The sequence below is a fragment of the Vibrio sp. NFR genome (assembly GCF_027587095.1).
In the GTDB taxonomy this organism is placed as follows: Bacteria; Pseudomonadota; Gammaproteobacteria; order Enterobacterales; family Vibrionaceae; genus Vibrio; species Vibrio harveyi.
Genome location: NZ_JAPPTN010000005.1, coordinates 57,672 through 172,604, shown reverse-complemented (window position 1 = coordinate 172,604; position 114,933 = coordinate 57,672). Strand labels below are relative to the sequence as shown.

Genomic DNA, 114,933 nt, shown 5'->3' with positions numbered 1-114,933 from the left:
GCAAACTGCGGAAGGCGCGATGGACGAAATGACTAACATCGTGTACCGCATGAACGACCTAGCAACACAGTCGTTGAACGGTTCAAACAGTGCTACTGACCGCGCGTCTCTTGATAAAGAATTCCAAGAGCTAACTAAAGAACTTAACAACATCGTTGACAACACTAAGTTCGGTGGTCAAAACCTTCTTAAAGGCGGCGGCTTCGGTGCAGGCGCAGTATCATTCCAAATCGGTTCATCTTCAGCTGAAACACTATCTGTAGACGCAAGTACTGGTATTGGTGAAATCACTACTATCCTAGCTGACGCAGCAATCACTGACGGTGTTGGTGACGCAGCTAAAGCGAAAGCAGCTCTTGATAAAATCAGTGGCGCTGCTGGTCTAGTTGAAAAGATTGGTTCTTCTCGTGCAGACTTCGGTGCGAACATCAACCGTCTAGAACACACTATGACTAACCTTGGTAACATGGTTGAGAACACTACTGCAGCGAAAGGCCGTATCATGGATGCAGACTTCGCAGCAGAATCTTCAAGCATGACTAAGAACCAAATGCTTATGCAAGCTGGTACAACGGTTCTTTCTCAAACGAACCAACTGCCTGGTATGGCAATGTCGCTACTACGTTAATAGTCCCCTTCTATTAACTAAAAAGTTACAACATTTAGTTCGTCTGAAAGCTCTAAGCCTCCCATTCATCCGGGAGGCTTTTTTCGTTCACATAGGGTTGATTTATACCTATACCCAAGTGACTTCAAGATGCAGGACTCAGAGCGTTGTCATTGATTCGAGAGCAAGGAAAACAACACAGTGTAATAGCCAGCTCTTTCCAAGTTGTTTGATGCGGCCATTTGTTTGACTAAAAAAGCGAGTCAAAGACACGCTCCCAAAGAGCACTCTTTGTAAATAGTAAGGGACCTTGGCTTGTATACTTTGTTGTCGATTCCTGATTTAGACCCACTAAACCTTTAAATCGCCGCCGCGTCTACAAACCAAGTCAGTCTCGCTGAACCTAGCATCTCGAGGTTACTTGGGTATAAATGAAAAACCGCCACGAAAAGATTTATTAACGACGAATGTAGATACTACTTGCACCATTATTTTGATTGGCAGGGACACGAAATCCAGCTTTGAGCATGGTGTTGATCAGCACCTTATTAAACAGCTCAAGCTCCGCAGATTCCGCGCCATGAGTCGGATGGTAAGATTTAAGCTCAGGGAATCGCGAAACCGCTTCAATACGAATACTCGCCAACTCCTCAGCATTAATACTCTGTTTACTGCGTAGTTTGGTTCCAATGAAGGCTTCGTATGCGCGGGCACACTTCATAAGTCTAAAAACAAAATCATTCATTACTGTCGTTCTTTTTTGGATCTAATTGAGGAATAGCCGGACGTTAGCAACCACAAAAATTGCAGGGGCATAAGATAGCAAAAACAGTTCTCTTATTAGGGTCAGAAAAATCTGAAACACTTAGCAGTAAACCCCGAAATCCGCTCACTATGCGTACAGCCTCATAGCCTCGTTTTCTCCTCTCGATACCCAACTTATTCTCACTCAACCAAGCCTCTCAGGTTACTCGGGTATTGCGTTAAATCTTTGCCTAATTTTGGTCGCCTCTTCTATTTGGGAAACCCCAAGAGTATTCGGGGGAAGAGCGGAACCAACAGGTGGAAAACCCGCTTCCTCCCAACCACACAAAATCATCGTAATGCATTGTTTTATATAGACTTAAACATTAGGCACGCATCTTGCGATAGACAATTTATTAGTGGCACTGCGACAGCTCGCAGTGCCAACCACAGATGAGAGAGGGAGCGACCTCATGAGTTCGTTAGATCCAATAAGCATGGCAACCCAATTCGCCACGTTAGATGTTCAACCATTTCAGCAACGCTACAAGCTACAAACAGACAAGTATCAATCTCAATTAACGGCGTTGGGCAAAGTAGAAACTGCTCTGCGTGACTTCCGCACCGCCGTTAAAGAGATGAACAGCAGCACCAACAGCGTTATCAAAAACAAAGCTACGACATCTCAAGAAGGCTTTTTTACTGCTGATGCCGATGCTAAAGCTTTGGTGGGTAACTATCAGATCTTCGTTGAGCAAGTTGCAACCTCACACCAGATCTCTACGGGTATGCCTACGAGCTTGGATGCATCGACAGAAATCCCTGCTGTGGGTTCTTTAGATTTCACCATCAACGGTGAAAGCATGAGCTTGGACTTATCAACCGTTGATAGCGACGGTGATGGTAAAGCAACCATGACCGAGCTGGTTAGTGCAATCAACAACGATGCCGATAACCCTGGCGTTAACGCCACACTTGTGCGTTCTAATGGTCAAACTCACTTCATGTTATCTAGCACCAAAACAGGTGTCGCAAACACAATCAATGTGAGTGCATCGGGTACTGGTGAAGCATGGTTTGAAAATGCTTTCACTAGCACGACTGAGATTAGTAAACCTCAAGACGCTGTCATTTGGCTTGGTGCAGAAAGCAGTGGTCTAAAGCTAACTAACGCAAGTAATACTTTTGAAGGCGTGATTGATGGTGTCGACCTCACAGTAACAAAAGCGCAAAAGTCAGGTGAAACACCGATTGCACTTGAAGTGGGCACAGATTCAGAAGGCACAAAAGAACAAGTTGATAAGTTTGTTGAAGCATATAACTCATTGATTTCAACCATCGACGAATACACCAAAACAGGCGGCGAAGATCAAGCACGCGGCGTACTTGCTAGTGATCCAACCATGCGCTCTATCGAAAGCCAAGTTACGAGCCTAGTTCGTGGTGAATACGGCGGCATGCGTTTGAGTGAAATCGGCATTACGTTAGACCGTTCAGGAAAAATGAAAGTCGATCAAACCAAGTTCAACGAAGCTCAAAAGAGCAACAGTGCCGCACTAGAATCCATCTTTAACGGCGATGGTGCACTTCTAGATTCACTGGATGACATGGCTGAACCTTTCCTGAAGTTCTCTTCTGGCACATTCAAATCTCGCAAAGATGCACTACAAGCCAACCTTGGACGCATCGAAGATAAGCAAACCACGTTAGAGCGCAAGTACGAGATGTCGTACAAACGCTACATCAAACAATTTACCCAAATGAACACGTTAATGACGCAAATGAACCAAACCCAGTCGTTGTTTGGTTAAGGCTTTAGGAGAACTACTCATGCTCATGGATTCCGGCTACGACTCGTACCAGCAAGTCGATCTTGATGCGCAAGCTGCATCAGCAAACCCACATCAACTCGTTGTCATGTTAATCGACGGCTTACTCGATGAAGTTGAACGCATACGTGGTCACCTAGCTGCCAACCGACTTGCGGAAAAAGGCGCAAGCATTAACAAATGCATGAACATCCTCATTGGATTAAGCAGTGCTTTAGATGAAGAGAACGGCGGTGAAATTGCTGATAACTTACGTCAACTTTACGACTTCTGCCAAGTAGAGCTGTTCTACACCAGCGTACAAAACGACACATCACGTTTAGACAACGTTGAACGTGTCATGGGTAACATTCGAGAAGGTTGGATGAATTTTGGACAGCAAGCATAAAGTGTCGCCAGAGCGATTTCGCCACTTGTCAAAACTGATCCAAATCGCCACTAAAACGGCTGATTGGCGAGCTCTCAAGCGCTACGACTTACAGTTGCGAGAGCTGCTTATTAGCCACAAGCCATTCTTGAAAGATCCAAAACTGGCGCCGGAAATCCAACGAGCGAAAGCAGTGCACGCGAGTGCTTTTACTACGTTGGAAAAAGCCACCAGCGAGCTAGAGCAAGAAATGAGTTCGGTGAGTAACCAGCAAGAGCGAGCCATGGCGTATCAACTTGCAATGACCATGGAGCTAACACAATGATGGTAACCAATTCAATTTCTGGCGGTGTTGCTTCTCAGCCAACGCAAGATGGGAAAGTAATGCACGCACGATCCGAGCAAGGGTTTTCTGCATCATCTTCTCAAACTCAGCAAGAAGCGCTATCCGGTCACGTTCCTGTACCCGGCTTTCGTTTGAATGCACAAGCGTTGCCTAAAGCGCCTGCCGATACAGAAACAACCGAGCAAGGTTCAAGTTCTGAAGATGCCTCGGTGGATGCCCTACTCAGTTCTCAAGCTCCAGCGACACCAGCCAATTTAGCAGCTCAAGCACAAGCTCTGATGCAAGGCATGGTGAAAGCAGTCGGCAAACAAGGCGAATCTGGTCAAGTTACGACCAAAGCGATAAATGGCTCAACGCAAGTAACCAGTACGGCAACTCAACCACACTCTACACTGGGAGCGGCGACGCCAACGTCAGAGAATCAAAGCATAGCTAAAGCTAGCGCCACAAATCAGGTCAAAGTATCTGCAGCAGATTTGCAAACACTCCTTAACCAGCCAGTTCAGGGACAGCCTTTGACGGCTAATGCGCAAGTGCAGTCACCGACAGCTCATGCGGCGCACACCAATCCTACGACGCCGCTCGCAGCAACCCAAGCTCAGGGGTCGGAATGGGCGGCAGTTCGTGTCGATACCAGTTCTGGTAAATGGGGTGAGCAGATGATGCAGGTACTTCAAGACCGCGTGACGTTGCAAGCACAGCAGAACCTGCAAGAAGCCAAGATTCGTCTCGATCCGCCAGAACTCGGTAAGTTGGATCTATTGGTTCGTGTCGAGGGAGATCGCTTAAGCGTGCAAATCAACGCTAATAGCGCCGTAACACGCGAAGCATTGATGCAAGTTTCAGAACGCTTAAGAACGGAACTTCAAGAGCAAAACTTCGTTCATGTCGATGTCAATGTCGGCTCGGATCAAGGTCAAGAGCGACACGCGCATGATGGCAACCAAGAAGAGGCATCTATCTTTGCCGCTCGCGAATCCAACACCTTTCAATCTAATACAACAACAAACTATTCAGAGCATTGGCTAAACACTCAAGCCTAATGAATCACCGAGGAAAAAGGTTATGACCAAACAACAAATGATCGCCCTGTTTATCGCCATGATCATCACCAGTGCCCTCGTTTCCGGAGTCACTGTGATTGGTGGTATTTGGTATCTAAACAAAAGCGCACAGTCAGTATCATCGGCGTCCAGTTTCAACGATTATTTAGAGGACTCCCCACTGGCTTTTCTAGCGGTCGAGCAACCAACGAGTAAAGGACCAAGCTTCCATCCGTTGGAGAGAGTGGTATTGACTATCAAAGGTAAAAAACAAACGCACTTTGTAATGTTAGAGCTAGCCTTAGAAACACGTCGCCCTGAGCGCATCAAAAGCATCGATGACTACATGCCTATGGTGCAGAACTCATTGCTTAAGCTATTCAGCGATAAAACATTCGATGAGCTACAACAAACAGGTGCTATCGACACTTTGCAAAGTGAGGTGAAAGAAACCTTGCTACTGGCATTCGCAAAAACTGACATCGTGCGTGATATCGATGATGTTCTGCTAACCAAATACGTTGTGCAATAACGGGGCACAACTATGTTGGAGATGAACTTACAGGAAAGTTATACCGAGACGGAGGAAGTGAACACGCCGTCTCGCCCGATTGACGAGAATGCACTATTGCAGCGTCATCAGATCATGGTCAAACGTGTTGTGAACCAACTGCGTGTTCATGCAACGTCTCATTGCAGCATCGAAGACATGCAACAAATTGGTCTGATTGCTCTTGTTGAAGCGGGTCGTCGTTACGGGGATGTGGAAGATCCACACTTCCCTGCTTTCGCCGTTTGCCGTGTTCGTGGTGCCATTCTCGATGAGCTACGCCGATTGGATTGGCGATCGCGCAAGACACGTCAGCAAGCGCATGAGCTGAACGACGTAACCCGAGATCTCACTCGTGCTCTTGGCAGAATGCCCACCGATGCCGAGATCATCAAAGCCCTCGGCACCGATGAGAAAGATTACTACAACCGTCAAAACGCGGCGCTTGCAGGCGAAATGCAAAGTCTCGATCAGTTGATGGAAAGCGGTAATGACAGCCACTTTGGTGGTCAATATGACGGTATGGAACATGAACATATACGTCGTAGCTTAGAGAGTGCTCTTGGCAAAATGCCAAAACGAGACCAACTGTTGCTGACCTTGTTTTACCAACACGAACTCAACCTACATGAAATCGCGCTCGTGCTCGACCTGACACCACCTCGCATCTGTCAGTTGCACAAACAAGCGCTTAAACAACTTAACCAATTAATGTCCTCTTAGGAGTCACGAGATGCAAAAGTTTTTTGGAGCCATTACTGTCCTGTTGTGTGTCTTCGGCGGATACATGTGGGCAGGCGGTAATCTGGGTGCAATCTGGCAGCCCGCTGAATTTATGATCATCATTGGTGCCGCTGCTGGCTCACTGATCATTGGTAACCCTCCGCAAGTCTTGAAAGAAATGCGTCAGCAATTGCGCGCAACCATTTCAGGTCCTGACGAAGAGTATGAATACTACATGGAGTTAATGGCGCTGCTTAACAATCTACTAGAGACTGCTCGCAGCCGCGGTTTTAAGTTTCTCGATTCACATATTGAATCACCAGAACAGAGCTCTATGTTCCTCGCTTATCCAAAAGTAAGTGACGACCATCGTCTTATTTCTTTCATTACTGATAATTTACGTTTAATGGCAATGGGACAAATGTCGCCTCATGAATTAGAGGGACTGTTAGAACAAGAAATCGAAGCAATTCAAACCGAAATGCTGTTACCATCGCGCTCTATGCAACGCACCGCAGAAGCACTTCCTGGGTTCGGTATTCTTGCTGCAGTTGGTGGCATCATCATTACCATGCAAGCCATTGATGGTTCAATTGCCCTAATCGGTTATCACGTTGCTGCTGCCCTCGTCGGTACATTCATTGGTATTTTTGGTTGTTACTGTTGTTTAGATCCACTCAGTAACGCCATGGCTCAGCGAGTGAAACGAAACATGACGGCTTTCGAATGTGTGCGTGCCACTTTGGTCGCTTACGTTGCGAAAAAGCCAACATTGCTCGCTATCGATGCTGGTCGTAAACACATTCAGTTAGACATCAAACCTACTTTCAACCAAATGGAGAAGTGGCTATCTGAACAGGAGGGATAATGCAAAAACAAGAGCATGTGGTGTTCAAACGCGTCAAAGCACACAACCATGATGAGTTTCATGGTGGCGCGTGGAAGGTCGCGTTTGCCGACTTTATGATCGCTTTGATGGCGCTGTTTCTTGTACTTTGGGTCATGCAGGTGGTCGACAAGGAAGAGCGCAAAGCCATTATGGCTCACCTTCATAGCTCGAGTGTCTTCGATAAGAGTTACGGTAACCCTTTCGATACCTCGCAAAGTATCTCTCCAATCGACTTGGCACAGGACTCTTCTGTGCCAAGTAAACACAACTCGAATCATGTCGTGAGCTCGTACTTCCAAGGTGATGGCGATGGTCCAGAAATCGACTCGCTGATCCCTGGTAACTTCGATACACAAGAGCAACTTGCTCTACTGGCGAAAGTCATCGATGAAGTGGTAGGTCAAATCAGCGCGCAAGGTAACGTCAACGTAACCATTACGCCACAAGGTCTACGTATCGCACTGCAAGATGATTACAAGCAGCACATGTTCAGTCGTGGTGGCGCGGAGTTGACCCCTTTCTTTGAAGATTTACTGCTTGCGCTTGCACCTGTGTTTGAACGCATCAGCAACCCATTGATCATCAGTGGTCATACTGACTCTACACCTTTCAAAAAGCACTTTGGTCGACAATCAAACTGGGCATTGTCCGCATCTCGTGCCGACGTTGCGAGAAAAACACTTGTTGAGGGTGGCATGCCTGATGAGCGAGTCATGCAAGTCACGGGGATGTCCGATCGTGCACTGCTTAACCCAGATGAACCAGATTCAAGCGAAAACCGCCGTATAGAGTTGTTTATTCTCACTACGCCCGCTGCTCAGGTTTTAGAAACCTTCTTCGGAGACCAGCAAGACAGTGAGCTAGAAAAAGCAAAACAGAAAGCGGAGTTTAACCAGCCAGTGATAAGACAAGAAGTGATTCGTTATTCTGTTGAATCTGACAATCAAAAAGCCAAGATTCAAGACCTCTAAACCCAAAAAGGTCACCAGTTTCATTCCTTCTGCGTGACCTTTTTTTTCCCCAATATCATGATTGCAGTAATTGTTTAGTTGAGTTCGATATGCCATTACCCGCGGCCAATAAGCCTAACAATGATTCGCTAAAGAAAGCGTTCCTTTGGCTAATCGTTTTTGATTATCTATTGCTGGGATTCTTTCTTACTCAGTTATCAAGTTTGAGCCTGAATAGCGGTACCATGATCAGTTTGCTGCTCGTTGTTTACAACGTCTTGCTGGTCTCATTCTGCTACCAGCGCACCAGCAATCATGACTCCTACATCATCTATCCAGTGTTATCTGCAACCTTGTTGGCGTTTGTCTTCTTCCTGTATTTTTTCTTTTTGGTATGAACTCGGGGCTATTGTCTCACGAGTTTTCGCCCTCTTAATCGCAGCATCGCCAAAGGAATATCAACCAAGTGGCACCATTTGTACGTTTTTAATCGCGTGGCTTTTTAGCGGAGTCGCACAATCAGTGATCGTTCCAACCTCAATCCGACTTGTTTTCGAATAGACCGCAAGCACGTCAATACAAGCTTCTTCATGTTCTACTTGCGAAGGATTGGCACGGATAAAATCACGAATTTTGTCCACATAAATGGGATGTTCTGAGTACAAGCTCGCGAGCTTTTTTCTACCAATATACGTATGTTGATTTGCGTCTCCGATTGGGAATAACACGCCTTTATGTCCCCGCTCTAAATGGTAATTACAGTTGTTGCAGCTCTTCACCTGAGCGAGAGTTAACGTATTTTCTTCATCCTTGAAAACTTTGATATTGGTTTGGGTTTGATTAAGAGCAGCGCTACTTTTTGTGTCGGCTTTTGAATATTCAATCTGTCCGACCAAGCTGGCTTTTTTACTGACTAAGAATGCCGTATCAACCCCTGAGGCACTAACAAGATGACTGTCGACGGGCTTAGCGCTCGAGCATCCATTGAGAATAGCTAGTCCAAAGAGAAGAGTGAGTCCAAAGGGAAGAGTGAGTAGTTTTGATTTCATATCTGAATCCTTATTGAATGGGATAAGTGATACAAAAAGAATAAGTAAACCCATACAGGATTAATTGTCATTGCATGCCTAAGTACATTGAGCAGACATAAAAAAGCCCAGTATCAAACTGGGCTTATATTCAGTTTTTGGGCTCGAAGACGTTACTCAGCATCCATGCGTTGCTTCTCTTGCACATATGCTTTTACGATTTTCTCTGCGGATAAGTCGATATCTTCAAGAGAAGTGTGACAACTTAGCACTGAGAACAACATGGTTTTCAGCCCTTTGTAACCCGAAGTAGAAGGGTAAAGCGTTCCTTCTTGCTGTAGTCGATGGACCACGCGTGCTGTCAGTTCGTTACGATACGCCTCATCCCCTTCACCAAACTGTGCGGAAAAACGGTTGGACACAACATCATTCAAAATAGTAATGCCATCTACCGTTGAAAGCCTTTCTGCCATATGTTGTGCAAGCGAAGTACAACGATCAACATGCTCTTCAATGCCCTGTTTGCCAAGCGATTTAAACGCAGCGTAGACAGGTACACCACGTGCACGACGCGAAGCACCAATGCCAAAATTAATGGCATTACGATCTGGTTTATCCATCGCATCGTTCAGGTAATCCCCCATATTGCTGCCTCCCATCGCTTGAGCCAGCAAACCTGCATCCTTCACAATGACCATGCCCGAGTCATAAGGCATGTTGAACCACTTATGACCATCTGTATCGATGGAATCGACTCTTTCAATACCATCAAGAAGGTAACGATGTGTTGCACTTGCAGCCGCCCACAAACCAATCGCACCATCAACGTGTAACCATGCATTGCCATGCGCAGCGACAGCGTCAGCAAGCGCGTGGAAAGGATCGAAAGCGCCAGAGTCGATACAGCCCGCTTGCGCACAAACTAAAGTTGGTCCTTCAAGTGCGGTGATCGTTTCCATTAAGTTGTCTGGAATAATGCGTAAGTTGTTGTCTGTCGGTACCTTAACAATGTTTTCCAAACCAATACCGATCATTGAAAGAGCACGCTTAATCGTTGAGTGAATTTGATCACTTACAACCACATTAATGCGCGGCGCACCATACATACCTTGAACAGCCACGTCCCAACCTGCACGTTGCAATAGCGCATTACGAGCAGTGATAAGGCTGGTGTAAATTGCCTCTTGCGCGCCAGAAGTAAAGCCAATGCCAGAGTTAGGCGCTAAACCGAGTAGTTGAGTCATCCATTCAGCGGCCGTCTCTTCAACCACTGATAACGCAGGGCTAGCAACGTAATACGGCACGTTTTGGTCCCACGCGCTTACTAGCCAATCTGCCGCTAATGATGCAGGGAAAGAACTACCAATTGCATAACCAAAGAAACGAGGACCACCTGTTGCAATCAGACCGGCATCGACGCTCTTAACCATCTCATCAATCACCGCAGATGGATCCGTTGGCGTAGTTGGCAGCGCACCACCAATCGCCTTTCTCAGTTCCTGGGATGTCACACATTTGTCGACAGGTCGTTCATTTAAAGACTCTAAGTACTCGACGGCGTGCTCGAAGGATTGGGTAAGCGGTGAACGGTACTCATGGAATCGATGGGACATTTTCGTTTCTCTCTCTTTAGTTTCGATGCCCTTCATCTTATTGATTGAGAGAAATATAAATTGTCATCCTGTGCCACAAGGTGGAATTGATGACCCTAACTGAAAAGCACATTTGCGCCACATCCCAAACCTCAAGTTTTGCGGTAAGCAGAAGGCGTCATGCCTATTTTCCGACGAATAAAACGAGTGAAATTGGCGGTATCGGCATAGCCCAAGGATGCTGCAATGGTCGTGATAGAAAGAGTGGAATTTTTGAGCAGAGATAAACTGCGCTCAAGCAGCAATGATTCCATCACTTGGCTGTACGTCACCTCACAATCATGCAGGCGTCGCTGTAACGTTCGTTTATGAATACCCAAAATTTGAGCCGCTTCCAAAATGGAAAATCGCCCAAAAGAAATATAGGGAAGAATCGCAAAACCAAACGAGGAAACAAACGAGGTTGGCACTTCACTGAGATCGGTACTCCCATCAAATCGCCCTTTGTTCGGCATACAAATCGTCTTGTTTAACACGGCATCATCAAGCTGGATACCCGTTGCCGCTCGGTTGGTGTAAAACTGCACATGCTTTAATTGCCGGCAATCAAAGAAGCGTTCCATATTGGTGCTCTTCACACTCACACTTACGGTTTGCTGCCGATAGTTTGCAAGTGCAGCAACCAGTTCATCCATAAAAATGAGACTAAACATCTCAGCATATTGATACCAAGGTTGGTTTTCCCCATCTTTGTACCTCGCAAACCATATGCGATCGTGGTATTGCTCCAAGCCAAGGCGTGTATTGTTCGAATATCGGCGCATCGAATGACAGAATACCTCAATGGCTTCAGCGACCGTCATTGTCGGCGTAAGGGCTAACTGTGCTAACACTTTGGGCACATACAAATCGCGACACAAGGTCCAAATGGTGTGAATAAATTCGTCGGTGGGGCAAGACTCTCCGAACGCTAACAGCAGATTTCTAAGTATGGTTTCGGGCAGAAACTCAACATCTGACATTTGAATGTCTTCAGGGGCTTTGCTTACTTTAATAAGCTGATGCACATCGATATTACTGTTGTCGAAAAGCGCTGCCAGATCGTGAACCCACTCTGTTCGAACAAGAGGAACGCCCTCAAATACAACCGTCATTCTCTTCCCTTTGCAATCATTCAAAAAGCCGAAAGGTAAAGAAAACACCATCGCTTGTCTTGTCATTTGGCGACAACGCAGTGATTCAAACAGCAAACTTATCTACCAGTTCTTAATATACCCAAGTACAAGAACAAAAAAGGAAGCATATTTGCTTCCTTGTTGCTTATCTGTAGATATGGCATTGACGCTCATTAAGCCAGCACATACTCGCTTATCATCTTGTTGAATGAGATTAGGTCGAACGAGCCTTTTATCTCAAAGCGCACTCGCCCAACCTCACTGAGAAAGAACTCAATTTCACAGTCTAAATCGAACGTGCCTGATGTCTCAATCGAGAAAGCATTTATCTTGCTATAAGGAAGCGACGTGTAATCCACTTTTGAGCCAGTGATACCCTGAACGTTAGCAGCGATAACACGCTTGTTGGTGAACACCACTTGGTCACGGACGGTTTTAAAGCCAGCAAAAACGGTCTCACCGTCAATTAAGAACTTGTGAAAATCGTCGCGAACTTTAGAGACTTCTATTGGCTTAAGCTTGAATACCGAGGAACTGTCAAAATCGATCATGGCATTACCTTGTGTTTGAATAAGTAGAGTGACGACTCCATTAATAGCAAAGTCTCTACAACGAACCTACTCATATTCATCACTTTTCTAACTCCATCTCGTTTTTGGGTTTCCAACGGCTTATTTCCATCCTTGTCGCCACTGCTGTGTATCTTTTAGATCATGCCAATCTAATTCATGCTCTCGCTTGGTCATAACCGCCTCAATCACACACCTCACGACATTGCCCTCTTCATCAAACTCCATTTCTGAAATGATAAAGTGCTTTTCTTTATTTACGGGTTGTGCCGCCGTCCATTTACTACGAAGCAATTTCTTAGGATGAATCCGATTCATAACGCCCTGCCATTCATACAAAAAACCTTGCTCTTCTTACGTATAAAGAGACAAATGCAATCACTTTCAAGACAAGAAATTATTTTTGAAAAATTACGCTTTTTTCGATTGGTTTGATCTGTTTTTGCTGCGGTTCCTGTTAGTTTGAAAATTCGTTCAAACACAACAAATCAGACAACAACAATGAAAAAAACAACATTATTACTTGCTTCCGTAGCACTTGCAGTTTCTGGCGTCGCTCAAGCCGACAAGCTAGAAGACATTCAAAAATCAGGAACATTGCGTGTCGGTACAACTGGCGATTACAAACCCTTTTCTTACTATGACGGCAAAAGTTACTCTGGTTACGATATTGATGTCGCGAAACACATCGCCGAGCAGTTAGGCGTAGAGCTAAAGCTGGTTCGTACTACTTGGAAAGACCTGCTGACAGACCTTAACCAAGACAAATATGACATCGCGATGGGCGGTATTACACGTAAGATGCAACGTCAATTGAATGCAGAACAAACTCAGGGTTATATGACGTTTGGCAAGTGTTTCTTGGTCGCAAAAGGCAAAGCCGAGCAATACAACACGTTGGATAAAGTAAACCAAGCATCCGTTCGTGTAGGCGTTAACATCGGTGGCACCAACGAGAAATTCGCCGATGCAAATCTGCAAGATGCTAGCTTTACTCGTTTCGAAAATAACTTAGATGTGCCGAAAGCTGTCGCTACGGGCAAAGTGGATGTGATGGTTACCGAGACACCTGAAGGTCTATTCTATCAAGTCACCGATGAGCGTTTAGAAGCCGCACGCTGTGAAGACCCGTTCACCAAAGGTCAATTTGGTTACCTTATCCCGAAAGGCGAACAGCGCTTATTAAATACGGTGAATTTCATCATGGACGACATGAAGCTCAAAGGCATTGATGATCAATTTATGCACCACAACTCACTGAAGTAATTTATTAGCCGGCTTTTCTAAGCCGGTTTTTCTTGCTTCTTTTAGCACTTAACGCCATATTGTAATGCTGCGCTAATTTTACCGCACTAACCATCTCCTGATGGTTCTAATATCAACCATGATTAATAGGTAAAATATGAAATTCTCAAGCACGCTCCCTCAAGCTCATGAACAGCTTCTAAAAAAGATTCTTGCGGTATTTACTGCCGACCAACGCATCCTCGGCATTGGAGCGAGTGGCTCTTATGCTTCTGATTCAATGGATAAATACAGTGATTTGGACTTGGTTATCGCCATCAACCCTGATGATGTAGAATCGGTGATGACAGAACGCTTTGCACTTATCGACAAGGTAGAAGGACAAGTCGCGGCGTTCACTGGTGAGCACGTGGGAGAACCAAGGTTGGTCATCGCGATTTACGCACCTGATGCCATTCACGTTGATTTCAAATTTGTCGCACTGCAGGATGCAGCAGTACGCGTGGATCATACAAAAGTACTTTGGGAGCGCGATGGTCAATTATCGCAAGTCTTCACCACTTCGCAGCCCCATTACCCTCAACCAGATCCGCAATGGATTGAAGACCGCTTTTGGATTTGGGTCCATTATGGCGCGACCAAAATTGCGCGTGGTGAGTATTTTGAAGCAGCTGAGTTCTTGTCTTTCCTTCGTTCGGTTGCCATATCACCACTGGCTTTACAGCAACAAGGATTAACCCCTTCAGGTGTAAGGAAGATTGAATCCCGTTTGCCTAAGTTTAGTGAACAGTTAAAGCAGACCGTTGCAATGCCAGAACGCGACGCCCTTATTCCCGCATTCCAAAAGATCATTGAACTCTACTTAGCATTGCGAGAAAACGAGCAGGTCAGTATCAAACCACAAGCCCAACAGCTTTGTATGGATTATTTTACCCAAGAGCTAATGGGTAAGTAGAAACAGTAAAGGGGATAGTCATATCCCCTTTTTGTTGTACCCTCACGCTGTGCTGTTACTCACGCCACCGTTGTTGTTCAAAGCCTTATAGTGAATAAAAGTAGCATGGTCGCTGAATGCAGAGGCGTCACTAAAAAGTGGTGGGCACTTAATAAAACTTCCTTAACTTGAGAACCGTCGCCTCAACATCTCGAAGCTTACGTAAACGAACGCTGAGAAAGCTCTGATTGATACCCACCGTTTCAGTGGCTAAGCGCTGGCTTTTTCCTTCGACTAAGTGCATTCGAAGTGCTTTTATTAATACTGCTGAGCGAATTTTAGTAAGCTGAATCAATAACATCAGTTGTTCTTCTGAAACTTGACCTCTTCTAAGTGCCATCACCTTTTCTCCTTGAGCGCAGAGTTTAAATTGCCTTATGAATAGTCAAACTTTTTAATTTCGGTATTGGCGTAAGAACTCGCCGAAACCAAGATCCCCGGTCCAAAAATTAATCGCGTGTTCAACGCCTTGGCTGGTGTAGGTTGCCCCACTGATTCCATCGACAGAGTAAGCGTCTTGTGTATTGCGCCCTTCCTGTACGATACGAATCGATGGATGACCATGGTCGAACAAAGGCTTGTCTTTGAACTGCTTTGTCCAGTTAGCATTATCGGTAATCTCCGCCCCTAATCCTGCACTCTCCCCATGTTTGTAAAACGACAGACTCGCAATGTGGTAGTTGTCGCTATAGAGGGCTAAGTAGCCATAAATCAAACCAAACTTACCTTCACCACGGATTGGCAAAACAATTCGAGAGACTTGCCCGTTGTCATCTTTAATCAAATACACAGGCAACCTATTTTCACGCATTTTAATCCCAGCAAGATCATCACGGGAAGATAGCTTTACTGCATTACTTGGGTCGATGGGAAATGCAGAGAATGACTCGTCTACACTCATGGAGGCATCGCGATATTCACCGCTATCAAGGTCGACGGCTTCAACCGATACATATTGCTCCATCAATTTCTTCATCGGCATACGCTTGTCCATTAACCCTGCCGATTCCGCGAGGGTAAGACGCTGATCCAACTGCGTCAATTTAGGTGGCTCTTTCTTTGCTTGCTCGGGTTCAGAACAACCACTCAAACTAAACAACGCTGCTGCAACCAGCGCCAAACCTATTCGTACTTTCATTGAGCCACCTTATTTCAGTTTACGAGGCACCACTTGCGCGATCACTTTGAAGTCACCTTGATTGGTGTTTACTACCATCGTCAGGTACTCACCAAGTTCTAATTCACGCTTTGGACCAAACATCATGAAATGGTGTGTATTTGGCGTAAGCGCGAGTTTTTTATGTGCAGGAATAGTGATGCTTTTCACCATAAACATTTTGCGCTTACCCGCTTCATACTTCGTCCCGTGTAGCATGGTCTTGTCGAATTCATCCACTTTGAAGCCATTGATGACTAAAGCTTCATCTGAGTTATTGTGAATGGTCATTTTCGACCCCGTTCCCTTTGCACCGCTGGCTAACTGAAAGATGACTGGTGATTCAATTTGTACTTTTTCTTGTAAGTTTTCAGTCGCCCAAGCAGAAGACATCATGGCAAAGACAGTAATCAGAGCGGTCAAAAACGGGCGGAATTTTGTAAGTGACATTTGGTTGATTCCTAAAATGATTAAAGTTGAGAGATGACCTTGTCCAGATCCATACTCGCTGAATAGCCGATGTGCATGTCCACCAGCTTTCCATCGCGATTAATGAGGTAAGTTGTGGGTGTCACCCCAATAGAGAAACGTTCTTTAGTGATGCCCAATTGATCTTTCACCATAGGAAATGAAAACCCATACTTGGTGGCGTATTCATTTAAGTCGACCTCGTAGTCATCAATGTTAATCGCTATCACTGCGACTTCATCGCTTCGACGTGCATATACGTCTTGCCATTTCTTCATCATGGCAATGCACGCACCGCAGGTGGAAGACCAAAATTCCAGAACAATTTTCTTACCTTGATAGCTTTCAAGGCTTACCGTTTGTTGCGCCGCATTCATTGCAGCAATATCAGGACTCGGTTGCCCGATTTGTGCTTTTTGGTCTTTACAACCAAATAACGCAAGCATGGCTAACAGCGCGATCACGTAGCGGCGTTTATGCCACATCTAACACCTCCTCTCCGATGTACTTGCCGTGTTGGAGGCGGATGATTCGGTCCGTGTACTGACCTAAGCTTGGATTGTGGGTGACCATAATGATGGTTCGGTTTTGCGCATGGAGTTTTTGGAAAATATCGAGGACGATTTTTTCATTCTCCTCGTCCAAGTTACCAGTGGGTTCGTCAGCAAACAGGATCGGGCTTTCATTCACAATCGCGCGAGCGATGCATACACGCTGCTGCTCACCACCAGAAAGCTGACTCGGCAAGTGTTCAAAGCGGTGCCCTAGCCCTACTTGTTCTAACACTCGCTTTGCTGCTTCTTCATCGGGCACACTATGGTAATGCTGCGCAAGCATCACGTTCTCCAGAGCAGTGAGATAAGGAATGAGATGAAACTGCTGGAAGACCAGACCGATTTTCTCTGCTCGAAATGCTCGTCGCCCTTCTTCATCTAGGCTGTCCGCTTCCTCACCATCGAGGAACACCTTGCCTGAGGTCGGATTGTCCAAACAGCTGAGGATATTCATTAAGGTCGTTTTACCTGAGCCCGACGCGCCCATAATGGCAACAAACTCCCCTTTCTTGACCTCAATATTGATGTCGTCCAATGCATGAACTTGGTCAAAAACCTTGCATAAGCCTTCGGTCTTAATAGCGTAATCTGACATGGTTAATCTCCTTTGAGCACTTTAGCCGGATCGATACGAATGGCTCTGATGGTTGGAAGCGTTGCAGCCACTAAAGCCGCAGCGAAAGAAAGTAAGCTAGTGATAACCAGCACAGGGAAACGTAAATCAATGGTGGCGTTAAACACCGAGTGTCCAAGAAATTGCGCTAACACATAGCCGATTAGCAACCCTGCAATAACTGCAGCAAAGGTAATGGCAAGAGTTTCAACAACAATCTGACGAGTAATGGATTGATTGGATGCGCCCAAAGACTTTTGTAGTGCGAACTCATAACGTCGCTCAGAAATCATCGACGTCATGGTTGTATTCACGCATAAGGTAGACAACACTAAAATGACCAAAGCGACGATGCCCATTAACAGCTTAATCTTATTGAGTACTTTACCTTCCGATGCTGACACCTTTCGGATAGGACGAACAAGCAAGTCTGGGTACTGCTGCTTCAAAGTCGATTCAAACTGCCCTACCTGACCTTTATCATTCGTTAGACTGAACATGGCAAAATTGATTTCATCCCCTTTGTTCAACCATTTTTGTACGAACGGTAGGTTTACAATTAGGTAGTTATCTTCATCCGAACCTGACTCAATGATGCCCTTAATCTTGAACGTATAACGGTCACTTTTGTTGTAGACCGTCAGGTCAGAGCCAACTTTGAGTTCTAATTTCTCTGCCAGTTTCTTTCCGATCATGACATTCCGATCATCAAAAGAGACACCAATCCATCGACCTTCCACTTGCCAATAAGGAACCAGTTTTTTCAACTGCGAAAAGTCGATACCCATTAAGACAATTTTCTCTAGCTCGGCTTGTACCATGCCGTACAGATATGGGCTGGAAGCAATTAAACTGTCTTTAGGTGCCTCAGCTTTGATCTGTTGGTATTGCTTTGTCGTTAATGTCGCTGTCGCGTCCGGTCCTACAAAAAAGTTCGCTCCGTAGTTTCGTAGCTCATGACTCATCTTCTGGTTAATGTCGAAGTAGACCCCTGCCATTGCAGTAATGATTGCCGCGCCAACCGTCAACGCCATAAACACCACGAGAACACGTTGCGCACGTAATCTCAATGAACGCCAAACTAAGGTAAGCAGCATAGAGGAAGATTTATTTGCGGCCATACAACACCTCAATTGGGTAGAGAGAAGCAATTCTGCGTGAAGGGAAGTAAGTACCTAACACTGTAATTAGGGTCGAGATAAACAGCACCACTGGAACGATGATCCAATCAAAAGAGATGGATGAACCAAACAGTGCATAACCAACCACTTTGGATAGTCCCCACCCGGCAAGGCAACCAAGTAAGCCGCCCAACACGCCACAAATCATCGATTCAGAATAGAACAACGCATACACTTGCCAGTTGTGAGCACCAAGGGACTTCATCAAACCAATCTCTTTGGCTCGCTGCAATATCGCATTGGTCATTAATGAGGCGATCCCCATCGCAGAAGCGATCAAGGCGGCAAACGTCACAACAAATAATAAGCTTTGGATCTTATGAATCACCATGCCTTCTGAAGCGGCAACCTGCCACAAGGGCTTCACCATTGCATTATTCATCGCGCCTTCTAATTGGAAAGAGATTGAGGAGACAAACGCCGTGCAGAACCAAAGGTCATATTCATCCGAATCGAGTGATTCCAAATCTTCACGTGCTTTTTTTGATAGTGCGTTTTCCGGCACCGTCAATGCTGAGACTTTTACCGATTGTACTCGTCCTTCCAAACCCAGTAGTTTCTGGCCAAGGTTCAGCGGCAGTAACACTGCGTTCTCATCCGTCGTGCCATTTTCCAGTAAGCCCGTTATCGTTACCAACAATGTGCGGTTTTCGATGCCGCGCAACTCAAGCTTGTCGCCAGATTTAAGACCCAGTTTTTGCGCCAATGACTGCCCTACCAAGGCTTGAGTTTTTTCATCATCTGGCCATTGACCATCGACATGCCAATACGTCGAGATGGTTTTATTACCCGTTCGGTATTTGCCATCGTCAGAAACAGGCAGATTCTTATCAAAAAAAGTACCGATAATATTGACGGTTTTATCGAACTCAGGCGCTTTAACTTGCCCACGTACAAATGGAGCAAAACCAATAATGTTATTGCGCCAAAAGATGTCCATGATGTTGGGCAGTTCACTCTCTGCAAGTAAGTCTTCTTTTTCCAACTTGTTGACGTTCTTCGCCAAAATATCTGGCAGCTTTACTTGTCCTTCAGGAGAGATTTCAATGTTGGCACCATAGCTTTTCATCTCCATCGACATCTTGTTACCGATATTGATTGAAATAGCCAGCAGCGCTGAGATTAGGCTCGCCGCGAGAAAAACCGTAATGACAGCGAGTAATTTTCGGTTGGTATCATGTCGCCATGACTGACGAAGCATTCTGATTAACATGATTACTCTCCTAACGGATTTAGCGGTTCAACGTCCGCGTATTTCCATGGATCATCACGGAAAGCGTCATAAGATTGCTCAGAGGTAAAGAAGTAGGTCTTTCCTGAGAATGAATAACTGTGCTCAGCCTCCATATTGCTGATCTTCTCGCCATTGACTGGATCTGTCGCCATGACTTCCACCACGTCACTAAAATATTTCAGACCGCTTTCTAGGGTCGACTTCGAAATTACGATTTCATGATTCGCGACGGTCCATTTAGGAATAGGGATTGGGTTACACCCACCAGGCTTACCAATCGAAGGAATAAAGATATGTACGCCACACGCCAAGCACACCACTTGATCACCAACTTGCGCGTATCCTGCATCACCACACAGCATGCAAGCATCAAAGACAACGCCAAATTTCTCTTCACCGGCAAAACGATCAATGATGAAAAAGCGCACCACTTTGCCATCGCTTGCTACCCATTCAAATCGGTGCAGTTTTCCATCGATTAATTGCTCAGAGATAGGGACATGGACAGCGCCATCGGCTGCCACTTCAATACGTTGCGCTTCTGAACGACGAATCGGTTGAGAAGCGACAAGATCCCAGAAAAGCAGTGCAACCAGAATCGTAGCGATAGTCGCAATATTAAAACGCACTTTACGTTGAGCTGAATTCAAAGCCGCTTGATGTTTGCGTCGTTCAATCGCGGATTCAGCTCGCTTCACCTGCTCTTGTAGTGGTCGAGTTTGAGTAACGAAAAAGACAGTCACACAAATAGAAACTAATGCCAGTACGGCGTAAGACAGAATCCAAGAGAAGTTGGTGACTTTAGATACGTAAGACAGTAAACCTTTATCGAGACCAAGAATCCCTAGCTTCATGCACGCCAAGATAATCTCGCCAGAGAGGGGCAATGCTGCCAGCACTAACAACAGTAAACAAAGTGCATTACGAGCCATCTTGGATAGGGATTTGGTCGTCAAAGAGACCGCGATCTTGATTAGTGCAATCAAGACAAATCCTAGAACCACAGAACTGATGTTTAAAATCAGCTCGGTGTTAATAACGTTGGTTGTGCTCAACATCGTGAGCTTGGCTTCTTTTGCCCAAACAAAACTGCATAGAAAGACCGTTACGCTTTGCAGGCACACCAATAAGACCGAAGGCAATCGCCATATGGCACCAAGTAAAACCGACAGGAAGATAACGCCAAGATAAACACTGTTAATAATAAGTACATTCACTTGGCTAAATGGCAGTAGATGAAACAGTGCAGAACCGGAAAGCACCGCAAGCACAAACCACCCAATCTGGTGTTTATACAAAGCGTTAGATTGCGCAGCCCACAGCACACCAAATAGCATCGCTGGGAGCAAAAAAACGAGTAAGACGTGAGAAAGATAGAAGCTCATATTTACCACTGACCATTCATGCACAGTGCATCAGACAGATAAGTCACTCAAAAAACCAGAACAACCAGACCACAAACTGCGGTCTGGTTGTTACGCAAGGAAGGTTACTTAATGCCTACGTACTTAAACTTGTATTGAGCATCAAATGGTTTGAACCAACGACCAACACCAGTTTCTTCATCCGTATGACGTAGCAGACCCGCTTTTGACGGTGGATCGATGTGGAATGTAAGCTCGTAGTTACCCACACCTAACATGTTGATGTTTGAGCCGTAGTGAGGACCATCTGCTGCCACCATCGGCATGAAGGTCCCCTCTTGCACTTTACCGGTATCGACGTTTTTCAACGTGTAGTTAATGGTTAGGTAAGGGATCCACTCACCCGCACCAAAGCCGTTTTTGTTACCAGCAAGAGCATGGATGTCTGCCTCTAAGTGCACTTCCGATTTAGAAGCTGCACGCATCATACCTTGAGGCTCCATCGTAACGGGCTTAAGGTAAACAGCAGCAATCTCCATACCATTCATTTCAAGAGGTTCACCAGCTGGGTGCTCAACGAAAGGTAGATCATTTGCCATAGCCATGCCTGATAGAGCTGAAGCAGCCACTGCGGTAGCGATGAGTTTTTTATTCAACATAGTAATGTCCTTTACTTACTTGATTTTACAAAGATTTTTTCATGTTTAACAACGAGCTTGCTGAGCAAGATCTCGCTTACTTCTTGCTTTCATTACGATGAGCGCAAAGACTGCTGCCACGATAAGCGCCAGTTGAGGCAGCAAAGTTTCCATGTATGGGTAAATGCCCAACGGAGCAAACTCTGGCGCGCCTGAAATTAATGTCGGTTGGAATAACTTGCCTTCAATCAGCTCTAGGACACCTTTACCCGCAAAGACAAACGCCATCAGATACATGAATCCGCCAGTAAAGATGAAGAAAGGTTTCAGAGGGAGCTTGACCACGCTATAGCGCATGACAAAGAAGATCACCGCGAGCAGTAGCACGCCAATAGCGAATCCAGCAATCAGGGCGACCATGGTTTGAGAATTGGTATCGGCCGCCAAAGCAAAGTAGAACAAGACCGTCTCTGCACCTTCACGGTAAACCGCTAGGAAACTCGCCAGCCATAAACCAAAGAGAGAACCTGTGGTGATCGACGTGGCAAGTTTGCTTTCGAGGTAGCGCTTCCATTGAGCGGCTTCAACTTTGGAAAGCAGCCAGTAACTCATAGAGAACAGCACGACAACAGCAATCAACATGGTGATGCCTTCAAGCAGCTCTCGACTTGCGCCAGAGTTTTCAAATAGCCACTGGAACAATACCGCGGTGATCGCACTGGCAATCAGACCAACAACGACCGAATTTTTGACAACATGTAGCTTGTCAGAGGCATCGTTTTTGATCAGGTAAGCGGTAATGGCGGCAACGATAAGCAGCGCCTCCAATCCTTCACGGAAAATAATGGTGAAGCTCGCGATCAACATCGCCCACCAACTCAAGTTGCCTTCAGATAGATTGCCTGCTGCATCCATCAAGCCTACTTTTAGCTTTTGCACTTGCTGGTCAATATCAGCCTGAGCTTGATTTGCCTTTAGCATACTGACAATACGGGTGAAGTAGCCTTCAAGTTCTGATTTGAATGCGCTGTCTCTCGACCCCACCGCATTTTCCATACCTGATGCTTCAAAATGATCGAAATAAGCGTCTTGTACCGCAAGAATAGCCGCCGTTTTGTCACCATGTTTATAGCTATCAATAGCGCCATCAATCGCAGTCATGATATCGCTGACGACAGGGTTCCAATCACGTGCAGCAACTGCTGTATCGGCGTTCTTCGCAGTATCAGGAACTTGGAAATCGCGTGTCGCTGGCAGGCCTGGTAATTCGTCTTTCAACCCTTGAACCAAGGTCGACAACTCATACCCAAATCGGATCAGGTTTTGTTGATTAAAAGGTTGCTTGGTGATTTTGGCTATCGAGCGGAACGCTGCGTTGTATTCTGCCGAACGCTCTGCAGATCGATATAACCGAATAGCAATTTCCAGCTCGGTATTTTTGTACCCTTTGAACTGCGCTTGTTGCACTAAATCGAATGCACGCTGTTGTTTTTCTGCTGCGCTTTCTGGTTGTTCGCCAGATTCACGATATTCAGTCAAAGCCGCATTGAGCTGGGTGTCGATGCTTGTGATCGCTTCACGCCAAAACGGCAAGATATCCTCGGTATGTAGATTGGTGTTTTCAGCTTTAAGTTGGTGACCTGACGCCAAGATCTCCGGCAGACCCAGAATTTCTTTTTTCAACCAATTGATTTCCGTATCCACTTCATCAACTGGTTTTCCCGCAACGATTAACTTGCGAATGTCACCAAACTTCGCCTCTAGTTGATACGCGTATTGCTGTGAGTAATTAATTCGTACCGGACCTTCTAGGCTTTCAAACACCTCGAAATACGCCATTTGTACTGTTGTTTTTGCTTGGTCTTTATCGCCTTGTTCATAAAGCTGAGATGCTTTATCTAAGCGCTGCGCAATGTCGTTGACCGCACTGTCATAGTCAATCGCAAAGGCAAAAGAGGAATAAATAGAGACAAGTAACACCAAGAGTGTTGAGAACGTCGTTTTCTTTACCGCCAACATAGTTCGTCCACAAAACATGAATATTTCGTGAACGCTATTGCAAATTATTATCATTTACAATGAGTAAAATTTGCTGGGTGAAAACAACCATGAAGCACGTATAAGTGGTAAGAAGCTATCGCCTCAAATGTAAGGCTATGATTTTGTGGAGATATTTGCATTACAGGATTTTTTAGTATTCATCTGGATAATAAATACGACAAAATCGACAAAACTTAAGTTTTCACTTCTGATGACAGGATATCATCCTGTTGTGAACTGTTTTCATCCGAATAAAAGTGCATATAAAACGAAAGTTCACAGCCCAATAAAAGTAAAAATGTAGAAATAAAGTCTGTATACCCAAGTGACTTCAAGATGCAGGACGAAGAAGATGGGCTCGAATAACTGGCAAAAGGAAAATACCCACGACACAAGCCATGGGTATTTCATTTTCCGGTTTGATTACATCACACACTCTTTGGCGGCTTGTGCTTTTTCGATGCCTTCTTCAATCAAAGATTTGGTTTCTTCACTACCGATCGATGACATTACTTTATCCATCACCTTATCCACCGTCGACTCTGAAGACGCTTCCACCAAACAAGCGTATGCATTGGCAATATGCTCTTTTGCTTCAATCAAGGCTTGTGGATCACTGAAATCTACATTCATCGCTTCCTCTACAGATGCAGCTAACTCTTCTGCAGATTCAGCAGCATCACCAAACTGATCGAGATTGAATGCATCTTCTACCGATTCCATCTGCTCTTGAACCGTATCAATCGCTTTGTTTGCTGCTTCTTGTGCTTGGTCAATGGCTTTGCTTGCGTCATCACAGCCAGCCAGCGCCACTGCCAATACCATTATTGAGATTGTCTTTTTCATGTTTGTTCTTCTAACAAGTAAATCGCTCATCATCACAATACGTGATAAGCCAATAGATTTTAATTCAAGAGTTGTAAGAAGAGGAAACAGAAATACTTGAAAGCCCTAAAAACAAAAGCCGCTAAAACGAGCGGCTTTTGTTTTTGTCTTAACTTAATTGTTTAGCCAGCCGTTAAACTCACTAAGCTATTCTACCGTGGCTAATCGCCATCATTTCATCATACGACCGTTGTAACGCATCAAATGTCCACTCGAAGTACACTCTTCGCTCCATCAGTGGCGCAATTTGATCGGCATAAAATGATTCAATAGTAAGATCAGAGTACTCAACTTGCAGGCTATCGCCGTCCGTCCCCCAATCTTCGTATTCACGATTACCAATGAGATCATAAAGATTGTTACTTAAGAAGCTGTATATCACTAAGAATGATTTTACTGCATCTTCAGAAAAGTTAAGCATGCCGGCAATCTGCGCCACGTCATACGACTTTTCTTTATCACCTTGGTTAATATCAAGCCTTACCAATTGGGTCTCCCACGTTGCCAATTCACCGTGGGAGTCCAAGACATGTTGATTCAGGGCTTCAAACACCTGAAAAAAGTCTTGGATCATTGCAATGTATTTGTCAGACATAACGTCCCTTATTGTATTTGGTGAACGGACGATCTTCGCCGCCGTATTGTTGCTCACCCTAGCCAGTGGTTGTTAAAACGTAGACTACAAGTTGCAGCATTGCATACTGCCTCTGTAATCTTATTGTCATTTTTGAGTGATTAGTCAACTAATAGCGAAGGGTCGTCAATGCCCATGTAATCACACAATTCACGCTTAATGCGGTGGAAGTCTTGGATTGAAACGAAGTAGTCGGCGTAATCAGTTTTGCCTTCAATACCAATATGAATCGATGTAAAAGTCTCAATTGCCGCGGTAATTTCAATGAAATCATTCGCAAGCGAGAACGTCACAACATGATCCATATTTAGGTAACGCCCTGACTCGATTTTTAATGCCTTCGCCATGATGATTTCCTACAGCCTAAAAGTAATAATGAAATTCGGTGACTGGACAACAGACCGATGAACAGCCACACAGTGGCTGAAATTCTGCGCCAAGATTGACGTGAGACTATCATAAGCGCTCGCCTTCAAAATTAGAGCCAAACCGCACTTTCACTTGGATTTACTTACAAATGAAACATTTACCAAAAATCTGACCGCAAATTCACAAACAAGGTAAAAAGCGCGTGTATTTCACAAAATATACAAACAAAAAGACCGCTGAATTAGCGGTCTTAAGAGGGTTCATAGGACAAGAGTATTAGATGTTGATTTGGTACATCGCGAAATAAGTATCCGCTTGGATAACATGCTTTTGGTTATGCTGTTTCAGCGCTTCAACAGCGTTTACAAATGGGTCATCTCCTGCAAATGCTTCCGCTAACTTGGAGTATCGCTTAGAAGACGAGAACAACACATGCGCCAGTTCTTCAGCACTGACTTCTAACTCTACTGTCTCTTTATAAACGTTGACCGCTTGAAACCCTTCACAATCACTGAAGTTGATAGCATGGTCGTAGTTGGATTCAACCAAGTCCATCTCGATACCAAGCTGCGCAAGAGGTTTTTCTAGCAGCACTTCAAAATCATAAACCACGACATGTGCTTTAGGCTGGCAAACACGCTGTAGCTCTGCCAATAAAGCCGTTGATTTTGCATAAGAGAGCGAGCCAGCAAACGTCACCACATCCACACTACTGTCTGAAAGAGGTACGTGTTCACCGTCACCAACATGATATTCAATACCTACTGATGGTTTGGCTTGTTCAATCATTGATGTGCTCGGGTCAACCCCATGAACCTGCTGACAGAACTTAGCCAAAGCAAACGTCGATACGCCCGTGCCGCAGCCGATATCCAACCCCAATTGAAACTGAGGTAACTCTTCCAAATTGGCTTGCAAAATCACTTGATGCAGTGGCGGACGATAAGCCGCGTAGTGCTTAGAAATGGCTTGGTTGTATTCTTCGCTCACTGATGTTCTCCCAAAAAACTGTCGATATTAACTAATCGTATAGTGTCGGATATTACTGCCACTCAAAAGCAAAAAGCCACTCAATTGAGTGGCTCTATCTCACAACTTTAAATCCTTAGCGATTTTGTACTAAACGCAGCAAGAAACCGACCTATAGCTTAGGCTCCGCTTCAAACTGTTTAAGCTCATCAGTAATCTCATTCCATGGCGCTTTCGAACCTACAAAAATGTGGAAACTCGGTTTGTCGGCAGGGATATCGTCAAGGATACCTAAACGAACATTCACAATACCATTGTTCTTTTTCGAATAGAGGCTAGAGCCGCAATGACGGCAGAATGAGAGTTCGGTATTTGCGCTCTTCTGATAGGTTTGGATATGCTCTTCACCTTCGATAACTATCAGCTTGTCGAGTGCAACACCTCCCGCCGATGAATAATCAGAACCCGTAAACTTGCGGCATTCAGAACAGTGACAATTGCCCATGTATTTGAATTCATCCGCAACTTCGATTTTTACCTTGCCACACAGACATGAACCTTTGAGTACTTCCATTTTTTAGTCCTTCTCTTATTGGAATTACGGTAACCATGCCAGTCCCATACAACGAAATAAAGATAAGTAAGTCAGGTTTGCAAAAATGGAACGACAAATTGGAAGTAAAGAAACAGAAACACAAAAGCCGAGCATGACGCTCGGCTTTCTCAATTTTGTTCGGTCAATTTAGAACACGCAGTGCTTAGCAAAGCCAGTCGCTTCGTTGGCTGTCCAATCGCCTTTTGGCTTCTCTTTTAAATCTTCACACCACTGCTCGCTACCGATGCCATCTTGCAGAACACAGTGCTTTGCAAAATCTACTGCGTTGTCAGCGGTCCACTCTGTTTTAGACTTGTCACGCATGTCTTTACACCAAGCTTCTGTGCCCACTTCGTCAGTACATGCGGTAAGCGCTGTTGCCGCTAGCAGTAGCATTACCAATTTTTTCATAAATTCAGGTTCCACTTTCAATTGATGAATGGACTATACCCAAAATATCAGCGCAAGTGTTAAGACTCAGACAATTTATCGACGTTCGCTCTGTAAAAGACGTGAAATTCGGCGAAATCAACCTAACAGTATCGATAAGCGAGTAAATATTAGCCGTTGAGCTAAAGACGACGAGCTTGGGTCAATGCTTGGAGATTTGCAGAGCCGGTACCAAAGCACGCTAAACGCAGCTCTAATGCCATTTGTTCAAAGTGATCGACAACAGACTGTGTGCTGATTGTTGCGGCTTTTAATACCGCACCAGCTTGCCCAACTAGATTGGCACCCAGATGTATCGCCTTCGCGGCTTCTAAGCCGTTATGCACGCCGCCAGACGCAATTAAAGGTAAGTCAGGGTATTGAGCGTGAATTTGCTCTAAGCACTTAGCCGTTGGAATGCCCCAGTCACGAAACAACTCAGCTGCGCGCTGCACCTTATTGTCTGTCTGACAGTAACCTTCGACCGCTGACCAACTTGTACCACCAGCGCCTGCAACATCAATCGCATCCACGCCCACTTCGACAAGCTGTTTCGCCACTGCGCCACTGATGCCAAAACCCACCTCTTTGATGATCATCGGGACATCAATGCGTTGTTTTAGCTGCTCAATCGATTTAAGCACACCAATCCAATCATGGTCGCCATTCTGTTGAAAAGCTTCTTGCATAGGGTTGAGATGCACAAATAAAGCGTCCGCTTGGATAAAGTCGACCGCACGTTGGGCGTTGTCGAGACGTTGTTTGTCTCTCAGTTGAGCGGCACCCAGGTTGGAATACAAAGGCACGCTCTTGGCGAGATCACGAATGGTTTTACCCAGACCTGAATGTAGGCTGTCTTCTAGGCTCACTCGCTGTGAGCCAACCCCCATCGCAATGCCCATTTCACTAGCCGCTTCTGCCAAACGACAGTTGATGATTTCTGCGTCTTTTGCGCCGCCAGTCATCGAACTGATCAAAAACGGCAACGCCAATGAATGACCAAGAAACTCGCTCGAAAGTTCGATGGTGTTAAAGTCACATTCAGGCAATGCGCAATGCTCAAATTCGACAGACTCAAAGCCCGCCGTTTTGCTTTTCATGTTCATGTCATGATGTAAAACAGCGTCTAAATGTAAGTCTTTTCGATTAGATTGCGGAGCCATAATGTCACCCTAAAGTAAAACAGTCGCGCAGTATTGCGATCCTTGTCATTGCCGTCAATGCGAAAATTCGGAAATTGAACAATTTATTTGCCGAATCGAGCCTTGTGGGCTCTGATCTTATGACTAAGGAATCATATTAAGGAGCAGCGTTTAAAACACTACGCCTCACTGCTCTATTAAGCTTGGGTAACGATTAACAATGTTGCCACTCCGATGTGCCAAGAGTGGCAGTTCTATACGCCATTTGAGCTATTGAGTCTCGACTGATTGAATAAGTGCCACCACAGTGCTGGTTGTAGGCGGTTTGAACTGGTCTGGATCATCACAGAATTGAATTTTGCCTTTCTCTTCAACATGGAAAAGCGGAATCATCAAATTGTCTTTGTGGTGATCAAGGTAATGTTGGTAGGTGAAACTCTCGCTTAGCTTGGTGTGTTTGATTTCTGCCCCTTGGCTCAACAAACTTGCCATTTGGGTGTAACTGACGTTGCCACCCATCAGCAATTTGCCGTGATACTCTTCGGCAACCGAGTGTTTTTCATTGCCGTTAGATTTGGTTTTCTGCAGGCAATGTACTTTATCTTCGCCGAATTCGCCGACAAATTGCATACACGCCATGATATTGAAGTGTTGGTCTGGCGTCAGTGCCACCACTTGTCCAATACCAATCAGGTTCAGGTTATCATCCGCATGGCTAGAGATCGGGTTACCGTAGTAATGGTCTAAGCCCAACATGCGAACTTGGCTGATGTAATCCCAGTTAGAATCGGTGAGCAGAACTTTGCGATCGTATCTCGCCAGTGCTTTTCCTATCTCTTGCGCCACTCGGTTTGCGCCAATCAATAGAAAGCCTCTCGGTGCTGGCTCAGCCACGCCCAACACTTTAGCCATAGGGCGAGCCGTCGCACTTTGTAGTACCACGGTGCCGATGATCACCATGAAGGTCATTGGCACCAACAGCATGGCTTCTGAAATGCCATATTCTGTCAGCTTGATAGCAAACAGAGACGAGATGGATGCTGCAACAATACCGCGCGGCGCAACCCAAGAGAGGAACAGCTTATCCTTGAAGGTTAAGTTACTGCGAATAGTTGAAGCGAAAATCGAAAGTGGACGCGATACCAACTGCATGAAAACAAACAACATTACCGCACCAATGCCAAGCGCGGCAAAGTCATCAAGACTGATTCGAGCCGCTAAGAAGATGAACAACCCGGTGATCAACAAGATGGTTAAGTGCTCTTTAAAGTGCAGGATCTGCTGAATGTTGATGCCCTTTGCATTTGCTAACCACATGCCCATCACGGTAACCGTCAATAGCCCTGCTTCCGATTCCATTTGGTTAGAAATCGAGAACACACCGAGCACCACCATCAAAACCGCAAATGGCTGAAGGTATTCCGGCAACCAAGCTCGGCGCAAAACGGTAGATACCGCAGCACCGGAGGCAACACCAAGAATCAAACCCACCGCAATGATGGTACCGAATACTTCGACACTGTTAACGGCATTGTGCGAGACAATAAACTCGTACACCATCACTACAAACAGCGCGCCTAATGGGTCAATGAGAATGCCTTCCCAACGCAGAATATTGGCGAGTTTGGAGCTTGGGCGCACGGTCCTTAGCAATGGTACGATCACCGTTGGACCAGTAACGACGGTTAAACTGGCGAATAAAATCGCAAGCTCCCAAGTAAAGTTAAGGAAATAGTGCGTCGCCACACTGGTTGCCACCCAAGAGATGATTGCGCCAACAGACACGATGCTCCACACCGAACCGCTCACGCCACGGATCTCTTTAAAGTTAAGGGTTAAACTGCCCTCAAATAGAATCACCGCCACAGCGAGGGAAACTAAGGGGAAGAGTAAATCCCCGAGAATGTCATCTGGATTGAGCCATTGTAGAATCGGACCAACAATGATCCCTGCTAATAGCAAGAACAGAATGGCAGGTAAGCGCATTCGCCACGCCAACCATTGACAACCTAAACCGATAACCCCAACCGCCGACAGCACCAGCGCTTCGTTGCCCACTTGCATTTATCATCACCTAATTTGTTATTGTTATGGTGAGCTTTCGCCCAAAACCAATTAACTCTATAAAAAAGATTAGTTTAGTGTGAATGCTCCGCCAGTTTTCGTTCAAATATGCGACTCTCCCTCAAAATTCTCGGTCTGTGTTGTATACCCAAGTAACCTCGAGATGCTCGGTTCAGCGAGAATGACTGGGTTTGTAGACGCGGCGGCGATTTAAAGGTCTAGCGGGTCTAAATCAAGAATCGACAACAAAGTATACAAGCCCAGTAAACTCGCCCTTTGGGAGCGTGTCATTGACCCGATTGCTGCGCCAAACAACTTGGAAAGAGCGGGCTATTACGCTACGTTGTTTTCCTTGCTTGCTTTCGGTTAAAACAGAGAATCAATGACAACGCTCTGAATCCTGCATCTTGAAGTCACTTGGGTATATATCCCGTTAGCTTGCCACACAGTGAACTAAACTTAGCTAAGTTGCTCAAAGTTAAGGGTTCTCAAACAAGGAAGGGAGTGCAACAGTTGTTAATCTCATTGGCGGTCATCTTGGCGGTTTGTGCCATAGTCATCACATGGAAAGCAGTCGGTCGAATATCAAGGCTCGAAGACGAAGTGTCTCTGCTTCATAAAGAACTGACAGAGCTGCGTGCGCGTTGGTTTGAGGGAGATACATCAGCGACTCCACAGCCTGAGCATAAGGTTACTGCAACACTGCATGCGTCAACACCACCAGACAGTCCCGTACCACCTAATGATCCGAAGCCTAAATCAGAGCCAGAGCCAATAACTGCGTCTCTAGCAGCCAAAGAAGTGCCACAACCAATTGTTGAGCCGAGCCTCCCGTCACTCGACGAAGTGCACATTGGTGGTTTAGCCCATAGCAGTGAATCCGTTTTTGAGAAGCAAGCCAATAAACTGCTGAGCAACATCCAAGAAAATTGGTTGGTTTGGGTTGGCGCACTCGCCATGTTGATTGGTGGCGGTTATCTCGTGCAAGTGATTGGCAGTCATATCGAGTTCTCACCAATCATGCGCGTGACCATCGCATTCTCAATCTCCCTTGCTACCGTGATAGCAGGTGAGTGGTTCCATCGCCGTGAGCAAAAATCCTCAGACCGAGCAGAACGAGCGAAAGGTTTTACTTACGTACCTGCTGCCATTACCGGAACAGGGTTAACAGGGATTTACTGCACGGTGATCTTTGCGTTTGTCTTCTATCAACTATTATCGCCTAGTGCATCGCTGCTGATCTTAGCGGGCGCCGCATTTTCGAGCTTAGCTCTCTCCCTGCGCCAGGGACCTTTAATGGCTGTACTTGGTTTGATCGGCGGCTACTCCGCGCCCCTGTGGATTGGCGGCGCAGAGCCCAACTATTACTTGCTCGCGGGCTATATCACTGCGATTTCAGTTGCAGCGACTTTGTTAATGCAAAAGATCCGACACGCTTGGATTTCACCATCGATGACCGTGCCGCATGTTTTGTGGATGCTTCTGCTGATCGAAAGCATACCAATAGAGCAACTATTCTCTTGGCTTACGCTCTTCCTTTCACTCAGTTTGTACCTGTTGTTTGTCGTACCAAGAATGGGCTGGATGCTCAAACCGCGTTACCGTCATTGCCAAGGTAAGTGGACACATCCGCCAACAGGCATTGCTCTGGCTGTCACGTTGTTAATGCTGTCGGCATTGGCTCGCATGTCTAGCGTTGATACCGCAGAGATGGTTTACTTCTATGTGTTCTTTATTGCCATGATTTGGCTACCAGCCGTTCGAAAGGCTTGGTCGTTAAGAATCTTTTTACCATCAATGTTGGTGGCTTCTACCGCAATCATGCTGCTTTCTATCGCGCTTGAGTCTATCTATATGGCAGAGGGGCAAACACCAGTATTGGTTGCGCTTGGTGTCAGTATTGCGTTGATTGCACTGCGAACATTATTCCAGACCCTAGCAGGTGATCACTCACGGCTGACGGGTATCCTCTTCCTTGTTCTTGCCCCAGCAATGACATTGATTACCCTGCTCTACGCGTACGAGTTTATGAGTCGTCATGTTTTTGCTTGGACACTCTTCACCGCCGTGATTGCGGTTTATTACGCCTTACTCGGACAGAAATTCAAAGCTCTGGCGCTGGAATGTTCAGCTATCATGCACGCCATCATTGCAGGAACGGCTTTTGTTTGGCTCAATGACACATGGCTTACGACTGCCATTTCGATTCAAGTGGCAGTAATGGCATTACAGACTCAAGCCAACCTGTTCCGCCCTGCAAGTTGGGCAGTGAAAGTTACCATGGGGATCTTGGTCATGCGTCTGACTTTGCTACCATTCATTCCAGAGTGGCAACCCGTTAATGCTGGGTACTGGGCTTGGGTATTGATCAGTTACTTGCCGTCTTTGGCGATTCTTGCTTACGCTCGTACTGTATTACATCACTCAGATACAGAACTCGCCAATTGGTTTGAAGGTGCATTTTTACACGTGTTCTTGATGGCAGTGTTCACTCAGACCAACTACTGGCTGACGGGGCAATACGGCTACCTTGGCTACGTCGATTTCACTTCTGCCATTGTGTTTGCCAACCAAGCATTAGTGATGGGATTGGTTTACAGCTATCGCAGCAAGTTCGCGCAACAATTAGAACGTGTTTATCAAGCTTACAGCTACCTACTTTGGGGGGTCTTTGTTGTGTTGGTGATGCTACTCAATAGCCTTGAATCACCGTTGATGGTCAATAATGTTTCCGCTGAATCCATGCCTGTGTTTAACATGCTATCACTCGGCTGGCTACTGCCTGCAATTATTTTGCTAGTAACCACTTACAAACACTGGAACACATTGCAAATCCCACGTCCTATTGTTGCTAGCTTTGGTCTTATCTTAGCGGCAGCTTGGCTAGGTATGTCGATTCGCCAATTCTGGCAGCCTATCTCGATGACACTAGCTCAACCAACGGGTATGGCAGAGCTGTTTACCTACTCGATTGCTGGTTTGATTGTCGGCGGCTTACTCACTTGGGTAGGCGCAACACGTAAAGCGATGACGATTCAACGCATTGGTTTGGCAGTGTTGGCGTGCGTCGCGCTTAAGGTATTCTTGTGGGATGTAAGCTCACTAGATGGCTTCTGGCGAGCGGTTAGCTTCTTGGGGTTGGGGGCGTCACTGATTGGACTTGGGTGGTTGTTCCAAAAACTCCATCGTTCGGTTGCAGGACCTGTTGAGCAAGTAGAATAGTGTTTGAACAAAGAAAGAGATTCCCGGCGTCGCTCCTTCGTCGCTCTCGGGAATGACCCAGAAAAGTAATGAGCGGTTGACGAATTCTAAAGCGGAATACGCGCCTAATGATCGTCTTTTCAGAGTTGAGGAATTAAGTGTCAGGAATCTCTCTTTTAATCGCGAACTAGAAAGGCGATTCCCAACTCTTTTCTGGTTTTTGAAACCACATATAGAATCGAGAAGGGAATCTTGGAGTGTTCTTGAAAGGTTATTTCAGGAGCGCCACAACCGTATGGCGACGCACATTCGCTTGTGCATTTAGCGCTTGGAACGTTGAGGTAAATTGATCTGACGTTGCCATAAATCCATCGAGTTTCGAATTCACATCCTCGGCACTCATCTGGTTAGATTTACTTTGCACCGAACGCATCTGAGCACTCAACTCACCGTGAAAAGCTTTCGCTTCTTCCAAGCTAGTTTGCACTTGTCTTAAATGCTGATTCACCTTGGCAATAGTTTGTTTGATGCCATCGCGAGAACCTAGGTCAAAGCTTAACTCTGCAATACCGTCAGGTTCCGATTTTAGGTTCAGAACATTGGCGTGTCCCGCTGGGAATCGATGCCCTTCACCCGTCACCAATACCTTTTGCTGCATTTGCTGATAAGCAGTATCGCGCGCTTCAAATAAAATAGTGCCGTCTTCCGCCAGTGATGAGCGCATTCCCATCGCAATCAAACTGCGATCGAGCATTTTCACCGTACGCGCACCATCCGCCTGACCGTCAAACTGGATCATCACCGATTGGCCCTGCGGAAAATCCAAGCGAATTTGCTCTGCTTTTTCACTCAAACGATGTACGTTCAAACCCGGGATAGAGAAGCGGCGAATATCGGCTTTATCCAGTTTTAGGTGCAGTTCGTTATCAATCACCTTTTGTCCATCAAAACGCGCCTGATCAACCACTTGTTGAATGGACGTTTTGGAGCGAACTAAGCTGTCTTGCAAACCAGGGACGTTCTGTGTGCCTTGGCTAACGGCTTGGGTCAAACCTCGCTTAATTTGAGTCAGCTCTCTACCAATCACTTGCAGCGATTTTGATGCGATCTGCACAGCGGTTGCTTGTTGCTGACCTTGAGTAAGCTGAATACCGGAAACAGAATAGGCTGACGCGGTGTCAGCCTGAACTTGCCTAGGACGCGGTTTAATCGCACTGCTCGTATCCGCTGAGCGGGTCGGCATGATAGAGGCTTGTTCTTGCCCACCTAAGCGTATACTGTGGGGTCTTACCTCTACTGTGCTCATCACCATATAAAACTTCCTTAAATACGATCAAACAGGTTGAGATCGTTGATCTTAACGTAGCTAGCTTGCGTTGCTTGTAACGCTGCCATGTAGTTGCTCAAACGTACTGATGCTTCACCGTAATCGAGCGCAGACAAATCGTTCGTCACTTTATCAACAAACAGCTTGTTTTCGCCGTGAGCTCCATCCATCAGATCTAGGTTGTTGTGGCGTCCACCAATCTCTGTGATAGCACCTAATACGTTTGCAGAGGTATCATCAATGGCAGCAAGGCTAGCGTCCACTTCAGCTCGAAAATTCGGACTCGGCTTCTCAAATTCTGCAATTAAAGCATCAAGTTGGTTCAGCACATTGTCGCCACTGCCAAGCTCTAAAATGTCTTTAGCAGTCATGTTGGATTCCATGGTGACGCCTTTAGCAACCGTCACAACACGCTTATCGCTGTTGCCGTCTACTTGGTAAACACCGCCCCCGTTACTCACCGCTGGTTTGTCGGTTTGGGTGCCTGAAAACAAGTAATGACCTTCTTCGTCTTGTGCATTAAAGGAAGACTGTATGGCATCTCGGTAGCTTTTTAGTTCGGTAACCATGCCGCTGCGGTCATCATCGGTTAACGAGCCATTTGCCCCCCAAAGCACCAAATCGCGAACACTTTTCAGGCTTTCATTCACAGAATCCAAATGTGTTTCTTGCGCAGAAAGCGTCGTTTTCAAATTGGCAATATTGCTTTGGTACTGACCGATTGCGCTGTTTTCACGCTCAAGGTTCAGTAGCTTAATGGACGCCATTGGATCGTCTGAAAGCTTCGTCAGTCGATTACCTGTCGACATTTGTTGTAGCACATTCCCCAAGCCTGCGTTGTTGGTTTGCAGACTTTGCAGCATCATTTGGCTAAATTGAGTGTCACTGATTCGCATATCGAGTTCCCTTTAGAAAAGCTGCAATACAGCATCGAAAAGTTGGTTAGCTGTGCTAATGACTTTCATATTGGCATTGTGTGCGTTAGCAAACGTCATCAAGTTCGCCGCTTCTTCATTACTGTTAACCGCACTAACATTATCGCGTGCCGCGTGAGCTTGCTTGTTCATTGCGGTTTTTGCTTCATAATCTGCCGCAGCTTGGCGCGCTTTAATCGCCGTTTCACCAACCATTGCGGTAAATGCATCGTTCAAGCTCAAAGAACCAAAACCTGTAATGGCGACCGGTTTGTTGCTCAACTTAATCAAGTTATTCAGTACGTCGGCATTACCTGGCGCACCATCACTTGAGAATGCCAATTCCTCTGCGCTGATTCCCGTAATTTTTAAGCTAGATGAAGGGTTTGCAGGGTCGTAACTGAACAAAGGTTTGCCCGGGTTACCTTTAAGGTCTTTACCCGTCGCAAGTACCGCGTTGTACTCGTCTGCCATCGCCTTCGCCATATCGTCTAGTGCCACTTGGTTTGGCATTAGGATTTCTGTTTGATAGTCGTTAATCGCTCCCAATTTGCCGCCGACAGATTGATCGAGACCAAAACTTTGAGAAGCAAACTCAACATTTAAATCAGCAAGATAAGGATCGGAAGGATTTGGCTTCGACGTTAGCTGACCGTAATCAGTCCCCATCACCAAAGGCTGACCTGAAGCGAGTGTCACTTGCATGCTTCCATCAGCTTGATCCGTTGTCTTGATTTCAACGATCTGAGAGAGCTCACCAATCAAAACATCACGAGTATCCATTAGCTGAGCTGGGTTACCGCCCGTTCCCTGCATTTCGACAATCTGTTTGTTTATGTGAGCGATGTTCGTCATCAAGCTATTGGCATGATTTAACGCCGCATTACGTTGCTCACTCATGTCTTTATGCTGATTATGAAGCGACTCGGTTAACGTATTGAAGCGACGCGCTAACGCTTCTGATTCGTTGATAATTTGCTGACGGTATGGAATTGATTCTGGTTTTACTGTGGCATCATTCAAAGCTGCGTTAAGCGAATCCAAGCCCGCAGAAATACTAAAACCATCAGCGCCAAGCGTACTTTCAAGCTGGCTCATTGCGGTAGTGTAACCACTTGAGTATGACGCTAGGCTGTTTGTCGACCAAGTCTGTTTGACCAAAAACTGGTCTGTTACGCGGCGAATACTTGTGACTTCAACACCAATGCCTGGACTGAGCTTGTTGTACTTGCCATCCCCTACAGATGCCATAAGCGCTTGTTGACGGCTGTATCCTGGCGTATTGATGTTTGCCACGTTTTGTGCCGTCACTTCAAGTGCGACTTGGTTTGCGTTCAAGCCTGAAAGGCCGATATTAACAAGGTTCATTTACAGCTCCATTTTTCTGATCAGCGGCTGAGTAAACGCGGTCGTCATACCGGCTTCACCGAGCACTTGTTTAACAGAGGCGACCACTTGCTGCACGGAATTAACTGCATCAGTGACTGTGGCGATATCATCACTTTCAAGTTGTGACTTGCGTTCAAGCGAGGTCACTTTTCCATCATTCGCCGAAGAGATACTGCGTGATTGGTCGAATGCTACCTCACGCATTGATGGGCTTAGCTGTTGAACCAGCATATTGGCAATGCCCGCATTTTGCTTTTTAGCAAGCTCCATTGCCAGTTGACCGTCATACATATCGCGAAACACACCTTGTTGTTGGCTAGCAAACGGACTGTCTTTGTCAGCCAACACGTCGCTACTGCTGCGCATTTGACGAAGCACCATTTGCAGAAACATGGCTTCAAACTGACCTGCAACCACTTCCAAGGCACCTTCTTGATCACGGCTTCTCTTGATGTTCGCTAGCGCACTATTGTCGTGATACAACATGGAGCTCAGTTTGGCTTGATCGTTACTGGTATCTAATTTCATCTCAAACCCCTTAAATCACGACAAGCTCGGCATTCAACGCACCCGCTTCACTGAGTGCTTGCAGAATCGACATCAGATCCGTCGGTGTCGCACCTAAGCTATTCACTGCATTGACGATGGTGTTCAGCTCCGTTCCCGGCGGCCATATCACCATTTGCGCAAGCTCTTCATCAACGTTAATTTGCGTTTGATCTATGACTTTTGTATCACCACCAGCAAAGGCGTTCGGCTGGCTAACTTGCTGCGATTCCGATATACGGACAGTCAAGTTACCGTGGCTAACTGCCGCTTCGCCCACTTTGACATTTTTACCGATGACAACGGTGCCAGTACGAGAGTTGAAAACAATTCGAGCCGGTTTACGACCTTCTTCCACGCTCATCTCTTCTAGCATCGACATCATGGTTACACGCTGCTGGGTATCCATTGGTGCTCGCATTTCAACGCGTGCTTTGTTGATTGCTTTCGCTACATTTGGACCAAAGGTGTTGTTGATTTCGCGGGCGATGTTTTTTGCGGTAGTGAAACTTGGTTTACGAAGGTTTAACGTGATTTCACCACGCTGGTTAAAGTCTGTTTCGATTTCTCGCTCCAACGTTGCACCGTTTGGAACACGACCTGCAGTTGGTGTGTTCACTTCTACCTTGGAGCCGCTTTTGCCTTCTGCCGATAAGCCGCCAACTACCACACTACCTTGAGCGATGGCATAAACTTCACCATCAATACCGCGCAGTGGTGTAAGTAACAGCGTACCGCCACGTAAGCTTTTCGCGTCACCAATAGAAGAGACTACGACGTCGAGTGTTTGACCCGGTCCCGCCATTGGGTCTACCGATGCAGTAACACTCACCGATGCAACGTTACGTAGTTTCGGGTTCATGCTGTCATCAATTTGTACACCAAATTGGCGTAACATGTTGGTAATCGATTGAGCAGTGAATTTAACTTGGTTCCGGTCACCTTGACCTGCCAAGCCCACTACCAAACCGTAGCCGACCAATTGGTTTTCTCGGATGCCCTGAACATCCACCAAGTCCATGATCGGAATTTCCACTTCAGCTTGCGAAGTGGCAGGAAGTCCCAAGGTCAATGCCAATAGGAAAGAAGAAAAGAATGCGTTAATTGGCTTCATTAGAATGGTACCCATGGGCTGTTGAAGAACTGCGTCAGCCACCCAGCTGCATTGCTGTCAGCTAATGCGCCGCGACCTGCATAGGTGATACGAGCATCTGCAATACGCTGAGAAGAAACTTGGTTGCTACGGTTGATATCATCAACACGCACGATGCCAGTTAGGCGAATAAATTCATCGCCTTGGTTAAGTCGCAACCACTTTTCACCGCTAATACGAAGCACACCATTTGGTAGCACTTCATGCACAGTAACCGTGATTGCACCCTGTAATTTGTTGCCCTGTGAACTAGAAGCGCTGCCATCAAAATTACGGCTACCGTCCACGCTTACACCCAATTCATCGATGGTTTTAGTGCCAATGGTTGGCGCAACAAAATTTACAGTGGAGCTTTTACCAAACTTAGTGCCTGCTTTTTTGCTGGATTCCGTCTCTTCCGATAGCTGCACCGTCAAGACATCACCAACACGGTAGGCACGTCGGTCTTGGAATAACGTCATGGTGTATTGGTGACGATAAAGGCTACCTGAGTTTGCTTCTGGCAAGGTGTAATCCAACACCGGCGGCGCGTATTCCTCTGCATTTGGTTCAGGCGGAATAAACTCCTGACGCCCAGCACATCCCACCAGCAACACGACGGCAACTGCCCAACTTTTCGAAAGCCATTTCATTGCTTTTTCCTTCATCATCACCAATTTCTTACCTACATTGCCTGTGCGACAAACTTCAGCATGTCATCCGCTGCAGAAACGACTTTTGCGTTCATTTCGTATGCGCGCTGAGTTGTGATCATGTCGACCATCTCTTCAACAACTTGCACGTTAGAGCCTTCTAAAGCCCCTTGCTTAATGCTGCCCGCGCCATCTTCACCTGCGATTAACTCGTCAGCTGGTCCGCTTGCTGCTGTTTCACGGAACAAGTTGCCACCCACTGCTTCTAAGCCCGCAGGGTTAATGAACTTAGCCAGAGTGATTTGCCCTAGTTGCTGCGGCGTCGGGTCATCTGCTGACGTAGTTGTTACCGTGCCATCCACACCAACAGAGAATGAAATGGCGTTATCTGGGATCTGAATTTGAGGCTCTAGTGGTAGACCTTGACTGTTCACCATCAAACCTTCTGAGTTGATATGGAACTGACCATTTCGGGTGTACATGATCTGACCGTCAGAGTTTTCGATTTGGAAAAAGCCCTGACCCATTACCGCCAAGTCGAACTCACCAGTCGTGTTTTGTGTGTTACCTTGTGTGAAGACTTTTTGCGTCCCCACGACACGAACACCAGAACCCAACTGAACACCGGTTGGTAGCTCGTTAACTTGGTCAACTTGCGCGCCTGGCTGACGCTGAATGCTGTAGAACAGGTCTTCAAACACTACTCGGTCACGCTTAAAGCCGACCGTGTTGACGTTTGCTAGGTTGTTCGAGATGGCAGTCATTTTTGTATCTTGAGCTGCCATGCCCGTTTTACTTACCCATAATGCTGAATGCATTGGTTATCTCCTTTGTGGCAGGAATTATCTAGAAGCACGATTTACGTTGAGCAAAAAGTGTTATCTCGCTGCCATCAATTTGTTTCCGGCTTGCGCCAAGGTTTCTGCGGTTTTCATCATGCGAACTTGCATCTCGAAGTTGCGCGTCAGTGACATCACGCTGAGTAGTTCATCGATGGCTGAAACGTTACTACCTTCGATATGCTCTGGTGCCAATTGCACCGTTTCATCAGCAACAAAAGGCACACCATCAACACTGTGCAGTAAGCTGTCGCTTTCTTTCTGAAGTTGGTTAATGGCAGGTTTCACCATTTTTAAAGTGCCAACTTCAACTTCTGCACCACCGCCCGGTGGGATCACAGACACGCGACCGCGCTCACTGATCTCAATCTTTTGAAAATCAGGCACGATCATTGGTCCGTTTTCACCTACAACGGGAAATCCATTGATACTCATGGCACCAAACGTATCGATTTTGATGTTACCCGCACGCGTGTAAGCCTCATTTCCAGCCGGTGTTTCTACTGTTAGGTAGCCTTCACCCATGATCGCAACGTCTAAGGGGCGTCCCGTTTTCATGATGTCGCCAGAATCAAAACGCGTCGATGCAGAGTTCGTCACCACCATGGTGCGACCATCAAAGCCCGCACCTTGTAATTCAACGCTTCGTACACGTTCCATATCCGCACGGAAACCAGCAGTATCGGCGTTCGATAAGTTGTTAGAACGAACGTGCTGAGCCTTAAGAACTCGGCTCGCACCAGACGTTGCAGTAAATAACAAGCTATCCATGCAATACTCCCATTACACTGCGTTGAACAGAGCTTGAGTTAGCTTGTCGTTGGTTGAGATGGTTTTGGCGTTCGCTTGGTAGTTACGCTGCGCCGTCATTAGCGCGACAAGCTCACTGGTTAAGTCAACGTTAGAACCTTCCAATGCACCCGGAGTAAGGTCACCCAGTGTACCTGTACCCGGAACGCCCATGATCGGCGCACCAGAGCTAAAGCTTTGTGTCCAAGCGGTACCGCTCACTTTCGATAGACCTTGCGTGTTAGCAAAGTCCGCAAGCACTACTTGACCTTGAAGTTGAGATTGACCATTGGTGTACGTCGCGTAAACCGTGCCGTTGTCTTCCACTCTAACGCCAGCAAGTTCACCCGATGTGTAACCATTTGGATTATTGGTGCTCACGCCAAATGCAGCACCAAACTGAGTACTACCTGAAAGGCTAATATCAACGCTCATTGCGTTTGCACCCGCGGCTGGGAATGCCACATTAAATGCGCCAGCAGGAGAAGCCAGCGTACCATCGGTATTGAATTGAACGGTTTGAGCTGTTGCAGGAGTCGTAGGCGCGCCATCCACTTCTACATTCACTTGCCATTCGTTATCTGACGTTTTAGTGAAGTACTGAGTCACCGTATGGGAATTGCCTAGCGAGTCGAAAACCTTGGTGGTGTAAGAAGAGTTGAATGATTTAGGGTCCGAAGAATTAAATGGATAAACCGCTTGATCAATCTTGGTCGCACTTGCATCGAAGTTAGCAACAAATTCTAAGCTGCTTGTTGCTTTAGCACTCAGAGAAGAAGTGGATACCTTGATATCGCCGACTGAACCTGTTTGCAGGTTATTATTGTTGTCAACGCTGTAGCCTTGTAGTTTGGTTCCGTTGTTCGCGGTAACGAAATTGTTCTTATCTGTGCTAAATACACCAGCACGGGTGTAGAGCATTTGACCCATAGAGTCTTTGGTCACAAAGAAACCGTTGCCGTTAATTGCTAGGTCCATTGCTCTGCCAGTCCCCGTTACAGAACCGTTTTTTTCGAAGTTCTGAGAGATTGACGCCACTTCTACGCCGCCTGGCTGCATGCCGTTGTAAACCGCCGCGAATTCAGTACGACCGCCTTTGAAACCATACGTCGATGCGTTAGCAATGTTATGACTGATGGTGTTCAATTCTGTATTGGTCGCGTCCAGACCACTAAGTGCGATGTTAAAACTCATAAATAACCTCTGATTTCCTTATTTGGTTAAGCACCAAACTGAGTAATTTGATAGAAAGGAACGTTGCCAACGCCTTGAACATTGACCAGTGCTGAGCCACCTGAGCTTGGAATACGAACCTGCTCAACCGTGCCTGCCAGCAAAACTTTAGGGCTTTTCTGCCCATCTTGAACTTCCACCGCAACGGTGTACTTACCCGGTTTCAAACCGAGCTCTTCAGGATTAATGGAGAATTCCAAATCACCAGCAGCGTGCGCGCCAAGAGGCACTTTCGTTGATTGACCAAACTGGTCTTTCACCACTAGCGTTACTTGGTTAGAACCATGTTCTAGTTCTATCTTGCCGTTTTGCGCGCCTTCACCGAGTTCAAACTCATTCGATGAAACGTACACGGTTTGACCAACCAAACCAGCGGTCGAAAGCACTTGCATGTTGTCGAGTAACACCATGCTGTTTTGCATTAACTTCGACATGTTTTCGGTACTCTGCACCTGAGAAAACTGCGCAAGTTGACCAACGTACTCGGTTCCGTCTAACGGGTTTAGTGGGTCTTGGTTTTGAATTTGTGCCACCATCAACGAGATAAACTCATTTTGCAGTGAGCTGGCACTGTTCATATCTGATGGGTTGGCGGAAACACTTGCGTCACTGCCAGACTTGGTTGTTACCGGCTTATCGGAAGACAGTGGGGTGTATTGTGCGATACTCATTAGCTACCCTGCCCTAATCGAAGCAGACCTTGCTGCATGCTTTTCACATTCGCCAATACCTCGACATTGGTCTCGAAGCTGCGTGTCGCTGACATCATGTCTGCCATTTCTGACACCACATCAATATCCGGGTAGTACACGTAACCTTCATCGTTTGCCAATGGGTTATTAGGTTCGAAGCGCTTCTCTGCCTGCCCTGCATTTTTCACAACATCCACAATGCGAACTTCTGCATTTGGATAAGCACTGTTCTCTGTTGCCATTTGCGTTTTTTGATACACAGTTGCAAACACAGGTTTAAGTGCCTTGTAGGCATCATCTGGGTTGGCAGACACCGCATCGGCGTTTGCAAGGTTACTGGCTACCGTGTTCAGACGAACGGTTTGCGCCGTCATCGCTGAGCCAGTGATCGAATAGATATCAGTAAATGACATGTTTAACGTCCCTCAATCGCTTTCGCCAAGCCACTGAATTTCATGTTGAGAAACGTCAGGCTGGTTTGAAAGTCCATGTTGTTTTGTGTGAATTTGGCTTGTTCAACACCAAGTTCCACGGTGTTGCCGTCTTTGCTGTTTTGGTAAGGCACTGAATATTGCGCCTCTACCTGAAACTTCGGCACTGATTTGCTCACACTTCCCGTCGACATATTGTTCATCACGGTGGTGAAGCTCAGGTCCTTTGCCAAGTACCCTGGGGTATCAACATTTGCTAGGTTACTGGCGAGGACTTTGGTACGCTGAACGCGAAAATTAAGTGCCTCTGGATGTACACCTAACGCATTTTCGAATGTGATCGCCATGCATCTTTCCTTCAAGTCGGCTCGAATACGCCAAGAATGAAACAAGATGCGTGCCATAAAAATTAACTATAAAAATCAATGAATTACAAACAAGGAAGGAAGCCTCGCTTCCGGTTTACGGAAACCACTCAAAACAAGGGGAAAGGTCGATTTCCCCAAATTATGCTGCTTTGTGGTTTGGTTTTGAGTGCCAGTTCGATAAGTGCCGCTGCCGCTGAGAAAACCCTCACGGCGAACGAACTAAAAGTCACCGTCAGTGAACAATTTGAGCAAGAAGTCGCACAAATCGCGCGTTCACACCATTGGGGAACCTATCAGCTCGAATATCGTATTTGGGTTCCGGGTTCTGCCAATCACTTGCCCGCCTGTACGTCGCCTTTGGTCATCGCAGGACGAGATAATCGCCCACTGCCTGTTGGCAATTTGAAGCGCGCGGTCAGTTGTGAGGACATCACCTCTCCTTGGCGAATCAACGTTACAATCAAATCTGCAGTGACACTCCCTGTCCTCGTTGCGACCAGCACAATTGGGCGTAACGAAACGATCTCCGCGACTCATTTAAAATCTGAAACGCGCACGATTTCGCGCCAAGACGACTTCTACACACAAGTGAGCCAAGCGGTAGGATTGGAGACCTCTCGCCGTATTCGCGCCGGACAAATTATTGATCCTTCAAACCTAAGCTCCCCTGCTCTGGTTGAGAAAGGCAACGAGGTGATTATTGTTGCGAGCAAAGATGGATTTAGCGCCAGTACCAAAGGCGTCGCCCTAGAACAGGGAAGGAAAGGTCAGCAGATCGATGTAGAAAACATCAGCTCTGGCAAAGTGATACGAGCAGTCGTGACAGGGTTAAATCAAGTACATACTCAGTTCTGATTTTGGACTCAGGTTATCATTTTTTGATTTTTACACTCGTCAGCACAGGTGAACTTCGAGTACAAAAAATAAATATTTAATGTTCATCACACCCTAGTCGCCTATTCGATTTAGAACATGATGATTGAGGACAACAGCATGAAAATCGACAAAGTCGCGGGCGGTCATGTCCCACAAACGAAATTCCAGCAAGCAAGCAAGAAGCCTGTCGAAACCATCGCACAGAGCAAAACTAGCGAGCCAGCATTCCAAGCTAACACTGCCGCCATCGATCGCGCTCAAGCAGAAATGAAATCACTGCCAGACGTAGATATGGCAAAGGTTGAAGAGATCCGCAACGCATTAGCACGTGGTGAACTGAATCTGGATACCAAAGCACTATCCAAAGCAGTAATGCAGTTCCACACTGGTCACGAGTAACGCAGCGCACTAGGAGTCATGCATGGCAACGGCCGCATCGCAGCACATTCAACAATTTGTTCGTTCCCTAGCGGAAGACATTAAACTCTACCAGCAATTGCTAGAGCTTATTCAGCAACAAAAAACGCTGTATTTGAAGTTTGATGGGGAATCGCTTAGCGAGAACATTCAAAAGCAAACGCCAATTTTGAATCGACTCAGTCGCTCGGCGAGTGAAAGAAGTCAGTTGATGCGCTCGCTTGGACTCCCTTGCAACGAAACCAGTGTGAATCGAATTTTCAATGCTCTGCCTGCCAAAATTGGCACGCAAGCAAGAAAACAATGGGCGCTGTTGGAAACCTTGGTAAAACAATGCCATACGGACAATCAGAGCAACGGTCAAAGCTCTGCGGCGTTCCAAGAGTTGGTCAGTCAACTCAAGCAACCTGTGCAACACACTTATGAAGAGCGTTCGTTCTAAACAATTCTCGCCTTGCCTACAGAATCTTCCTCCATCCAGGTCGATTACTGTGGGCTTTTTTGCGTTTTGGCTCACCTGCTTTTCTTCTCTCTCAATAGCCAAACCCAACGAAGAAACCATTACCCAACAATATCAAGTGCTCGCGCCCTACCAGAGCCAAATTGCCAAACGTCTCGATTCTGTTCGCCCATTGCTCGATCATATTTTCAAACAGCTTAAGCAGCAGTCGTTACCGCCCACATTCGTGTTGTTGCCCATGTTGGAATCGTCTTATAACCCTCAAGCCGTCTCACATGCGAATGCTGCGGGTCTATGGCAATTAATCCCTGCCACAGCGACACGATTTGGTTTACAAGTATCAGACACCGATGATGAACGGTTTGATACCAAAGCCAGCACTCAAGCGGCGTTGAAATACTTGGCGTTCCTGTATGAGAAGTTTGATCAAGACTTGGCACTGACTCTAGCAGCTTACAACGCGGGCGAGGGACGCGTATCAAGGGCGATGAAAAATGCGGGTAGTCGAAATTTTGATGCACTCACTTTACCCAATGAAACACAAGAGTACGTCAACCGCTTCTACGCACTAGAGCGCTTGGTTGATGTACATCAACTTCGTACGGATTCTTTTCAGCCTTTGCTGTTATTTTCCGAGCAGTCATCTATCTACACCAAACCGCTTATAGACCTTAGTCGATTACCACCTCTGGTCGAATTGTGACACCTATCACTAAAACTCGACAATGTCAGGTGTTCGTAAAAATACAAGATCCTGTACTGCCAATTTGCAAACTCGTGATCTCGATGCAAACGCGTGCATAAAAGTTAAGGTAATGTATCTCAAAGATAAGAAAGAGCAGTGGTTTGCTGATAATTCACCAATTTGTGCTTGTGTATTGAGTAGAGATGCATCACATTACGGGTGCAAATTCAGTGAAAAACAATGGTTAGACCTATTAATTATTTACACAACAAATATAAAACCGCTATTGTTTTTACAGATTGAAACAAAATACAGAATATCGAGATGACGCTTCGCTTGCGCGTCTGGAATAAGTCCGGGTTCCGGGGGGGAGCTCGGACTTTTTTATTGGCTGGAAGTTACAACTTTGATCGAAGGGTGATTACAACAACTCTTTTGCGATTAGTTGGAGCAAGAAGGTTTCGCGTTCAATGCTCATTCCTTTCTTTGGGCTTTCTGCCATCGTCTTTTCATTATGCGCAATCGCATCATGCACATTCATCCAAACTGGACGCATGCCGTTTTTCACTTCGTAATCTTCATAAGACGTTTCACCTAGCTCACGGTCAATCTTGCACGTGTAGCAGTATGACGTCATGTGCATCACATCCGCATCGTCTTTGTACCAAGGACGAAACTCTTCAAAGATACCAAATGGCTTAATGTTGTGAATGTTTTTCGCACCAGTTTCTTCTTCAAGTTCACGAACCAAACCTGCAATCACGTCTTCGCCTTCATCAATACCACCACCCGGCAGAGTGTAGTCGTGGTAACGTTCAGTGTAGAGGAGAAGAACATCTTCACCATCAAGCACAATGGCACGTGCTGCGTTACGCTGAAAGATGATTTTGTCATCCAAATGTTCGATGTCTGGGTGCGTAGTTGTTTTTAAGTGTCTCATCGCAGGATCCGCTGTGAATGTTTTGCGCGCATACTACCGAAATTCATAACTATTCCCAAGTTTCAATTTGCGCAAGCCTACAACAATGCCACCCAAGATAACCTTGAGATACTTGGATATACAGACGAACAGTGAGCAAATTCTAAAATTACACAGAATTCCCTTTCAAGCGTCGTGCTTTTAACAAACATAAGACAGTATTTTTCTTAAACTCTCCTATAATCAACACACTACTCGTAATTCCCACGCGGAGATCAAGAATGAAAAAGACGGCTTTAGTAACGGCAGTGGCGGCAGCAATGGTGTTGGCAGGTTGTTCTACTTATGAAGGTGCAACTCGCTCAAACGAATACACATCAGCAGCAAACCCAGCAGCAGTATACTGCGTGCAGCAAGGTGGTGAACTAGATACAGTGACAGAAAACGGTGAACGCGTAACTTACTGCCTATTGTCTGAAAATGAGCGTGTTGAGCAATGGGAATATTACCGTAAAAACCACAAAGAAGACGCTGAGTCGTAATGGTTAACATTTACGCAATCTAAGATTGCACAATCCACAACAAAGGAGCTTCATGCTCCTTTTTATTTTATCTAAACATTCCAGATTTCTGACACTTAGTCCTTTATTCACCAGCCTTACCGCATAGCGACACCATATCGAACGCCGTTTTATTTCTGACATTCCTCTGACATTACTTTCCACTTGGGCAATAAAATTTCTCGCGCACATCACGAAATTTCACGTTTTTTCCACATTTTTATTGGAGCGGGTGGTCAGGATGAAAATAGATACTGTCAAACAAGTCGAATCGACACAATCCAACCTTGTTGAAGACTCAAAAATTACTGAAGAATCAAAGCGCGTTATCTACAAAGCGATGTTGAGTGCATTGACCATCATCGCGATTAGTATTTTAGTGAACCTGAGTATTCGCGTAGATTACGTTCTACTGGGCTCAAGCTTGGGTGAAACATCCATCACTGAAACGCTACAACTGATCATGTTAGCCGTCGCTTCTTGGTCGTTCTATCGCGTTTCCAAGCAAGAAGCTCACTTATCGCACGCCGCGATCCTTATCTCTGGCTTTTTTGCGGTATTGATGATCCGCGAAATGGATTACTGGTTTGATATGATTCACCATGGCTCTTGGGTATTCCCAGCCTTAGCAGTAACAGCACTCGCATGTGCAAAAGCTTACCAAGGTGGTAAAGGTACCGTGAATCAGATGGCGGTTATACTTCAGTCGCCATACATGAAACTGCTCATTGGCTCTGTTGTTTTATTGGTGGTATTTTCTCGCTTATACGGAATGGGAAGTTTCTGGCAACACGTTATGGGTGAGCACTACGTGCGTGATGTGAAAAACATCTCTGAAGAAGGCATCGAGCTATTGTGCTACAGCCTTATTGCACTAAGCGCAGTTCGTACTCGTCGTGAACTTAAACGCCAGTAAACCTGAGTTTCATTCCGATACACTCGCTTCTGGGTCAAGGCGTTGATTTAACGCCGTGAGTATCGGATGAAATACAGCCAACGCTTGTTGCGCTGCAAAAACTGAATCATCAAAGGCCGTCATTTCGATGGCCTTTTTCATCTCTGCGATTTGGTTTTTAACGTCTTGTGTTAAAGGCAAAGTTTGGAGTTTTTCTATTGCTTTTAAAGCTATCGCTAATGGTTTCGCTTGTACTTGAGCCAAGTCTCGCTTAAATGCCTTGTTTTTCACCCCTTCCAAATAAACACGATAAGTCGTCAGTTCATCAAATAAAAGAAACGCATCTGCCTGAGTGCCTGAGTTTGGATATGGCACACTGATATGCTCAGCGATATCTAGTGAAACAGTGAGCTCTATTCCCATGTCTGCACAACGCGATTTCAATACTCGTAATAAGCCTTGTTCATCCATCAAGGTTTGGATCTCAATAATGCGCTCTAAATGGTAGTCATTGGAAAGCAGTATGACTTCGATAGCTTGTCCCATTGGACATAACCCACTTTTCAGTAGCTCTTTTGCCGCATTTTGCATGTTCTGCACGGTATTCAGGGAACGATTCTCGATGATGACTTGCTGATCAGGAAAGTCGATTCCCCTAACCTTGGTTAGCTGACCAAAATACTGATACATCGCATCCGCTTCAGAGATCGTTTGACCATGAGTGACCCCTCCACAAAAAACCAATGCCGTTGACTCAAAATCCCATTGGTTTAAAACGGAAACTAAAGCTTCCACACGTGAGCGCCCTTCAGCACTGAGCTGATCATGCGCTAAACGCTTACCTAGAATGATCACTACCTTGTTTAACTTCATTACCGAGATCTCAATTACTCATACTTTCGCGAACAATTTGTATACAAAAATTTGCTTTGCCAATACTCTTTCAGGCATTAACATCTAATTAACAATGTCGTTCTAGAGACCTTGACAAAGGTCCGCAAAGAAAGGAAGTCAATTATGCTGTCGATTTTCGATATTTTTAAGGTCGGTGTCGGTCCTTCTAGCTCCCACACCAATGGTCCTATGCTCGCAGGTTACCATTTCACTCAATTGCTTAGCGACTCTATGGCGAAAGTGCACAAGGTGCAAGTCGACCTTTACGGCTCTTTATCACTCACCGGTAAAGGACACCACACGGATCGTGCTACCGTCTTAGGGCTAATGGGTAATAAACCCGACACTATCAAGATGACGAGCGCGAAAAGCGCGCTACAACATACCATTGAACACGGCACGCTCTCTGTCGCAGGTGTTCATGAAATCGTGTTTAGTTATGAGCACGATATCGTCTTCCACAGCGATAACCTTCCTCTTCATGAAAACGGCATGACCATCACAGCTTTTGATGCTGCTGGTGAGCAAGTGGCGTTTGAAACTTACTATTCCATCGGTGGTGGCTTTATTGCCACTGCTGCCGAGCTAGAAAACGGTGGCAATGAGGCAGAAATCCAAGTGACTTACCCTTTCACGTCTGCTGACGAGATGTTAGAAAAAGCAGAGCAAAACGGCTTTAGCTTAGGGGGGATGATCCTTCAAAACGAATTGGCTTTCCGTGAGCAAGAAGAGATCGACCAAAAAGCAGAACAGATCTGGAAAGTAATGTCGTTGTGTATGCAACGTGGCTTTGACACCGAAGGCATTCTTGAAGGTGGGTTAAACGTCACACGCCGAGCACCTAACCTACTCAAAAAGCTTGAAGCTAACGCAGCAGTAGAAAACGATCCAATGGAGATCATGGATTGGATAAACCTATTTGCTTTCGCAGTAAGTGAAGAAAACGCGGCTGGCGGTCAGGTGGTCACATCACCAACCAACGGCGCAGCTGGCGTCATCCCCGCAGTACTCATGTACTACCATCGTTTCATCAAAGAGCTCGACAACAAACAGCTGAAAGACTTCTTAGCTGTGGCTGGGGCGATTGGTATCTTGTACAAAACCAACGCTTCGATTTCTGGTGCAGAAGTCGGATGCCAGGGAGAAGTCGGCGTTTCTTCTTCTATGGCAGCAGCAGGTTTAACCGCACTGCGTGGTGGCAGCAACGAGCAAATCTGCATTGCTGCTGAGATTGCTATGGAGCATTCGCTTGGCATGACTTGTGATCCAATTGGCGGTTTGGTTCAAGTTCCGTGCATCGAGCGAAACGCGATGGGCGCAATGAAAGCCATCAATGCATCACGCATGGCGTTAAAACGCACTAGCAAATGTCTTATTTCATTAGATAAAGTTATCGAAACCATGTACCAGACAGGTAAAGACATGAACAAGAAATATCGTGAGACGTCACTCGGCGGTCTGGCAGTGATTCACATGGCACCACCTTGCGAATAGCATACTTTATTTCAGCGTTTGCTAATTAATATTTTTCATTGTTGGCGGATAAAATTCCGCCAACGTCTTTATTCCTGCATAAAAATCACGCTATCTCCCACCTCACTCTCGACTGCTTATTATTTCAACGTCTTTTCAAAACCTTAAAAATCACTAAAGAATAATAGTCTTATAAAATGTTATTTTTTAGTCATTTATTCACATAATTCCTAGTTGATCTAGAACAATACATTAGCAAGGCAAACGTTTCGCATTAGAAAATTTAGTGCATTAAATTCGTTTTATGCGACAATTGTTTCAATATGTAACATAGCGTTTAAGTAACATTTAACAGAAATAATAACTACCTTTCTCGCAATAGTGAGTATTTAATTATGTGGAATAAACTAAATAAATCTATGATGTTCTGCCAAATGATGTTTGGCTTATCATTCTACGGCGTGTTAGTCAGTCTAACGCGTTTTTTCTTAGAGGATCTGAATTACAACGAAGCTGATACCATGATGATCGTGGGTGCCTTTTCTGCGATTGGTCCCCTATTTGCGATTGCTGGCGGTTTCATCGCTGACAAATTTTTAGGAGCTTACCGTTCTCTATCGATTGCCTTCCTAGCATTCGCATCTGGTTACGCGCTGCTTGTTCTTGGTGCTTCGGCTACCAACGTACCACTGTCTATGTGTGGTATCGCACTAGCAAGCTACGGTCGTGGTTTGATGTCACCTTCCTACCCTAGCTTGTACAAACGTACCTTTAAGTCTCAAGAAGACTTTGAGAAAGGCTATCCAATCAACTACTCAGTGAACAACGTAGGCGCCTTCCTAGGTCAATACCTGTTCCCAATGATTGTATTGGTGATTGGCTTTAATGGCGGTTTCACCATCTCTGCAGTAATGGCAGGCGCAGCACTGGTTATGCTACTTGTGTTCCGCAAAGGCTTGGTTGGTGTCGCATCAGATCTAGACAAACAAACCGTTAGCATCAAAAACTGGATCTTCTTTGCCCTTATTTCTGTGGCGATGATTGCGTTGGTATTCTTCATGTTCTCAAACATGGATATCGGTCAAAACATCGTTTATGCCATTGGTGGTGCTGCAATTCTTTACTTTGTTTCTTTGATGTTGAAAGCAAGCAAAGCGGAATCATTGAAGATGGGTACCATCCTTATCGTAACCTTCCTAACCACGTGTTTCTTCGTTTACTACGGTCAAATGATGACTTCAATGAACATGGTGGCGATCAACACACTAAAAGGTTCCCTATTTGGCTTTATTCCACTAGAACCTGAAGCTGCAATGGCGATGAACCCGCTATGGTGTATGGTTGGTGGTCCTATCGTAGCTGGCTTCTTTGGTGTGCTAGAAAAACGCGATATTCACCTATCTACAGCAACTAAAATTGCGTTGGCATTCGTGCTAACAGCGATTGCTTTCGGCATCCTAACCTTCGCTGTAACCACAGTGGGCGAAGACGTAATCATCATGCCTGAGATCTTCCTAGCGATTCACTTCTTCCAAGCAATTGCAGAAGTGATTGTAGGCTCAATGGTCGTTGCATTTATCCTATCGGTTGCACCGAAGCACATTGAAAACTTCTCAGTAAGCTTGTTCTCTGTTGCTATCGCGCTGAGTGGTATTGTTGGTGCTGCATTCTCGACTTCTATCGCTCTAGAAAAAGGGCAAGAAATCACCCAAGAAATCGTACAACACGTCTACGGTGATTACTTCCAATTGCTAACCGTGCTCGCTGTTGTAATGGTTGCTATCGCACTAGGTGCTTCTTTCATCATCCGCAAAATGCTTGAAGCTGCCAAACGCAGTGAAGCTGAATTGGAAATGGTTGAGGCTAACGCACAAAACTAATATTCCTCTTCACCTAAATGCAAAAACGGAAGCCAATTGGCTTCCGTTTTTTTTATCGACAGAGGTTTGTCGCTTAGCGAGCGTTGGCTATGCAGCAAGCGTAAACATCAAATACGCGTTCAATGCCAGTACAAGAGTGACGATAACCACACCCGAATAAGATACCCATTTGTTGTTTTTGAACTCGCCCATCAAGCGCTCGCTGTTGGTAAAGATAAGCAGTGGAATAATCGCCAGCGCAATACCAAAGCTTAATACCACTTGGCTCATCACCAAAATATCAGTGGTGTTCATACCCAAACCAATCACCACAAATGATGGCGCCATGGTAATGAAGCGGCGCAACCACATTGGAATAGAGAAGCGTACAAAGCCTTGCATCACGACTTGTCCTGCCATGGTTCCCACTACTGTGGAAGATAAACCCGAAGCAATCAGAGACACACCAAATAGCACAGAGGCTGCTTTACCTACGAGTGGGGTCAGCGTCATGTACGCGGTTTCAATTTCTGCTACATGCTGGTTACCAGAGTAATGGAAAACAGCTGCTGCCATCGCCACAATAGCGATATTCACAAAGCCCGCTATTACCATCGCAATCAACACGTCAAAACGAGTAGTACGAAGACGTGTTTTCGTACTTTCACCATAGTTGTTTTTGAACAATGCCGAGTGAAGGTATATCACGTGAGGCATCACAGTTGCGCCTAAAATGCCCGCCGCAAGGTAGATTTGGTGCGAGTTAGTAAATGTTGGGGTTAACAAACCTTTTGCCATTTCACCGCCAGCGGGGTGAGCGAAGAACAATTCCGCAATGTAGATAACCGCAACCAGCATCAGAAGCGAACCAATCACCACCTCTAGCGGCTTTTGACCTTTCTGGTTAAGCGTCAGAATCATCACTGTCGCAACGGCAGTGATCAACGCCCCTTCCATCAAACTGATACCAAAGACAAGCTGAAAGCCGACTGCTGCACCAATAAATTCCGCTAGGTCAGTTGCTATCGCTATGATTTCAGCCTGAATCCAATAGAAACCCACTGCCCATTTATTAGGTAGATGGTCGCGTAAGTGTTCTGCGAGGTTTTTGCCTGTAACAATGCCAAGTTTAGCGGACAAATACTGAATCAACATCGCCATGAGGTTTGCCCAAAGCACAACCCAAAGCAGTTGATAGCCGAATGAAGATCCCGATTCAATATTCGTTGCAAAGTTACCTGGGTCAATGTAACCAATTGCAGCAATAAACGCTGGACCTAACATGAGTAACTTGCGTTTTATTTTGTTAAAGGCTGACGCGTTTTGTGCCGCCGTTGTTTGTATCGCTGTCGCGTGTAAATTATTGGACGTACCATTCATGAGCGTATTCCCCTCTCGTCGATAGAGAAAATCATACGCCAACCTAAATGAGAATCAATATCATTTAGGTGCACAAAAATGGTAATTAAGATTTCAACAATTAATTTTCAATTATCGATAAACAAAAGCTATCAGAATAACTTTAAATCTAGAAGTGTCATAAACAACAATGCCGCGTTAAACGCGGCATTGAAAGTAAGGAGATTTCGACCATTTAGTCGCGGCGACCGCGAAGTTGGATCGGTTGAGTAGAAGCGTCTGTTTGAATCATAACACCACCATAAGCAGCATCATTTCGACCTTTTAGAGTCAGGTTAGAATCTGCGCGTTCCACATCAACTTGGTTAGCTTGGCTTGTTGTCATATCAATGGTACCTGTGTATGACCCATCGCCAGCGAATGCCACATTTACTGAACAAACCATTAAGCCTAGTGCGATTAGTTTTTTCATACGTCACCTCTGTTGTTTGTGGTACATCATTTCGATATAGAAACTTTAGCAACGCCGCCCAAGTAGCACGAGGAAAACCCGAATTTACCAAATGGAAATCCCTGTTGGAAAAAGGCTTTTCTGCCATAAACTTAGAATTGACCATTCCCTGTCTTTCCGCTGTTGAGGCAGCGCTATGATGCCGTAGCAAACGTTGGCTGGAGTAAAAGAATGACAATCAATCTAGATATGCAGAACGTCTTGGTAATAAAGCGCATGTACGATCTGCGCAACGTTCGCTTGGTCGCGGAATCAATGGGAAAAACCTCCGGCGCCATCAGCAAAAACCTCACTAAAATGAAAGCGCAACTGGACGATCCTCTGTTCATTCAAACCAAAAATGGATTTGAACCAACCTCATTTGTGGAAGCCAATATGCCTCATTTCGAGCAAATCTTGGCGAGCGCAGACGCAATCAAACCCCAAGAGTTTTCCCCGCCGCTTTATACTGGCGATGTTGCAATCTACGCCAACACACTTTTTTGGGATCGTTTTGGCGATAAACTTTACCTAGAGTTGCTCAAGCAAGCGCCGCATGCCAATTATGCATTTTTAAGGTGGGGGGCTGATGCTCGCAATCGCATCATTGACGGTGAGAACGCCATTGCTATTCATTACTTTGATGAAGATCTACCTCAATCCATCGCACAAAAAGAGTTGGGAAAAGGCAAAGCGGTATTCTTTGTACGCAAAGATCATCCTGCCAAGGACTTCCAATCATTGGGCGATTATACCTTTGTTTTGTTCAAGACGCCTGGTTGGAACGATCATAAATACCCACTTTTGGATCGCTTAAAAAACATCGGCTTTCATGTTGATCCAAAAGTTGAGATTGAACATCCTGCCATGATTCACAGCATCATCATGAACACCGACCATTTCGGTATTACGATGAGTGGTAACGTTCCTGAATCATGTCGTAGCATCGAACTTCCAAATGGTTTAGAGCTCGGCGTGAGCTTTGTGATGAGCTGCCGACGCTCTCAGCAGCACGACCCACAAAACCAATGGCTGTTTAGTGTGATTCAATCCATCATCAAAAGGCACACCAAGCCAGACTAAAATTTGATTTCTCCCAATACGCCCAAAGTAATCGCTTGGTGGTGTTTATTGAGGTATTCAATATCTTGTAAATAAGCCGTATGGTGACAATCTTCCATATTGGCTTGAAACTGGGCATCACCATTGGCTGCCATCGTGCGCATGTGATCAACTAACGCCGTTAAGCGCAACGTCATTACCTCCACCAACTCTTCGCGTTCTAATCGGGAGCAGCCATAGGCATCACAAAAGATTTTGGCTCGTCGAATTTGTTCTTCTAACGTGCCCATCTTGTCATCTTCATCAGTCTTAAATGGCGCCCAACCGTATATAGAAAAAGCAATATCCCAAATTCGCGGCGCAGGATGAGCGGTATCGAAATCAAATACGCCGCTCACGACATCCCCATCTAAAGCCACGTTATAAGGCATGAAATCACCGTGACAAATCACTTCTTGCGGCGAGCGAGCTGGCAACATCCAATGATGAACATCTTGATCATGCTGTTTAAGGAAACTCTCCGACGCATCATGATAACAACGGAGCAGGTTTGCGGCAGATTTCAACGCAGTGAGCGAAGCAATCGGTCCTTCTAACGGGTAGTTATAGCTGTCACCCTCAACAAAGGTCAGCAACTCTTTCCCACCCTCAATCGACACTGCTTTTGGACATGCAGTAAAACCATGTTGATGAAGATGTTGGAGTAATTGATGGACGGTCATCGTCCAGTGGCTAGCTGGTCTACTGACCAAATTACCTTTACGATAAATGGCATTATCCCTGCCCCCTTCTAACGCTTCCATTACTGCTCCTTGATAACCAGAGCGCATGCTCTGTGAGTGATGACGACATGAAACGTACTCTGTCATCTTAGCACCCGAACTTTGGTCATGACGGTTGATAATGTTTCAGATTGTTAGCTCTATCTCAGTTCGTGCTCATCTTGTCATTTTGCCCCCCGATAGCCTGAAAATCGCTTGGACATCTGGTTACGCCTGTAAGCTTTGTACTAGCCATTGAGTAAAGGCTTTGACATGCGGCTTCTCGCCACAACGAACGATCATATGATGTGCGCCTCGGCTTGGCATTGACCAATGACCTACTTGGACCAAAGTACCTTGTTGAAGATGATCTTCTACTAACAAGTCGCGCACTAATAAGACACCTAGCTGATTCACCGCAGCCTCAATAGCCAACAAAGAATGTTCAAATTCTCCCGCTAACTTTACGCTCCCTCCTTCGTGCCCTTGGTACGCAAACCAACCTTGCCATGTTTCCTGATAGCCACCAGTCGCAAGTTTCGGCAAACGGACAAGATCAACCAGATCAGAAACGGGATTTAGTAAAAGAAACCCCGGACTTGCCACCAAAATCCAGTTCTCTTGCGTGAGTTGCGTTGCGTGTTGCGAAGACCAATCACCATAACCATTAATGATTTCCACATCCGCGATGTCGCTATTACTCGGCACTGCATTTGCGGTAGTAGAAACTTTAAAACTCACTTCAGGATACTGGCGATGAAAATCAGCGAGTCGAGGTATCAACCATTGGGAGCAAAAGCTGTGCGCCACGTGTAACGTTAACTGGGTCTGTTTTTGGCGAGAGAAAAGATGTTGAGTTGCGGCGAACAAACTCTGGAATACATTGCTAACCACGGGCAAGTAATCGTGTGCTGCTTGGGTCAAAATGAGTTGTGCGCCATTGCGTTCAAACAAAGTGGCATCTAGATACATTTCCAGAGATTTCACTTGTTGACTAACCGCTGCGCGGGTGACATTGAGCTCTTCAGCCGCTTTAGTAAAGCTGCGCAATCTTGCCGTCGCTTCAAATGCTTTTAAAGAATTGAGTGGGGGTAAGTTCTGCATCTGTAGCTCCAAACAAAAGAACACGAAAAGTGTAAGTCAGAGCTGTGACATTTCGATGAAAACAAAAAAGCCAGCGACAAACGCTAGCTTTTAGAATCATTAAGCTAATGGTGGATTATTTAGCTTCTTCAGTTGTTTGGTATTGGAACGCAGGAACAACAACTTCTACACGACGGTTTTGTTCACGACCTTCACGAGTTTCGTTGCTCGCTACTGGGTTAGCTTCGCCCATGCCTTTAACAGTCATACGGTCTGCAGCAATACCTTCAGCTTGGAAGTGATCAGCAACTGCTTGTGCACGCTTCTCTGTTAGCTGTTGGTTGTAAGCTTCAGAACCTGTTGTATCACTGTAGCCGTTGATTTCAACTTGAGCTTGTGGGTAAGTGTTCATTAGCTCAACAGTACCGTTGAACGCAGAAGCGTCTTGTAGTTCAGCACTTTCTAGACCAAATTGTACTGTTGCAGTTTGAGCTGGGTATTCGTGCTCAACGATGCGAGTTACAGGACGAGTTTCAACCACTTCTTCTTGAACTACTGGCTCAGAACCAAACTTGTAGTTGAAGCCGATACCAAAGAAGTCAGAATCCATGTCGTCGATGATGTCATCAGACATGTCTTGGTAACGTTGGTACTCAGCGCGTAGGCTCCAGTTGTAGTTGATTTGGTATTCAGCACCTAGAGAGCCCGTTGGTACGAAATCTTTCTCATCGCCAGCCATCATGTAAGCAGCACCTACTTTAGCAAATAGGTTCCATGAGTCTGTTAGAGGTAGGTTGAACTTAGGAGCTAGAGTCAGTGCCCATAGGTCGCCATCAACAGTGTTTTTGCCAGCTTTGTTGAAGTTAGCAGTAAAGTTACCTAGGTAGTCAACGCCGTATTCAGCTGCAACGTATTCGTTAAAGTTGTAGCCAAGGTGCATACCTGCTGCAAAGCTATCGTCATCACATGGTGCGTCTAAGTGACATGCGTCGTTTAGTGCGTTGTAACCAAGTTTGCCACCGATGTATGTATCAGCAAGAGCAACATTTGACATTACGCCACCAGCAAGAACGGTAGCCACTGCAAGAGCAATCTTTTTCATTATTTTTTTCCTTTATGCGAAGGCGACCCGATTACTTTCCCCAGCATACGCTGTCATCAAGAAAGTCAGAACCTGCACTGTTTTTAGTGATTAAAACTACGCCAACAATCTCTATTAACGCATCATCGCATGACGCTCTAATTGGGATATTTCCATTAGGAGCGCTGGTTGGAATTTTGATACACCTATCTGCCACGTCTTGTCCCAAGCGTTTAAACCTGAACGATTGGAGTGATAGATAACGATGAGCAAACCTCTGTAGGTACAAGATTCCGCGAGAAAAATTATCCGGCTTCCATCTTGTAATTACATAGCAACTTAAAACTAATTTAACTGGCTGTGCCTACTTTCAACCTCACACTCAAGGCTGTTACCCCTATGAGATGTTATGATTTTTGTGACGAGAATCTCGAAATGGACTTTAACAGAATAAGTATCGCTAAATTAAATTAGATTTTTTATCGACACGATAAATCCAACTTATCGAGACTCACATAAGCATCAGAAATTGCAGCTTTTTTGTCTTAACTGCGGAGAAAGTAGCTCATTAATAGAGAACGCGGAGAGAATAATGGCAGGAAAGACAGCCCGCAAAGTACGGGCTGTGAACGAATTGCGTTAAATTTTGTCAGATACGGCTAGCGTCGCTGCTAAAATATCTTGCCCAAACAACACACTACGCTCTGGAGACCAACCGTAAAGTGGGTCGGGGTGGTTGTTGTTGTCTTTGAATGGCATTTCAATGGTGTAAGACAGACATTTAAATTGCTCTGCTACCCAGTTAGAGCCAACGGTTAGGTTCGCTTTACCTGGTTCATCTTTGTCGTAACCAATCTCGTCTTGGAACTCTGGTGTAATCGTCAGAAGTGCTTGTTTAAACGCGTTTTCCAACTCAGCCATGCCTTCGTCATAAGAAGGAATGCCTTCAGATCCCGCTACAAAATTGTAAGGGATAGCTTCATCACCATGAATATCTAGGAACATATCCACGCCAGTTTCTAGCATACGTTCACGAACCAAGAAGACTTCTGGGCTCTTTTCCATTGATGGCGTTTGCCACTCTCGGTTGAGGTTCACACCCACTGCGTTAGTACGCAAGTGACCACGAACACCGCCGTCTGGGTTCATGTTTGGTACAACGTAAAGTACTGCTTTTTCTAGCAATGCACGCGCAACCGTGTCGTTTTCATCCAGTAGACGTTGAATCATGCCTTCCATGAACCATTCTGCCATCGTCTCGCCTGGATGCTGACGTGCAATCATCCAGATTTTCTTTTTACCTTCTTCTGGCTCACCGAAAGTAAGCAAGCTCATGTCATTGCCATCTAGCGTGTGACCCAAAGTTTCCAACTGGCAGTGGTGTGCACTTTGTGCCATGTGTAATAGGTCTAGATGACGATCGTACGTGTATGGTGCAAAGTACGCGAAGTAGATTGAGCTACGCTCAGGGATAACAGTGAAAGTCAGCGTATCACCATCGAACTCTGCTGGCACGCGGAACCACTCTTCACGATCGTAAGACGCAACAACGTCATAGCCTTGCCAACCTTCTGGGTAAGCCGACTTCGCAAGATCAAGTAGTTTGATGGTGTGCGATTGCTCGGCTTCGGTCTCAAGACGGAAGTGGAACCACTGGTAGAATTCCGACATGTTGTCGTTAGGGATTTTAAGTTGGATGTCGTTTTTGTCGTCTGCTTTCACTACGTGAATGCTGCCGCTGTCGAAGTTGCTGAATACTTTCATTCTATTACTCACCTTTTGCATCTGAGCTTGAAAGACTGAGGCTAACACAAAGGGAAGAGGTGCCTCTAACGATTTCACTTCTTCCCTATCCGTTTGCGATCAAAATATTCAGTTTAGTCGAGCTTATCCGCTTTGCCTGCTGGTCCCGCAAGTTTTGCTAGCCACTTATCCCAGATAAATGGTGTTTGCTCATTATCTTCTGCTTCCTCTTTTCGGCGTACGGCATTACGCACCATCATTGCCCCTGTCCAACGAAAAGGCTCTGGTGGGAATTGTCCTAATGGTCCTCTGGCTAAACCACTTCGCGTCCAGTCATTATCTAACCCCAATACGAATGAAGATAAGATCTTTCCGCCCATTCGAGTCTGAGCCACACCGTTACCCGAATAGCCAAAGCCGTAAAAGACATTGTTCTGTTTATCTAGCTCGCCAAAGAATGGGAAACCGGTAGCAGAACGATCCGAACCACCCGTCCATGAATAAGCGAACTCTGTTCCTTTTAAACGCGGAAACAGCTTATCGAACGACTTACGCAGCAGATTTTGATAGTGCGTTGGTTTATTAAACATCACGTCGACGCGGTTATTGTAAGAGAATTGGTTGCCGCCCTTACCCAACATCAAACGACCATCTGGCGTATCTCGATAATAATGGACGAAGATACGTGAATCCAACACGCTAGAGCCCGTTTGCCATCCTGATTGAGGCAAAGCGTCACCCAGAGGTTTTGTAATCACCATATCTGAAGAGACAACAACGATGCTGTTGTTAAATTGCTTAAAGTGTTCCACCATCCAAGCATTTAATGCCAACACTACTTGCTTCGCTTTGATGCTCGCATTAGGCGTACTAACGGTTGCAGGTTGACCATAATCTAAACGCGTCATTGGCGTATTTTCATAAACCTCAACACCCAGTTCGATAGCAACACGACGTAGCCCTCTAGCCAACAAAGCCGGCTGGACGCTTGCGGCAACAGGAGAGTGAAAACCGTCCACATGCCTTGGTGAGCCAGCATTCTCTCGCAGCTCTTCAGTCTGACAATGTCGCCAACTATTCACGTTTAGCCGCTTAAGTTCATCCACGACCGGCTGCATACTTCCGGTTTGCGCATGGTTTGTCGCCGTGTAGTAAACGCCTTTCAAGGATAACTGTGCATCGATATTATGCTGCTGACAAAACGCCTCAATTTCCAAGACTGCTTGCTCCGATTCTTTTACTAACCATGCCGCTTGTTGTTCACCAAACAAGCGCTTCAATGTTGGAAACTTTGTTGACCAAGTCAGCATACAACCACCATTTGCGCCCGATGCCCCGTTACCACACAAGCCTTTTTCAATCACAACCACTTGTTTTTCCGGCGATTGCTGCTTAATCATGATCGCAGTCCAAAGACCTGTATAACCACCGCCGACAATCGCCACGTCCGTCGCTATATCTTGTTGGAGTGACAATGACGGCGTTGGCTGTTCCATTTCCAGAGCTTGCTTGAACCAGTAAGAGAGATGAGTCATTCCGTATCCTTTGTAAAGTGGCACACAATCTTGCTTTAGTACCACTTTACAAACGAACATGAGAATCAACGAGCGAGAAAACCTGACGCTGAGCGTTAGAAAATATTGCCTATTAATAATAAATATAAATTAAGCAATAAAAAAAAGGGGAGCAAAGCCCCCCAACATTCCTATAAATAACACACAGCAAGGATAAAGCAGAAATTAATAAATATTAGCTAGCGAGAATATAAATTAACGGTTACCTAACTCTCTCAAACGATATTCGTATTTCACGTTTAAAATTGGTTGGTAGGCAATTTGTCCGTTATCTTGTAGAAACTCATCCACCGTAACTTTACTATCGGTGATTGAGAAAGAATTTTTGTCTACTTTCGCAAAAGAGCCATACAGTTCTTTGCTTAGTTGTAGAGATGTTTTACCTTGATATTCTTTAATCATTTCAAAGCCCATCTCGTAAGCAGCTTGCTTGCTGTCGACGACATTACCTTGAATCGATTTGCTGTTATTTGTCCATTGATACCCACCAGCGAATGCAGCAATTGGTGAAGCGGTTAGTGCAATGAGACCAACAAGAGTGATTAAACGTTTCATAATATGCTCCTTACTTACCTTTTAAATATCGAGTTCCAAGTGCTCGATGAATGTAGCGTACGTATAGAGACCTATAGCGAATAAAATTAATTTCAAAAAAGATTAAAATTAATTCATTTTATTTATCGGCTTTCTTTAAACGTCTTTGACTCTAAAAAAATAAACACTAGAAAAATCCATAGATTACGTTTTATACCTAACTCACTTCGAGATACTTGCTTCCGCAAAAATGGTTTGATTCGCACTCAAAACAACGATGTGTATCGCTTGTTTGTCTTCAAAGCTCATTCAGTCACCCTAGATAGTGACAATGACTATTGGTTACTGAAGAAACGAACCCACTCATTAGCTCACTCAACGGGTTTGTCTGAGCACAACAACACGCTCTGACAATTTCATACTAAACCATACAAACCTCGCTTCTTTTTTCTCTTAAAATCTTCGCCAAAAGAACACCGTTCAAAACCAGCTCCCGTCAATGCTTGAGCGAAATAAGACAACTCTCTTTTATCGCCCTATTTTCGCGTTTTATATCAAGCGCTCACGCCTCTTTGACAGAGCCGAACAACTGGAAATGAGTTTGGAGTGAAATGACCATGAATAAATCCATCCTTGATCACAGCAGAACCATTTATTCTGATGAGTACGCTGACATTTATCGTCCAATTTGGACCTACCGCGTAAAATTCATCGCACGCGCTTTATTCTACAGAAAGTCGTTTAAGTACCTTGCGGACAACATTGAAGCATCACTGCTCGAACTGCTTTGCACTCGTACACACCGATTCTTAGAGAAGCCATTTCGTCCTTACATTATTAAGAATGGACCTGCTTTCGACCGTTCTGCGCTTGTTGTCGATCACTACAACTCGGTAGCAGACCTGATCTCGCCTGAACTGATTCAAGAGATCTACACCGATGCGGAAGGTCTAACTCTGACTTCATTTGAAATTGACGACATCTTGTATTCGGTCCGCTTGGTTTACGAAGCGCGTTACCAAAAAGAAGGTGATATGAGCTTGGTGCTGCATAGCCAAGAAGATGGCAACTTCTATACCCTTTCTTTCAGCTTGGGTCATGAGAATGGCGAACGATGCATCATGATTGGTGGTTTGCAAGGACCACGCAGCTGTGAGGAAAATAACGCAAAAATCAAAAAGCTGACGCGTAAGCTATACGGTCAACGTCCGAAAAGCTTGATGGTTGGATTGCTGGCTATCGTTGCGCAGGTTTGGGGCATAGAAACACTGTTGGCAGTAAAAACTCAATCGCACACTTACGCAGCTAAGCGTTACAGCAAAGGAAGAATCAAAACCGATTACGATGCGTTGTGGCTAGAACTTGGTGGCACAGAATACGACCGCAACTTCTACTCTATCGACGTGAATGCACCTCGTCGTGATATTGAAGGTATGTCTCGTTCAAAACGTTCTATGTACCGTCGTCGTTACGAATGGCTAGACAACACCAAAGTCACTTTCGAACAAGTCCTAAGAAACTAAAAGGTTAAAAGGCTAAAAGCTAAGGGGAAACGTCCATGCGTTATTCATTCGTTACTGCTTTGGTGTTGTCGACACTTTCTTTGTCTGCCAACGCAACCACCAGCGAACACATCATAGGTACAAACATTGGCTATGGCGGTGTGAACTACGACGCACCGACGAGCGAAGAATCAGGCGACATGTTCTTAGGTGAGATTTATTACCGCTACATGCCAACGCATAACTTTGGTATCGAAGCGGGTTATAAAGGCGCGTTTGACGGTATTGGTTCGATACTCGTGAGTCCGATTTCAGAAGTCACCGATACGAGCTTCTCCGGACCTCGCTTAAGTGGCTATGCTAGCTATCCACTGGGTTCAGGCTTCGAGCTTTACGGCAAGGCAGGTGTCACTCTCTACACTCTCGAATACACTTATAAAGTGAACGGTCAGAGCAAAAACATCGAACACTCAAGTGTTGGTGGTGAAGCGGCTGGCGGTATTGGCTGGAGCTATAAACACTTTGGTTTGAATGCAGAATATGTGTATTCAAAAAACAGCGATTTTGACTCTAGCGGCGTGATGTTTGGTGCGCAATTGCGTTTCTAAACAAGGCTTACAGGTTAATACAAAAGGCAGCGAGAGGCTCATTCGCTGCCTTTTCTTTTTTGTATTAACGGGGGCATATCCCGCTCATTAGTTAATGCGTTAATGCGTTAATGCCAAAATAATCCCCACCAGAATCGAAGTAACCCCAATACCCCGAGTGAGATACCATTTCTCAGACAGAAACCAAATCCCCATAAACAATCCAAACACGATGCTGATTTGCCTTAGTGCCACCACCAAACTTACGTTGTCTGCCATGGTCATCGCAAACAACACCAAGCCGTAGGTGGATGCCATCATTACCCCTGCCATGCTGGCTGTTTTGCGGATCTGCCACGCTGTCTTAATCTCATCTGGCTTGCCCATAACTAAGCACCATACAAGGGCTGGAATACCAATCGCCCAAAACTGCACGCCCAAGTAGAAGATTGCACTGTACTGATCATTCAAGATCTCTGATGCTTGTCCTGTGAGTAAGCTCAGCGCTTCTTTATCGACTACCGAGTAACCCGTTGTGCCTATTGCGGCAATCAATGCCCAGAACACACCAACGTTCAAATAAGAGCTCAATGTCATCTGACGAAAATTCGTCAGTGGTACCAGCATACAACCAAGAGTAATTAGTAAGAATCCAAGCCACTGCTGACTAGATAATTCATGTCCCAATGCCACACTGATTGCGCCGACCATCATCACTGGCAGCGCCCGAGCAATCGGATAAACCACACCCACATCAGCGTGCTTATAAGCGACAATCAAACCAACCAGATAAACCATTTGTGAAATGCCGCTAATGAACAGCAATCCCCAAAACTCACTCGGTAATGATGTCCAGCCAATGGTTGCCAAATACCAAATCAAATAAGGGGTAAGAATGAAACATGCAGAAAAGCTGGCGGCCATGGTAAACGCGAGTCCAGAGCCTGAGTTGCTTTTGCCAAGGATATTCCAGCCCGCATGGAGAACAGCAGAGAAAACGACGAGACTAATCGCCAACAAATCCATTTCAACGTTCCTGTCTGAATAAAAGAAAGGCCCCGAGATGGAGCCTTAGATAATGAGAAAATCCACTTAACGATTGAGTTCCGCCAGAGATTCAATGCTGATGGCATCGTGTCGCCAATATTCGATATCGCAATCAATCAACTCGCCGTGTTGGTTGTAGTTGATGCGCTCCACCACCATCGCGGGCGTGCCGGCTGTCGCGCGCAGTGCCTGAGCCATTTCCCCCAACAAAGTACTGGTTGAAATGCGGTAGCGAATCTTTTGATACGTCACGCCATAATGCTCGCGGTAAATGTCCGTCAGTGAGTTTGACAAATCATAGTCCAGCAGATTCGGAAACAGCTCTGGGCGAATATAGTTTGTTACGAATACTACAGGTCTGTCTTCAAGGTATCGCACACGGTCGACTCGATACACGTCCGAGAAAGGTTGCAAGTCCAGCAAGCGTGCCGCTTGTTTGTTTGCCAACGTTCCTTTTGCTGCGACCAACTCCGTTTTTGGCACGCGATTTTGCGCTTTCGCCATGTTCGGGAAGTTCAGAGTTTGGGTTGGGTCGTAACGCAATGGCTCGGGTGAGATAAACCAACCTCGGCGATCTTCGCGATAGATTCGACCTTCTGCTTCCAGCAGTGATAAAGCTTCACGCAGAGTGACGCGTGTAGTATCGAACGACTCCGCCAACTTACGCTCTGCTGGCAGTTTTTGACGCGGCGATAGCATGCCCGCTTCAATCTGTTCAACAATCGAATCTTTAATTTTTACGTATTGCACGAAGTGTCCTTATCTTTTGCGCCAAGCTTGTGTGCGATTCTCTAACAATTTACCCAAAGTCATCTGAACAATCTTCGCAATTGCGGCAGCCATCATGATCATCACAGCCATCGCTGCTGCAGCGCCAGTTTGACCTGCATCGTCCATATTCAGAATCGAGACCGAAGCCGGAATCGTATCGGTTGAGTAAAGGAATACTACCGCAGAAGTGGTGGTCAATGCATTAACAAACAAGTAAGTCGCAATGTCCAAAATCGCAGGTAAACACACAGGTAATGTCACTTTAAAGAACAACTTGTACTGAGGAAGCTTCACCGATGCTGCTGTGGCTTCAATCTCCGATGGCAACTGCTTTAGCGCTGTCAGGGCGGTCATGTGACCCACGGTGTAGTAATGCACTACCGTGTTAATCACCAAGAATGCCATGGTGCCATAAAGCACGTTCAGAGGATTGTTCGCATCGTTGAAGTAAAAGATGTAACCCAAGCCAAGCACCATACCAGGAACCGCCATTGGCACCACGCTGAGCATTTGCATCACCTGACGAATTGGACCAAACGCACGCCCTTTCTCAATGCAGTAAGCACCGACAAAGATAATGGCTGTACCGATCACTGCCGTCCAACCTGCCAGTGTTAGTGAGTTGAAGAATGGGCTCCAACCGTAAGTGCTCATTTCGGCAAAGTTGTAGTTGTTTAGCGTCAGCGCTTTGTTCCAAGGCCAGAACGTAACTAACGAGCCATACACCGCCATGCCAAGCACAGCCAACACTGCAATAGAAATGATGCTGCAGTAAACCAAGCAAATGCTGTCGCGCGCTTTGTTGGGTTCAGGCTGATAAGGCACTGAACGTGTGTCGAATAAGCTCTTTTGCTTTTTCTGTACCCAGCGGTCTGCGCCAAACGCCATTACCGCAGGGAATAACAACATAATGCTAGTCACCGCACCCATGGCAAAGTTTTGCTGTCCCACGACTTGCTTGAAGATGTCAGTCGCCAGAACGTTGTAGCTGCCCCCAATCACTTTCGGCACACCAAAGTCCGTGATAACTAGCGTAAAGACGACGATAAGCGTACTGATCAAACCGTATTTCGCCGCAGGTAACGTCACCATAAAGAAGGTTTTGATGGGTGAGGTTTTAAGTGCACGGGCGGCTTCATACAAGCGAGCATCTGAAGTACGCAGCGAAGTGGTTAAAATCATCAATGCATGAGGAAAGGTCCAGAAAATCAAACCCATCGAGATACCAATCACGCCGTAAATCGAGTTTCCTAACAGCATCTCTTTGGCAATGCCTTGATTACCGAAAAGGAAGATCAAACTGATCGCTGGTAACAGCGAAGGCGCAAGAATTGGCGCAGTACCTAGGATTTGGAACAAACCTTTAAACGGCATGCATGAACGAGTCAGCGCGTAGGCATAACCGAACGCAAGCACACCCACTACCGAGGTCACAATCACGCCCAAAGTGAAGGTGTTTCCCACCGACACCCACAAGCTTGAAGAAGAAAAGTACGTCGCAAAGTTGGCCAAACCAACGAATTCGCCATTGGCATTTTGCACACTCTTGGTCAACATTGCCCAAAGCGGCATTAAGATGAACAGCACCATCATGGTCGACAAGCCTGCGAGCAAACCGAACAACACAAGGTTGTCGCGGCTGACTCGTCCGAGTAGGGATTTTGCTTTGTCTTGTGTGGTCAGGCTATTCATCGTCATTGTCTTCGCATCCATGTTTACACCTACGCTGCTAGCGCTTTATCAACCGAGGGCACGGCGTAACCATGCAGTCCTTCTTCAGCAAACTGGATGTAACGTACATCGCCCGCCTTGATATTGAGTTTTTGAACCGTTTCCACAGGCACATCCACTACGATGGTTTTCGTTGAGCTGTCGTTTTGCAATACGCAATCAATGCGGAAAAACGCCCCTAGAAACTCGGTTGCGGTAACTCGCACAGGTAAAGAGTTGTTGTAGTTTTCAACGAACTTGATGCTTTCAGGACGCACCGCAAGGTCAAAGCGGTCACCACGTTGTATCTTACGATTGGTCAAGCTTGGCGCTGGCATCAAGGTTTCGGCAATCCGTACTTGGGAGTCCGTAGCTACTGAGGTTTCTATAAAGTTCATGCTGCCGACAAACTCAGCAACAAAGCGCGTCGCTGGTTGTTGGTAGATCTCTTGAGGTGTGCCGACTTGCTCAATCACACCATGGTTCATTACCACGATACGATCCGCCATCGACAACGCTTCATCCTGATCGTGCGTAACCATGATGGTGGTGATGCCCAGCTTGCGTTGCAGCTTACAAATCTCGTCACGTAAGTGAACACGTACTTTTGCATCCAGCGCTGACAGCGGCTCATCAAGTAGCAGTAGACCCGGAGACAACGCCAATGCGCGAGCAAGTGCCACACGCTGCTGCTGACCACCAGAAAGTTGGTTAGGGAATTTCTCGCCAGAGGTTGGAAGACCAATGGTTTCTAGCCAGTAATCCACCTTCTCTAACGCTTCTTTGGTCGACATTCCTTGGTTCTTCAAACCCACTGCAATGTTCTCTTGTACAGTTAGGTTCGGAAACAGCGCGTAAGATTGGAATACGATGCCGAAATCGCGCTTCTCTGGTGGTAGGAATGTGGTCTCTTGACCGTTTTGAAAAATCGCACCAGACGTTGGCAAGTCTAAACCTGCAATGGCACGTAGCAGAGTGGTTTTACCGCAGCCAGAAGGACCAAGAAAACAAACGAACTCGCCCTTCTCAATCGCTAGCGAGATTTTCTTTAATGCAGTGAACTGTCCGAATTGCTTCACTACATTTTCGATATTTAGGTAATGTTGGTTAGTTGACATAACACACGCTCCAAATGGTATATACCAATTTTAGTTTTGGAGTGTTACGTTCCAATGACAAATTTATAGCTAGAAGATGACAAATAGATGAAGGGTGATGAGGTTTGTTTCTACGCTTGCAACCCCCTCCAACTCCCCCTTTTATCAGCATGGTTTGCCAAGCATTTGAATGCGGTTATCAAGGGGGAAAGTTTTCTTTGCTACAGTGAGTTCGGTGCTTTCCCGACGTCATTCTGAAGGAGCCTAGGCGAGTATTCAGAATCTACTTGAAGCGCGTTAGATGTTGCATTGTGAATTAAACTATCCGCGAATACAGAGCCAGTCCCTCCCCTTTACCAGCATGACTGTTGTAGTCCCCAGAAGTTAAAGCCAAGGGGAGGTTAGGTGGGGTTGCTGCTTTTGGACTACAAGCATAATTTGCGTGCGAACCTGAGATTCCCGACTCACTCCTTCGTCGCTCTCGAGAATGACGTTGTGAGTGCGGATAGAAGATCCCAACTTTCTTAAGTCCGTCATTCCAGCGAACCTAGGTGAGACTAGGAATCTACTTTCAACAAACTCTGAAATAACAGAGAAAACAAAAAAACCACCTCAACCGAGGTGGATTTCAGCATTCAACTCAAAGCAAATTCAATTAAGACTTTGGTTCTGATTTTGCGTCGAACTTCTCAGACCATGCCGCTAGAATCTCTGCACGCTTACTACCCATTTGCGCGAAGTCCATCTTAGCCATGTTCTCTTGAACGTTCGGGAAGTTAGAAACGGTCGCTTTCACTTCTTTATGTGCAACCACTGGGTACATTTCTACGTAAAGCTCGTTTGCCGTTTTAGAGATTGACCAGTCGACAACGCGCTTCGCTGCATCAGACTCTTTTACTAGACCAACCGCTTCTGATTCCCAGCCGATACCTTTTGGTGTGATCACCGCTAGTGGTGCACCTTGTGTTTTCAGCTTCGCACCGCGGCTTGCCATCGAAATACCGATAGCCACTTCACCCATACCCGCTTGAACACATGGTTTAGAGCCAGAGTGAGTGTAGTGTGCAATGTTCTTATCTAGGTCACGCATGTAGTTCCATGCCTGATCTTCACCCATGTTTTGTAGCCAAGCAGAAACCTGCATGTAGCCAGTGCCTGAAGACGCTGGGTTCGGCATTGCAATGTGACCTTTGTAAACCGGCTTCGTTAGGTCTTCCCAAGACGTTGGTTTCGGTAGGTTAAGTTGTTTCGCTACCGCTTCGTTGAAACAAACTGCGTTAAAGAATGCATCGTTACCGAACCAAGCTTGGTTTGATTGAGGGTCGTTTAGGTTCGCATGCAGCTCTTCCAAACCTTTTGGTGTGTAAGGCTTAAGAAGACCTTCATCTTTAAGCAGTGCCATTGACGAGCCAGCAAGACCCCAAACCACTTCCGCTTGAGGGTTGTTCTTTTCTGCCAGCAATTTCGCCGTCATGATACCGGTTGAATCGCGAACCCACTTAATCTTGATATCTGGGTTATCTTTCTCAAACGCAGACTTGTATTTCGCAAGAATGTCAGTTTCGAAAGCGGTGTAAACCGTGACTTCCTGTGCTGCCATTGCATTCGTAGCTAGCAGAGAAACAAGTGCAGCCAGCGATCCTTTCATCAAACGGTTTTTCATCATTTTCTCCAGTTAATTTGGCTAAGTTTTCATTTGGTCTGTACCAGTTGACGATATACACCCTACTGAGCCTTTGTGACGAATTCATGACCATTAAATGGCAGTTTTACGAAAATTATCGATGAATAATCGTTCAATTGATCCGCCATTTTCTGGATATTAAAGTTTTATGAAATTGGAGATTCGCCTATTTACTGCCCTTTTCTTCCTCGCTAGAGTGAACTTGAAATTTGGTGTAGACCAATTAGCCTATTCTGATGGAAATCGAGATGAAAAACGAATACCTACTACTGACTCCAGGTCCTCTATCTACTTCTGAAACAGTACGTGAAGCCATGCTAAAAGACTGGTGTACTTGGGATGATGAATACAACAAAGACATTGTAGAAGTGATCCGCACTAAGCTTGTAAAACTGGCGACGGAGCAAAACGGCTACACCAGCGTACTAATGCAAGGTAGTGGCACCGCATCAGTAGAAGCAACGATTGGCAGCGCCATTGGCAAAGATGGAAAATTGTTGGTTGTCGACAACGGCGCTTACGGTGCGCGTATCGCTCAGATCGCTGATTACCTAAATATTCCATGCCATGTAGTTTCCCCAGGCGAAACATCACAGCCACACTTGAACGAGGTGGAAACTGCATTGGCATCGGATCCTGCTATCACACACGTGGCAATTGTTCACTGTGAGACAACCACTGGCATGCTTAACCCAATTGAGGCATTTGCTTCTGCGGCAAAAGCACACGGTAAAGTCGTGATTCTCGATGCCATGTCGAGCTTTGGTGGCATTCCTATCGATATCGCAGAGCTAGGCATCGATTTTATGATCAGCTCAGCGAACAAATGTATTCAAGGCGTACCGGGTTTTGGCTTTGTGATTGCGAAGCAAACTGAGCTCGAAAAGTGCCAAGGTCAGGCACGTTCTTTGAGCCTTGATCTTTACGACCAGTGGCACTGCATGGAAGTGAACCACGGCAAATGGCGTTTCACGTCTCCAACGCACACGGTTCGCGCTTTCTATCAAGCCTTGTTAGAGCTGGAACAAGAAGGCGGCATTGAGGCTCGTCATAACCGTTACCAAACTAACCAGAAAACACTGGTTGCAGGTATGCGCTCTTTGGGGTTTGAGCCACTACTGAGTGATGACCTTCACTCGCCAATCATCACTTCTTTCTACTCTCCGACGCACAGTGATTACCAGTTCAAAGCGTTCTACACACGTTTAAAAGAGCAAGGTTTTGTGATTTATCCGGGTAAAGTATCGAACGCAGATTGCTTCCGTATCGGCAACATTGGCGAAGTTTACCCAGCAGATATCGAGCGCTTAATCGGTGCAATTGAAAAAGCAATGTACTGGCAAGTTGCGTAAAGCAGCCTTCTGATTGAGAGAGCGTTATGACTCAGAATATCAAACCGACCCATTTCCGCAGCGAAGGCGATGTCAACACAACACCAGCGCGCCAAGCTTGGAATGCATCGATGGACGACGAACGCACGCAAGCATTATTGAAGCGTGATTCGGAGGTCTTTCTTCATCAAGCCATGTCGACGCCTTGCTTAGATACATTGGAAGCGGCAGAAGGCATCTATATCCAAGATGCTACCGGCAAAAAGTACATGGATTTCCATGGCAATAACGTCCATCAGCTGGGCTACGGTCATCCGCATGTGATTAAACGCGTGCAAGAGCAAATTGCCAAACTGCCGTTTTCACCACGTCGTTTTACCAACGAGACCGCGATTGAATGTGCCGAAAAACTTACCCAAATATGTGGCGGCGAATTGAATCGCGTGCTGTTTGCGCCGGGTGGCACATCTGCAGTGGGCATGGCACTTAAACTAGCACGCCATATCACGGGCAACTACAAGGTGGTGTCTCTGTGGGATTCCTTCCACGGCGCATCATTGGATGCCATCTCAGTGGGCGGCGAAGCGTGTTTTCGTCAAGGAATGGGACCATTAATGGCAGGTGTTGAACGCATTCCACCAGCAGTGTCTTACCGAGGCGCTTTTCCAGTCGCGGACGGCAGCGACGTACATTACGCCGACTACCTTGAGTACGTGATTGAGAAAGAAGGTGGCGTGGGCGCGTTTATCGCAGAAGCGGTTCGCAACACGGATGTACAAGTGCCGAGCAAAGCCTACTGGAAACGCATCCGTGAAATCTGTGACAAACACAATGTCATGTTGATCATCGACGACATCCCTAACGGCATGGGTCGTAGCGGTGAATGGTTTACCTACCAAGCCTATGACATCGAGCCAGATATGCTCTGCATCGGTAAAGGTTTGGGCGGAGGGTTAGTGCCTATCGCAGCCATGGTAACCAAAGACAAATACAACACCGCCGAGCAAATCTCCATGGGTCACTACACTCATGAGAAAAGCCCTATCGGTTGTGCTGCAGCACTGGCAACCATGGAAGCCATTGAGCAAGACGGTTTGCTAGATAAAGCCAAAGCCGACAGCCAGTTCATGCGTGAAAAGCTGCTAGAGATGAAAGCTAAGTACCCAGTGATTGGTGATGTGCGTGGCATCGGCATGTTATGGGGCATTGAACTGGTCACTGACCACGAAAGCAAAGCACGCGCGTATGACGAAGCGGAAGCTGTGTTGTACCAATGCCTCAACAATGGCGTGAGCTTCAAGGTATCGCAAGGCAATGTGATTCAACTCAGCCCACCGCTGATCATCACTCGCGAACAACTGACAGAAGCGTTGGCGATCTTCGAAGAAGCCATCGCCAAAGTGTGCAAAGACTTTAACTACTTCTAACCTCTACAAAACCAATTTATCCGGAGCGCATTTTCAACATGTAGGAAAGCGCTCTGGCAAGTAAGAAAAAGGATTGAACATGAACAACTCACCAATTCAAGCAGTGATCTTTGACTGGGCTGGCACTATCGTCGATTTCGGCTCTTTTGCGCCAACTAGCATCTTTGTGGAAGCATTCAAACAAGGCTTTGATTTTGAAATCGACCTTGAAGAAGCGCGCGAACCAATGGGACTTGGTAAGTGGGATCACATCCAAGCTGTGGGTCGCATCCCTGCGGTTGATAAGCGTTGGAATGAGAAGTTTGGTCGCTCAATGACCAGCGAAGACATCGACACTATCTACGCAGCATTCATGCCTCTGCAAAAAGCAAAAGTGGCAGACCATGCAGACCCAATCCTTAATGCGATTGAAGTTGTAAACGATCTGAAAGACAAAGGCATCAAGATCGGTTCTTGTTCTGGTTACCCTCGCGAAGTGATGGATGTGCTGATTCCTGTTGCAGCGGATTACGGCTACAAACCGGATTACGTGGTAGCAACGGATGACCTACCTCAAGGTGGTCGCCCGGCACCATTTATGGCACTGAAGAATGTGATTGAGCTGAATGTAACTGACGTTAATGCGTGCATCAAAGTGGATGACGCAGCACCGGGCATCGATGAAGGTCACAACGCTGGTATGTGGACCGTTGGCTTGCTGCTGTCTGGTAACGAAGCAGGTCTGACGTTTGAAGAATACCAAGCTGCGGACGAAGCAACGCTTAATGCTGCTCGTGAAAAAGCGCGTGCAAAATTGATCAAGAGCTCGCCGCATTACCTCATCGACACCATTGCTGACTTCCCTGAAGTGGTTACAGATATCGAACGTCGCCTAGCGGCAGGTGAGCGTCCTTAGTCGACAGTCACTATTCTCACGCATAAAAAAACCTCTCAGCATCGAGAGGTTTTTTGTATCGCGGGTTGTCGCTAATCAAATTAGTTGATCGCAGTACTCGCTCGACGTTTTAGCTTAAAGCCCATGTCCGTTGCGTGCTCTACGGGCTCACCTTTAATGGCTTGCAGTAACTTGTCTGCAGCTTTCGTCCCCATGCGTTCGTAGTCGAATTCCGCACAGGTCAAACTTGGATAGGCGTGCTCACCCATGGAAGAGCCTTCCAAACAAATAATCGCAATGTCGGTCGGGACTTTCAGCACGCGGCGATGACACTCAAACAATGCGCCAATCGCAATCTCTTCATGGCTACATACCAGAGCATTCAAACTTGAATCGCGCAGCAATAGTTTTGCCAATCCTTCCGCACCTAATTGTGAAGATGGCGCTTCGTGCGTGGTTAAGAAATGGTCCGGCGCAAGGTAGTTCTCAATCATCGCGCTTTGCCAGCCGTGTAGCTTACGTTGCAAAGTGGAGTGATCCCCACGTGCCCCAATGAAGCCCACGTTCTTGAAGCCTTGCTCAATCACGTGTTTGGTACAGGCTTTACCCACCTCAAAATGGTCAACACCGATATTGAGATAACTGGCTTTCGAACTTAACTCAGCAATTTCCAATACTGGCGTATTCGAGGCTTCCAACAGTTGATTAGTACGTTGGCTGTGTTCATTACCAAATAACACCACTCCGGCTGGGCGGCTCTCAAGAAATGTCGAAAGCAGTTTCTCTTCTTGTTCTACCGAGTAGTCGCTGTAACCAAGCAGCAACTGGTAACCCGCTTTGTTCAACGCTTGTTGAAAGCTCGGTAAGAAAAGCGCGCACGCTTTTTCAAACAAGGAAGGAATGATAAGAGCGATGGAGTAGCTTTCAGCAGACGCCAAAGCCCCTGCCGCTTTATTCGGGATATAGCCGAGCTCATCAACCACTTGTTGAATCTTTTCTCTCAGCTTGTCAGATACTAGCTCGGGCGTTCGTAATGCTCGCGACACCGTCATGGTGCCTACGCCAGCTTTTTTAGCGACGTCCGCCAAGGTGACATTGCCAGTACTTCTTCGTTTGCGAGGTTCGCTCATTGTTCTTATTTAGTGTTCTCTATTTTCTGCCGCGACATCTTACCACAGCGTTTTAGTGGTTTTGATATTAGCGCATTAGAAGTCGATCACAAGCATATGAAACTCGGATGACTGATAAAAATGGTAGCGCTATCACAAATTATGATAGCGCTATCAGATAGCGCTACCATTTGTGATCATTCTCAGGTTTTTCTGACAAATTGATCGATAAAGTACCCATCAACAAAACAACAAACCGGAAAGATCCAATGCTACGTGAACTGATTACCTCTGATGTGATTCGCATCCATTCTGATGCTACTGACTGGAAAGATGCGGTGAGCAAATCCTGTGAAGCACTGATTGAAAATGGCGCGATTGAGCCAAGCTACGTGGACGCTATTTACCGCTCACACGAAGAGCTCGGTCCTTACTACGTGGTAGGTCCTGGTATGGCAATGCCACACGCTCGCCCTGAAGATGGCGTTAACCGTTTGTCTCTTGCAATCACAGTGATTCAAAGCGGCGTGAACTTCGATTCTGAAGGTAACGATCCAGTAAAAATGCTGGTTACGCTAGCCGCGACAGACAGTAACTCGCACGTGGATGCGATTTCTAAACTGGCAGAGTTGTTTATGAATGAAGAGCATGTAGAAGCCATCTGCACCGCTCAAAACACACAAGATGTTCTCGCGATCATCGAAAAATACTAACTCCTGATGTGCCCTTAAAAAATGGGCATACACCCCTATAAAAAGAAAAGGTCTGAATTATGAAAATTATGGTTGTTTGCGGTCACGGTCTTGGTACTAGCCTAATGATGGAAATGAGCATCAAAGGCATCGTGAAAGAATTGAATGTAAACGCAGAAGTGGATCATATCGATCTAGGTTCTGCAAAAGGTACGGATTGTGACATCTTCATCGGTACTAACGACATCGTTGAACAGTTGAACGCACTTGGCGTTGAACCACGCATCGTTGCGCTTGATAACATGGTCGACAAAGTGGCAATGAAAGAGCGTCTATCTGTGGCACTTCAAGAGCTTGGCGCTCTATAAGGTGGCGTTATGGAATTCTTCAGTTTCTTAATGAACGATGTCCTATCAGAGCCGGCGGTTCTGGTAGGTCTCATCGCCCTAATCGGCTTAATTGCCCAGAAAAAACCGGTCACTGAGTGTATTAAAGGTACAGTAAAAACCATTCTTGGTTTCATCGTGCTTGGCGCGGGTGCAGGTCTGGTTGTAACTTCTCTGGGTGACTTTGCGACAATTTTCCAACACGCATTTGGCATCACTGGCGTGGTTCCAAACAACGAAGCTATCGTCTCTATCGCGCAAGAAGCGTTTGGTAAAGAGATGGCGATGATCATGTTCTTCGGTATGTTAGTGAACATTCTGATCGCTCGCTTCACTCCATGGAAATTCATCTTCCTAACGGGTCACCACACACTATTTATGTCGATGATGGTAGCAGCAATCCTTGCTTCTAGCGGCATGAAAGGTGTTCCACTGATCGCGCTTGGCTCTCTGGTTGTGGGCTCTGTGATGGTGTTCTTCCCTGCGATTGCTCACAAGTACATGAAGCAAGTAACAGGTTCTGACGACGTTGCGATTGGTCACTTCTCTACCCTTTCTTACGTACTAGCGGGCTTTATTGGCAGCAAGTTCGGTAATAAAGAACACTCTACTGAAGAGATGAACGTACCTAAGAGCTTGTTGTTCCTACGTGATACGCCAGTGGCAATCTCGTTCACCATGGGCATCATCTTTATGGTGACGTGTATCTTCGCTGGCGGTGACTTTGTACGCGAAGTCAGCGGTGGTAAACACTGGTTCATGTTCGCGCTGATGCAATCCATCACATTCGCCGGTGGTGTGTACGTTATCCTTCAAGGTGTACGTATGGTTATCGCAGAAATCGTTCCAGCGTTTAAAGGTATCTCAGACAAACTAGTACCAAACGCAAAACCTGCGCTTGATTGTCCGGTTGTATTCCCATACGCACCAAACGCGGTATTGGTTGGCTTCCTATCGAGTTTTGCAGCAGGTCTTTTGGGTATGTTCCTACTTTACGTGATGGGTCTTACTGTGATTATCCCTGGTGTCGTTCCACACTTCTTCGTGGGTGCTGCTGCAGGTGTATTTGGTAACGCTACAGGTGGTCGTCGCGGTGCAATCTTGGGTGCTTTTGCACAAGGTCTACTGATTACCTTCCTACCAGTATTCCTAATGCCAGTACTTGGTGACCTAGGCTTTGCTAACACAACCTTCAGTGACGCAGACTTCGGCGCTGTTGGTATCTTACTGGGTCTGATTGTTCGCTAAGTGGTTAGCTTGAATATGATTAGCTGAGAACTGGCTTGATTGATGCGGGAATAGGCTCATCGGCATCAATCCTAAAGAGTCTCTAGTCATAGCAAACGACGAACTTTAGAAGAAAGCAATCGTTGAAAGAAAACAAACGCCCCTCACGTGAGGGGCGTTTTTCTTTTTGGCACTATCTTAAGGAGGTTTGGTTTATTGAAACGTACTTCCGTTAGATAGCAGCTTTCTTGTCGGCTCTTGCTCGGTATATTCGACCGCATCGTGATCCGCGAGCTTATCGACTTCCGCCTGTTCACCCACCACAACCAACACGTGTTGTTTCACCAGAGCGTCGACCACTTCAATGTTGTGCTGACGAAGAAGCGCTCTCACTTCGCTCTCTTTTCCTTCATGATACTTAACAAAGTAACGTGCAGGTTGCTGCTCGGCTTGATCTTGGCGTTCATCCACGAGAGGAAATCCTTGATTGTTTGCCAAGCTGCTTGAGCTCAGTCCGATTGCCAATAGTGCGGTAGCGCCTACCGCAGACAAAGAAAGTAAGGTCAACTTCTTCATAGTCACTCCTTATTGAAAGGTCAGAGTCCAACTGTTGATGGTGCCTGTGTCTCTTCTGGCATTGTCCACCGCTTTAAGTTCCCATGTGCCTTGCGATTCAAAACCAGAGAAGTCCGCTTGGAAACTGGTTTTAATGTCGTTCGCACCACCACCCGCATTGTCGTGCAGTACTACTTGACCACCATCTGGTGACGTTAGCGTGACACGAAGATCGCCAATGTAGGTGTGAGTGATATCCAAGTCGATAGTCACTGAACCTGCATCGCCAGAGCGAGCCACATCTAATGGGCTTACGATACCTGCAGAGCTGTTGTCAGGAATTGCTACTGCATTCGAGTTGGTGTAGCTAGAAGGTGCAGAACCGCCACCTGATGAATCGCCCGAACCGTTATGCGCTGCTACAAGAGAAACACCAGAGTACGCGCTGTAGCCGTAAACCAATACTTCATATTGCCCTGCGCCAGATACGTTCAAGCTACAGCTTTCGCCATTACCGCCCGCCCATGAACGACAGTCGTAAGTGCTGGTGCTTGGTGTGCCATTAAAGCGCACGTAAAGGTCAGCATCACCAGAGCCACCACTCATGTTGAATGTCGCTTGCGTTGCATCCGCAGGGACGTCAAACACAAATACTGTGCTTGATTTGCTGCCGCCAGAAAGCTGCGTTTTCGCCACACCATTTTCTAGAACGTTGTCGTTGCCAGAGCCGCCGCCATCCGGACCATTACAGCCAGCATCTAAGTATTGTTTCGCAGCTTCAGCATTCACAAGACCATGACCAGTGCGGTTATCACGACCTGTTACGTCGATGTCCGTTGCTGTCTTGATCAGCGCGTTACGTACTTGCGCTGCGGTACAGGTTGGATGGTAGCTCCACACCAAACCCGCAACACCCGTTACGTGCGGCGTTGCCATCGAAGTACCGTTGTAGTACTCGTAGTCTTCACCTTTGGTGGTCGATACCGTGATGTCTTGACCAACATAGCCCAACAGCTCCTGACCGAAGGCACGATCAACCGTTACAGACACAATGCGCGCCGCGTTGTTTTGATCGACAAGGAAAGGATTCTGCAAACCCGGTAGCTCAGAGTTACTGTACACAATCGCCGCACTTGCGCCTGCGTTGTAACACGCTTGAACTGCATCGATTTCTGGGTAGTTGCCTGATGATTGGTTGCCCACACGCTCGGTCAAACAAATCTTGCCAGACATATCACCACAGCTGAAGCTGCTACCGGATACGTCACAGCTTGCCAGTGTCGCCGTGATAGAGCCGGCTACTGGATCAGGACCGTAACTGCCACCCGATTGGATCAAGCGGTTGTGAGGAACGATACCACGATCGAACTGGCTAACACCGTTCAAGCGAATGTCTGAAAGCTTACCCTCGCCCACTGTCACCGTAGATAGAATCGCTACGCCCGGACCTGCGATTTCAACTTGGTCTGTCGCTTGAGAGAACGCCGCGTGATCACGCTTATCATCCACTGCCGCAACCGACATAACTGAATCGTAAGATGCTGGGTAACTGTGCGCAGTATTACCATCGTTACCCGCAGCGGCAATCAGCAACACGCCTTGGTCGTAAATGGTTTGCAACGCGTTTTTCTCTGTCACACTCGACTGGCTACCACCAAGGCTCATGTTGACCACGTTCGCGCCGTTGTCAGCACAAGTTTGTACCGCTTTCACCAAGCTGGATGAGTAGCCCCAACCCGCTTCATTGAACACCTTAACAATGTGCAAATTCACGTTTTGGTTTGGCATAACGCCTTTGATGCCTTCCGTGTTGGCAATCGCGGCAATCGTACCCGCTACGTGTGTACCGTGAGCGTTGTTATTACCCGGAACACTCCAAGAACCGGTACCGCTATCATTTGTACCCGACACTCGGTTACCACTCAGATCGTTGTGCGCCAAATCGTAACCCGAGTCGATGATACACACGGTGCGATTCCCTGCATTTGAGTCATTCAGAAGCTGAGCATTCACCGCCTCATAGCCCCAAGGGATAGTCTCGCTTAACAGATAACGCGGTGGGTCAATTTCAACGTATTCCACGTCGCTGCGGTTACGCAGTTGCCCCAACTCCGAGTCTTCCATTTCCACGCTGTAAATCGCGCGATTTCCTAGCTTTTCCACTTTACGCGCTTTGAGCTGATCTAAGACCGACTCTTGCGCGATACGTGGTCCCCAGAATGAGTTCCCACCCAATGCTGAAGGACTGGACGTATCTTCTTTAAATTTGACGATGTATTTGGTCGGCAAGTTAGATTCGTCGAACCCCGTCAGAGGAGCCGCATGCACTGACATCGAAAATGTCAGTGCCACTGCAACGGCAGACAATGAAAACAAGCCATTTAATTTAGTTGTTGTGTGATGCATTTGCTCTATTCCTTTTTGAGCTGATTTTTATTCACTTTACGCTCATGAAAAATCATTCACCTATCATTAACATGAGCTACTCAGCTATAGATTATTTGTAAAAAAATCCAAACAATTGATTTTGTGAATGCATAATTGTTAATAAAAGATCATTTAATCAACAGATAAAGTGAACATCAAAAGAGAACCAATTTTCTTATAAAGCAATTACTTATTAACGCAAAAAGTGCATGTTAAATTAATGTTAGTGAGTAATTATTCTAGATTTTATAAAATTATGCTATTTACTAAATCTATTGAAAGTTGAACGCGGTACCAGAATTGACAGAATGAATAATTAGATATTTGACTAAGTAGGGTATTTACTCAGAATGAGGACGTTTGGTGAGATAAATTCTCACCTAAATCATGACGATAATCATCATAGAGAGTGAATCATGAATAAAACTATTACGTTACTTAGTGCATTATTACTACCACTAAGTTTTGCTCACGCTGCCGAGCCAACATTGTCTCCAGAGATGGTCAGTGCCTCTCAAGTAAGAAGCGCGCAAGCGAAACAAACTTACACTTATGTCCGCTGCTGGTACCGCACCAGTTATTCAAAAGATGAACCTGCAACCGATTGGGAATGGGCAGAAAATCCAGACGGCAGTTACTTCACGCTTGATGGCTACTGGTGGAGTTCGGTTTCTTTCAAGAACATGTTCTACACAGACACACCGCAAAGTGTTATCAAGCAACGTTGTGAGCAAACTCTGGACCTAGCAAATGAAAACGCTGACATCACCTTCTTTGCAGCCGATAACCGTTTCTCCTACAACCATACTATCTGGAGCAACGACCCTGTCATGCAGCCAGACCAAATCAACAAGGTCGTAGCATTGGGTGACAGCTTGTCTGATACAGGCAACATCTTTAATGCATCACAATGGCGATTCCCGAATCCAAATAGCTGGTTCTTGGGACACTTCTCAAACGGTTTTGTGTGGACTGAGTACATTGCTCAAGCGAAAAACTTACCGCTATACAACTGGGCTGTAGGTGGCGCGGCAGGCGAAAACCAATACATCGCTCTGACTGGTGTAGGTGAGCAAGTTTCCTCTTACTTGGCATATGCGAAATTAGCGAAAAACTACAAGCCTGCTAATACCCTGTTTACCCTTGAGTTTGGTCTAAATGACTTCATGAACTACAACCGTAGCGTGCCAGAAGTGAAATCAGACTACGCGGAAGCCTTGATTAAACTGACCGATGCAGGTGCGAAGAACTTGTTGTTGATGACACTACCAGATGCAACACGTGCACCACAGTTTACCTACTCGACTCAAGAAGAAATCAACAAGATCCGCGCGAAGATCGTGGAAATGAATGAGTTCATCAAAGCACAAGCGGCGTATTACACTGCACAAGGCTACAACGTTACCTTGTACGATACGCATGCACTGTTTGAAAGCTTAACAGCAAATCCAGAGCAACACGGTTTTGTAAACGCGAGCCAAGCTTGCCAAGACATCAACCGCTCTTCATCGGTAGATTACCTATACCATCACTCATTGCGTTCTGAGTGTGCGTCTTCTGGCTCTGATAAGTTTGTATTCTGGGACGTAACACACCCGACCACAGCAACACACCACTACGTGGCAGAAAAAATGCTAGAAAGTACGAATCAATTGTCAAACCATCCTTTCTAAGCTAACGAAACTCATAGAACCTCTCTGTAGTCGAGAGGTTCTAATTGCCTTATTCCCATTCATAAGCCAGAGATTGTATTCGTCGTTCGAACTCGATAAGTTGAAAGAAAACTCTGAGGTCAACGTCATGCTCGAACATCCTTTAACTCAACGCGCTCTTGAAATCATTCGCTCGAAATCTGTTGGAGCACCTCAATCACATCCATTTTCGGTCACAATTAACTTCCATCCCGATCGTTTGACCTCTCAAGGCATACCTCTTCTCAAAGCAATTGCGCAAGACGGAAAGCTCAAATCTCAGTTTGAAACCGGTACAAGCAATGGCGGATTAACAGCTTATAAAGGCGGAGAGCGTTGGCGTTGGGAGCAACGCGTGTTTGATGGTGTGTACGACAATAGCCAACCAAATCAACGCCCAAAGTATGGCGCGTTAAACTTCTCAGGTTCAGAAGTTGGTGCTTCACCAAGATTTGGGTCGAGCTACTTCTTATTGAAACCAGAAATCACTAAGCGAGCGACATTTTGTTACCCAGATAGCTTCTTCGAGCCAGAGCACTTCGCCACCATTGAACGTGTTCAAGCCTTGTTGGATGAGTTAAACGCACAAGCGCCAGACAGGTTGGACGCCTATATCGAAACTCAAATCCACGGCGATTTGCGCTTGGAGAAAGATATTCGAGCCTTGGTGCTCGATCCTTCATTTAAAGGCACAGAGGTAGAAGATTATGCTCGCGATTTACCAGTTGAAATTCGTTGGCACAGTGGCTTTTGTGTCTCAATAGAAGACATCAATCTTTATCCAGACTACCGAGGACAAAACATTTTAGACATCGCAAATCAGGTTGCAGAAAATGGCATGCTAACACCACGTATCATTGGTGAAGCGGTAAAAGCAAAAGCGTTTGACGAGCAAGATTTGAAGAAAGTCTGGCACTACTTAGCGCGATTTGGGTTTGATTATCGATAAGCTAACGATTAAAAGCCACCAGCCCAGCTATCGAATTCATCAATCACATCTAGCTCTTTTTGAGTTCGAGGGCGAGGATAATAAGGTAGAGCAAGTAGCTTTTCTGACGGCATTAGCAACCAATCTGGTGACATCTTCATACGCACCAATTCTTGCTCCCCTTCACGACGCACAAACATATAATAACCATCAACGTGAGTATTGGCATAACTTGCGATTTGAACGATTTCTCCACTTGGCAGCTTTACTTTGCGTCCCAAAGGATAGAGACGATGCAACGCAAAACTCACATGCGCATCTTCAAGATAGCCCTTTTTGAATCGAGAGATGCCAATCGCAGTCGATGTTGTTCGATGAGACCAACCCGCCAATATCAACCCTTTGAGAGAATCTTTGAATGGCTGCCCTTTTGGCTCACCTTCATTGGAGATGAATTGCACCGTTAACGTGTCACCTTGCTCATCTAAAATTTGCAAAAATTGTTCACCAGTTTTATCTGCCAATAATTTCACGCTACTGCTCCGCCAAAGGTTGATGAATGAAATACTATATACAACTTGGCAAGAGCTAGCTATTACGCTGCATTGTTTTCCTTGAACTCGACTCAATGACAACGCTCTGAACCCTGCATCTTGAAATCACTTGGGTACAAAGCCCCTAACGCAAAGTTCAAGGTCGTTTTTCGTCAATCTTGCTATGATAATTTGGTCACTTTTTAAGGAACAAAGAATGAATCTAAAACACTATATTGTATTGCCTATGATGGCAGCGGTGCTGTTTGGTTGTGCTCAGCGCAATTCTGATGACACCATGAACACAATGACAATTCATGTCGCTCCTGAGCGTGTAGACTGCGTGGGTGTGGCTCCAATGAAGTGCATGGTCGTGGACGGTAACTACTTCTATGATCAAATTGACGGTTTTGAATTTGAACCCGGCTATGAGTACACCTTAAAAGTCAAACGCATCCAGCAATTTACTCCAGAGAATGCGCCAGCAGATACAAGTTTGTACCGATATGAACTCATTGAAGTACTAGAGAGACGATAGCCCAAGATTAACCGCCTGTTGAAAGGAAATCATTATGTTTGGAAGTTGGAAACGAAACCGCCAAATTCGAGAAATCGCAAAAGACATTACACCTAAACTCGTGCTCAAGTATGGTGAGAAAACGGATTACGCGAAGAAAGAGATCGATTGGGCACTCAAAGAAAATGGAAAAACAGACGACGCTTTCACCCTTCTCGCATACGGCATGTTCATTAACCAAACCACTTACGTGTCGATAGGGCTAAGCCAAGAGCTGGGTGAGCATGTTGAATTTCAATCAGAAGTCTCACTTGCCTTGTTTGACCAAGCGACAGATCTTGTAAGCGTCAGTGCTTTACTGACTTACGCAGAAATTCAGGACTACAACAAACAACAACCCGCCACCAATTCTGATGATTTCGATGCTGACAGCGGAGACTTTGGAGGAGACGGTGGTGATGGTGGCGGCGAATAACATCACGCCAACATCTGTGGTGATAAGCACCTGTGGCAACAAAAAGCGGCGCTAATTCATCCCTATAATAATCACGAAACGGCTCATCGCGAGCCTTTTGCCTTATCACCTTGGGTAACTTAATAGCTTCTTTTTGCTTATACCAAGCCTTTCAATTTTGCTAAACCATAAGCGGCAATGGTCACGCAGTCTTTGATTTCGCCGTCTATCATCATGCGCTCAAACGCTTCGACAGAAAACGAACGAGTGATCAAATCTTCTTCTTCGCTGTCTAGCTGATTGCCCACTTCAGACAACTCACTCGCGAAGTACACGTGGCAAGTCTGGTTTAAGAACCCGTAAGCGATGAACTGCGCACCAACGTACTCCATCTTATTAGCCTGCATGCCGGTCTCTTCACGAAGTTCACCTTTTGCTAGCTCAAGATGATCCGCATCTGGATTTGATTCCCACGCCCCTTGCGGGATTTCCCAACAACGTTGCCCTACGGTGTAACGAAACTGCTGTACTAAATGAATCACACCGTTATCGATAGCCAGAATCGCCGCACAGTCTGGCTTATCGACCACACCGTAAATGCCTTCGGCTCCGCTAGGACGTTGGATTTTATCTTCACGTACCGTCATCCATTTGTTTTGATACACCACTTTGCTGTCGAGCTGCTTGATGTCTGCCATGAGAGTCCTTACTGCTTGATTCTTCGAAATAACTTGTTGGATTAAGCGCCATTCTAACGCTGTTTGCGTGTCAGTTTGTAGACGGTTTTCAAATTCGAGGCGCTTATTTAAGTTCAATATGTCGCATAAAAATAATCATTCATCGCAATAATTCCAATGGCGCGAAATGGCAAGTTTTCCCACCGGGGAACTCATATAGTTAACCCATCGACGCAAGGCATGGCTTTGCAAACTTGTTCATTATTGATTGAGGGTTCTTATGAGCGCATCGGATAAAGTCTACGGTTTCAACACTCCACAGCGTCTGTTTGTTGGTTATACCTTGGCGGTATTGGTAGACCTTACGGTACTGAACTTCTATGACGAATACTGGGACTTTGTAACGATTGATTCGTTTACGATTTCTTTCGCCGCGGCATTGCTGCTTCAGTTGCTTTTGAAGCTGTCGATCAAAGCGGAACACAAAATTGCAGAGTACTTTAAATCGAAACCGGGCACGGCACCTAAGATTTATCGCGGTCTTTCGACTTACGTTATTTTGGTCGGTTCGAAGTTCGTGATGCTAGAAGCAATTAACATCCTATTTGGTGAAAAGGTTGACTTTAGTGGTCCTTGGAACGGTGTTGTAGCCTTCTTTGCGGTGGTGTTTACCATCCTGATTTCAGAGGTCATCGTCGGCAAGATTTACTTCAAGCTTGGTGAGAAAGAACGACAAGTACAAGGCGAATTGACTGAAAAAAACGCAAACTAATAAGCAAGATCGATTGACACAAAACAGTATCGATAAAAACAAAAAAGCGCTGAGAAATCAGCGCTTTTTCCGTTTATTTCTTTACTTAAGCTTAAGCGATGAGGATGCTCTTAAGCTCATTCAACGATTCCACCGTGTAGCTTGGTGCAATGCGCTCATCCACACTTGCGCCTGTGGTGTTCAGCCAACATGTTTCAATACCGAAGTTGTTACCACCCAAGATATCAGAATGCAGGTTGTCACCCACCATCAAGACGCGCGTCTTACACGGGTTACCCATTTGTGTCATCGCGTACTCAAAAATGCCTAGATCCGGCTTGGCAATACCGACTTGTTCAGAAATCACCACGTGCTCGAAGTAATCGCTCATACCTGTGCGTTCTAGACGAATCGCTTGCAGCTCGGTAAAACCATTGGTGATGATGCCCATTTTGGCTTTACCTTGCAGCGCTTCCATCAACTCTTTCGCACCCGGCAACAAAGTACAGATGTCTGCCATCGCTTCTAAGAATGCTGTGTTGAGATCCGCCGTTGTGGTATTGAGCTTTTCTGCCCACTCAGTAAAGCGTTTGTGCTTGAGCTCATCTGCTGTCACTTTACCATCTTGGTAATCTACCCAAAGTGGCTTGTTGACCGTTTGGTAGTGGGCAAAATCTTGCTCGGTGAAGTCTACGCCTTTGCGAGAAAACATTAGCTGCAAACCTTTGAAGGCATCAAAGTGAAACAAGGTTTCGTCAGCATCAAACAAGATCCAATCGTATTTCATTTTCTTCTTTCCAATATCCAGGTCGTTTTCTGCCACATAGTCTAATTGTTTTCTTCTTGAAGGTAATCTCTATAATTGGAAAATGATTGTATCGTTTTTCTCAACAATATGACTAATAATAGATAACCCCAATAACCTAGGAGCACACCGTGAATGCCATTGCGTCACTGCCAGTATTTGTCGCTGTCGTAGAATGCGGCAGCTTTTCCCTTGCAGCCAAGCAGTTGAACCTCACCAAATCGGCGATCAGCAAACGCATTAATCAACTCGAAGATGACCTCGGTATTCGCTTGCTTAATCGCACCACAAGAAAGCTCAGCTTAACCGAAGCTGGACGTCGATACTTCGAGTACGCTTCACAAGCAGTGAACCTTGCTCAACAAGGTGTCGATGCCGTTTCCGAGTTGCAAGGCTCACCGCAAGGTAGGCTCAAAATCACAGCCCCGATGTCTTTTGGCGTTTTGCACGTTGCGCCACTTATCAGCGAATTTCTTGCACGTTACCCGAAAATTGAGGTCGATTTGCAGTTAGAAGACGCCATGGTGGATTTGGTTGAACAAGGCTTTGACTTGGGGATTCGCATCGGCGAACTTGCGACTTCTAACCTTGTCGCTAAACGCCTTGCTCCGTGTAAAAGCGTGCTGTGTGCCTCTCCCGAATACCTAGAAGAATTTGGTGTACCAACCAAACCAAGCGATTTGGTGACACACAACTGTTTGCGTTATTCGTATTTCCGAGGCGGCGTCGAGTGGATGTTCATCAACAGCGGCAACGAATACAAGGTACTGCCAAAGGGCAACTTTGTGGTCAACAACAGTGAAGCGATTCGCCAGTTGCTATTAAGAGGGTCTGGCATCGCCCAATTACCGACTTTTATCGCCGCGAAAGACTTTGCAGCCGGTAACTTAAAACCGCTAATGGAAGACTTCTCCCTCCCAGAGCATGCCATCTATGCGGTGTTTCCAGAGCGTAAGCACATGCCATTGAAAGTGCGAGTGTTCATTGACTTCATCAGCGAAAAACTCGGCACTGATACACCGTACTGGGATCGTTATTGATCGATTCGAATACCCACTGACGAATACACATGTTTTGCTGAGATCAGTTATTAGCCTCAATCAGAAGATCTTTCTTCAACTTAAGCGCCATAATTTCCTTTCTCAGCACTTCTTTCGTTTCAGGATCTTCTGAGCTTTCGAATTCTTTCTGCTTCTTCTCGATAAGCTGCATCATTTGCACCGCTGGCGGTAGACAGTTTGCGTCTTTAAGAATCTTCATACCCATTCGGTGCTCAGCGGGTGTTTTAAAATAGTCTTCAAGGTCGAGCTTTTTACCTCTGTAAGGGTTGTCTTTCAGCTCACCTGTTTTTTCAGCATTGCGAATCCAACCACCGATCGCGTTATCAATGTATGACGACATATCCACCTCTCGAGTAATGCGTTCTATTTGTAAACGGCTTTGAGACCTTCGATCGTGATTCGAATACCATCATCGAAGTACTTGTCATAGTCCACGGGCTTAGCTTGACTCATTAACCACGCAAAATGAGGCAGTTGCTCGGCGTCCAATTCAGGAAAAGATTGAGGTTCATTGCGTGCAGCTTGTTCTTGATGCTCAACGATGTCCGTTACTCGCGTATAAACACTCGCAAACGCCATAAAACCAACTTCTGCTTCAAATTTGGCCTCTCTGAAGATACCTAAAATATCGTTGACGATGATGCTTGAAGCCGGCGTGAAACTTTGGCTATGGCGAATAAACGCGACCGAACCCGGAATAGACATAAGTGCTTGTCTAAAGTTTTTCGCAAACGTGTAAAGGTATGCTTCCCAGTCTTTCTCTTGCGGCAATTCGACTTTCCCTAGTACATAGTCGCAACATAAATCGACCAACGCTTCTTTAGAGCCAACATGTCGGTACAGTGCCGTCGCGCTGACCCCCAATTGTTTGCCCAGCGCATGCATGCTTACATTTTCTAACCCTAGGTTTAAGGCACACTCAACCACGTCTTTTCCAGAAATTTGCGCAGGACGCCCTTTACTGCTTTTTTCGCTCATCATCGTCTCAAAATAAATAGTTAACACCATTAAGTTAATGCCATTAACTTAAGCTGTCAATACTGCGATTTATGCAAAACGACGTACCACCTTATTTGGTTAATCTAATGTTTCATTTTTAACAGGTGCGCAACCGCTGTAGGAGCGCTAACTTAAGTAGCACGTCAACCACACCGGAGCGTGAAGCTATGAAAGTACTGATTCAATACACCCAAGCGGGTAAATATCGTGACCAAGCGTGGGAATCACTGACGCTAAAAGCAAAAGGCGAGATTCAAGCCGTGACGCCTTCTTATGCCGCTCAGCTTATTGAGCAAAACAAAGCGACGCTTGTAATGACCGAAGACGAACAAGTGATCTTCCATTCTTAATCTAACAGCGACTGACACTAAAAAGGCCTGCGTTTCTGCAGGCCTTTGTTTTTATTGGTTGAGGTTTAATTACTCAAAATCACTCGCTTCTGGCAGACGATCTAGCATTTCATAGTACTCACCGGCTACCGTACCGATGTCACCACGAATGTACGCTTGGATTAGATTCAGATCTTTCAGCCATAGATCTTTGTCTGCATCCGCAGACGCGACATAGCCAGCATACACATTATCAACTGCAAACATCATGTCTTTTGTGTAGTTGTTATAAATCAGAGCCATTGCGTCAGTGTAAGCTTCAAATACTTTTGTCGTCTTATGTGCTTTGCCACCTTTATAACTTAATGTTCCTGCAACTGAATCCATCACAAGATCACCTGAAGTCAGGTTCGCTCTCACAAAGTTACCGAATGAAGTACTAAACGTCAGCACACCTGCTGCAATGTCTGCATCAATGGTAGTTTTCATTGCATTTACCATTGGAGCATCCAGTAGCAATACCGCATCGTGGTATGCAGGAAGAATCGATGTACGGAATGGTCCCCATGCCTTTTCAATGTCCGAAGCAATCTTGCTTAGTTGTACCGAATCGTAGTTATCCAAGTAGTTTTTCAGATCGTAGCCTTCGCTGGTAACTAGCTGATTTGCGTAATCATAAGCCAGTTTGTTGGCTTTCGTTGCCACAAACTTCTTACCATCAATTACAAACTCTACTTTGTCACCTGCAATAATACCGTAGCGATCTTGTTGTTTAGTGAATGCATCAAACTGCGCTTTACCACGAGCCTTAACTTTGTAATCGTCAGACTGCATTTGGCTAACGCCCATTTCAAGGATCACATCACCGATACGTTCACGACTGACTGCGTCAATGCCCAAGAATCGATAAATACCACGTGGCATTGGAGGTAAGGACTCCATTTGCTCAGTAAGGTGTAAGTTCACCGTGGTACCTTTTAGGTTGGTGTATGGCTTACCCTCTTTATCTACCAGCGCGACAGGCGTGCTTAACGCATCATTTGCCACAATGTTGCCCATGATATCTTCATATTCAGCTTGAACACCTGGTAGGTCCAACAACGAAGCAAAGCTCACTTCATCGGTGTAGCGGTTAGAGAATCGACGTGCCAAGAAATAGCTCGCAAGCGCTTTGTCTGGCCAGTAACCCAACACTGACACGGCGTTTGACCAAGGGTAATCAGGGTCAAAGCTGCCAATAGAGTTCAAGAAGCGTCCGTTTTGTGTCTCTGCAACCGCCTTGTAACCTTCATCGGCATCTTCAATGAAACGCGCCGCTAACTCATCAAAACAATTTGCTGCCGACAAATCGTAATCCGCCGGAATTTGGTGTGAGTTATTATCCAGCAATTTACCAAACGAAATCACTTTTTGATTGCCTGACGCATTTTCAATCACACATTGGTGCTCTGGTGTACGCAAAACATCAAGGAAGAACGCTGCTGATTTCTTCGCACCATTAGCGTAGTCACAGAACCATGAGTTATCTGCTTTGCCTTCACTACAGTATTGAGGGTTTGATGCTAGGCGCAGCAAGAAATCGCCTGGCTTATCTGTACTAGCGGTATAACCTAAGTTGGTGTACAAGTTATCGATGCGTTCGAGATCTTCCACCTTGTCACGAATCGAGTTCATCTCAGAATAGCGGCGTAATAGGTAACCTATGTAATCTGTGGAGTACAACCCTGTCGTTCCGTAAAGCTGCAAATTGCGGCGGTCATAACTATCAAGGTAGTTTTGCCATTCATAAGAGACAATTTCTTCTAAGTTTGTCCCTTCATCAAAACGGTTACAGTCGCTGTTTAGTGAGACGTTACCATCAGTACAGAAGTCATATGACTTACGCTCAATCTCATTGACTTTATCAAGATAATAGAGCACACCGTAACGCGTCTTTGCCTTAAGTTCCGAGTCATCAGACAGTGCTGCAGTGTCAAATCGGCTAAAGTCACAGTTGTACAGAGATTTGCCACTGTCTGTGCCCGTTAACTTCTTAACTTCAGAACACACCATGAGTGCATCATTCTCAGCGTTATCACCAAATCTGTAGGCGAAGCTTTGCTGATAGTCTTGCAGTTCTTTTAGGTAGCTGTTGTATGCTGCTTTCGCTTCATCGCTAGCGTCGTCTGCTGGCTTCGCTACAGGTGTTGGAGCTGAGCCCGAAGATACTTGAACGGTTTCAACTTTACGACCATAACCGAACTTAAACGCTGCAATATCGTACAGACCCCATGTTGGTGTTTCATCCAACATACTCGGCGCGTAGTCCATGGTTGAGCTGTACGCAGGAATATTATTCAAGCCCAGTTGATGTGCTTGCTCTAGCGTGTAGTAGTTTGATTTGTCATTCGAACCTTTAAAGTTATGACGTAAACCTAAGTTATGACCAAGCTCATGAACCAGCGTATTACTGTAAGTCGCTACAGTAATCGCATCTGCCGTTTTAACCTGCAGATCTTTTGGTAGGTGTTTCCAACGCTTAAGCTCTCGAGAGACTTCTTTGCCAGCATCATCTAGCTTGATTTCGAAGTAACGGTCGTCATCCAGTTTCAAATTATCAAGCATGGCTTTGCTGGTTGAAGAAACCCACGATGCTTCGATTGGGTAAACATTGTGCTCCGCCCAGAAAGATAAACGGTTTTCTTCTGTTGCGACCACCTTTTCAAAATCTAACTCATCGCTGAAGGTTTTCTTTAGCTCCGTTGGCGCTTTAGTCGCTGCTTTGCTTGTGGTCATTTCTTCTTTTGACACAAGAGGCGCAGGAATACTTTCGTCCGCTTCCAGCTTCGCGATTGCCGCCATAGTTGAGAGCGACTCAATTCTCTCTGAAACTTCTGATGTTGTTGTCGCGGAGCTTGTCGTTGGTAACGGATCGAGACCGTCTAAGTCCAATTGATTACGGTTGTAGAATCGGGCTAGGTTATCCCAGTAATAAGGAACCCCAGTTCTTGCCACACCAGCGTATTGGTTTACGTGACCTTTGATGATCTCACCCGTCATTGGGTTAGCAACGGAAGGACCATAACCTAACAAGCCGTTCGCCAGCGGCTCATCCACCAAGTTGATCACGTTGTAACGCAAATCACCCGGGTGTATACCTGCACCTTTGGTTTTGTTTACGATTTCAATTTCTGGCTTGCCAGAATCCGCACCAAATAATCTAAGTGCTTGGTTCATCTTATCGATGGATTCAAGCGTCGCATCTAAGAAGATTTTGTTTTTCTCTTCAAAGAAGTTATCGGTCAGATAATACTTGATTGAATCTTGATCAGGGTTGAAACGGTTCAGGTACACCACATCACGATCATACTTGTTTGTGATAGGGTTAAGCTGCTTTGTCTCAGAGACAAAGAAACCAATGTCATTCTCGTCACCAATAGGATATAGAACCGGTTGGTAGTCTTTGGTTGCCACCACACTCTCGTGCATTAGAGAGTAATAAAAACGAGATTTAAACGCGCCATCGACCAGCATGTCGTCAAGACCCGCTTTGGTATCTTCGTTGATGTAGGCTGACATGTTATCCAAGTCAATGCGGAACGAGCGCTCAAGTTCGAAGTTTAACGTGCCCTTCTCTGGATCAAAATCCCATGAGATTACGCGCGGCGAACCAATTTCGGTTAGCCCATCCGTGATCCCATACAGATCTTCCATATTGAATTCGGCGATCTCAAGATCTTCCGGACGCGGAGTAAAGTGGGTCTTACTCTTGTAGTTTAGACTCGCATCCTCGTTAGTTTCTTCTTTGTTCGTACAGTCACCGTGACCATCTTCTTTACAGCGGTATGCTGCAAAGTCACCAGGAATAGTCAGAACATGTGCAAAGTTAACATCGTCATCATCGGCAACGAACTTCTCCTCGCCACAATAGTTGTTCGCGTCTTTGGTCAGATGTGCGTCTGGGTAGTTTTTGTCGTAATTACGAACTTCCAGACCTTCTTTACTGAAACACAGCTCAACATAACGAGGCGAACCTTGTAAAAATGGGAATTGGTTTAGCGCGAATCTTGGTGCTGCACCAGTTGTTGGTACGTAGAACCAACGACCGTCTTTTAGGTCTTTAACCGCGATTTCTTTTGCATCTCTTTCGACATAGTCATAAGCCTGATCGTCAGCACCACAACCGGCAAGTCCGGCAGTGATCGCTGACACCAGAGTTAATTTTTTAAACATGGTTTGGATATCCTTAATTTTTGTTATTTTCCTAGAAGGAGTAAGCAACAGAGGCGATGTATGACGCTTTCTCTTGGTCAAGCAGGTCGATATTGCCCAGCGTTCCTCGTTCCGCATCTTGATAGAAGCCGGTAGAGGATGCTGCCAACGTTAGTGACCAGCTCTTGTTGAATTTGTAGGTTCCGTATAAGGCACCTTCATACTGCCAACTGCTCCGTCGAGTCCCTTGATAACTGATGGTGTTACCACCTAAAGCCGTGATGCCCAGAGAGAACGAATCCCAAGACTTTTCAGCGACAGAAAACAGTGAATAGGTCCACTCTGTGAGTGAGCGACCGCCATTCGTTTTGTACTTGTGGAAGTTCTTTTTGAGTCGTGGCGCGATAGAAAAATCAACGCTCCACAAAGAAAAAGAGACCGGTACGGCTAAACGAAAAGCTGTTTGTAGCTCATCGTTTCGCGAGTCTTCTGAGGTAGGTATGGTGAACTGACCTGCAACAGCAATTTTCCCCGTTTCACCAAAGCGATACAGATTCGAGTATTGCAAGCCCAGTACTGAATCCGTTGCATAAGTTCCAACTTCATCTTCTAGAGCACGGTAACCACCGGCAGAAAAGAAAGCTTTGATGTCTTTTGAAATCGCGTAGTTGAGATCCCCGCCCCAAGAAAAGTTGCGAACGGAGCGATAGTCGTCTTTGTCGTAAATATTTGTATCGTAAGAGAGGTAAACGGACCCACTTAGTTTACAAACTATACATGACGACTCTCCTTCATTTTGTGTAGATTCGATCCCGCTGCTATCAGCTACGTTGTTTTCTTCTGCGAGTAACGGCATTGAAAACAGCGTACCTAACAGCATCGCAAGCGGGGTCATCGTCCACTTAGTTGTGTGCTGCATGTTTTTAAACTTCCATGAAAATTAAGTTCATTAGAACAAACTTAAAGACAAACAGATTATTGGAATGACATTCTAAATAAGTAACAATCAGACCAATAAACCTATCAACCATAAGATTTCTCGTATGGTTAAATCCTTATTCTATTTTTGATAGATCTATTTTTAGTTATTTGTGCTATTTGAAATTTATAACTCGCGATAAGTCAACGTTGTTACAATATAACGATTCCATTTTTAAAAATTGCACAATCATATAAAGCAATCGTTGTCGTCATTACTAAAAATGACAACAATACCGATCTTTATCAACAACTTACAAAAACAAGCTTTGAAAGAGACAGAAATGAGAAATACATGTTAATAGAACAGATGCATTTATGAGAACATCATTCCGTTATAACAATCCTTGTTATGTCATTTTGGTAGGCTAATTATTTAATCTTATAACTGAAGAATACTAATAAGAGAAATCATCAAAACCATCCGTTGTTAATAATGAATTTCGCATTTAAAACAAAAGATGGAAATAATATCAAATTCGAGTTTTCTAATATATTGACGTAACCCAAGAGTAGTTTGAATAGAAAGTCACCCATTAAGGTCGATAAAAATTACACAAACATTCACAAAATGAATAATTAAAGGCAGAGAACTCTAATTACAACACAAATGGGCTGCATATCTGTGAATTTATATTCATTTAACTATTTTTTATAAATTTGCATTTTATGTGATAAAAATCACAACAATGTGAAACAAAAGACACAAATGTCAATAAACTTAAGCATCAATTATCTCATCAACTCTCAAAAATGAAGGGAAGCTTAAGGTTGTCTTTCTCTGTTCTTCTTACAATAAAGTTTGAATTATTTATCAACAATAGCAGTAGGTTAGCGCCGGCAGTCTCTCATAAAAAACTGAGTAGCAGGCATGGAAAGACGTTAAGAGTAAAAGCACTAACTCAATAAATTTCGGGTTTGAATATTCAGCGAATCAAAACGCACACTTATGCTCTGGGTAAGCTGCCAAGGCGACAGCTTAATCTTGAATGGTTTTGTTACCACAATTTTCACAGATCAAATGACGAGAAAAATCGTCCATCGAAGCTAAAAAAGCACCGAAGACAGCACTTTTGAGAAACCCAGTAATGAACTCTTTCTTCCCGCGGTTTTTATCACCCTCAAAAGCACTTTTCTTTCTAACTAAAACCACAACGTGGTGCGTTTCCACTCCACATTTAGGACACAGAAACACTTCTGTCTTTCTTGACATATTAGCCTCCTAGGTAGGTATTTCTTAGCAACGTAACGATTACCATGACCGTGCATCAACTTTGGCTCGCAATGCTCGAGCATACTCGGTTAACAGCCTTGCATTGTCTGCGCTTTCAGCGTCTCCACAAACTCGACCTTGATAGGTAATATTGGGGCTGGAATAGATAGGTACTATGTTCTTTTCGTAGCTCATGATGGTTCCAGAGTCACCACATAATGCAGCATGAGCATACCGCTTGATCTGTAACTGGTTATCCTCAGCGGTCATGGATTCAAGTGTTCTACCTTGAACTTGAGATGATAGCGTTTCTAAATCATGTTGTGCCCATGCTAAGTGCCCTAGTTCATGCTCCAAAGCTAGTGGACCAGCTCGTACATCGGAAACCACGAAGTTAGGAAATAAATCAACCCATGTTTCTGCTATTTTGTACTCAAAATCAAAGTAACTGCTGTCCTCACTTAACACCAACACGACATAGAAATTTGGTTCCTGATACGCACGTTCCAACAAACTGCTGTGTTGCAGGTTGAGTTCGTAATGTGAAGACAACATATCTTCAGGTTTAGCGTTGTGAGCATCAAAGAACTCATAACCAGCGCTCTTACGGATCATAGGAACACATGAGTTTGCGAGAATAAGATTCGAAAGGGCTAAATCTTCGCCGATTCGCTCTTCCAAGGCTTCTATGCTGAAGTCATTGAGAATTGAATAGTCAAATACGAATTGAACCCAAGTCTCCACTTTTTCTTCGTCAGCGCATTGCGAAAGTACGAGCTTTTGAGAGTCAAAATAGAGCAAAGCACTTACGAACGCCGTCCCCACAATTAAGCAAATACTTACAACTTTCAGCTTCATACATTCTTCTTATGAATTTCATAGACAAAAAAATAAGCATATGAAATTTATAAATTAATGAAATTGATATGTAAACAAGCGCTTATTGACTATGAGAATAAGCGCCATGAGTAAGTGTGGTTATTCGTCCTCGTTTAGACGACGAATCAATTTGGCTGGCGTTCCACCATATAAACTATCTGGCGGCACATCACTGTTCACCACTGAGTTGGCTGCAATCACAGAACGAGCGCCAATGGTTACGCCTTGGTTGATGACTGAGTTCCCGCCAATCCAAACGCTATCTTCAATCGTTATTGGTTTACAAAACGTTTCCCATTTTAGTCGGCTACGGTAATCCAGCGAGTGAGATGCAGTGTAAAGCTGAACACTTGGTCCAATAAGCACATGATTACCAATGGTGATTTTAGCGCCATCAAGCATCACGACATTCATATTGATAAAGGTCTCTTCACCGATTTCAATCGTTTTACCAAACTCACAATGGAACGGCGCACGGATGATGCTCATCCCAACCTTGCCAAATAGGTTCTTTTGCAGTGCATCACGTTGGGATTCATCGGTGTTGCCATTGAATGCCATCAATGCATGAGTTGCGTGGGTTCGAATCGCATCAATTTCTTTGTCTGCGCCATCGAATACTTGGCCTGACATCATTTTCTCTAGTTCGGTCACAGGATCTTTCCTACAGCTTTTAACGTAGCTAGGTTAATGCAAAAGAGGAATAAAAAAAGAGAAAAGCACGCGCTTTTCTCTTTCCTATTTTATTTAAGTGGCACTAGGGTCGGTTACACGATTTCCCAGCTGTGAGTCATCTCTACGCCCTTACCGAGCATCAGGCACACGGAACAGTATTTCTCTAACGAATCAGCAGCAACTTTCGCTACGATTTCTGGATCTAAGGCTTCACCCGACACTTCAAAATGAATGTTCACTTGAGTAAAAATACGCGGTGCCGTTTCACGACGTTCGGTTGTGAGCTTCGCATTAACAGAAGCCACTTTCTGACCTGCTGACTTCAATCCATCAACCACATCAACAGAACTACAACCACCAGCAGCCATCAATACCATCTCCATTGGGCTTGGTGCAGTCGCACCGCCATTGCCATCCATCACAACGGAGTGACCAGATTGAGACTGACCTAGGAATTTAAAGTCTTCGACCCATTTTACTTCTGCTTGCATGGTTTCCCTCATTATTACTTCTGTCTCATCGGCAACCTATCACCAATGAGCGTTTGTTTGGTGCCATTACTGTAGCCCTCCGATATAAAAGGGCAAAGAATTTTTCACTATTGTTGCAATTTTTTAGCTCTAACTTCTGTCTCCTTACGTAACATTCATTGAGAAAAATGACGTTTGAGGAAGTTATGAAGAAAGTATCTAAGCTGTTGGTGGGATTCTCATTCACACTCCCTGTACTGTTCATCTTATTAAGTAAAACAGGCACTGCCGATACCATGGATAAGGTGAACGCATCTGGCAAAACCGACATTGCTACTTTGGCTGGCGGCTGTTTCTGGTGTACTGAATCAGATTTAGAACAATTACCGGGTGTGTTGGACGTCGTATCTGGTTATTCAGGTGGTGATTTAGCAAATCCGACCTACCGACAAGTCTCTTCTGGCAAATCTGGTCATATAGAAGTGATTGAAGTGAAGTACGACCCAAGCATTGTTAACTACGAGCAAGTTTTGGATTACTTCTTCCGCCATATCGACCCGACTGACGACAAAGGCTCATTCGTCGACCGTGGTCCCCAATACCGTCCTGCAATCTTCTACCATAATGCGGAGCAAAAACAGATTGCTGAGCAATTTATGATGGAAATCGACAAGGCGATGATTTATCCGAAGCCACTTAAAACGGAGCTTATTGAGTTTGAAAAGTTCTACCCTGCGGAGTCTTACCATCAGGATTACTACAAAAAGAGTGCCCTGAAATACAAATATTACCGCTATGCGTCAGGTCGAGATAAATACCTAGATGAAGTGTTTGGTGAGGATCGTAAAGACAACCCAAAAACACTACGCGAGCTTATCAACGAAAAAGATCTGATGACAAAACTGAAGGTCTATGAAAAACCGTCTGATAAAGAGATCAAAGCGAAGTTGACTGATCTGCAGTACTACGTAACACAAGAAGAAGGCACAGAGCGTCCCTTTAACAACGAGTACTGGGATAACAAAGAAGCGGGCATCTATGTGGATATTGTCACTGGTGAGCCACTGTTCTCATCGACGGATAAATACAAATCAGGTACAGGTTGGCCAAGCTTTACTAGACCAATCAATCCAGGTTACATCGTTGAGAAGACCGACTTTAAATTGGTTTATCCACGAACAGAGATTCGCAGCAAGTTTGGCGATTCGCATATTGGTCATGTTTTCAAAGACGGACCAAAACCAACAGGGTTACGTTATTGCATGAACTCAGCAGCCATGAAGTTTGTACCAGTAAGCGAAATGGCAAACCTAGGTTACGACGATTATCTGTACCTATTTGATAACTAAACTCGGTTAAGACAACGAATTAGGAGTGAACATTCAGAACGATGAAAGGTTTTAAATCCAACCTTCCCATAAAAGTCTGTCCAGTCTGTGAGCGCCCGTTTTCTTGGAGAAAGAAGTGGGCGCGAAATTGGGATGAAATCGTTTATTGTTCTGAGCGTTGCCGAAGAAGAAAATCAACGAAGACGTAGGTCACTCCGAACCTCTCTAGTGCGTATTTTGCCCCAGTAAGTACAATCTTTACCAAGGCAGTAATGCGCCATCATAAGCCCAAAACGCCCCGCTATCTTGCGGGGTTGCTTTTTCTATTAACCCTAGCAAATCCTTTGCCACTCGCTCTGGCGTGAACAGTTTTCCCTCTGGCACATTGGTTTGAAAAGGCGCAGACAACGCCGTATCGGTGGTTCCCGGATGGAGCGCGAGTACCGTGCCATGCTTGAGCATTCTTTGCCATTCGATTGACATGGTTTTAAGGAACATATTCAACGCGGCTTTTGAGGCTCGATAGCTATACCAACCGCCCAATTGGTTATCGTTAATACTGCCAACTTTAGCAGAAACAGCCGCGAACTTAGGCTGTGTGCTGCGTTTGAGCTTAGGTGTAAAGTACTTCGCCAGCAGTAAACTGGGCAAGGTGTTTACCATTATCGTTTGCTGGAAAAAGTCTGCGTCGAGAGAACTCAAATTCTTCTCCGGACCTTTCTCTTGGGAGTGCAACATACCCACGCAGTTCACCAACCAATCAACATGCTCGATGTACTCACTGAGCGCTTTCACCTCCTCATCTTGTGTCACATCCACTTGATGCCAAATAACATTGGGATGATGCCAGTTGGGGTGTTGCCTACGATAGGTCGCGTGAACACGAGCTTGAGGAAAATGTTCCGCCGCGCACGCAACCATGGCAAATCCAATTCCGCCATTCCCACCTACGATCAATATTTCCATTACAAGGTCTCCAAATTTTCCATGTGGTGCTCCGCGGTTTCAAGGATAGCTTGTCGTTGCTGTGGTTCCATATTGTCCCAAGAGCGGAAAATCATCCCGATACGAGGATTGGTAGCCAATCGCTTGTCATGCTTGTTCATAAAACGCCAATACAAGCTGTTGAATGGGCATGAACCTTCACCACTGCGTGCTTTGTTGTCGTAATGGCAGTCCTTACAGTAATCACTCATTTTATTAATGTAAGAACCACTAGCTGCATAAGGTTTAGTGCCGACAATACCTCCATCAGCAAACAGCGCCATACCACGTGTGTTTGGCATCTCTACCCACTCGATCGCATCAACGTATATACCGAGATACCATTCATCCACTTGGGATGGTTCGATCTCAGTTAGCAAACAGAAATTACCAGTGACCATTAAACGTTGGATATGGTGCGCATAGGCGTAGTCAAGGGACTGACCAATCGCATTACGCATGCACGCCATTTTTGTTTCGCCATTCCAGAAGAAATCAGGCAGTTTTCTGCTCGCTTCCAGTTCGTTCTTTTTCGGGTAATGAGGCATGTTCGCCCAGTACACTCCGCGGATGTACTCTCGCCAACCTAAAATCTGGCGAATAAAACCCTCAACCTGAGAAATATTAATGTCTGGGTTTGAATGGAATGCCTTGAGTGACGCATCAATGACTTCTTGCGGGTGTAGTTGTTTGCTGTTGAGAGAAAACGAAATCCGACTGTGATACAAACTCCATTTAGCGTCGTGTTGCCCAGTCATCGCGTCTTGAAAACGACCAAAAAGAGGCAAGCAAACTTGGCAAAAATGAGCAAGTAGAGACAAGCTTTGAGCACGGTTAATCGGCCACAATAAATCCCCTTCAAAGTGCCCTATCGTTTTAATTCCATGACGTGTTAATCGCGCTTGTATCTCACTGACATCGGTACTAAACATTAAAGGTTGTGGCAACTGCTCAATATCTTTAGTTTTGAGTTTGTTGCGATTATTCGCATCATAGTTCCACTTCCCCCCAACAGGTTTGCCATCTTGCATTAAGATGTTGAAACGCTTGCGCATGCGGCGATAAAAGTGCTCCATCATGATGTGTTTGCCTTGCGGGAACTGCTCTTCGATCTCTTCAAACGGCAACAAAAAGTGCTCTGAATCAACGCAACGCGTTACTACGCCATTGAGCTTAAGTTTGGCAAGTTGTTCCAATAATCGGTATTCATCAGGGCGTTGATATTCAAACTTGCTTGCACCAACTTCGCTGACAAAATGCTGGAGAAGTTGCTCAAGATCCCCAAAAGATTGGGTATCATCCAACGTAAGATGCAAGACTTGATGACCTTCGCTCTGACGCTCTTTCGCAAACTTTTCCATTGCAGAAAAGAACGCACATACTTTTTGAATGTGATGCGTCACATACGTGCTCTCTTGCTTTAACTCTGCAATCAAATAGAGAACGTGGTCATCAGGTTGCTGAAACCAAGTATGTTCGCAATTGAGTTGATCACCCAAGATCAACCGAACGGTATCAAACTGCATCATGATTTCTCCGTAGAAGACGCATTGCCATGACTTTCCATCGCAATCGGCCAATCAACCATGTCCACATTATCCAAACGTGCACCATCACAATGCCCATCCCACTTATCAATAAACTCATGGTTGGGGTCGTACATTTGCGTCTGCTTTTCAAGATTGAATTGCCTTGAACCACGAGGGTCCGCACCAACGCCTGCGAGGTATTGCCAATTTCCCCAATTTGAAGCCACATCGTAATCAATTAATTGAGACTCAAAATATGCAGCGCCATAGCGCCAATCTAGCCCTAGTTCATGTACAAGGCAGCTCGCGACCAGTTGTCTGCCACGATTCGACATGTACCCAGTTTCATTGAGTTGATGCATACACGCATTAACGAGCGGGAATGGCGTCTCGCCTTTTTTCCATTGTTGGAAACGATGGGCGTAAAAGCTGGTCAATGGCGTTTGATTGCGAATCCCACCAAAATGAAACAGCTGCCGACCATATCGTCGCGCATACCAATAAAAGTACTCACGCCACAGCAATTCAAAGTAAATCCAATACGTCGAATCATTAGCACCATAATCCGCTTCATAACGCTTTAACATGTCCACGATCCTTTTCGCCGAAACACAGCCATGTGCTAACCACGGGGAGAATTTAGTGGAATAGTCCATGCCATCTAAACCGTTGCGTGTCTGTTTGTATTCACTCGCAAGAGGCGAATCAAAATACCGACGACAATGCTCAAGCCCCGCATGCTCTCCCCCAGCAAATGGCATTGGCTTTAAGTCGCGAGTTAAGCTCAATGTTGGTAAAGAGAGACCTTTGGGTAGTGGCGGAAGTGTGGATACTCTGTCGGCAGGTTGCGAAATAGATAGCTTTTCTACTTGCTTACGAAACTGAGTAAAGGTATCAGGTAGCGCATTGAGACTGAACGGGAGGTCAGCCAACCTAAATAAACTTCGCACTTCGTGCTGAACAACCGTTACGTGGCGTTCCTCCGCCTTAATTTCTTCGATGACATTTTGCTCGTCGCAACCCGGCATAGCATCAACGTAAAGCCTTGTAACACCAAGATTTTTTAAGGCATGTTTTAATGCTTGATAAGGATGCAAGTCGACAACAAGCAAACGTTGTTCAAGTGCATTTAAAGACAGATTTAGGCAGTGTAATGACTCATCTAAAAACTGTCTTTTTGGCTGACCAAGCTCGGATGTTTGAGCATAGTGCGCCAAAAATGGTGAAACCTTGAGATAACAGTAAAGACAGATAAGAAAATCCACTTCTTCTGCAGCTTTGGCCAGATTTGGGTTGTCATGCAGTCGCAAATCATTGGTAAACCAATACAGTCCTATTGTTTTGTTCAAACGAAGCTCCTTTTGGCACTTTTCTGTTATGCGCATGCCAGATTCTACGAACCTTAGTTGGTCAAGATCAGCACTTCGTTTACATTGCTCAAAACTCCATCACTCAAACTTTTATGGTAAACAGAATGTTACGAAGGATTTTATGAAATTTTAAAATCAAGACTAATATTCATGAAACCATTTGATTATTTGCTCATATTTTTTAAGAAAACCAAGCAAAAATGACAAAAAATAAAGCGATATTGTTTTATATCCGTTACCCTTAGCTTAATTCCATTTTGCTTGTAACACTGCAGAAATGACCGACGAATTTAAGAAATCAACCGCGAATCTAAAAAAAGCGGTACCACTGATGATAAAAAACCACGTAGCGGCAACACCAGCCAACTACGCACTGTGGTACACCTACGTAGACAAAACTATCCCAGAGCTGAATCAAGAATTAGATATGGTTCTTGAGAACTATGACGTCTGCCCACCAGCAATGCATAAGCAGCTCTATAACAGCTATGTTGCGAGTAAAGCAGAAACCAGCTTAGAAGAACTCAAAACAAATGTAGAAGTGCTTTTGGGCGAAGTCTCTAGCTCGATGACTGACACGATTACCGACACCTCCTCCTTCTCCGACATGGTGGATAAGAGCTTTAACAAACTAGAAAAAGTTGAAGACAATAGCCTCAGCATCGAAGAAGTGATGAATGTAGTGCGTCAGCTTGTTGCAGAGTCTCGTGAAATACGCCACTCGACGAAGTTCCTAAATAGCCAACTCACAACGGCTAGCGAAGAGATCTCTCGCCTTAAGAATCAGCTAGCAGAAGTGCAGAAAGACGCCTTGTTCGATGGCTTATCCAACCTGTATAACCGTCGCGCTTTCGATAACGACCTGCAAATGCTGATCGATAACAACCAAGCAATGACGCTGATCATGTTGGATATCGACCACTTCAAAGCATTCAATGACAACTACGGTCACCTATTCGGAGATACCGTGATCAAAGCTATTGCTCGTCGACTGCAACAAAGTTGTCGTGACGGCATCAGTGCTTATCGCTTTGGTGGTGAGGAGTTTGCCCTTATCGTACCAAACAAGTCACTGCGAATCGGTCGACAATACGCTGATACGCTTCGCCGAATGATTGAAAAGCTGCGTGTTCGTGACAAACGTTCAGGGAGCCAAGTACAAAGCATCACCGCCTCTTTTGGTGTTGCAGAATTTGAAGTTGGTGACACGCTCGATAGCATCGTAAACAAAGCTGATAAACAATTGTATGAAGCGAAACAACTCGGTCGTAACCGCGTAATGCCGCTTTAACACAGTCAAAACGAACAGGCGAAAGCCATTCAAACTGGCTGAAAATATAAACAAAACCCCAAGCAAGTGCTTGGGGTTTTGTCTTTCTTGGGCTGGCTCGTTATTCTCTGTACTTCTTAACTCATTAATCAATGCTATAGCAGTAGCTTAAGAAGTAATCGTCGCCATTTTTCGCGGTGTACTCTTTGTCTTCACTGCACGCCATTGGCTTTCCTTTCTTATCGCCTTTGATTAAGCTGATCCAATGACGCATCGCGGTTGGTGCATTACCAATTAGCTCAGGGCTAAAGGTAGTACGCGTTTCCAGTTGGATGTCGTCAATGTCCATCAACTCCACACAACCCGTACCTTTGTGACAACCGAACATTACTTCAACGTGACTGCCTGATTCATCTTTGAATAGGATCGATTTTGGATCTTCTTTCTCTCCTGTGTACGCCACAAAATGCTTTGGACTTTTCAGACCACTGTGTGTGCCGTCCTTGAAGTACGCCATTACGTGTCTGTAGTCGATCACGTAGCTTGATACATCTTGGTGTGACCCACTCTCCAATGGGAACATACGGTCCAGTAGTTGCTTCGCCTTAACTTGCTTCTCGCTCTGCTGCTCAGCACTTACCGCCTCGACGGCAAATACGGCTTCAGCGATAAATGGGCGTTCTTGTTGTTGGATGTCTTTTTTATCGAAGTTCAGCATATTCATCGTCGTTTCCTCGCACTTAAACACTCTTCCTAGAGTAAAAACTTAAAACCTCTGTTTAAGTTTCAGGCAAATCTGTGAAGTTGATGGTTAATTTCCTTGCCTGCTCATTATGTAGACTAGCGAAATATTGACTACAATTTCACAACAAAAATTTTACAATGTGAATTTTACAAAATGTCTGTGTCAAAAAGTCTTATCCGCCAATCTCACTTCTTAGGAACGAAAATTCGTAACCTAAGGAAGAACAACCATTTAACGATGGAAGATTTGTCTGCGCGTTGCGTTAGGATTAATCCTGAATACGCTCCGTCAGTTTCTTACTTATCCATGATCGAACGTGGAAAACGCGTTCCGAGCATTGATATGTTGGAAGTGATTGCCGAAGTTTTCCAAAAAGAACCCGCTTGGTTTTTGGACGATGAACCAGAGCTAGAAGCCATTACCCCCAACAAAGGTAATCGTGGTGGCATCAACGGAATGGCGCTCGAACCAAGCTTTTTATTCTCTAACGACATCCTACAAATCGCGATACCGGAAATGCTCTCTCAAACCGGCATCACGGGGCGTCAGTTCGCTCATCTCTTGATTCGAGCGCATCAAGAGAACCACCAAAACCACTTCCCGGACTTAGAACGAGCGGCAGAAGAGGTTGGCTTAAAACGTCTTAATCTTTCGGTAGAGGATCTGATTGATATTGCGAAAAGCATGGGATTGGATATTCGCTGGGTAGACCGCGCGCCACAAGATGTGATTGATGAACTCGGTGTGAGTGCCAAGCAGTTGATCACCTCGTTTATGGAAGCACCAGGGACCATCTACCTCAACAAACGCATGCGAGACTACCCGACTCGATTGAAGTACGACTTAGCGGTATACATTGGGCACCGAGTGCTACACAGCAGTGACGGCATGAATAACGTGTTGTCGATTGGTCACCAGAACAACTGGGAACAAAGCGGTTCGCAGGTTTCTAACTCTGAACTCAACTCGCAAGATATTTTACAAGCGTGGCGCGATTTCGAGTCGAGTTTCTTTGCTGGGGCGTTGTTGTGTCCGAAAGTGCCATTTCGTCAGTTACTTGACCGCTCTGGCTATGAAATTGATGTTCACAAAAAAGCGGGCGTCTCGCCTTCTGTCGCGATGCGCCGCATGACGGTAGTGTCGCCATACCCACACTGGCATTACTTTGATGCCTATGGTCCGGGCAAACTGAAAGCCGTATATCGCGGTAATGGTATCCCTCTGCCTTGGGGAAACATGCGTAAAGTCAATGACCCTTGTCAGCACTGGGCGGTATTCCGCCGCTTATCACAACCGCTGGACACCAGCTCGGCGCAAATTTCGATTCTTAACGTCGGTAACGAACCCCGCATCTATTGCTGTGAATCGGTCAACGTATTTGACCCTGCAGGTAATAATCGCGTTCTGTGTGCAGGTATTGACCTCAATCCAGCGATTTCAGCCCAAGGTGGTGATGCGATTGCGATTGCTGAAGAGTTGAAGTCACTGTGTGTGTCTTCCGGTGGTAGTACTGTGATTCCACAGCACATCAAGAAAGATCTCACAACGATAGCCAAAATTCTCAACATCAATTGGATCGAACGAGGGATTCAAACTCAAGCAAGATTGATTTGTTCAAGAGGAGCAGTGTGTCCAAGGCAACCAAGTTGTTATAACAAGTGTGGCGAATCAGATGATTCGGGCGATGAGAGGCAAATTATTGAACTCTAAAAAGAAAAAACGCCAATCACAATGAGGTGATTGGCGGTATATACTTGTGAACAATGTGTATTCACTAACAACGTCAGTTGGCTAGGTGACCCTCGGCTTAATAAGGGTCACTCTGTATAAAGCACGATGCGTGCCAACTTTTAAAACTGCGTTTTTTCTTCGATCTTGATGCATATTGATGATTTATTAACCACACATTTTGCAAATCGCATTTGCAAAATGCAAACAACTGCAAAATATGCCACAACATGCATTGCTACTAATCCCTTTATCAGCAATGTCCTTTCTTAGTGATAAGAACGGCTTAAATGAAAAAGCCTCGCTAAGTGTGCGAGGCTTTCCGTTTAACTGTTTTAAGCGGGTGCTATACCATTCGTTTTAGCCGCCATAGTGTTTCTGTTGATACATTCGCTCGTCGGCGATTTTCATCATTTGCTGAGATGAAATCATTTCAGGGTCAAACATCGCGTAACCCATGCTGGTTCGCAGGTATATCAATTCTTCTTCATAGATCACCGGCGTTGAACACAAGGCAAACCTCAGTTTTTTCAACAACGCTTGAATGTTTTCTTCAGTCTTAGGGTTATGCACGATGATAAGAAACTCGTCGCCCCCCATTCGCGCCACAATATCTGATCGGCGCAATGTGCTTTTGATTCTTTCTGCACACGCCACCAACACCTTGTCCCCTGCGTCATGCCCATAGGTATCGTTAATATGCTTAAAATGATCGAGGTCGATGTTAACCAAGGCAAAGCTATAACGCTTTTTATAGCGCTTGGCGATCTCAAACTGCTGTTGATAAGACTTCATAAAGTAACGACGATTTGGCAGCTGAGTAAGCTCATCATGCAATGCACGGCTGTCCGCTACAATGTATAGGCGATAAATAACAATGAGCGCAATGCTCAAAGCAAGCACGATCGGATAGCCAACTAAACGCGCCATTTGTAATACATACCAAGGCACTTGTTGTTCTAACTCACCATTGGAGTACACCGCCAGACTCCAGCCACCATATGGGAAGAACACTTGCTCTTTGGCATAAATGTCCTCTTCTCTTCCCGGATTGCCAAAGATAACATCACCTAGCTCACCGCCACTGTCGTAGCCACGCATCGTCATTTGATATTGGTAAGAAAAATCAATGACACCCGTTTCTCTCAACAAACCATTGAAATCGATCACCGCACTAATAACGCCCCAATAGTCTTTATTAGTCGGAGGATCGCGGAACACAGGAACACGCACAATCAACCCTTTACCGCCTTGTACAAGCTCGACAGGACCGGCGATAAATATCTCTTCAATGTCTTTGGCTTTTTGTACCTGAACCCATTGAGTAGGCACGCTACGATAATCAAGACCAATCACACGTTCATTGCCCTTTCGAGGGTATATATAACCGACGACATCATTTTCTGCGATGCCAATAACAGTAATGTGATTACTTTTGCTTAAGATACGATTCGCCGCCAAATTCAGCTTGTGTGTTTCGCTGTTCGGCAGCAATGTGATAAGCGTAGCCAGAGTGCTGGCTTTATATATGTCAGCCATCAGTTCCGCTTCCAAATTGGAACGGAGCATAGAAAGTTGTTCTTTGGCCTCAACTTGAACTCGCTCTCGGTGCAGACTGAGCTGATTTTGGTGTAATAGCTCAATAACTCCAACGCACAGGGCAAAAAAAGTGAGGAAGAACAATGCAAAGTAACCTTGCTTCTTCGGTGAGTACCGCATCTGTTCCCCACTAACTCATGGCAAACCAAGAGTTTTCTTTATTTATTTATTTATTGTTAAAATACTTATTTACTAAAAGAATAACCAATAGCCATCGTAAAGGTAATAAATATTTGTTCATTTTATAAAAGAGAAAGGTAAAGTGAGATGCAGGTACAAGGCGATTTATTCAAAAGCTCATTTTGGCAAGAAGTAGCACAAGGCAAGATCTACCATGATCCTCACTTTCTGAGTCATTCAGAAGCCGACCATTACTTTTCCCAATTGCGAACAAGCCTACCTTGGCAACAAGAAAGCATCATGATGTTTGGTCGCTCAGTTCTACAACCTCGTTTGCAAGCATGGCACGGCGATGCAGCGTACACCTACTCCGGGCTCACAATGGTACCTCACCCTTGGACCACAGAACTTAGTGATCTCAAAGGACGCTGCGAAACCATTGCAGACGTTTCGTTCAACTCAGTATTGGCAAACCTATATCGCAATGGACAAGATTCAATGGGCTGGCACCAAGACAACGAACCAGAATTGGGAAGAAACCCGATTATTGCGTCGATTAATTTGGGGGAAACTCGTCGGTTTGTGCTAAGGAATTTACATTGTAAAACCCAAATAGAGTATGAACTCAGCCATGGTTCACTGCTTATCATGGCTGGTGAGCTTCAGCACCATTGGAAGCATGCTGTCCCAAAAACTGCAAAAACCAAAGGAGAACGCATCAACCTAACGTTCCGCCATATCGTGACTAACTATTGACTGAGCCATTACATACCGATAAAGCATTGATGGTAGGTTTGAATTCTGGCTTTCTAACGGAATGTGTATATGCGTATCAAACCTCTCAGCTTAGCCGTGTTGCTCTCATGCTCACTGGTTTTTCAGGCGCAAGCCTCTCAAGAGTCTCCAGCTTTGACCTATTCACAATCTGCTCAGTTGATCAAAAGTACCTATGAGTCACAGCTCTATACCTTACCAGCGTTTCGAGAAGGGCATTTCGGTCTTCGTATGTACCGCCAAACTTTGGATGATAAATACTTACCTGCGGTATGGACTGACATGGCGCAAGTTGCCAGCCGTTTAAATCGCTTTGCCAGCGATGTCACCACACCAGAACAGATTTTTCTGTATTCAGAGGAACGTTTAGCCAGCTACCATGACGACGAAGACGAACGCGGGCAGCGCCGTTATACCGTTACCAAACATCAACCAGAATACTTGTATTTAGGTGTTGATTTACTTGGCGCAATGGCACGAGCCGATGAGTATGGTTTAAAACACAAGCAAGACAAAACGCTGAGAAGCATACTAAAACGTTATGACTTTGCTCGTTACGCCACTGACCCCGCCATGATTGAGGCTTGGGCAGCTCAGTTGGCGAATCAGGTTTATTGGTTGCGTCAACTCGGCGAGCAAGATGTCGTTAAAGCGTTTACAGATGCATTCCGAAGCACCTACCCAGATAGCCTAGATAAGAAGCTCTCACCGCAACAATACGGCAATAAGATCTACGGCATGACACACATCATTTTTGGAGATTCTCAGTACTACCAAAAACAGGTTAACGAAGCCGATCATCAATGGATCTATGACTACTTTCGCGACAACATAGACACCATCATTCTCCGCTCAAAAGAAGATGTGATTGCTGAAGTCGGCATTACTTTCTTGTTGGCTGGTTTGGATAACGATCCGGTTGTTGGAAAAACGCGTCAAGCGATTCAAAGCGCCCTTAATACTGAGCAAGGCATGATCCCTTCTGTGGATGGTGAGTTCGACCTAACTTATGGTGAACACCGTAATGTCCTCGCGATCATGCTGTTAGATTGGCAAGGAGTGCATCAAGCACCGACGGTAAAAAACCAACCACAAGCGTTTAGTTCAGTACCATACGGATTGGTACCCAAGTCGTAATCGACCTTACTGAATCTAGTTTGAGATCAGGAAGCAGAGCTAAACACTCTGCTTCTTAAGCATTTGCTCGTAGCGAACCAAGCGAAAATCTTGAAATCCTTGCATCACGCTCCGGATCATTGGGTTCTCAAAAAATTGCCGGCTGGTTCCTGTGTAGAAAGTGATGCAATGACTTGAACAACATCGTTCTAAAAAACAATCTTCCATAAACTGATTCAAGCTATGATCCCGAATCGGGAAAAACACCATCAAATCTTTACTAATTTCAGCAATATGATTGAGTAATTGAGTTCGAATTGACTTGGTCAAAAATACAACGCTGACCAAGTAAATGGCGTTATTCTTCTGTTCATACACCACATGTCCAATCAGCATTTTTTGGTAATAGAAACAGTAGATTTTAGGTTGATGAAGCTCAAGCTCATTCAGAGTTTCGACAAGCTCGTTCCCATTCAAACGTTGATGGGAATCCATAACTAATGATCTATCTTCTCCTTCCAATTTATCCAAAGATACGTGACTGGTATGCGTGATCTCATACTCGTACACCGTACTTAAATTTTGGAAGTTGACCGGATGTTGGAGTGCTTTCTTAACACTCTTCAGCTCTTGAGTATCGTAGTGATATGGTTGCTGAAAGAAATGTGCAATCCCGAGACGTCGCAGTAACGTCGGCTCTATTTTCCTCCTCTCCCACTGGCTCAGCGTTGCTTGATTCAAGCTAGAGAATACACGGTGTGAAGAAGAAAGCAGCTCCGCCAAACTGTCTTGTGAGTATTTATATTTCTTTCTAAAGTGCTTCAATGCATCAGCAAATTGAAGTCGGTCGAACTGCATTTTTTCTCCTAGCCAAACGCCGTTAGTTTCGAAAATATGTATATTTACACACCAAATCTTGATTCTGTACGTCAATCACAATTCAACTCAAAATACCCGTATTACACGACGTTATCTGTAACGCCTTCGGGGTAATTCGCATGCAGTGGAGAAGCTTCTTGTTCAAAACCAACGCGACTGCCCCTCGGAATCACGACTAATCCACCATCCGTAATGTGAAAACGTTCTTTGTCTCTCTCCGGCTTTTCCCCAATCACGGTACCCGGAGCAATCTGAACATCTTCTTCAATGATAGTACGTGTAATGCGACTATTTTCTCCAATTTTGCACCGTCCCATTAATACGGACTCGTGCAGAATACTGTTTTTACCCAGCTCACAATCCACACCAATGACTGAGCGAATTGAACACGCCCCCTCAATATGGCAACCAGAAGCAATATAGCTGTCCTTAACGCGGACTTTGATCCCTTCAATATCGCAATATTGGCTTGGTCGTTGCGATTCAATTTGTCGGCTCAGCAACGCACTGGTAGATGGTTTGCTAGTATCACTTTGTTCCGCCAGCATCATCATTTGTAGTCGCCAATAATCATCAATGTTATTGACGTTGTGCCAGTACATAGGCGCTTGCTTTGCGTCAATCTCGCCGAGGTCAAACAACACGGTTTTTACTCTACGCGCAAGCAGTGCAACGATGTCCTTGGTCAAATCATGCTGACCATCCAGCTTCTTGGCATTATTGAACAAACCTTTGACCAACACGGGGCGCTGAAAGAGGTAATTTTCCGTTAATACCATGGCAAAGCCTGGTTTGTTTGGAATTTCTGCAGGAGTTGGTGGCTGGTGTTGAATATCAATGACTTGACGGTGTTCATCTAACTCAACGACATGATACTGAGACGCTTGTGCGACAGGAACCTGAGCCACAACTAACGTGAGTTCGGCATTTTGGATTTGATGGTAGTGCAACAAAGAAGAAATGTAATTACGATGGATTTGCTCACCACCGACCAGCAAGACATGTTCATCGGAGGGTCGATTGATGACATCTAAATGCTGCAATAAAACATCAGTCCAATTCTGTTGCAGCTTAGGTAATAACTTAGCTTGAGAATAAATGGGTTCGAGCACTTCGATTCTCGATTTGTAGTGCTGCCATGCATGCTTAAGGTGAGCAACTAACGGTGCGCAATAAAAACGACTGAGGACAAGATTACGCTTTATTCCTGCTTGAATGAGGTTGGTTAGCGAAAAATCAATTAAACGGTGAGAACCTACGAAAGGTGTGATGGATTTACAGCATGTTTGAGTGAGTGGACCTAGCCCTGTCCAACCTTTATCGGTTAATACTACCGATACGACTTTTGACGTCACGTACGACTTCCTTATTCTATTAATAAATTAGAAAGTAAATGCAAACCGTACGCAAGCACTATTCAATCCTGATGTGAATTTACTCAATAATGAATATTGTCGAGCAATAGCCTACCTAATATTTAACCTAGCTCTCATTCAAATAATTTATAAAATAAAACCCGCCGAAGTGGCGGGTTTTGAATGGCTGTTTATGTGGGGGCGTTCCTTATAACGAGATAAAGATACCTGCTAAACACGCACTCATTAAGTTCGCTAATGTACCAGCCGCTACCGCTTTGAGACCCATGTTCGCTACATCTTTACGACGTTCTGGAGCCATCACACCGATAGAGCCAAGTTGAATTGCAATAGAACCGATGTTCGCGAAACCACACAGCGCAAACGTGATGATCACTTGAGTGTGTTCAGTCAGCGTTGCTTTATGTTGTACGAAGTCGATGAATGCAACAAATTCGTTCATTACGATTTTCTGACCGATGTAAGAACCTGCCGCTAATACTTCGTGACCCGGAACGCCGATTAACCAAGCGAGAGGGGCAAATAGGTAGCCAAAGATCGCTTGTAGCGTGATGCCCGCAAAGCCGAACATTTCGCCTAGGTTTTCCAGACCCGTGTTCACCATTGCAATCACACTCACAAATGCGATCAGCATCGTACCTACCGCAACCGCAACTTTCATACCGCCCATCGCGCCACTTGCTAGCGCGTCGATCACGTTGCTCTCTTCAGACTTATCCAATTCGATGTTGTTGTAATCGCTTGGCGTTTGACGCTCTGGCACAATGATTTTTGCCATCAACAGGCTACCTGGAGCAGCCATGAAGCTCGCTGCGATTAGGTATTTCAGCTCTACACCTAGACCTGCGTAACCACCTAGTACACTACCTGCGACTGACGCCATACCACCAGCCATTACCGCAAACAGTTCTGAACGAGTCATGTTTTGCAAGAAAGGACGGATAAGAAGTGGCGATTCGCCTTGAGAGAGGAAGATGTTACCTGTTGCAACAAGAGATTCTGCTTTGCTGGTCCCCAAGAACTTTTGGATGGCACCACCGATAAATTGAATCACTTTTTGCATGATACCCAAGTAGTAAAGGGCAGAGATAAGAGCGCTGAAGAAGATGATGATAGGAAGAACGCGAACCGCGAAGATGAAACCAGTAGAAGCGAGGTCACCGAAGAGGAACTTGATGCCTTCATCGGCAAAACTCAATAACCCAGCGACACCATTGCTCAAACTGGCTAACGCCGCTTGTCCCCAAGGGAAGTAGAGCACCAAGGCTGCGAAACCCATTTGAAGCAGCAATGCTCGAGACACGGTTTTCCAA

At 45.5% G+C, this 114,933-nt stretch carries 116 protein-coding genes (2 of these 116 running past the window's edge); 43 read left to right on the top strand and 73 right to left on the bottom strand.

Features of this window, described 5'->3' with window-relative positions:
- Positions 1-628, top strand: partial view of a lateral flagellin LafA gene (gene lafA / locus OH463_RS11545; protein WP_005448677.1) — the 3' portion only. 224 nt of this gene lie to the left of the window's left edge; 628 of the gene's 852 nt are visible here — the last part of the coding sequence; its start codon lies off the left edge, out of view; it ends in the stop codon at positions 626-628.
- Positions 629-1,064: 436 nt separating this feature from the next.
- Here the strand turns inward: lafA and OH463_RS11540 are convergent, their stop codons facing one another.
- Positions 1,065-1,352, bottom strand: coding sequence for a hypothetical protein (locus OH463_RS11540; protein ID WP_005448676.1), 288 nt, complete (start codon positions 1,350-1,352; stop codon positions 1,065-1,067).
- 472 nt (positions 1,353-1,824) lie between these two features.
- Between OH463_RS11540 and fliD the strand changes: the two genes are divergently transcribed.
- The 9 genes from fliD (at position 1,825) to OH463_RS11495 (ending at position 8,446) form a co-directional block, all read left to right on the top strand.
- Complete coding sequence (gene fliD, locus OH463_RS11535; protein ID WP_269991269.1) at positions 1,825-3,162, top strand: flagellar filament capping protein FliD; 1,338 nt, start codon at positions 1,825-1,827, stop codon at positions 3,160-3,162.
- Between the two features lie 19 nt (positions 3,163-3,181).
- Positions 3,182-3,568, top strand: a complete 387-nt coding sequence (gene fliS / locus OH463_RS11530; RefSeq protein ID WP_005448674.1) for a flagellar export chaperone FliS — start codon at positions 3,182-3,184, stop codon at positions 3,566-3,568.
- On the top strand, positions 3,552-3,872 hold the full coding sequence (locus tag OH463_RS11525) for a hypothetical protein (protein WP_005448673.1): 321 nt from the start codon (positions 3,552-3,554) through the stop codon (positions 3,870-3,872). Before fliS ends, OH463_RS11525 begins: the two co-directional genes overlap by 17 nt.
- Complete coding sequence (locus OH463_RS11520) at positions 3,869-4,936, top strand: flagellar hook-length control protein FliK (RefSeq protein ID WP_050922448.1); 1,068 nt, start codon at positions 3,869-3,871, stop codon at positions 4,934-4,936. Before OH463_RS11525 ends, OH463_RS11520 begins: the two co-directional genes overlap by 4 nt.
- A gap of 22 nt (positions 4,937-4,958) precedes the next feature.
- Positions 4,959-5,468, top strand: coding sequence for a flagellar basal body-associated FliL family protein (locus OH463_RS11515; protein ID WP_005448671.1), 510 nt, complete (start codon positions 4,959-4,961; stop codon positions 5,466-5,468).
- Positions 5,469-5,480: 12 nt separating this feature from the next.
- The gene (locus tag OH463_RS11510; RefSeq protein ID WP_050940551.1) at positions 5,481-6,209 is read left to right on the top strand and encodes a FliA/WhiG family RNA polymerase sigma factor; all 729 of its coding nucleotides are present in this window, start codon (positions 5,481-5,483) and stop codon (positions 6,207-6,209) included.
- A gap of 10 nt (positions 6,210-6,219) precedes the next feature.
- The gene (gene motA / locus OH463_RS11505; protein WP_005448668.1) at positions 6,220-7,077 is read left to right on the top strand and encodes a flagellar motor stator protein MotA; all 858 of its coding nucleotides are present in this window, start codon (positions 6,220-6,222) and stop codon (positions 7,075-7,077) included.
- Complete coding sequence (locus OH463_RS11500) at positions 7,077-8,069, top strand: flagellar motor protein MotB (protein WP_005448665.1); 993 nt, start codon at positions 7,077-7,079, stop codon at positions 8,067-8,069. The genes motA and OH463_RS11500 overlap by 1 nt, the downstream gene beginning before the upstream one ends.
- 89 nt (positions 8,070-8,158) lie before the next feature.
- A complete protein-coding gene (locus OH463_RS11495) occupies positions 8,159-8,446 on the top strand; it encodes a hypothetical protein (RefSeq protein WP_005448663.1) in 288 nt (95 codons plus the stop codon).
- A 60-nt stretch (positions 8,447-8,506) separates the two neighbouring features.
- On the opposite strand, the gene OH463_RS11490 is transcribed toward OH463_RS11495, so the two are convergent.
- The 5 genes from OH463_RS11490 to OH463_RS11470 form a co-directional block, all read right to left on the bottom strand.
- Positions 8,507-9,097: a hypothetical protein gene (locus OH463_RS11490; protein WP_053053875.1), complete on the bottom strand. Its 591-nt coding sequence runs from the start codon at positions 9,095-9,097 to the stop codon at positions 8,507-8,509.
- A gap of 152 nt (positions 9,098-9,249) precedes the next feature.
- Positions 9,250-10,689 (bottom strand): pyridoxal phosphate-dependent decarboxylase family protein, encoded by a 1,440-nt coding sequence (locus OH463_RS11485; protein ID WP_026000157.1) that lies wholly within the window; start codon positions 10,687-10,689, stop codon positions 9,250-9,252.
- A gap of 131 nt (positions 10,690-10,820) precedes the next feature.
- Positions 10,821-11,888, bottom strand: coding sequence for a helix-turn-helix domain-containing protein (locus OH463_RS11480; protein WP_230689864.1), 1,068 nt, complete (start codon positions 11,886-11,888; stop codon positions 10,821-10,823).
- Between the two features lie 128 nt (positions 11,889-12,016).
- Positions 12,017-12,394: a PH domain-containing protein gene (locus OH463_RS11475; RefSeq protein WP_005448655.1), complete on the bottom strand. Its 378-nt coding sequence runs from the start codon at positions 12,392-12,394 to the stop codon at positions 12,017-12,019.
- A 120-nt stretch (positions 12,395-12,514) separates the two neighbouring features.
- Entirely contained in the window at positions 12,515-12,730 is a 216-nt protein-coding gene (locus OH463_RS11470; protein WP_009695918.1) for a TIGR02450 family Trp-rich protein, read from the bottom strand.
- A gap of 183 nt (positions 12,731-12,913) precedes the next feature.
- Here OH463_RS11470 and OH463_RS11465 point away from each other — a divergent pair, with 183 nt between their 5' ends.
- Complete coding sequence (locus OH463_RS11465; protein ID WP_005448650.1) at positions 12,914-13,678, top strand: transporter substrate-binding domain-containing protein; 765 nt, start codon at positions 12,914-12,916, stop codon at positions 13,676-13,678.
- Positions 13,679-13,814: 136 nt separating this feature from the next.
- Positions 13,815-14,612, top strand: coding sequence for a nucleotidyltransferase domain-containing protein (locus OH463_RS11460; RefSeq protein WP_009695916.1), 798 nt, complete (start codon positions 13,815-13,817; stop codon positions 14,610-14,612).
- Between the two features lie 148 nt (positions 14,613-14,760).
- Here OH463_RS11460 and OH463_RS11455 read toward each other — a convergent pair whose 3' ends face one another.
- The 18 genes from OH463_RS11455 to OH463_RS11370 form a co-directional block, all read right to left on the bottom strand.
- Positions 14,761-14,991: a PapB/FocB family fimbrial expression transcriptional regulator gene (locus OH463_RS11455; protein WP_269991268.1), complete on the bottom strand. Its 231-nt coding sequence runs from the start codon at positions 14,989-14,991 to the stop codon at positions 14,761-14,763.
- A 54-nt stretch (positions 14,992-15,045) separates the two neighbouring features.
- A complete protein-coding gene (gene nqrC / locus OH463_RS11450) occupies positions 15,046-15,789 on the bottom strand; it encodes an NADH:ubiquinone reductase (Na(+)-transporting) subunit C (protein WP_009696933.1) in 744 nt (247 codons plus the stop codon).
- A 9-nt stretch (positions 15,790-15,798) separates the two neighbouring features.
- Positions 15,799-16,257, bottom strand: a complete 459-nt coding sequence (locus OH463_RS11445; protein ID WP_009696932.1) for a copper chaperone PCu(A)C — start codon at positions 16,255-16,257, stop codon at positions 15,799-15,801.
- A gap of 20 nt (positions 16,258-16,277) precedes the next feature.
- A complete protein-coding gene (locus OH463_RS11440) occupies positions 16,278-16,760 on the bottom strand; it encodes a TlpA family protein disulfide reductase (protein WP_009696931.1) in 483 nt (160 codons plus the stop codon).
- Entirely contained in the window at positions 16,750-17,424 is a 675-nt protein-coding gene (locus OH463_RS11435; RefSeq protein ID WP_017188592.1) for an ABC transporter ATP-binding protein, read from the bottom strand. The genes OH463_RS11440 and OH463_RS11435 overlap by 11 nt, the downstream gene beginning before the upstream one ends.
- Before the next feature lie 2 nt (positions 17,425-17,426).
- Positions 17,427-18,563, bottom strand: a complete 1,137-nt coding sequence (locus OH463_RS11430) for an ABC transporter permease (protein ID WP_017188591.1) — start codon at positions 18,561-18,563, stop codon at positions 17,427-17,429.
- Complete coding sequence (locus tag OH463_RS11425) at positions 18,550-19,836, bottom strand: ABC transporter permease (RefSeq protein WP_053053373.1); 1,287 nt, start codon at positions 19,834-19,836, stop codon at positions 18,550-18,552. The genes OH463_RS11430 and OH463_RS11425 overlap by 14 nt, the downstream gene beginning before the upstream one ends.
- 2 nt (positions 19,837-19,838) lie before the next feature.
- Entirely contained in the window at positions 19,839-21,242 is a 1,404-nt protein-coding gene (locus tag OH463_RS11420) for a Fe-S-containing protein (protein WP_053053372.1), read from the bottom strand.
- A 104-nt stretch (positions 21,243-21,346) separates the two neighbouring features.
- Positions 21,347-21,880, bottom strand: a complete 534-nt coding sequence (locus OH463_RS11415; protein ID WP_017188589.1) for an iron transporter — start codon at positions 21,878-21,880, stop codon at positions 21,347-21,349.
- Positions 21,881-21,925: 45 nt separating this feature from the next.
- Positions 21,926-23,896: an FTR1 family iron permease gene (locus OH463_RS11410; protein WP_269991267.1), complete on the bottom strand. Its 1,971-nt coding sequence runs from the start codon at positions 23,894-23,896 to the stop codon at positions 21,926-21,928.
- 426 nt (positions 23,897-24,322) lie between these two features.
- Positions 24,323-24,745: a hypothetical protein gene (locus OH463_RS11405; RefSeq protein WP_005448633.1), complete on the bottom strand. Its 423-nt coding sequence runs from the start codon at positions 24,743-24,745 to the stop codon at positions 24,323-24,325.
- A gap of 181 nt (positions 24,746-24,926) precedes the next feature.
- Positions 24,927-25,379 carry a hypothetical protein gene (locus tag OH463_RS11400; RefSeq protein WP_005445358.1) on the bottom strand — a complete coding sequence of 151 codons (453 nt, stop codon included), beginning with the start codon at positions 25,377-25,379 and terminating at the stop codon, positions 24,927-24,929.
- Between the two features lie 140 nt (positions 25,380-25,519).
- Positions 25,520-25,765 (bottom strand): hypothetical protein, encoded by a 246-nt coding sequence (locus OH463_RS11395; RefSeq protein WP_017188587.1) that lies wholly within the window; start codon positions 25,763-25,765, stop codon positions 25,520-25,522.
- Positions 25,766-26,063: 298 nt separating this feature from the next.
- Positions 26,064-26,777 (bottom strand): class I SAM-dependent methyltransferase, encoded by a 714-nt coding sequence (locus OH463_RS11390; RefSeq protein WP_269991266.1) that lies wholly within the window; start codon positions 26,775-26,777, stop codon positions 26,064-26,066.
- Positions 26,778-26,928: 151 nt separating this feature from the next.
- Entirely contained in the window at positions 26,929-27,330 is a 402-nt protein-coding gene (locus OH463_RS11385) for a GFA family protein (protein ID WP_009696921.1), read from the bottom strand.
- A gap of 168 nt (positions 27,331-27,498) precedes the next feature.
- Positions 27,499-27,762, bottom strand: coding sequence for a DUF3012 domain-containing protein (locus tag OH463_RS11380; protein ID WP_005445362.1), 264 nt, complete (start codon positions 27,760-27,762; stop codon positions 27,499-27,501).
- 161 nt (positions 27,763-27,923) lie between these two features.
- Positions 27,924-28,943, bottom strand: coding sequence for a type 2 isopentenyl-diphosphate Delta-isomerase (gene fni, locus OH463_RS11375; RefSeq protein WP_017817324.1), 1,020 nt, complete (start codon positions 28,941-28,943; stop codon positions 27,924-27,926).
- A 249-nt stretch (positions 28,944-29,192) separates the two neighbouring features.
- Positions 29,193-30,986 carry a cation:proton antiporter gene (locus tag OH463_RS11370; RefSeq protein ID WP_038898208.1) on the bottom strand — a complete coding sequence of 598 codons (1,794 nt, stop codon included), beginning with the start codon at positions 30,984-30,986 and terminating at the stop codon, positions 29,193-29,195.
- Between the two features lie 504 nt (positions 30,987-31,490).
- On the opposite strand from OH463_RS11370, the gene OH463_RS11365 reads away from it, so the two are divergent.
- On the top strand, positions 31,491-34,208 hold the full coding sequence (locus tag OH463_RS11365; protein ID WP_269991265.1) for a DUF2339 domain-containing protein: 2,718 nt from the start codon (positions 31,491-31,493) through the stop codon (positions 34,206-34,208).
- 250 nt (positions 34,209-34,458) lie between these two features.
- On the opposite strand, the gene OH463_RS11360 is transcribed toward OH463_RS11365, so the two are convergent.
- Genes OH463_RS11360 through flgB form a run of 12 tightly spaced genes read right to left on the bottom strand, consistent with a single transcriptional unit; the run spans position 34,459 to position 44,479 of the window.
- Entirely contained in the window at positions 34,459-35,499 is a 1,041-nt protein-coding gene (locus tag OH463_RS11360; protein ID WP_050933714.1) for a flagellin, read from the bottom strand.
- Between the two features lie 11 nt (positions 35,500-35,510).
- Positions 35,511-36,410, bottom strand: coding sequence for a flagellar hook-associated protein FlgL (flgL, locus tag OH463_RS11355; protein WP_005445368.1), 900 nt, complete (start codon positions 36,408-36,410; stop codon positions 35,511-35,513).
- Between the two features lie 12 nt (positions 36,411-36,422).
- Complete coding sequence (gene flgK, locus OH463_RS11350) at positions 36,423-37,796, bottom strand: flagellar hook-associated protein FlgK (RefSeq protein WP_005445369.1); 1,374 nt, start codon at positions 37,794-37,796, stop codon at positions 36,423-36,425.
- The gene (locus OH463_RS11345; RefSeq protein WP_005445370.1) at positions 37,797-38,345 is read right to left on the bottom strand and encodes a rod-binding protein; all 549 of its coding nucleotides are present in this window, start codon (positions 38,343-38,345) and stop codon (positions 37,797-37,799) included.
- Positions 38,346-38,355: 10 nt separating this feature from the next.
- Positions 38,356-39,477, bottom strand: a complete 1,122-nt coding sequence (locus tag OH463_RS11340; protein WP_005445371.1) for a flagellar basal body P-ring protein FlgI — start codon at positions 39,475-39,477, stop codon at positions 38,356-38,358.
- Positions 39,477-40,148, bottom strand: a complete 672-nt coding sequence (gene flgH / locus OH463_RS11335; protein WP_009696916.1) for a flagellar basal body L-ring protein FlgH — start codon at positions 40,146-40,148, stop codon at positions 39,477-39,479. Before flgH ends, OH463_RS11340 begins: the two co-directional genes overlap by 1 nt.
- A gap of 32 nt (positions 40,149-40,180) precedes the next feature.
- The gene (gene flgG, locus OH463_RS11330; RefSeq protein ID WP_005445374.1) at positions 40,181-40,966 is read right to left on the bottom strand and encodes a flagellar basal-body rod protein FlgG; all 786 of its coding nucleotides are present in this window, start codon (positions 40,964-40,966) and stop codon (positions 40,181-40,183) included.
- 60 nt (positions 40,967-41,026) lie between these two features.
- Positions 41,027-41,758 (bottom strand): flagellar basal-body rod protein FlgF, encoded by a 732-nt coding sequence (gene flgF, locus OH463_RS11325; RefSeq protein ID WP_029789141.1) that lies wholly within the window; start codon positions 41,756-41,758, stop codon positions 41,027-41,029.
- Between the two features lie 12 nt (positions 41,759-41,770).
- Entirely contained in the window at positions 41,771-42,970 is a 1,200-nt protein-coding gene (gene flgE, locus OH463_RS11320) for a flagellar hook protein FlgE (RefSeq protein WP_269991264.1), read from the bottom strand.
- A gap of 26 nt (positions 42,971-42,996) precedes the next feature.
- Complete coding sequence (flgD, locus tag OH463_RS11315; RefSeq protein ID WP_005445377.1) at positions 42,997-43,680, bottom strand: flagellar hook assembly protein FlgD; 684 nt, start codon at positions 43,678-43,680, stop codon at positions 42,997-42,999.
- Complete coding sequence (gene flgC, locus OH463_RS11310) at positions 43,680-44,114, bottom strand: flagellar basal body rod protein FlgC (protein WP_005445378.1); 435 nt, start codon at positions 44,112-44,114, stop codon at positions 43,680-43,682. The genes flgD and flgC overlap by 1 nt, the downstream gene beginning before the upstream one ends.
- Positions 44,115-44,116: 2 nt before the next feature.
- On the bottom strand, positions 44,117-44,479 hold the full coding sequence (flgB, locus tag OH463_RS11305) for a flagellar basal body rod protein FlgB (protein WP_005445380.1): 363 nt from the start codon (positions 44,477-44,479) through the stop codon (positions 44,117-44,119).
- A gap of 78 nt (positions 44,480-44,557) precedes the next feature.
- Here flgB and flgA point away from each other — a divergent pair, with 78 nt between their 5' ends.
- From flgA to OH463_RS11285, 4 genes are all read left to right on the top strand, one after another.
- Positions 44,558-45,355 carry a flagellar basal body P-ring formation chaperone FlgA gene (gene flgA, locus OH463_RS11300; protein ID WP_017188579.1) on the top strand — a complete coding sequence of 266 codons (798 nt, stop codon included), beginning with the start codon at positions 44,558-44,560 and terminating at the stop codon, positions 45,353-45,355.
- 138 nt (positions 45,356-45,493) lie between these two features.
- Complete coding sequence (gene flgM / locus OH463_RS11295) at positions 45,494-45,775, top strand: flagellar biosynthesis anti-sigma factor FlgM (protein ID WP_026000156.1); 282 nt, start codon at positions 45,494-45,496, stop codon at positions 45,773-45,775.
- Positions 45,776-45,797: 22 nt separating this feature from the next.
- Positions 45,798-46,235, top strand: a complete 438-nt coding sequence (gene flgN, locus OH463_RS11290; protein ID WP_269991263.1) for a flagellar export chaperone FlgN — start codon at positions 45,798-45,800, stop codon at positions 46,233-46,235.
- A gap of 43 nt (positions 46,236-46,278) precedes the next feature.
- Positions 46,279-46,956 (top strand): lytic transglycosylase domain-containing protein, encoded by a 678-nt coding sequence (locus tag OH463_RS11285; protein WP_269991410.1) that lies wholly within the window; start codon positions 46,279-46,281, stop codon positions 46,954-46,956.
- A gap of 403 nt (positions 46,957-47,359) precedes the next feature.
- On the opposite strand, the gene OH463_RS11280 is transcribed toward OH463_RS11285, so the two are convergent.
- The gene (locus tag OH463_RS11280) at positions 47,360-47,878 is read right to left on the bottom strand and encodes an NUDIX hydrolase (protein ID WP_005445385.1); all 519 of its coding nucleotides are present in this window, start codon (positions 47,876-47,878) and stop codon (positions 47,360-47,362) included.
- Between the two features lie 260 nt (positions 47,879-48,138).
- Between OH463_RS11280 and OH463_RS11275 the strand changes: the two genes are divergently transcribed.
- Positions 48,139-48,399 (top strand): putative hemolysin, encoded by a 261-nt coding sequence (locus OH463_RS11275; RefSeq protein ID WP_005445386.1) that lies wholly within the window; start codon positions 48,139-48,141, stop codon positions 48,397-48,399.
- A 259-nt stretch (positions 48,400-48,658) separates the two neighbouring features.
- A complete protein-coding gene (locus OH463_RS11270) occupies positions 48,659-49,333 on the top strand; it encodes a hypothetical protein (RefSeq protein ID WP_269991262.1) in 675 nt (224 codons plus the stop codon).
- 9 nt (positions 49,334-49,342) lie between these two features.
- On the opposite strand, the gene OH463_RS11265 is transcribed toward OH463_RS11270, so the two are convergent.
- On the bottom strand, positions 49,343-50,185 hold the full coding sequence (locus OH463_RS11265) for a YdcF family protein (protein WP_050941317.1): 843 nt from the start codon (positions 50,183-50,185) through the stop codon (positions 49,343-49,345).
- Between the two features lie 144 nt (positions 50,186-50,329).
- Here OH463_RS11265 and OH463_RS11260 point away from each other — a divergent pair, with 144 nt between their 5' ends.
- Together OH463_RS11260 and OH463_RS11255 are read left to right on the top strand one after the other, a co-directional pair.
- Positions 50,330-51,700: an L-serine ammonia-lyase gene (locus OH463_RS11260; protein ID WP_005445390.1), complete on the top strand. Its 1,371-nt coding sequence runs from the start codon at positions 50,330-50,332 to the stop codon at positions 51,698-51,700.
- A 374-nt stretch (positions 51,701-52,074) separates the two neighbouring features.
- Positions 52,075-53,559: a peptide MFS transporter gene (locus tag OH463_RS11255; RefSeq protein ID WP_009696908.1), complete on the top strand. Its 1,485-nt coding sequence runs from the start codon at positions 52,075-52,077 to the stop codon at positions 53,557-53,559.
- A gap of 87 nt (positions 53,560-53,646) precedes the next feature.
- On the opposite strand, the gene OH463_RS11250 is transcribed toward OH463_RS11255, so the two are convergent.
- Positions 53,647-54,918 carry an Nramp family divalent metal transporter gene (locus OH463_RS11250; protein ID WP_005445392.1) on the bottom strand — a complete coding sequence of 424 codons (1,272 nt, stop codon included), beginning with the start codon at positions 54,916-54,918 and terminating at the stop codon, positions 53,647-53,649.
- Positions 54,919-55,132: 214 nt separating this feature from the next.
- Complete coding sequence (locus OH463_RS11245) at positions 55,133-55,369, bottom strand: hypothetical protein (RefSeq protein ID WP_005445393.1); 237 nt, start codon at positions 55,367-55,369, stop codon at positions 55,133-55,135.
- Between the two features lie 210 nt (positions 55,370-55,579).
- Here OH463_RS11245 and OH463_RS11240 point away from each other — a divergent pair, with 210 nt between their 5' ends.
- Positions 55,580-56,470, top strand: a complete 891-nt coding sequence (locus tag OH463_RS11240) for a LysR family transcriptional regulator (RefSeq protein ID WP_005445394.1) — start codon at positions 55,580-55,582, stop codon at positions 56,468-56,470.
- On the opposite strand, the gene OH463_RS11235 is transcribed toward OH463_RS11240, so the two are convergent.
- The 6 genes from OH463_RS11235 to OH463_RS11210 form a co-directional block, all read right to left on the bottom strand.
- Positions 56,467-57,252 (bottom strand): phosphotransferase enzyme family protein, encoded by a 786-nt coding sequence (locus OH463_RS11235; protein ID WP_045487021.1) that lies wholly within the window; start codon positions 57,250-57,252, stop codon positions 56,467-56,469. The genes OH463_RS11240 and OH463_RS11235 overlap by 4 nt on opposite strands.
- A 186-nt stretch (positions 57,253-57,438) precedes the next feature.
- A complete protein-coding gene (locus tag OH463_RS11230) occupies positions 57,439-58,314 on the bottom strand; it encodes a LysR substrate-binding domain-containing protein (protein WP_017817331.1) in 876 nt (291 codons plus the stop codon).
- A 115-nt stretch (positions 58,315-58,429) separates the two neighbouring features.
- Positions 58,430-59,395, bottom strand: coding sequence for an OmpA family protein (locus OH463_RS11225; protein WP_005445398.1), 966 nt, complete (start codon positions 59,393-59,395; stop codon positions 58,430-58,432).
- A 618-nt stretch (positions 59,396-60,013) separates the two neighbouring features.
- On the bottom strand, positions 60,014-61,138 hold the full coding sequence (locus OH463_RS11220) for a M14 family metallopeptidase (RefSeq protein ID WP_005445399.1): 1,125 nt from the start codon (positions 61,136-61,138) through the stop codon (positions 60,014-60,016).
- Positions 61,139-61,251: 113 nt separating this feature from the next.
- Positions 61,252-62,652: an FAD-dependent oxidoreductase gene (locus OH463_RS11215; RefSeq protein WP_269991261.1), complete on the bottom strand. Its 1,401-nt coding sequence runs from the start codon at positions 62,650-62,652 to the stop codon at positions 61,252-61,254.
- A gap of 234 nt (positions 62,653-62,886) precedes the next feature.
- Positions 62,887-63,246: a DUF3316 domain-containing protein gene (locus OH463_RS11210; protein ID WP_009696903.1), complete on the bottom strand. Its 360-nt coding sequence runs from the start codon at positions 63,244-63,246 to the stop codon at positions 62,887-62,889.
- A gap of 590 nt (positions 63,247-63,836) precedes the next feature.
- Here OH463_RS11210 and OH463_RS11205 point away from each other — a divergent pair.
- On the top strand, positions 63,837-64,748 hold the full coding sequence (locus OH463_RS11205; protein WP_017188571.1) for a VirK/YbjX family protein: 912 nt from the start codon (positions 63,837-63,839) through the stop codon (positions 64,746-64,748).
- Between the two features lie 35 nt (positions 64,749-64,783).
- On the top strand, positions 64,784-65,335 hold the full coding sequence (locus OH463_RS11200; protein ID WP_005445404.1) for an outer membrane beta-barrel protein: 552 nt from the start codon (positions 64,784-64,786) through the stop codon (positions 65,333-65,335).
- A gap of 99 nt (positions 65,336-65,434) precedes the next feature.
- Here OH463_RS11200 and OH463_RS11195 read toward each other — a convergent pair whose 3' ends face one another.
- From OH463_RS11195 to OH463_RS11175, 5 genes are all read right to left on the bottom strand, one after another.
- A complete protein-coding gene (locus OH463_RS11195) occupies positions 65,435-66,340 on the bottom strand; it encodes an EamA family transporter (RefSeq protein WP_269991260.1) in 906 nt (301 codons plus the stop codon).
- A gap of 66 nt (positions 66,341-66,406) precedes the next feature.
- Entirely contained in the window at positions 66,407-67,111 is a 705-nt protein-coding gene (gene phnR / locus OH463_RS11190; protein WP_005374048.1) for a phosphonate utilization transcriptional regulator PhnR, read from the bottom strand.
- 9 nt (positions 67,112-67,120) lie between these two features.
- Complete coding sequence (locus OH463_RS11185; RefSeq protein ID WP_005442364.1) at positions 67,121-68,845, bottom strand: putative 2-aminoethylphosphonate ABC transporter permease subunit; 1,725 nt, start codon at positions 68,843-68,845, stop codon at positions 67,121-67,123.
- Between the two features lie 8 nt (positions 68,846-68,853).
- Complete coding sequence (locus tag OH463_RS11180; protein WP_005395343.1) at positions 68,854-69,960, bottom strand: putative 2-aminoethylphosphonate ABC transporter ATP-binding protein; 1,107 nt, start codon at positions 69,958-69,960, stop codon at positions 68,854-68,856.
- A 634-nt stretch (positions 69,961-70,594) separates the two neighbouring features.
- The gene (locus OH463_RS11175) at positions 70,595-71,605 is read right to left on the bottom strand and encodes a putative 2-aminoethylphosphonate ABC transporter substrate-binding protein (RefSeq protein WP_269991259.1); all 1,011 of its coding nucleotides are present in this window, start codon (positions 71,603-71,605) and stop codon (positions 70,595-70,597) included.
- 266 nt (positions 71,606-71,871) lie between these two features.
- Here OH463_RS11175 and phnW point away from each other — a divergent pair, with 266 nt between their 5' ends.
- The 3 genes from phnW (at position 71,872) to phnX (ending at position 75,276) form a co-directional block, all read left to right on the top strand.
- The gene (phnW, locus tag OH463_RS11170) at positions 71,872-72,975 is read left to right on the top strand and encodes a 2-aminoethylphosphonate--pyruvate transaminase (protein WP_041054152.1); all 1,104 of its coding nucleotides are present in this window, start codon (positions 71,872-71,874) and stop codon (positions 72,973-72,975) included.
- A gap of 26 nt (positions 72,976-73,001) precedes the next feature.
- Positions 73,002-74,381 (top strand): aspartate aminotransferase family protein, encoded by a 1,380-nt coding sequence (locus OH463_RS11165; protein ID WP_029835029.1) that lies wholly within the window; start codon positions 73,002-73,004, stop codon positions 74,379-74,381.
- A 79-nt stretch (positions 74,382-74,460) separates the two neighbouring features.
- Positions 74,461-75,276 (top strand): phosphonoacetaldehyde hydrolase, encoded by an 816-nt coding sequence (gene phnX / locus OH463_RS11160; protein WP_213889620.1) that lies wholly within the window; start codon positions 74,461-74,463, stop codon positions 75,274-75,276.
- An 80-nt stretch (positions 75,277-75,356) separates the two neighbouring features.
- On the opposite strand, the gene OH463_RS11155 is transcribed toward phnX, so the two are convergent.
- A complete protein-coding gene (locus OH463_RS11155) occupies positions 75,357-76,385 on the bottom strand; it encodes a LacI family DNA-binding transcriptional regulator (protein ID WP_005442357.1) in 1,029 nt (342 codons plus the stop codon).
- Between the two features lie 248 nt (positions 76,386-76,633).
- Here OH463_RS11155 and OH463_RS11150 point away from each other — a divergent pair, with 248 nt between their 5' ends.
- From OH463_RS11150 to OH463_RS11140, 3 genes are read left to right on the top strand one after another with little or no spacing between them, the layout of a single operon-like run.
- On the top strand, positions 76,634-77,077 hold the full coding sequence (locus OH463_RS11150; protein ID WP_038898189.1) for a PTS sugar transporter subunit IIA: 444 nt from the start codon (positions 76,634-76,636) through the stop codon (positions 77,075-77,077).
- Positions 77,078-77,136: 59 nt separating this feature from the next.
- On the top strand, positions 77,137-77,424 hold the full coding sequence (locus OH463_RS11145; RefSeq protein WP_005374080.1) for a PTS sugar transporter subunit IIB: 288 nt from the start codon (positions 77,137-77,139) through the stop codon (positions 77,422-77,424).
- Positions 77,425-77,433: 9 nt separating this feature from the next.
- On the top strand, positions 77,434-78,690 hold the full coding sequence (locus OH463_RS11140; protein ID WP_005384349.1) for a PTS ascorbate transporter subunit IIC: 1,257 nt from the start codon (positions 77,434-77,436) through the stop codon (positions 78,688-78,690).
- Between the two features lie 192 nt (positions 78,691-78,882).
- Here OH463_RS11140 and OH463_RS11135 read toward each other — a convergent pair whose 3' ends face one another.
- Together OH463_RS11135 and OH463_RS11130 are read right to left on the bottom strand one after the other, a co-directional pair.
- Positions 78,883-79,245, bottom strand: coding sequence for an ATPase (locus OH463_RS11135; RefSeq protein WP_038895857.1), 363 nt, complete (start codon positions 79,243-79,245; stop codon positions 78,883-78,885).
- Between the two features lie 9 nt (positions 79,246-79,254).
- Entirely contained in the window at positions 79,255-81,630 is a 2,376-nt protein-coding gene (locus OH463_RS11130) for a S8 family serine peptidase (protein ID WP_269991258.1), read from the bottom strand.
- A gap of 434 nt (positions 81,631-82,064) precedes the next feature.
- Here OH463_RS11130 and OH463_RS11125 point away from each other — a divergent pair, with 434 nt between their 5' ends.
- The gene (locus tag OH463_RS11125; RefSeq protein WP_086028266.1) at positions 82,065-83,324 is read left to right on the top strand and encodes an SGNH/GDSL hydrolase family protein; all 1,260 of its coding nucleotides are present in this window, start codon (positions 82,065-82,067) and stop codon (positions 83,322-83,324) included.
- 127 nt (positions 83,325-83,451) lie between these two features.
- Positions 83,452-84,291: a DUF3626 domain-containing protein gene (locus tag OH463_RS11120; RefSeq protein ID WP_269991257.1), complete on the top strand. Its 840-nt coding sequence runs from the start codon at positions 83,452-83,454 to the stop codon at positions 84,289-84,291.
- A gap of 8 nt (positions 84,292-84,299) precedes the next feature.
- On the opposite strand, the gene OH463_RS11115 is transcribed toward OH463_RS11120, so the two are convergent.
- Complete coding sequence (locus OH463_RS11115) at positions 84,300-84,803, bottom strand: hypothetical protein (RefSeq protein WP_005445419.1); 504 nt, start codon at positions 84,801-84,803, stop codon at positions 84,300-84,302.
- 217 nt (positions 84,804-85,020) lie between these two features.
- On the opposite strand from OH463_RS11115, the gene OH463_RS11110 reads away from it, so the two are divergent.
- Both OH463_RS11110 and OH463_RS11105 read left to right on the top strand, forming a co-directional pair.
- Positions 85,021-85,341, top strand: coding sequence for a DUF4377 domain-containing protein (locus tag OH463_RS11110; protein WP_005445420.1), 321 nt, complete (start codon positions 85,021-85,023; stop codon positions 85,339-85,341).
- A gap of 34 nt (positions 85,342-85,375) precedes the next feature.
- Positions 85,376-85,795, top strand: coding sequence for a DUF6559 family protein (locus OH463_RS11105; RefSeq protein ID WP_269991256.1), 420 nt, complete (start codon positions 85,376-85,378; stop codon positions 85,793-85,795).
- Between the two features lie 137 nt (positions 85,796-85,932).
- Here the strand turns inward: OH463_RS11105 and OH463_RS11100 are convergent, their stop codons facing one another.
- On the bottom strand, positions 85,933-86,472 hold the full coding sequence (locus OH463_RS11100; RefSeq protein WP_005445422.1) for an NUDIX domain-containing protein: 540 nt from the start codon (positions 86,470-86,472) through the stop codon (positions 85,933-85,935).
- 259 nt (positions 86,473-86,731) lie between these two features.
- Here OH463_RS11100 and OH463_RS11095 point away from each other — a divergent pair, with 259 nt between their 5' ends.
- Positions 86,732-87,223 (top strand): hypothetical protein, encoded by a 492-nt coding sequence (locus OH463_RS11095; protein WP_047516277.1) that lies wholly within the window; start codon positions 86,732-86,734, stop codon positions 87,221-87,223.
- A 91-nt stretch (positions 87,224-87,314) separates the two neighbouring features.
- Here the strand turns inward: OH463_RS11095 and yjjG are convergent, their stop codons facing one another.
- On the bottom strand, positions 87,315-87,989 hold the full coding sequence (yjjG, locus tag OH463_RS11090) for a pyrimidine 5'-nucleotidase (RefSeq protein WP_005445424.1): 675 nt from the start codon (positions 87,987-87,989) through the stop codon (positions 87,315-87,317).
- 149 nt (positions 87,990-88,138) lie between these two features.
- Here yjjG and OH463_RS11085 point away from each other — a divergent pair, with 149 nt between their 5' ends.
- Positions 88,139-89,047, top strand: a complete 909-nt coding sequence (locus OH463_RS11085; RefSeq protein WP_009705076.1) for a LysR family transcriptional regulator — start codon at positions 88,139-88,141, stop codon at positions 89,045-89,047.
- Between the two features lie 43 nt (positions 89,048-89,090).
- On the opposite strand, the gene OH463_RS11080 is transcribed toward OH463_RS11085, so the two are convergent.
- The gene (locus tag OH463_RS11080) at positions 89,091-89,408 is read right to left on the bottom strand and encodes a DnaJ family domain-containing protein (RefSeq protein ID WP_009696887.1); all 318 of its coding nucleotides are present in this window, start codon (positions 89,406-89,408) and stop codon (positions 89,091-89,093) included.
- Positions 89,409-89,431: 23 nt separating this feature from the next.
- A complete protein-coding gene (locus tag OH463_RS11075; protein ID WP_244663320.1) occupies positions 89,432-90,049 on the bottom strand; it encodes a TetR/AcrR family transcriptional regulator in 618 nt (205 codons plus the stop codon).
- A 185-nt stretch (positions 90,050-90,234) separates the two neighbouring features.
- Between OH463_RS11075 and OH463_RS11070 the strand changes: the two genes are divergently transcribed.
- Positions 90,235-90,417, top strand: coding sequence for a hypothetical protein (locus OH463_RS11070; RefSeq protein WP_005445428.1), 183 nt, complete (start codon positions 90,235-90,237; stop codon positions 90,415-90,417).
- A gap of 69 nt (positions 90,418-90,486) precedes the next feature.
- Here the strand turns inward: OH463_RS11070 and OH463_RS11065 are convergent, their stop codons facing one another.
- The 6 genes from OH463_RS11065 to OH463_RS11040 all read right to left on the bottom strand — a co-directional run bounded on the left by OH463_RS11065 (position 90,487) and on the right by OH463_RS11040 (position 98,823).
- Positions 90,487-94,608: a zinc-dependent metalloprotease gene (locus OH463_RS11065; protein ID WP_269991255.1), complete on the bottom strand. Its 4,122-nt coding sequence runs from the start codon at positions 94,606-94,608 to the stop codon at positions 90,487-90,489.
- A gap of 31 nt (positions 94,609-94,639) precedes the next feature.
- On the bottom strand, positions 94,640-95,506 hold the full coding sequence (locus OH463_RS11060) for a hypothetical protein (RefSeq protein ID WP_045487056.1): 867 nt from the start codon (positions 95,504-95,506) through the stop codon (positions 94,640-94,642).
- A 1,038-nt stretch (positions 95,507-96,544) separates the two neighbouring features.
- Positions 96,545-96,778, bottom strand: coding sequence for a hypothetical protein (locus tag OH463_RS11055; RefSeq protein ID WP_005445432.1), 234 nt, complete (start codon positions 96,776-96,778; stop codon positions 96,545-96,547).
- A 39-nt stretch (positions 96,779-96,817) separates the two neighbouring features.
- Positions 96,818-97,636, bottom strand: a complete 819-nt coding sequence (locus OH463_RS11050; RefSeq protein WP_009696883.1) for a hypothetical protein — start codon at positions 97,634-97,636, stop codon at positions 96,818-96,820.
- A 120-nt stretch (positions 97,637-97,756) separates the two neighbouring features.
- Positions 97,757-98,311, bottom strand: a complete 555-nt coding sequence (locus tag OH463_RS11045) for a sugar O-acetyltransferase (protein ID WP_009696882.1) — start codon at positions 98,309-98,311, stop codon at positions 97,757-97,759.
- Between the two features lie 113 nt (positions 98,312-98,424).
- Positions 98,425-98,823 (bottom strand): OsmC family protein, encoded by a 399-nt coding sequence (locus OH463_RS11040; RefSeq protein ID WP_009696881.1) that lies wholly within the window; start codon positions 98,821-98,823, stop codon positions 98,425-98,427.
- A gap of 185 nt (positions 98,824-99,008) precedes the next feature.
- Between OH463_RS11040 and msrB the strand changes: the two genes are divergently transcribed.
- Together msrB and OH463_RS11030 are read left to right on the top strand one after the other, a co-directional pair.
- The gene (gene msrB / locus OH463_RS11035) at positions 99,009-100,151 is read left to right on the top strand and encodes a peptide-methionine (R)-S-oxide reductase MsrB (RefSeq protein ID WP_009696880.1); all 1,143 of its coding nucleotides are present in this window, start codon (positions 99,009-99,011) and stop codon (positions 100,149-100,151) included.
- 41 nt (positions 100,152-100,192) lie between these two features.
- Positions 100,193-100,339, top strand: a complete 147-nt coding sequence (locus OH463_RS11030; RefSeq protein ID WP_005453360.1) for a DUF2256 domain-containing protein — start codon at positions 100,193-100,195, stop codon at positions 100,337-100,339.
- Between the two features lie 49 nt (positions 100,340-100,388).
- Here the strand turns inward: OH463_RS11030 and OH463_RS11025 are convergent, their stop codons facing one another.
- Genes OH463_RS11025 through OH463_RS11015 form a run of 3 tightly spaced genes read right to left on the bottom strand, consistent with a single transcriptional unit; the run spans position 100,389 to position 103,992 of the window.
- Positions 100,389-101,096 carry an SDR family oxidoreductase gene (locus OH463_RS11025; protein WP_050904288.1) on the bottom strand — a complete coding sequence of 236 codons (708 nt, stop codon included), beginning with the start codon at positions 101,094-101,096 and terminating at the stop codon, positions 100,389-100,391.
- Positions 101,096-102,640 carry a cryptochrome/photolyase family protein gene (locus tag OH463_RS11020; protein WP_269991405.1) on the bottom strand — a complete coding sequence of 515 codons (1,545 nt, stop codon included), beginning with the start codon at positions 102,638-102,640 and terminating at the stop codon, positions 101,096-101,098. The genes OH463_RS11025 and OH463_RS11020 overlap by 1 nt, the downstream gene beginning before the upstream one ends.
- On the bottom strand, positions 102,640-103,992 hold the full coding sequence (locus OH463_RS11015; protein ID WP_269991254.1) for a DASH family cryptochrome: 1,353 nt from the start codon (positions 103,990-103,992) through the stop codon (positions 102,640-102,642). Before OH463_RS11015 ends, OH463_RS11020 begins: the two co-directional genes overlap by 1 nt.
- Before the next feature lie 298 nt (positions 103,993-104,290).
- Between OH463_RS11015 and gefA the strand changes: the two genes are divergently transcribed.
- The gene (gene gefA, locus OH463_RS11010; RefSeq protein WP_005453351.1) at positions 104,291-105,304 is read left to right on the top strand and encodes a diguanylate cyclase GefA; all 1,014 of its coding nucleotides are present in this window, start codon (positions 104,291-104,293) and stop codon (positions 105,302-105,304) included.
- A 124-nt stretch (positions 105,305-105,428) separates the two neighbouring features.
- Here gefA and OH463_RS11005 read toward each other — a convergent pair whose 3' ends face one another.
- Positions 105,429-106,007 carry a malate synthase gene (locus OH463_RS11005; protein ID WP_009696876.1) on the bottom strand — a complete coding sequence of 193 codons (579 nt, stop codon included), beginning with the start codon at positions 106,005-106,007 and terminating at the stop codon, positions 105,429-105,431.
- A gap of 174 nt (positions 106,008-106,181) precedes the next feature.
- Here OH463_RS11005 and OH463_RS11000 point away from each other — a divergent pair, with 174 nt between their 5' ends.
- The gene (locus tag OH463_RS11000; protein ID WP_009696875.1) at positions 106,182-107,738 is read left to right on the top strand and encodes a DUF3612 domain-containing protein; all 1,557 of its coding nucleotides are present in this window, start codon (positions 106,182-106,184) and stop codon (positions 107,736-107,738) included.
- 378 nt (positions 107,739-108,116) lie between these two features.
- On the opposite strand, the gene OH463_RS10995 is transcribed toward OH463_RS11000, so the two are convergent.
- A complete protein-coding gene (locus OH463_RS10995) occupies positions 108,117-109,475 on the bottom strand; it encodes a diguanylate cyclase (RefSeq protein ID WP_005453344.1) in 1,359 nt (452 codons plus the stop codon).
- A 147-nt stretch (positions 109,476-109,622) separates the two neighbouring features.
- Between OH463_RS10995 and OH463_RS10990 the strand changes: the two genes are divergently transcribed.
- Both OH463_RS10990 and OH463_RS10985 read left to right on the top strand, forming a co-directional pair.
- Complete coding sequence (locus tag OH463_RS10990; RefSeq protein WP_017188540.1) at positions 109,623-110,231, top strand: alpha-ketoglutarate-dependent dioxygenase AlkB family protein; 609 nt, start codon at positions 109,623-109,625, stop codon at positions 110,229-110,231.
- A 69-nt stretch (positions 110,232-110,300) separates the two neighbouring features.
- Entirely contained in the window at positions 110,301-111,386 is a 1,086-nt protein-coding gene (locus OH463_RS10985) for a DUF3541 domain-containing protein (protein WP_029789596.1), read from the top strand.
- A gap of 39 nt (positions 111,387-111,425) precedes the next feature.
- Here OH463_RS10985 and OH463_RS10980 read toward each other — a convergent pair whose 3' ends face one another.
- The 3 genes from OH463_RS10980 to OH463_RS10970 form a co-directional block, all read right to left on the bottom strand.
- The gene (locus OH463_RS10980) at positions 111,426-112,223 is read right to left on the bottom strand and encodes a helix-turn-helix domain-containing protein (protein ID WP_005453337.1); all 798 of its coding nucleotides are present in this window, start codon (positions 112,221-112,223) and stop codon (positions 111,426-111,428) included.
- A gap of 101 nt (positions 112,224-112,324) precedes the next feature.
- The gene (locus OH463_RS10975; protein ID WP_017188539.1) at positions 112,325-113,599 is read right to left on the bottom strand and encodes a sugar phosphate nucleotidyltransferase; all 1,275 of its coding nucleotides are present in this window, start codon (positions 113,597-113,599) and stop codon (positions 112,325-112,327) included.
- Between the two features lie 208 nt (positions 113,600-113,807).
- Positions 113,808-114,933: the 3' portion of a NupC/NupG family nucleoside CNT transporter gene (locus OH463_RS10970; RefSeq protein ID WP_005432553.1), read on the bottom strand. Its footprint extends 83 nt past the window's final position; 1,126 of the gene's 1,209 nt are visible here — the last part of the coding sequence; its start codon lies off the right edge, out of view; it ends in the stop codon at positions 113,808-113,810.

What these genes read in the sequence shown, in the direction of transcription:
- OH463_RS11070 (WP_005445428.1), top strand. Translation starts at nt 90,235, where the DNA reads ATGAAAGTACTGATTCAATACACCCAAGCGGGTAAATATCGTGACCAA.
- OH463_RS11270 (WP_269991262.1), top strand. Translation starts at nt 48,659, where the DNA reads ATGAAAATAGATACTGTCAAACAAGTCGAATCGACACAATCCAACCTT.
- OH463_RS11030 (WP_005453360.1), top strand. Translation starts at nt 100,193, where the DNA reads ATGAAAGGTTTTAAATCCAACCTTCCCATAAAAGTCTGTCCAGTCTGT.
- phnX (WP_213889620.1), top strand. Translation starts at nt 74,461, where the DNA reads ATGAACAACTCACCAATTCAAGCAGTGATCTTTGACTGGGCTGGCACT.
- OH463_RS11435 (WP_017188592.1), bottom strand. Translation starts at nt 17,424, where the DNA reads ATGTCAGATTACGCTATTAAGACCGAAGGCTTATGCAAGGTTTTTGAC.
- msrB (WP_009696880.1), top strand. Translation starts at nt 99,009, where the DNA reads ATGAAGAAAGTATCTAAGCTGTTGGTGGGATTCTCATTCACACTCCCT.
- flgN (WP_269991263.1), top strand. Translation starts at nt 45,798, where the DNA reads ATGGCAACGGCCGCATCGCAGCACATTCAACAATTTGTTCGTTCCCTA.
- OH463_RS10980 (WP_005453337.1), bottom strand. Translation starts at nt 112,223, where the DNA reads ATGCAGTTCGACCGACTTCAATTTGCTGATGCATTGAAGCACTTTAGA.
- flgB (WP_005445380.1), bottom strand. Translation starts at nt 44,479, where the DNA reads ATGGCGATCACATTCGAAAATGCGTTAGGTGTACATCCAGAGGCACTT.
- OH463_RS11420 (WP_053053372.1), bottom strand. Translation starts at nt 21,242, where the DNA reads ATGAGCTTCTATCTTTCTCACGTCTTACTCGTTTTTTTGCTCCCAGCG.
- OH463_RS11135 (WP_038895857.1), bottom strand. Translation starts at nt 79,245, where the DNA reads ATGAAGAAGTTGACCTTACTTTCTTTGTCTGCGGTAGGCGCTACCGCA.
- OH463_RS11485 (WP_026000157.1), bottom strand. Translation starts at nt 10,689, where the DNA reads ATGTCCCATCGATTCCATGAGTACCGTTCACCGCTTACCCAATCCTTC.
- OH463_RS11195 (WP_269991260.1), bottom strand. Translation starts at nt 66,340, where the DNA reads ATGGATTTGTTGGCGATTAGTCTCGTCGTTTTCTCTGCTGTTCTCCAT.
- OH463_RS11460 (WP_009695916.1), top strand. Translation starts at nt 13,815, where the DNA reads ATGAAATTCTCAAGCACGCTCCCTCAAGCTCATGAACAGCTTCTAAAA.
- OH463_RS11520 (WP_050922448.1), top strand. Translation starts at nt 3,869, where the DNA reads ATGATGGTAACCAATTCAATTTCTGGCGGTGTTGCTTCTCAGCCAACG.
- OH463_RS11500 (WP_005448665.1), top strand. Translation starts at nt 7,077, where the DNA reads ATGCAAAAACAAGAGCATGTGGTGTTCAAACGCGTCAAAGCACACAAC.
- OH463_RS11415 (WP_017188589.1), bottom strand. Translation starts at nt 21,880, where the DNA reads ATGTTGAATAAAAAACTCATCGCTACCGCAGTGGCTGCTTCAGCTCTA.
- OH463_RS11440 (WP_009696931.1), bottom strand. Translation starts at nt 16,760, where the DNA reads ATGTGGCATAAACGCCGCTACGTGATCGCGCTGTTAGCCATGCTTGCG.
- OH463_RS11215 (WP_269991261.1), bottom strand. Translation starts at nt 62,652, where the DNA reads ATGACTCATCTCTCTTACTGGTTCAAGCAAGCTCTGGAAATGGAACAG.
- OH463_RS11495 (WP_005448663.1), top strand. Translation starts at nt 8,159, where the DNA reads ATGCCATTACCCGCGGCCAATAAGCCTAACAATGATTCGCTAAAGAAA.
- OH463_RS11340 (WP_005445371.1), bottom strand. Translation starts at nt 39,477, where the DNA reads ATGAAGCCAATTAACGCATTCTTTTCTTCTTTCCTATTGGCATTGACC.
- OH463_RS11050 (WP_009696883.1), bottom strand. Translation starts at nt 97,636, where the DNA reads ATGAAGCTGAAAGTTGTAAGTATTTGCTTAATTGTGGGGACGGCGTTC.
- OH463_RS11490 (WP_053053875.1), bottom strand. Translation starts at nt 9,097, where the DNA reads ATGAAATCAAAACTACTCACTCTTCCCTTTGGACTCACTCTTCTCTTT.
- OH463_RS11275 (WP_005445386.1), top strand. Translation starts at nt 48,139, where the DNA reads ATGAAAAAGACGGCTTTAGTAACGGCAGTGGCGGCAGCAATGGTGTTG.
- OH463_RS11400 (WP_005445358.1), bottom strand. Translation starts at nt 25,379, where the DNA reads ATGTCTGACAAATACATTGCAATGATCCAAGACTTTTTTCAGGTGTTT.
- OH463_RS11210 (WP_009696903.1), bottom strand. Translation starts at nt 63,246, where the DNA reads ATGAAACGTTTAATCACTCTTGTTGGTCTCATTGCACTAACCGCTTCA.
- OH463_RS11225 (WP_005445398.1), bottom strand. Translation starts at nt 59,395, where the DNA reads ATGAAAAAGATTGCTCTTGCAGTGGCTACCGTTCTTGCTGGTGGCGTA.
- OH463_RS11405 (WP_005448633.1), bottom strand. Translation starts at nt 24,745, where the DNA reads ATGAAAAAGACAATCTCAATAATGGTATTGGCAGTGGCGCTGGCTGGC.
- OH463_RS11185 (WP_005442364.1), bottom strand. Translation starts at nt 68,845, where the DNA reads ATGGATGCGAAGACAATGACGATGAATAGCCTGACCACACAAGACAAA.
- flgE (WP_269991264.1), bottom strand. Translation starts at nt 42,970, where the DNA reads ATGAGTTTTAACATCGCACTTAGTGGTCTGGACGCGACCAATACAGAA.
- OH463_RS11100 (WP_005445422.1), bottom strand. Translation starts at nt 86,472, where the DNA reads ATGGCAGACATCAAGCAGCTCGACAGCAAAGTGGTGTATCAAAACAAA.
- OH463_RS11360 (WP_050933714.1), bottom strand. Translation starts at nt 35,499, where the DNA reads ATGGTGATGAGCACAGTAGAGGTAAGACCCCACAGTATACGCTTAGGT.
- OH463_RS11540 (WP_005448676.1), bottom strand. Translation starts at nt 1,352, where the DNA reads ATGAATGATTTTGTTTTTAGACTTATGAAGTGTGCCCGCGCATACGAA.
- OH463_RS11465 (WP_005448650.1), top strand. Translation starts at nt 12,914, where the DNA reads ATGAAAAAAACAACATTATTACTTGCTTCCGTAGCACTTGCAGTTTCT.
- OH463_RS11455 (WP_269991268.1), bottom strand. Translation starts at nt 14,991, where the DNA reads ATGGCACTTAGAAGAGGTCAAGTTTCAGAAGAACAACTGATGTTATTG.
- OH463_RS11245 (WP_005445393.1), bottom strand. Translation starts at nt 55,369, where the DNA reads ATGAAAAAACTAATCGCACTAGGCTTAATGGTTTGTTCAGTAAATGTG.
- OH463_RS11055 (WP_005445432.1), bottom strand. Translation starts at nt 96,778, where the DNA reads ATGTCAAGAAAGACAGAAGTGTTTCTGTGTCCTAAATGTGGAGTGGAA.
- OH463_RS11425 (WP_053053373.1), bottom strand. Translation starts at nt 19,836, where the DNA reads ATGTTAATCAGAATGCTTCGTCAGTCATGGCGACATGATACCAACCGA.
- flgC (WP_005445378.1), bottom strand. Translation starts at nt 44,114, where the DNA reads ATGTCATTTACTGATATCTATTCGATCACTGGCTCAGCGATGACGGCG.
- OH463_RS11265 (WP_050941317.1), bottom strand. Translation starts at nt 50,185, where the DNA reads ATGAAGTTAAACAAGGTAGTGATCATTCTAGGTAAGCGTTTAGCGCAT.
- OH463_RS11380 (WP_005445362.1), bottom strand. Translation starts at nt 27,762, where the DNA reads ATGAAAAAATTGGTAATGCTACTGCTAGCGGCAACAGCGCTTACCGCA.
- OH463_RS11230 (WP_017817331.1), bottom strand. Translation starts at nt 58,314, where the DNA reads ATGCAGAACTTACCCCCACTCAATTCTTTAAAAGCATTTGAAGCGACG.
- OH463_RS11130 (WP_269991258.1), bottom strand. Translation starts at nt 81,630, where the DNA reads ATGCATCACACAACAACTAAATTAAATGGCTTGTTTTCATTGTCTGCC.
- OH463_RS11240 (WP_005445394.1), top strand. Translation starts at nt 55,580, where the DNA reads ATGACAATCAATCTAGATATGCAGAACGTCTTGGTAATAAAGCGCATG.
- OH463_RS11220 (WP_005445399.1), bottom strand. Translation starts at nt 61,138, where the DNA reads ATGAAAGTATTCAGCAACTTCGACAGCGGCAGCATTCACGTAGTGAAA.
- OH463_RS11155 (WP_005442357.1), bottom strand. Translation starts at nt 76,385, where the DNA reads ATGAGCGAACCTCGCAAACGAAGAAGTACTGGCAATGTCACCTTGGCG.
- OH463_RS11395 (WP_017188587.1), bottom strand. Translation starts at nt 25,765, where the DNA reads ATGGCGAAGGCATTAAAAATCGAGTCAGGGCGTTACCTAAATATGGAT.
- OH463_RS11165 (WP_029835029.1), top strand. Translation starts at nt 73,002, where the DNA reads ATGACTCAGAATATCAAACCGACCCATTTCCGCAGCGAAGGCGATGTC.
- OH463_RS11000 (WP_009696875.1), top strand. Translation starts at nt 106,182, where the DNA reads ATGTCTGTGTCAAAAAGTCTTATCCGCCAATCTCACTTCTTAGGAACG.
- OH463_RS11480 (WP_230689864.1), bottom strand. Translation starts at nt 11,888, where the DNA reads ATGACAAGACAAGCGATGGTGTTTTCTTTACCTTTCGGCTTTTTGAAT.
- gefA (WP_005453351.1), top strand. Translation starts at nt 104,291, where the DNA reads ATGACCGACGAATTTAAGAAATCAACCGCGAATCTAAAAAAAGCGGTA.
- OH463_RS11470 (WP_009695918.1), bottom strand. Translation starts at nt 12,730, where the DNA reads ATGAATCGGATTCATCCTAAGAAATTGCTTCGTAGTAAATGGACGGCG.
- nqrC (WP_009696933.1), bottom strand. Translation starts at nt 15,789, where the DNA reads ATGAAAGTACGAATAGGTTTGGCGCTGGTTGCAGCAGCGTTGTTTAGT.
- OH463_RS11510 (WP_050940551.1), top strand. Translation starts at nt 5,481, where the DNA reads ATGTTGGAGATGAACTTACAGGAAAGTTATACCGAGACGGAGGAAGTG.
- flgL (WP_005445368.1), bottom strand. Translation starts at nt 36,410, where the DNA reads ATGCGAATCAGTGACACTCAATTTAGCCAAATGATGCTGCAAAGTCTG.
- OH463_RS11040 (WP_009696881.1), bottom strand. Translation starts at nt 98,823, where the DNA reads ATGCAAGCAGAAGTAAAATGGGTCGAAGACTTTAAATTCCTAGGTCAG.
- OH463_RS11475 (WP_005448655.1), bottom strand. Translation starts at nt 12,394, where the DNA reads ATGATCGATTTTGACAGTTCCTCGGTATTCAAGCTTAAGCCAATAGAA.
- OH463_RS11515 (WP_005448671.1), top strand. Translation starts at nt 4,959, where the DNA reads ATGACCAAACAACAAATGATCGCCCTGTTTATCGCCATGATCATCACC.
- OH463_RS11120 (WP_269991257.1), top strand. Translation starts at nt 83,452, where the DNA reads ATGCTCGAACATCCTTTAACTCAACGCGCTCTTGAAATCATTCGCTCG.
- OH463_RS11060 (WP_045487056.1), bottom strand. Translation starts at nt 95,506, where the DNA reads ATGCAGCACACAACTAAGTGGACGATGACCCCGCTTGCGATGCTGTTA.
- OH463_RS10990 (WP_017188540.1), top strand. Translation starts at nt 109,623, where the DNA reads ATGCAGGTACAAGGCGATTTATTCAAAAGCTCATTTTGGCAAGAAGTA.
- OH463_RS11145 (WP_005374080.1), top strand. Translation starts at nt 77,137, where the DNA reads ATGAAAATTATGGTTGTTTGCGGTCACGGTCTTGGTACTAGCCTAATG.
- OH463_RS11385 (WP_009696921.1), bottom strand. Translation starts at nt 27,330, where the DNA reads ATGGAAGTACTCAAAGGTTCATGTCTGTGTGGCAAGGTAAAAATCGAA.
- OH463_RS11025 (WP_050904288.1), bottom strand. Translation starts at nt 101,096, where the DNA reads ATGGAAATATTGATCGTAGGTGGGAATGGCGGAATTGGATTTGCCATG.
- fni (WP_017817324.1), bottom strand. Translation starts at nt 28,943, where the DNA reads ATGGCTCCGCAATCTAATCGAAAAGACTTACATTTAGACGCTGTTTTA.
- OH463_RS11080 (WP_009696887.1), bottom strand. Translation starts at nt 89,408, where the DNA reads ATGTCGTCATACATTGATAACGCGATCGGTGGTTGGATTCGCAATGCT.
- OH463_RS11200 (WP_005445404.1), top strand. Translation starts at nt 64,784, where the DNA reads ATGCGTTATTCATTCGTTACTGCTTTGGTGTTGTCGACACTTTCTTTG.
- OH463_RS11150 (WP_038898189.1), top strand. Translation starts at nt 76,634, where the DNA reads ATGCTACGTGAACTGATTACCTCTGATGTGATTCGCATCCATTCTGAT.
- OH463_RS11410 (WP_269991267.1), bottom strand. Translation starts at nt 23,896, where the DNA reads ATGTTTTGTGGACGAACTATGTTGGCGGTAAAGAAAACGACGTTCTCA.
- OH463_RS11140 (WP_005384349.1), top strand. Translation starts at nt 77,434, where the DNA reads ATGGAATTCTTCAGTTTCTTAATGAACGATGTCCTATCAGAGCCGGCG.
- yjjG (WP_005445424.1), bottom strand. Translation starts at nt 87,989, where the DNA reads ATGAAATACGATTGGATCTTGTTTGATGCTGACGAAACCTTGTTTCAC.
- fliD (WP_269991269.1), top strand. Translation starts at nt 1,825, where the DNA reads ATGAGTTCGTTAGATCCAATAAGCATGGCAACCCAATTCGCCACGTTA.
- flgG (WP_005445374.1), bottom strand. Translation starts at nt 40,966, where the DNA reads ATGCATTCAGCATTATGGGTAAGTAAAACGGGCATGGCAGCTCAAGAT.
- OH463_RS11105 (WP_269991256.1), top strand. Translation starts at nt 85,376, where the DNA reads ATGTTTGGAAGTTGGAAACGAAACCGCCAAATTCGAGAAATCGCAAAA.
- OH463_RS11280 (WP_005445385.1), bottom strand. Translation starts at nt 47,878, where the DNA reads ATGAGACACTTAAAAACAACTACGCACCCAGACATCGAACATTTGGAT.
- OH463_RS11255 (WP_009696908.1), top strand. Translation starts at nt 52,075, where the DNA reads ATGTGGAATAAACTAAATAAATCTATGATGTTCTGCCAAATGATGTTT.
- OH463_RS10985 (WP_029789596.1), top strand. Translation starts at nt 110,301, where the DNA reads ATGCGTATCAAACCTCTCAGCTTAGCCGTGTTGCTCTCATGCTCACTG.
- OH463_RS11445 (WP_009696932.1), bottom strand. Translation starts at nt 16,257, where the DNA reads ATGTCACTTACAAAATTCCGCCCGTTTTTGACCGCTCTGATTACTGTC.
- OH463_RS11260 (WP_005445390.1), top strand. Translation starts at nt 50,330, where the DNA reads ATGCTGTCGATTTTCGATATTTTTAAGGTCGGTGTCGGTCCTTCTAGC.
- phnW (WP_041054152.1), top strand. Translation starts at nt 71,872, where the DNA reads ATGAAAAACGAATACCTACTACTGACTCCAGGTCCTCTATCTACTTCT.
- OH463_RS11370 (WP_038898208.1), bottom strand. Translation starts at nt 30,986, where the DNA reads ATGCAAGTGGGCAACGAAGCGCTGGTGCTGTCGGCGGTTGGGGTTATC.
- OH463_RS11020 (WP_269991405.1), bottom strand. Translation starts at nt 102,640, where the DNA reads ATGCAGTTTGATACCGTTCGGTTGATCTTGGGTGATCAACTCAATTGC.
- OH463_RS11205 (WP_017188571.1), top strand. Translation starts at nt 63,837, where the DNA reads ATGACCATGAATAAATCCATCCTTGATCACAGCAGAACCATTTATTCT.
- OH463_RS11095 (WP_047516277.1), top strand. Translation starts at nt 86,732, where the DNA reads ATGAGCGCATCGGATAAAGTCTACGGTTTCAACACTCCACAGCGTCTG.
- OH463_RS11345 (WP_005445370.1), bottom strand. Translation starts at nt 38,345, where the DNA reads ATGAAATTAGATACCAGTAACGATCAAGCCAAACTGAGCTCCATGTTG.
- fliS (WP_005448674.1), top strand. Translation starts at nt 3,182, where the DNA reads ATGCTCATGGATTCCGGCTACGACTCGTACCAGCAAGTCGATCTTGAT.
- OH463_RS11250 (WP_005445392.1), bottom strand. Translation starts at nt 54,918, where the DNA reads ATGAATGGTACGTCCAATAATTTACACGCGACAGCGATACAAACAACG.
- flgH (WP_009696916.1), bottom strand. Translation starts at nt 40,148, where the DNA reads ATGAAATGGCTTTCGAAAAGTTGGGCAGTTGCCGTCGTGTTGCTGGTG.
- OH463_RS11180 (WP_005395343.1), bottom strand. Translation starts at nt 69,960, where the DNA reads ATGTCAACTAACCAACATTACCTAAATATCGAAAATGTAGTGAAGCAA.
- OH463_RS10995 (WP_005453344.1), bottom strand. Translation starts at nt 109,475, where the DNA reads ATGCGGTACTCACCGAAGAAGCAAGGTTACTTTGCATTGTTCTTCCTC.
- OH463_RS11235 (WP_045487021.1), bottom strand. Translation starts at nt 57,252, where the DNA reads ATGGAAGCGTTAGAAGGGGGCAGGGATAATGCCATTTATCGTAAAGGT.
- motA (WP_005448668.1), top strand. Translation starts at nt 6,220, where the DNA reads ATGCAAAAGTTTTTTGGAGCCATTACTGTCCTGTTGTGTGTCTTCGGC.
- flgF (WP_029789141.1), bottom strand. Translation starts at nt 41,758, where the DNA reads ATGGATAGCTTGTTATTTACTGCAACGTCTGGTGCGAGCCGAGTTCTT.
- OH463_RS11065 (WP_269991255.1), bottom strand. Translation starts at nt 94,608, where the DNA reads ATGTTTAAAAAATTAACTCTGGTGTCAGCGATCACTGCCGGACTTGCC.
- OH463_RS11430 (WP_017188591.1), bottom strand. Translation starts at nt 18,563, where the DNA reads ATGGCCGCAAATAAATCTTCCTCTATGCTGCTTACCTTAGTTTGGCGT.
- flgM (WP_026000156.1), top strand. Translation starts at nt 45,494, where the DNA reads ATGAAAATCGACAAAGTCGCGGGCGGTCATGTCCCACAAACGAAATTC.
- flgK (WP_005445369.1), bottom strand. Translation starts at nt 37,796, where the DNA reads ATGAACCTTGTTAATATCGGCCTTTCAGGCTTGAACGCAAACCAAGTC.
- flgA (WP_017188579.1), top strand. Translation starts at nt 44,558, where the DNA reads ATGAATTACAAACAAGGAAGGAAGCCTCGCTTCCGGTTTACGGAAACC.
- OH463_RS11175 (WP_269991259.1), bottom strand. Translation starts at nt 71,605, where the DNA reads ATGATGAAAAACCGTTTGATGAAAGGATCGCTGGCTGCACTTGTTTCT.
- OH463_RS11110 (WP_005445420.1), top strand. Translation starts at nt 85,021, where the DNA reads ATGAATCTAAAACACTATATTGTATTGCCTATGATGGCAGCGGTGCTG.
- OH463_RS11075 (WP_244663320.1), bottom strand. Translation starts at nt 90,049, where the DNA reads ATGATGAGCGAAAAAAGCAGTAAAGGGCGTCCTGCGCAAATTTCTGGA.
- OH463_RS11005 (WP_009696876.1), bottom strand. Translation starts at nt 106,007, where the DNA reads ATGAATATGCTGAACTTCGATAAAAAAGACATCCAACAACAAGAACGC.
- flgD (WP_005445377.1), bottom strand. Translation starts at nt 43,680, where the DNA reads ATGAGTATCGCACAATACACCCCACTGTCTTCCGATAAGCCGGTAACA.